The organism is Vulcaniibacterium tengchongense (genome assembly GCF_003814555.1).
GTDB classification, from domain to species: domain Bacteria; phylum Pseudomonadota; class Gammaproteobacteria; order Xanthomonadales; family Xanthomonadaceae; genus Vulcaniibacterium; species Vulcaniibacterium tengchongense.
Genome location: NZ_RKQN01000003.1, coordinates 158,673 through 272,406, shown reverse-complemented (window position 1 = coordinate 272,406; position 113,734 = coordinate 158,673). Strand labels below are relative to the sequence as shown.

The following is a 113,734-nucleotide window of genomic DNA, read 5'->3' as shown; positions in this document are numbered from 1 at the left end:
CGCTGGCGGCGCTGATGGGCGCGTTCGTGCTGCTGGTCGGCGCGTCGCGCGTCTACCTCGGGGTGCATTACCCGTCCGACATCCTGGCCGGCTGGGCGGCGGCCACGGCCTGGGCCGCCGCGAGCTTCCTGCTGGTCTACCGCGCCCGGTTGCCCTGGCGCCGGCCGTTCCTGCCGCGAGGGCGGGCCGCGGCCGGGGAGGAGTGAGCCCGTCGCGGCGCGCGGCCCGCCGCGCTCATTCGCTCGGCTTGGCCGCGGCCGTCGGCGCCGCGGTCGCGGCGCGCCGCGCCAGCACCGCCTCGCGATGGGCGATGTAGGCGTTGCTGCCGAGGATGATCGCCGCGCCGACCCAGGTCCACACGTCCACCGTCTCGCCGAACCACAGCCAGCCCACCGTGGCCAGGATCGGCAACTGCACGAAGCTGATCGGCGTCAGCGCCGACACGTCGCCGAGCTTGAGCGCGTGCGTCCACAGCACCTGCCCGGCGGTGCCGAACGCCCCCGCCAGCAGCAGCCACGCCCAGTCTGCGCCGTGCGGCCACTCCCAGACGAACAGCGCCGGCACCAGCGAGATCGGCACCCAGAACAGGTAGGTGTAGAGCACGATGGTGTTGGCCGGGTCCACCTTGGCCAGCTGCTTGATCTGGATCGCGACCACGCCGCTCAGTACCGCCGCGAGCAGCGCGATCAGGCTGCCGGTCGAGAAGTCGGCCGAGCCCGGCCGGACGATGATCAGCACCCCGGCGAAGCCCAGCGCGACCGCCGCCCAGCGCCGCGCGCGCACGTGCTCCCGCAGGAAGATCACCGCGGCGATGGTGACGAAGATCGGCGTGGAATAGGACAGCGAGATCGCCAGCGCCAGCGGCAGGTGGCCGATTGCCCAGAAGCCGGCCAGCATCGAGCACACGCCGATCGCGCAGCGCACGAAGTAGCGCGGCAGCTGGCGCGTGCGCAGCGAGGCCGGGTCGGCCCCGCGCAGCAGCGGCAGCACCGCGGCCAGCCCGAACAGGTTGCGGAAGAACGCGATCTCGAAGGTGTGCAGGTTCTGCGACGCGAGGCGGATCGCGATCGCCATCACGCCGAACGCCAGAGTGCTGGCGAGCATCAGCAGGGCGGCGCGGGTGTGGTTGCTCATCGAAGGTCGCGGAGCTCGGCGGCCAAGGGGGGACGTGCGCGTGCCGCCTTCGCGTGCCCGCGCCGGCGGGCGCGGGGCCGCCGCCCTTCGCCTGCGAGCGAAGGCGCGGCGAGCGGCGAAGCGGCAGCCGCCGGACGCAACGGGCGGCGGGCGCGGCCGCTCACCAGCGCGCCCCGACGATCCGCGGCTCCGGCTCGATCGCCACGCCGAAGCGCGCTTGCACCGAGTCGGCGATGCGCCGCGCCAGGTCGAGCAGCTGCATCCCGGTCGCGCCGCCATGGTTGACCAGCACCAGCGCGTGCGAGGCGGCCACGCCGGCGGCGCCGTCGCGGTGGCCTTTCCAGCCGCAGGCGTCGATCAGCCAGGCGGCGGAAAGTTTGCGGGTGCCGGCGTCGACGCCGCGAAAAACCGGCAGCGCCGGATGCCCGGCCTGCAGCGCCTCGGCCAGCGCGCGCGGCACGATCGGGTTCTTGAAGAAGCTGCCGGCGTTGCCGAGCACCGCCGGGTCGGGCAGCTTGCGGCGGCGGATCGCGATCACCGCCTCGGCCACGTCGCGCGCCGTGGGCGCGGCCACGCCGCGCGCGGCCAGCTCCTCGCCGATGCCGGCGTACTCCAGCCGCGGCGGCAGGCCGCGGGCGAGGGCGAACTCGACCGCGACCACGACGTAGCGCCCGGGCTCGCGCTTGAACACGCTGTCGCGGTAGGCGAACGCGCACTCGTCGGCGCGCAGGCGGCGCACCGCGCCGGTCGCCGGCTCGAAGGCTTCGACCGCGTGGATGCGCTCGCGCACCTCCACGCCGTAGGCGCCGATGTTCTGGATCGGCGCGGCGCCGACGGTGCCCGGGATCAGCGCCAGGTTCTCCAGCCCGGCCAGGCCGAGACCGAGGCAGCGCATCACGAAGCCGTGCCATTCCACGCCGGCGTCGGCGCGCACGATCGCGCGCTCGCCGTCGTCCTCGAGCACGCGCACCTCGCGCCCGGTCAGCGCCAGCAGCGGCACGTCCGGATCGGCGGCGAACAGCAGGTTGCTGCCGCCGCCGAGCACCAGCGGGGCGGCGCCGGCGAACGCGCGCGCGTACAGCGCCGGGAGCGCGGCCGGGTCGGCGACCTCGGCCAGCAGCCGCGCGCGCGCGGCCACGCCGAAGGTGTTGCGCTTCTGCAGCGGGACGTCGCGCAGCAGGCGGACCGCGGGGCTCATCGCGCCCCTCTCATGCGACCGGCGGCACGGGACCGCGGCTGGGCGCTTCCTTGCGGCGGCGGATCGCCTCGACGCACTCGCGCACCAGCGCGGGGCCGCGGTAGACCAGGCCGGTATAGCACTGCACCAGGTCCGCGCCCGCGGCCATCTTCGCCACCGCATCGGCGCCGGACAGGATGCCGCCGACGCCGACCATGGGGATCGATTCGGGCAGGCGCGTGCGCATGCGCCGCAGCACCTGCGTGGCCTGGGCCATCAGCGGCCGGCCGGACAGGCCGCCGGGCTCGTCGGCGTGCGGCGCGGTTTCGACGCCGGCGCGCGAGACCGTGGTGTTGGTCGCGATCACCCCGTCCACCTGCAGCTCGCCGAGCACGCGCGCGGCGGCGTCGATGTCGCTCTCGCTCAGGTCCGGGGCGATCTTGACCAGCATCGGCACGCGCTTGCCGTGGCGCGCGCCGAGCTTCTCCTGCGCCTCGCGCAGCGCGCCGATCAGCCGCCGCAGCGCCTGCTCCTCCTGCAGCTCGCGCAGGCCGGCGGTATTGGGCGAGGAGATGTTGACGGTGACGTAGTCGGCCAGCGCATACACGCGCTCCAGGCACAGCAGGTAGTCGTGCGCGGCCGCCTCGTTCGGCGTGTCGCGGTTCTTGCCGATGTTGATGCCGAGCACGCCGCGTCGCCGCCGCACCCGTTCGACGTTGCGCACCAGCGCGTCGACCCCGAGATTGTTGAAGCCGAGGCGGTTGATCACCGCCTGCTGCTCGGGCAGGCGGAACATCCGCGGCTTCGGGTTGCCTTGCTGCGGCCGCGGCGTGACCGTGCCGATCTCGACGAAGCCGAAGCCCAGCGCGAACAGCGCCTCGACGTGAGCGCCGTTCTTGTCCAGCCCGGCGGCCAGCCCGACCGGATTGGGAAAGCCCAGGCCGAACGCGCGGGTCGGCAGCGGCTTGGCGCGCGGCGCCAGCAGCGGGCCCAGGCCGCCGCGGTAGGCGGCCTCGAGCGCGCCCAGGCCGAGGCCGTGCGCGCGCTCGGCGTCGAACCCGAACAGGAAGGGGCGGGCCAGCGAGTACATCAGTCCTCCGGAGCGGCGCGGCCGGTGCGCAGCGCGTGCGCCCCGCCGGGACGGCCGCGCGCCTGCGCCGGCGCGGCGGCCTCGTGGTCGTGGTCGACGGCGATCGGCTCGGCCTGCGATGCGCCCTGCGCATCGTCGACGATGCCGTCCAGGCTCATGACCGCCTCGCGGCCGCGCGTGCGGACGTCGGCCAGCACCGCCTCCGGCGCTGCGAGGTTGCCGTGGGTGTCGGAGGCGACGGCCGGGCGCATCCGCGGCTCAGAGCTCGAACTTGATGCCCTGCGCCAGCGGCAGCGCGTCGGAGTAGTTGATCGTGTTGGTCTGGCGGCGCATGTAGGCCTTCCACGCGTCCGAGCCCGACTCGCGGCCGCCGCCGGTTTCCTTCTCGCCGCCGAAGGCGCCGCCGATCTCGGCGCCGGAGGTGCCGATGTTGACGTTGGCGATGCCGCAGTCGCTGCCGGCCGCGGACAGGAACGCCTCGGCCGCCTTCAGGTTCTGGGTGAAGATCGCCGACGACAGGCCCTGCGGCACGTCGTTCTGCATGTCGATGGCGTCCTGCAGCTCGCGGAACTTCATCACGTACAGGATCGGCGCGAAGGTCTCGGTCTGCACCACCTCGGCGTCGTTCGACAGGCCGGTGACGATGGTCGGCAGGACGAAATTGCCCGGCCGGTCGGCCAGCGCCGCGCCGCCGGTCTCGACCTTGCCGCCGGCGGCCTTGGCCTTCTCGATGGCGTCGAGATAGGCCTGCACCGCGTCGCGGCTGTTGAGCGGCCCCATCAGGTTCTTCGGATCGGTCGGGTCACCGATCTTCTGCTCGACCTGCTTGTACGCGGCGACCAGCTTGGCCAGCACCTCGTCGTGGATCGACTCGTGCACGAACAGCCGGCGCGTGGTGGTGCAGCGCTGGCCGGCGGTGCCGACCGCGCCGAAGACGATGGCCGGGATCGCCAGCTTCAGGTCCGCGGTGGCATCGACGATGATCGCGTTGTTGCCGCCGAGCTCGAGCAGCGAGCGGCCCATGCGCCGGGCCACGCGCTCGCCGACGGCGCGGCCGACCCTGGTCGAACCGGTGAAGCTGATCAGCGGGATGCGCCGGTCGTCGACGAAGCGCTGCGCCAGCTCGGTGCCGGCGTCGTTGAACAGGAAGAAGATGTCGGGGAAGCCCCCGGCTTTCAGCGCCTCGTTGCAGATCTTCATCGAGGCGATCGCCGACAGCGGCGTCTTCGGCGAGGGCTTCCAGATCGAGATGTCGCCGCAGACCGCGGCGATGAAGCTGTTCCAGCTCCACACCGCGACCGGGAAGTTGAACGCGGAGATGATCCCGACCAGGCCGAGCGGGTGCCACTGCTCGTACATGCGGTGGCCGGGGCGCTCGGAATGCATGGTCAGGCCGTAGAGCTGGCGCGACAGGCCGACGGCGAACTCGCCGATGTCGATCATCTCCTGCACTTCGCCGTCGCCCTCGGGCTTGGACTTGCCCATCTCCAGCGCGACCAGCGAGCCGAGCGCGTCCTTGTGCCTGCGCAGCGCCTCGGCGCACAGCCGGATCGCCTCGCCGCGCTTCGGCGCCGGCGTGGTGCGCCAGACCTTGAACGCGGCCCGGGCGCGTTCGACGATGGTCTCGTAGTCGCCCTGCGAGGACGCGTAGACCCGGCCCAGCACCTCGCCGGTGGTCGGGTTGATCGGCTCCAGCACGCCCGCGTCGCGGGTCGGCGACCATTCGCCGTTGCCGAGGTAGGTGCCGGATTCGCTGTCGGTCAATCCGAGGGCGGCGAGAACAGCATGGGTCATGGGGGCTCCTGGTGGCGAAGGGCGAGGAATGGGGAGAGGGCCCGGGCGGGAGAAATCCCCGGTTCCGGCTCCCTCCACTTGCTCGCCTGAATGGCGGCCCCGACACGATTCGAACGTGCGACCTGCCCCTTAGGAGGGGGCCGCTCTATCCAGCTGAGCTACGGGGCCTCAATCCCGGGATTTTCGCATGAGCCGCGCGCTTTTCGGAAATGCAGCCGGAATCACGGCCCGCGCCCCGCGCGGTGCCGTACATATCGCCGTCACGGGGCACGACGATCATTCGCCCGGCGGGCACCTTGACCGGAGCCCGCGTTGCCGGTAATCAAAGCGTCTCGACGCCGGAGGGGGCCGGCTTCGGAACGCGTTTCGGGCCGCCCAGGCGGCAGGTAGTCAAGGAGAGACCGCGTGTACGGGTACACCCCCGAAGCTTTGGCCAAAGTCGCCCGCTTCAACCAGGACACCAGGCTGATCCGGGTGAAGACGACGCTCGACTCCGAGCCCTTCATGGTGCATCGGATGCAAGGCGTCGAGGCCGTTTCCCGGCCGTTCGCGTTCACCGTCGAGCTGCTTTCGCCCGATGCGCAGCTGGAGCTGAAGCAGATCGTCGGCCAGCCGATGCGGCTGAGCCTGCAGACGCCCGATGGCGACCGCCATTTCCACGGCTACGTCAAGGAGTTCGCGCGCGTCGGCACCGACGCCGGCCTGGTCCGCTACCAGGCCGAACTGGCGCCGTGGTTCGCGTTCCTGCAGCACACCAGCAATTGCCGGATCTTCCAGGACCGGTCGGTGGTCGAGATCGTCGAGGAGGTCTTCGCGCACTACGCCGAACTGGCCGCCTGCAAGTACTCGCTGGACGCGGCCCGCTACCCGAAGCTGCCGTATTGCGTGCAGTACAACGAATCGGACTACGACTTCGTCTCGCGCCTGCTCGAGGACGCCGGCATCCACTACTACTTCGAACACGCCGAGGACGCGCACACGCTGGTGTTGTGCGACGACTCCACGCAATGCCCGCCGGTCGGCGCCCGTTCCACGATCAGCTACCTGCCGGACCTGGGCGTGCAGGAGGAATACGGGCTCGACCGCTGGGCGACGCGGCGCCGCGTCGGCACCAGCGTGCAGGCGCTCAAGAGCTTCGACTTCAAGCAGCCGAAAAGCCCCCTGGCGGTGGACCGGCTGCTGGAAATCCCCAACGGCGTGCTGCCGCGCCTGGAGGCGTACCGCTACGACGGCGCCGCCGCCTACCGCGACCGGCAGTACGGCGACAGCGTGGTCGCGCGCAGGGCCGAAGAAGCGGCGTGGCCCACCAAGCTGTTCGAAGGCGGCGGCAACGTGCGCTCGTTGCAGCCGGGGCGCTATTTCGTGCTGCATGGCCACTTCGAGCACGTGGAGGCGGACGAGGAGCCGCGCCAGTTCTTCGTCGTCCAGGTGGGGCACGAGGTCCGCAACAACTTCAGCGACGGCTATACCGAGATCGAGGGCGCCAGCTACCGCTGCGACACGACCGCGCTGCGGCGCAAGATCCCGTACCGCCCGCAGCGCCGCACGCCCTGGCCGCGCATGCCCGGCCCGCAGACCGCCACGGTGGTCGGCCCGCCCGGCGAGGAGATCCACGCCGACAAGTACGGGCGGGTCAAGGTCCAGTTCCACTGGGACCGCCAGGGGCGGTTCGACGACACCAGTTCCTGCTGGGTGCGCGTGGCCAGCCCGTGGGCCGGCAGCGGCATGGGCGGCGTATCGCCGCCCCGCGTCGGCCAGGAGGTGGTGGTCGACTTCCTCGACGGCAATCCGGACCGCCCGATCATCGTCGGCCGGGTCTACAACGAGGACAACATGCCGCCGTTCGGCCTCGAGGTCAGCGGCATGCGCTCCAAGACCGTCAAGGGCGAGGGGTTCAACGAGTTCACCATGCACGACGCGGCGGGCAGGGAGCTGCTCAACATGCACGCCCAGCGCGACATGGCCACGACCGTGCAGAACGACCAGACCACGACGGTCAACAACAACAAGTCGACCGCGGTGGTGAGCAACCACAGCCTGAGCGTCGGCCAGAACCAGGACATCTCGATCGGCGCCAACCGCGGCATCAACGTCAAGGGCGACGACAACCTGAGCGTGACCGGGTCGCGCTCCACCGACATCACCGGCGCGGCCACCACGACCGTCACCGGCCCGGTCAGCGAGACCTTCAAGAACGGCCAGACCCTGACCATCCCGGCCGCCGGCTATACCGAAACGATCACCGGGCCGTACAGCACCAGCGTGACCGGCGACTACACCAGCCGGCGCACTGGCGCCTGGAAGGAAACGGTGACCGGCACCTCCGAGCGCACCGTCACCGGCGCGGTCACCGAGATCCTGCAGGCCGGCAAGACGGTGGCGGTGACCGGCGACCACAAGCGCCAGGTCAGCGCGCTCGTCGAGGACGTCAACGGCGGCGACCGCACCGTATCGGTCGGCGGCAAGATGGAGCAGGGCGTCGCGGGGACCCTGTCGATCAGCGCCGGCGGCGACATCGCCGTGGGGTCGGGAAGCCTGGTGACGATCGGCGTGGGCGAGGGGTCCGGCATTTCGATCAGCGCCGGCGAGATCGTGATCACCTCGGGTGGATCGACCGTGGTGATCAACGCCGGCGGCATCAGCGTCAACGGCGCCAAGATCAACCTCAACTGATCGCCGGGAAGCTCACCGGATGAGTGCCGCCAAGAGCCCCGTCGAACAGCGCATCGAGCTGCTGCGCGACCTGTGGATGGAGGCGACGGGCGACGACCGGGTGCGGCTGGTGGTCTGGCGCATCCCCGGCAACGCGGACCGCATGCTGACCGCGTTCTTCGAGGCGCATCGCCGTTCCGAGGTCGCGCTGACGCCCGACTACTTCTTCGCTTTCGACTGCGCCTTCGATACCGGCTTCGGCTACAGCCGGTCGCTTCAGGAGCAGCTGCAGGCCGCCTACGTCGACAGCCGCGAGGCGCTGAAAGAACAGGGGGCGCCCATCGACTGGCACGGCGCGCATGCCGACTACCCGCTGTCCGCGGCGGGCACGCTGGAGATGTTCGCCTCCTTCGCCGAGCGTTACCGCGACCACATGCGGCTGTTTGCCGCGGTGCTGACGCCCACGCCGGTGAGCTCGCACGAGGCGCTGCAGCGCTGGCTGGAGTCGGCCCTCGCCGGGCCGGTGCCCGGACGCGTGCGGCTTTGCGTGGTGGACCACGCCGAATCGCCGCGCTGGGACGCCCTGGTGCAGCGGCATGGCGCCGCGGCCCGGGTGGTCGAAGCGCCGGTCGACATGTTCGACATCGCCCGCGCCACCGCGTCGCAGGCCGCGGGCGGCGCCGGGCCGACGGCCGCCTACCGGCAGATGCTGGCCGACGTGATGACCCTGCTCGACAGGAGCGGCGCGGCGCAGACCGCGGCGCGCGCCGAGCGCGCGCTGCGGATCGCCGAGCGGCAGCAATGGCCCGACCAGCAGGTCGTCCTGCACATGGCCGTGGCCGGCGCGCATCTCAAGGAGGCGCAGTTCGCCGAGGCGATCGCGCGCTATCGCGCCGCGCGCGAGTGCGCGTCGCGCGCGCAGGCGGCGCAGCATCCGGCCGGCGCGCACATGCTGCTGCAGACCTGGTTCGGCGAGGCGGGGGCGTGGTTCGCGGCAGGCCAGCTCGAGCGCGCCGCGCAAGCCTACGGCGAAGGCGCCGAGGCGGCGAGACGCGCGCCGAACGCGATGTTCGCGATCGAGGGCGAGCGCATGGCGGGTTTCTGCCTGGCGCGGGCCGGCAGGCGCGAACCCGCGCGCGACCGGTACCTGCGCGGCGTCGCCGAGGCGAAGGACATGCCGGCGCGCGACCGCGCCGCGACCACGTTGCCGCTGTTGCTGCAGGACCTGCTGCGGCTCCAGGACGAGGCGCGCACCGAGCGGATCGAGCAATGCGCCAGGCGCTACCAGGACGAGATCGCCGAAGCGCACCGCCGCGCCGAAGGCGAGGCCGCCGCGCTGGGGCCACGCCCGCCCGCCGAGGCGCTGGCCCGGATCGAGGAAGCCATGTGCGCACGCTTCGAGCGCAGCTTCCTCCAGGTCCGCGACGAGCGCGAGCGGCTGATCGCCGGCGGCGACGAGTTCTTCCGCAAGGTGGTCGCCGTCGGCCGCGATTTCCTGCATCCGGCCTGGAACGGCCTGCCCGAGGTGAAGCATCCGCTCGACAAGGAGCAGGCCGAGTGGGAGGCGCCGCCGCAGTTCGCGCAACTGCCCGATCCTTCCGACCTGCTCGCCGGGCCGGCCGGGATCCCCGCGGCCGCGCCGCGCGCGGTCCCGGAGGCCGTCGCATGAGCGCGGCCGGAAGAGCGTGGCATGCGGCCGCAGCCGCGGCCGGAGGCGCCTTGCGGTGGAGGTGACGCTTGAACCTGCGTAGGTGGATCGTCTTGGGCGTGTGCGTGGCGGCGGTGATGGCCGCGGTGTGGTGCCTTGGCGACGACTGGGGCGACGAAGGTCGCGAGTTCCTGCGCGCGCTGCGGCGCGTGCTGTAGCGGAGGCGGGGAAGCGTCATGACGGTGGCGGCCAAGCATTTCGATCCGCAGCTGGGGATCGACATCCACACGTACCTGATTCCGCCGTCGCCGATTCCGATTCCGTTGCCGACGCCGCACATCGGCATCGTGCTGGACCCGTTCGACTACGTGCCGGTGATCGGCGGCACGGTGCACGTGAACGGGGTGAAGCGGGCGACGGCCGGATGTATGGGGCTGGACGTACACATCCCGGTGGGCGGGGTGTGGATGCCGACGCTGAAGATGCCGCTGGGCCCGCAATGGGACGACGAGCTGTTCATGGGCAGCCGGACGGTGCTGGCGGACGGGGACCCGTTCTCGCGGGTGGCGATGCCGGTGCTGGCGTGCAACCTGGTGGGGATGGTGGCGCCGTTCCGGCCGCGCAAGCCGAAGCGGCCGAAGCTGTCGCTGCTGCTGCCGACCACGGTGAACCTGGCGATCCCGACGAACGTGTACGTGGGCGGCGCGCCGACGGTGTCGTGGAGCGCGCTGGCGATGCGCGCGGGGCTGGCGGGGTTGGGCAGGCTGGCGCGCAAGAGCGGGGTGGCGGGCCGGGCGGCGGACGCCTTCAGGCGGCTGCGGCAGAAGCTGTTCAAGAACCTGCCGCCGGGGTTCCTGAAGTGCAACGTGCTGCGGGCGGAGCCGGTGGACATCCGCGACGGCAGCGTGGTGGTGGCGCACGAGGACTTCGCGGTGCCGGGCCGGCTGCCGCTGGCCTGGTCGCGGCACTACCGGTCGAGCCGGCATGCCGAGGCGGGGCGGTGCGGCGCCGGCTGGCGGACCCCGGCCGACGTGAGCCTGGCGCTGGAGGCCGACGGCAGCGTGTGGTTCGAGGACGTGGAGAGCGCGGCGCTGTTTCCGCAGCTGCCGCAGGGCGAAGGCGACGCGCATGCGGTGCGCGAGCTGGTGGACGGCGCGCGGCTGGCGCGCGAAGGCGACTGGTTGTGGGTGCGGACCAAGGAGGGGCTGCGCTACGGCTTCGAGGTGGGCGCGGCGCCGGTGCGGCTGCCGCACCGCTGGCCGCTGCGGCAGGTGGAGGACCTGTGCGGGAACCACTGGCGCTACGAATGGCGCGACGGCCACCTGGTGCGGATCGTGGAGAGCGGCACGGCCGACGAGGCGGGCCGGCCGCTGCAGGGCCGCTTCATCGAGGTGGACTCGCGGCAGGGCCGGATCGAGCGGATGGCGCTGCACGACCCGGCGACCGGTCTGAGCCATCCGCTGGTGCGCTACGAATACGACGCGGCGGGGGACCTGGCGGCCGCGGTGGACCCGCTGGAGGCGGCGCGGCGGTTCGTCTACGTCGGCCACCGGCTGGTGCGGCACACCGACCGGGTCGGGTTGTCGTTCCACTACGAATACGACGCGCGGGGGCGGGTGGTGCGGTCGTGGGGCGACGGCGGGCTGTACGCCTACACGTTCCGTTACGACGAGACGCTGCGGGAGACGGAGGTGACCGACTCGCTGGGGCACGCGTCGCTGGTGAAGTTCGATGAACACGGCCTGCCGTTGTGCGAGATCGACCCGCTGGAGGGGGTGACGGTATTCGAGTACGACGAGGTGGGGCGGACGGTGGCGGTCACCGACCCGCTGGGCCACCGGACGGCGTTCGAATACGACGCGCGGGGCAATCTGCTGAAGCTGGTGCGGGCGGACGGGAGCGCGGTGCGCCAGGTGTTCGACGAGGACGACCGGCTGGTCGAGCGCATCGACGCCACGGGCGCGGCGGAACGGTTCGAATGGGGCGAACACCGCCTGCTCGCCGCCGCGATCGTGCCCTCCGGCGGCGCCTACCGCTTCGCCTACACCGCGCACGGGCAGCTTTGCGAGGTCGCCGATCCACGCGGCGGCGTCGGCCGGCTCGGCTACGACCGCTACGGCAAGCCGAACCTGCTGGTGGATCCGCTCGGCCTGCGCATCGTCATGGAGAACGATTGCCTGGGCCGCACGCTTCGCCGACGGGTCGGCGAGGCCGGCGCCACCGAGTTCGCCTACGACGCCAAGGGGCGGTTGCTGCGGGTCACCCAGGCCAATGGCAGGCAGATCGCCTGCGAATACGACGGCGAGGGCCGGCCGATTCGTCATTGCGACGAGTCCGGCGCGATCACGCGCCTGCAGTATGTCGGCCTCGACCTGCTCGCCAAGCGCATCCTGCCGGACGGGACCGCCACCGAATACCGGTACGACACCGAAGGGCGCCTGTCGGCGGTGGTCAACCCCAACGGCGAGGAATACCGGCTGCTGCGCGATGCCCGTGGCGACGTGATCGAGGAGATCGACTACTGGGGGCAGAGCCGCCGCTACGAGCGCGACGCCGCCGGCCGGATCCGCCGGCGCATCGATGCGCTCGGCCGCAGCGTCGAGTACGAGCTGGATCGGATGGGACGGGTGGTGCGCAAGCGCATGGCCGATCCGTTCGAGGCCGGCCGGACCCGGCTGGAGACGTTCCGCTACGACGCGGAGGGGCGCCTGGTCGAAGCGCGCAATGCGGTGGCGCACGTGCGCCGCCGCTACGACGTGGACGGGCGCGTGGTCCACGAGGAACTGAACGGGTTCGCGGTCGCCAGCGCCTACGACGCCGCCGGGCACCGCACCTCGCGCACCAGCGACGCCGGCAACCGTGTGGGCTTCCGCTACGACGCGCTGGGCCGGCTCGACGCGGTCGTGGCCAACGACCAGCCGGCGATCGACGTGTGGCGCAACCTGCACGGGCAAACCGTGCTGGAGCAATGGGGCGCGGCGCTGGCGCACGCCTACCGCTACGACGATGCCGGGCGGGTCGCGGTCCAGGCCCTGCTCCAGGACGACGCGGAATTGTTGCGCACCGAGTACGACCACGACGAAGTCGGCGACCTGGTCGAACGCCGCGACTCGGAATACGGCCGCGACCGTTATCGGTACGACGCCGCGCGCCGGGTGGTCGAACACGCCGGCCCGATCGAAGGCGTGCGCGACCGTTCCACCGATCGCGCCGGCAACCGGTTGGCGACCCGGGTGGTGCGCAACGAGCGCAAGCGCGTGGTCGGCGGCGATCCGCAACCGGACGACGGATGGAGCCGCGAAGGCGATCTCGAAGGCGTCCACTACGCGTTCGACCGTGCGGGCAATCTGTCCCGGCGGCGCCTGGACCAGGTGCCCGGACGGCCGGAAATGCAGTTGCTCTGGGATGCCGAGCAGCGCCTGGTCGAATGCCGCTGGACGAGCGGCGAGCGCAAGGGCGCCGCGATCCGCTTCGGCTACGATCCGCTGGGGCGCCGGGTCTTCAAGCGCGGTCCCAGGCAGACCACCTGGTTCTTCTGGGACGGCGACGCGCTGCTGGGCGAAGTGACCGCGGCCAACGACGACGCCGACGACGCGCTGTGGACCGGCGGTGTCGCCGACCTGGTCGAAGCGCAACGCCGCCGGCGCCGGGCCAAGGCCCTGCACGGGCGGGTGCGCGAATACGTGTACCGGCCCGGCAGCCACGAGCCGCTGTTGCTGATCGAACCCGATGCGCCCGCGGCCCCGGCGCCCGCCGCGCCCGCGCCGACCCGGCCGCCGCAGGAGCAGCCGAAGCCGCCGTCGGCGCGTCCGTCCCCGGCCACGGCAACGCCGATGCGGCCGGCCGCCGGGCCGTCCCTCGCCGCGCAAGCGTCGCCCGGCGCGGCCGCCAGGACCTCGCCGCCGAACGAACCTGCGCAGGGCGCGGGGTTGGGATTCGGCGTGCGCCTGGGAGGCCAGGGTGCGGGGGCAGCATCGGCGGACGAGAGCAGCGCCAAGGCGACGCTGCCCGACGCGCGCAGCCCGGGGCTGGGCGGCCGCCTGGACGGCACGCGCCTGGGCGGCGAATCCTCCGCGCTGCGTTCGGCCGGAACGCTCCCCTGCGCTTCGTCCGGAGCGGCTGCAGGCGGGGCGATTTCGGACGCGATGGAACGCGAATCGCCCGCAGCCGAGGACGCGCCTGCGCCCGCCTCCGCGGTGGCCGGCGACGCATCGGTCGCCATCCGGCCCGAGCCCGCGGTGCCGAGCCGGGCCGTGTACTACTTCTACAACGACCTCAACGGCTGCCCGATCCGCATCGTCGATGGCACGGGGCAGGTGGTGTGGGGCGCGACGCATTCGCCCACCGGGCAGGCGCTGGCGCTGGAGGCGCAACGCCGGATCGAGAACCCGTTGCGTCACCAGGGGCAGTACTACGACCGCGAAACCGGCCTGAGCTACAACCTGGCCCGCTACTACGACGCGCACGCCGGCTGCTACGTCAGCGCCGACCCGCTGGGCCTGGAAGCCGGCGAGAACACCTACCTGTATGCGTTCGGCAACCCGTTCCTATGGGCGGATCCGTGGGGGCTCAACGCATGTCGCCGTGGTGAATGGATCTTCCCGGAAGGCGGGTCGCGCAACGTCAACGACTATCAGACCATCTATACCAACGGCATCATGGGCAATCGAGCCGCCGCAGTCGCGTTGGTGGAGAGGCAGCGCGTCGCCTACTATTACAACCCGAGCTTCTCCGATGGACTGCCCACATGGCTGCCCGGATTCATACGCAACGGGCTCGGCGGGGCTGGCGACGTGTTGGAAACCGCTGTACAGAAGTTCGGGCGCGGCAGGGATCCGCTCACGAGCGGTTTCGTCGATGGCCTCAGGCAGCTCGATCACCCGGTCACGATCGTCGGGCACAGCCAAGGCGCCGCGACCGTGGTACGGGCCGCGCCGTACATCCCGCGGGGCTCGACCGTGGTGCTGCGTAGTCCGGCCGTCAGCTACAACACCGCGGCCCAGGCCTTCGCCGACAGGGGAGTGGACTGGAAGTACGTGCAGCCGGTAGGCGACATCGCGCCGCTGTACGCGTCCAACGATGCGGGCCAATGGTTGTCGCAGGTCCGCAAGATCAGCCCGAACCTGAAGAAGACCTTCGGCATCCATAATCAGAATGGCCTCCACCTCGGGACCGGGGATTTCCCCGGTCCGACTTTCCCCAATGGTTGAGCAGAGCGGAGGCTTTCGGAGATGAGCATCTGGTACTGGCTTCTGATCGTGGGCGTGGCGGCGGTGCTGCTGCTGGCCGTCTGCGCCAAGGCGTTCTCGGGCGACGGCATCGACTACCGCAAGGACGGGGAGGGCAAGGTGATCCTGCGCGACACTCCAGCGATGCGGGCCGATGCCGCCATGGCCTACGACGGGAACATCGCGATGGAAAAGCGGGGCCACAAGCTGTCCAACGGCGCGTCGTGGAACGACGAATGGGTCCGCACCATCCGGGCGGTCCGGCGCAATACGGAGAACCCGGAGTGGTACGTGCAATACATCATCCAGAAGCGCCGAGAGGCCGGATTGCCGGAACTGGTCGGCCTCGACGATCTGGAGCGCTGACGGTCAGCGCGTGGGGTGCCGTCGAAGGCTCGGCCACCCTCATGCGTTCGGCGGCACACGCTCCGCGGGACTACGGTCGTCCCAAGTAATGAAGTCTGCCATCAGTTGCTGCGCTCGGTTGCGTCTGGAACGAGATCGTTCCAACGTGTTGTTGCGGAGATCGAAGATGAGTTGGCTCTGGTTGGTGGCAGGGGTGTTGGTCGTGGCGGCCCTGGTTTTCGCCGGCTGGGTGAAGGCCGCTTCCGGTCAGGAGGTCGAGGCCGTCAAGGGCGCCCATGGGCGCACCTTGCTGCGCGACACGCCCGCGCTGCGCGAGTTGGCCGCGCTGTCGTACGACAACACCATCGAGATGGAAAAGAGCGGCCATGTGATGTCCGGCGGGATGAGCTGGAACGACCGCTGGCTTGGCACCATCCGCTCGATTCGCAAGGAGAACGAGAACCCGGAGTGGTATGTCCGCTACATCGTCGAGCAGCGCCGCAAGGCTGGACTGCCTGAACTGGAAGGGGTTGATGACGCCAGGCCTTGATCTGCTGATCTGGTCTGCCTTGAAGTTTGCTTGGAAGTCCGGCAGTCAGGTACGACACAGCCAAGCGGCGTTGGATAGTATTGGATTGCGAGTTGCAGCTGGGAGACATAGCACCGCTATACGCGTCGACTGCCCGCGGCAGTGATTGGCACAGCTCCGCAGGATCAAGGCTGTCGACGTGCAAGGAACGGCTTGGGATCGGCGGGCGGTGGCTTCCCAGGGGATATCTTGATTACTGATGTGTCGAATCGGTTTGCCGATGATCAGCGGGCTTTGGATAGCGCTCGGAGCGGCGGTTATGGCGATTCTGGCGCTGATGCTATCTGCCTGCATCAAGAGCACTTCGGCGATGGGGGGTAATGCGCGCAAAGATGCAGGAGGGCGGGTCACATTGCTGGATACCCCGCAAATGCGTGCAGATGCCGCCGATTCTTACGATCGTACTATCGAAATGGAGAAGAGGGGCCATGTCCTGTCCGATGGCATGACATGGAATGATCGCTGGATCAATACGATACGAGCGATTCGCGGCAATACCGAGAACCCCGAGTGGTACGTGCAGTACATCATCCGGAAGCGTCGGGAAGCGGGGTTGCCCGAATTGACCGGGCTGGACGATCCGGAACCTTGACTCTCTGCTTGGAAGATCGCGTGCACGGCCGTTCCGCGACGCCGGCTCCCGGGTGGCGAGTGGCGGCGACGCGTGCCCTCGATGGCGCGTGTCTTCCGGCGGCAGGGGCATCGCACGACTTGCGCGCCGGGCGCGAAGGCTGGAGGGCGGATCGCCGCACCGCGGGCGAGCGCGCCAGGATCGACGGGCCGCGGGCGGCGGCTTCCAACCGTGAGGAGGCCGAATAGCCGCCGCTCAAGGCGGCGGCTGCGAGGCCCCGGGAGACGGCGCCTCGGGCGTCGGATCGGACGAGCCTCGCGCCACCACGCTGGTCGCGGTCAGGTCGGCGGTGACGTTGCCGAGGGTCGCGAACACGTCGGGGACGGTGTCCAGCGCGAGCAGCAGGCCCAGCGGCTCGACCGGCAGCCCCATGGCCTGGGTCACCGGCATGTTGGTGGCCATGAAGCTGACCTGGCCCGGCAGGCCGACCGAGCCCATGCTGATCACCACCGCCAGCGCCGCGCCGGCGGCGAGCTGCGCGGCGCTGAGTTCGACGCCGTAGGCCCAGGCGATGAAGCAGGCCACGCCGATGTACTGCATCGGGCTGGTGATGCGGAACAGCGAGACCGCCATCGGCAGCACCAGCGAAGTCGTGGCGAGCGGATAGCCGAGGCGGGTGCGCGCGCTTTCGAGCATCGCCGGCAGCGACACCAGCGAGGACTGGGTGCTGGCGGCGATGGTCTGCGCGGGCAGGATGGCCAAGGCGAAGCGCCGCAGCCGTTCGCCGCCGAACACCACCGCGATCGGGTACAGCAGCAGGGTCATCGCCAGGTACAGCGCGATCTGCAAGCCGATGTAGGTGCCGAACGCGCCGAGCATGCCGCCGCCGACGCGCGCGCACACCGCCAGCACCAGGGCGAACACGCCCAGCGGCGCCGCCCACAGCACCCAGCGCACGATCACGATCATCACGTCGGCGACGGCCTGCACCAGTTCGAGCAGGCGCGCGCGGCGGGCGTCCTCGATCTTGGCCAGGGCGAAGCCGAAGAACAGCGCGAACACCACCAGCGGCAGCATCGCGCTCTGCGCCGCGGCGGCGATGGCGTTGCTGGGGATCACCGCGGCGAACCAGTCCGACAGCGAACCCGGCACGCTCAGCCCGGCTTCGCCGGCGGCGGAGGCGCGCAGCGATTCGGCCAGGCCCGCCGGGCGCGGCAGCAGCGACAGCAGCAGCGGCGCGGCGACCGCCGCCAGTGCCGCGCCGGCGGCGAGCAGCACGACGAAGCAGGCGATCGCCCGCCGTGCGGTTCGCCCGGACGCGGCCGCGTCGCGCGCGGTGTTGACGCCGAGGATCACCAGCGCGGCGACCAGCGGCACCACCGTCATCTGCAGCGCGTTCAGCCACATCCGTCCGACCGGCTGCACCGCATCGGCGACGCGCCCGGCGATCGCCGTGTCCCACCACGCCAGGCCGAGCCCGATCAGAGCGCCGAGGAACAGGCCGAGGAGTACGCGGGCGGTGGTGGACATCGGAATCCCGATTGGGCGTGGAAGTCTTGGGTGGGTTGGAAAGCGGCGCGCCTCAGGCGCTCATCGCCGTTCGAGTCGCCGTTTTCCGCGAAAGCGGAAGTGCAATGGCGCTCTCCCGGCGAAGCGCTGCGCGAGGATTCTCCGCCATGGACGGCGCCGCGATCATGGCGCGGTCTCCGGCAGGTCCCATGCGTGGCGCAGCCGGCCGTACTCGGCCTGCGGCAGCAGCACGAACACCGGACGCCGGCGCGGATCGAGCCAACCGAGCAGGGCCCGCATCGCCGGCTCCGCCATGGCGGTGCAGCCCGCGGTCGGTTCGCCGGGCGCGCGCCAGAGGTGGGCGAAGATGCAACTGCCCGCGCCCGGACGGTTCCCCGGGTTGTGCCCGATCACGAAGCCGAGCCGGTACCGCGGGTCGCCGTTCGCATGCAGGTCGCGGCGCATCGGTTCGGTCGAGCCGGCGACCGCGTCGCTGCCCGCCTCGCGCGCATCGACGATGCGGTTGTACAGCGGCGAGGCGGGCACGTCGATGCACCAGTCGGACGCGGTCGTGCCGCGATAGGGCAGCGCGGTGGCGGCGCGCCCGGCGTAGCCGAATGCGGTGCCCAGCGCGAACACGCCGGCCGGCGCACGGCCGTCGCCCTCGCGCTTCTGCGGCCCGTCGCTGCGCGCCGGGTGCAGCCCCGCGCCCCAGGCGGCACCGTTGCGGCCGATCGCGACCGGCACGGCCGCGTCGATCTCGCGCCAGCCGGCGCCGCGGCGTTCGTAGCGGCGCAGTTCGCCCGCGGTCGCGTTCCAGTCGGGCACGACCACCAGCACCAGCTGTTCCGCGTCGCGCCAGGGCAAGGCGGCGCGCTGCGGCCCGGTCGCGCAGGCCGCCAGCGCCAGGAGCAGCCACGCCAGGAGCAGCCACGCCAGGCACCCAGGCCCGAATGCGGCCGGTGGGCGCCGGGTCATGGCTGCGTTCGCCGGGCGTGGAGGCAGGTTCGGTTCGAGTCGCATGCGCTCACCCATCCAGCAGGTCCTGCATCCGTTCCAGGTTGAGGTCGAGCCGGCCGCGCCGCTCCTCGCTGGCTTCGCACAGCAGCACGAAGATCAGGTCGAGCAGGTGCTGCAGCGCCGACTGGTAGAGCAGCGGTTCGATGTGGCGGCGCTCGTCGTGCGCGGACACCAGCAAGGCGTGGTCGGCGTGCGCGCGCAGCGGATTGGGCGTGTGCCGGGTCACGGTGACCACGGTGCCGGCGCTTTCGCGGAAACGCCGCCCGATCTGGCACAGGGTCGGTTGGCGGCCGTGCTCGGAAAATACCAGCAGCACGTCGCCCGCGGCGGCCGCCGACACGCCGGCGTGCATCAGCGCCGCGTCCACGTAATGCACGGTGAGGATGCCGAGCAGCGACAACCGCGTGGCGAACGCGCGCGCCGGGATGCCGTCCTCGCCGAGGCCGATGATGAACACCTTGCCCGCCTGCACGATCGCGCGCGCGATCGCGTCGATGCTCTCGGGCGGGTTGATCAGGCGGGTCGCGGCTTCCGCCTGGGCCTTGAGCTGCCACAGGCTCTCGGCCAGCGCGGTATGCGGGTGGTCGTCGGCCGCGGCGGCGCCGGCGTCGTCGCCGTTGCCGTTCCCGTTGCCGTCGCCGCGCGCCAGGGCCTGGCCGATCGAGTACTTCAGGTCCGGATAGCCCTTGTAGCCGAGCTTCTGGCTGAACTTGACCACGCTGGACTGGCTGATGCCGAGCGCGTTGGCCAGCTGCTGGCTGGAGTAGTCGCGCAGCAGGTGCGCGTTGTCGAGCAGGAAGTCGGCGATGCGGCGCTCGATCGCCGACATCCGGTCGCGTTCGGCGCGGATCTTCAGCAGCGGCGACATGGCAGGAGCCGGCGAAGGGGAGCGGACGAAGGGGAACCGGCGAAGCGGCCGGGAGCGTCGGGAACGCCGCGGCCGGCTTGGGCTTCCGCTCGTTTCGGGTTCCTCTCCACGCGTTCCTCGCTTCAGGCCGCCAGGCGTTCCAGGCCGCGGATCTCGCGGATGCCGAGGCCGGGCGCGTCGGTGATGCTGATCTCCGACTCGTCGAAGATCACGCCGCCGTCGACCGGGTTGTAGGCGCACAGGGAGGGACCGTCCAGGTCGACCTTGGTGATCACCCCGGCCTTGGCCACCGCCACGTGCACCGCCGCGGCGACGCTGATGCTGGTCTCGAGCATGCAGCCGATCATGCACTCCACGCCGTACAGCGAACAGATGTCCGCGATGCGGATGGCGTTGGAGATGCCGCCGGTCTTCATCAGCTTGATGTTGATGATGTCGGCCGCGCGCATGCGGATCAGGTCGATCACCTCGGTCGGGCCGAACACGCTTTCGTCGGCCATGATCGGCGTATGCACGCGCTCGGTGACGTACTTCATGCCGTCCAGATCCTGGGCCTTGACCGGCTGCTCGACGAGCTCCAGCCGCACGCCGGCGTCCTCGAGCATCCGGATCGCGTACACCGCCTGCTTGGCGGTCCAGCCCTGGTTGGCGTCCAGACGCAGCAGGGCGCGGCCCTCGACCGCGGCGTAGATCGCCTTGACCCGCTCGATGTCGACGCCGATGTCCTTGCCGACCTTGATCTTCAGCGACTCGAAGCCGCGCTCGACGGCGCGGATCGAGTCGGCCACCATCTTGTCGATGTAGTCGACGCTGATGGTGATGTCGGTGGTGATCACCGGGTCGCCGCCGCCGAGCATCTTGTACAGCGGCACGCCGTAGAGCTGGCCGAACAGGTCGTAGACCGCGATTTCGACCGCGGCCTTGGCGCTGGTGTTCTTCTCCAGCGCACCCTGGATCAGCCGGGTGATGCGGTCGAGGTTGGCCACGTCCTGGCCGATCAGGCGCGGGGCGATGAACTTGGCGATCGCCTCCACGATCGAGCCGTGGGTGTCGCCGGTGATCACCGCGGTGGCCGGCGCCTCGCCGTACCCGACGTGCCCGGTGTCGGTGTGCACCTCGACGACGATGTCCTCGACCGCCTCGACGGTGCGCAGCGCGGTCTTGAACGGCGTCTTCAGCGGGACGCGCAGCATGCCGAAGCGGATGTCCGTGATTTTCATAGGTCCTGTCGGGAAGCGGGGCGGGCCGGCGCGGCGTGCGCCGGAACGGCGGGAACGGCGGGCGAGCCGCGCAGGCGGCGGATCGCGGTGATGCGCTCGACCGTCGGGGTCTTGCCGTCGTACAGCAGCGGCAGCAGCGGCGTCACCGAGACCTGGTTGAGCGTCATCCGCACCGGCTTGCCGTCCGCGCCGCGGTAGGTGATGCCGGTGGTGTCGTGGATCACGTACGGTTCGCCGTCGACGTGGCCGATGACCATCATCACGTGGCCGGGGATGTAGATCAGGTCGCCGAGGCGCAGCCTGGCGACTTCGGCGCGGCGCCGCGCGGCGCCGTCGTTCTCGCCGAAGACCACGCCGTCCAGCACCGGGCTTACCGCCTGGTCGCGGGTGTTGCGCGGCAGCTCGACGCCGAGGCTGCGATACACCTCGGAAACGAAGCCGCTGCAGTCGCGGGCGTCGTAGGCGTGGCCCCAGCCGTAGCGCTCGCCGAGGAACTTGAACGCCTGGAAGATCAGATGGCGAGGAGTCGCGCTCAGGTAATCGGCCTGGGTGTCCTCGCGCCGCGGCAGCAGCGCCGGCGAGAAGCGCAGGCGGCCGTCCGCGTCGCGCACCGGCAGTTCGATCACGTGCGAGGCGTACGGATGCTGGCCGTGCACCGGCTTGTCGGGCGGCCAGTCGGCGAGCACCGGCACGCGCACGCCCATGTCCAGCTGCAACTGCGACACGCCCGGCTCCTCGGGGTCGAACACCGTGCGCACGGTGCCGCCGGTGACCACGCGGTAGGGCGACTTGCGCAGATAGCCGAACACCGCGTCGGCGCTGCCCTCGGCCACATGGCGCTTTTCGATCCAGGCGGCGTAGCGGGGGCTGAGCACGAACCACCACTCGCCGTCGGCGCTCTCGTGCACGATCGCCACCGGATCGCCGGGGAACAGCGCGCTCTCCTGGAAACGGTCGATGTCGCTGTCGCCGCGCGTGCTGAACGCGCGCAGATGGGTCGGGAACGTGCGCAGCGCGGCGCGGTGCACGACCAGGCCGTAGCGCAGCGGCTGGCGCTCGGGAATGGCGTCCAGGCGCGCGTTGGCGACGATCGCGTCCAAGGCCCGGGCCGGGATCGGTCGGCCCTCCGCGTCGTACAGCGGCCGCGTCGGCCGCTTCGACAGCCCGCCCACGCGCTCGGCCACGAGGGCCCGGTCCAGCGAGGGCGGCAGGCGCTCGATGTCGATCATGGCGGGGTCGCGTCGATGCAATTGCGCATTGTGCGCGGCGATGTCGGCGCGGCTGAACAGTTCGCGGTCCGGGTCGGGCACCTGGCCGATCCAGTACGCGGGGTCCAGTTGCGCCGGGCCGATCCCGATCACGCCGTGCGGCGGGATCGGCAGTGTCGGGGACGCGTCGCGCGCGACCGCGCAGGGGGCGGCCAGGCCGAGGGCGAGGGCGGCGGAAAGCAGGAGGCGCATGGCTGCGGGCGCTCCGGTAGGTGGACGCCGCCGCTGGCGGCGCGGCGGCAAGGCGGAAGGCGGCGGCCGGGCCGGCACCCGCAGCGGTTCGCCCGCGGTCGCGCGCCAACTTGTCCAGGCCGTCCGGGTCATCGGTGTCCCCAGGCCGCGCAGGTGGGGCGGCCGGTCCCGATTAGAATAAAAGCTTCGTCGATCTGAATAGTCAAGAATAAATTATTGACTGCCTGCTTCGACCATGTTACACAGCCGAGACAGTCACCCAAGGGCGAAGCGGCGACGTGGACAGCGGGGGCGGCGAGCGTGGCAGCATGGCAAGGCCCGGTCCGGCGCGACGCGCCGCCCGCTGGGCCGTGCTCACCTTGATGGTGCTTGGCCTGGCCGCGGCCGCCGAGCCCGGGCGCGGTGCCGCCCCGGCGCCGCCGGCCGAGCCTTCCGCGCTGGTCGACGCCGGCCGCTTCGCCGAGGCCGCGCGCGCGATCGACGCGGCGCTCGCGCGCGACGACCTGCCGCCGGCGCGCCGTCGCGCACTGGAATTCGAGCGCGAGCGCATGCGCCGCATCCGCCTGGACTTTCCGCTCAGCGAGCCGGCGGCCAAGGCCAAGCTGCGCGAACACATTCCCGACCTGCGCGAGGACGAGTTCCAGCGCTGGAAGGCGTCGCAACGGCTCGAGCACCTCGAGATCGACGGCACCCCGTACTACTTCGCGCGTTCGATCTCGAACCTGTTCCTGCTCAGCCCGGAGGCCGCGGCGCGCCGGGCCACGCCGCGGCGTTCGTCGGCCGGGCCCATGGAATCGCCGAACGCCCATCACCGCGAGGCGCTGGACCAGGCGCGCAGCGGCGACAGCAGCGTCGCGCCCCGCCGCGTGCGGGTGACGCAGACGCTCACCGTCGATGCCGACGCGGTGCCCGCAGGCGAGACGGTGCGCGCCTGGATCCCGTACCCCCTCGCGCTGCCCGGCCAGCAGGAGGACATCCGCCTGCTCGCCAGCGAGCCGGCGCAAGCGCAGGTGGCGCCGGAGCGCGCGCCGCAGCGCACCGTGTACTTCGAGCGCAGGGCGCAAGCGGGCAAGCCGACGCGCTTTTCGGTCAGCTACGAGCTCACCGTGTACGCGCGCCAGCATTTGCTCGATCCGGCCAAGGTGCGGCCGTTGAGCGCGCACGAACGCGCCGGGCTGGCCGAATACCTGGCCGAACGCCCGCCGCACATCGTCTTCAGCGACGCCGTGCGCCGCTTCTCGCGCGAGGTCGTGGGCGACGAAACCGATCCGTACCGCATCGCCCAGAAGCTGTTCGCCGCGGTGGACCGGTTCCCCTGGGCGGGCGCCCGCGAATACTCGACGCTGTCCAACATCAGCGACTACGTGCTGCGCACCGGCCACGGCGACTGCGGCCAGCAGACCCTGCTGCTGATCACGCTGCTGCGGCTCAACGGCATCCCCGCGCGCTGGCAGTCGGGCATGGTCTATTCCGACGGCGCCTACGACAACCTGCACGACTGGGGCCAGCTGTACCTGGCGCCCTACGGCTGGGTGCCGATGGACGTCACCACCGGCCGCTTCGCCGATGCCGGCGACCCGGGCCTGGAGTGGTTCTACCTGGGCGGCATCGACGCCTATCGCATCGCATTCAACGACGACTACGGCCGCGAGTTCGTGCCGCCGAAGCGTCATTTCCGATCGGAGACCGTGGATTCCCAGCGCGGCGAAGCGGAGTGGGACGGGGGGAACCTCTACTTCGACCAATGGGATTACGCGTTCGAGGCCGAGGTGCTGCCCGCCGGCGGCACGAGGTGACCGACCCATCAGACCAATCCAAAGCGGGGGAGAGAGGCGATGAAAGGCAGGACTTTACGCAGGGCGGCACTAGGCATCGCATTGGGCGCATGCATCGCATCGATGGCGCCGATGACTGCGACGGCGCAGGCCGTCAGCGGCGCCGTCGCGGGTAACGCCAATGCGGGCGACCAGATCGTCGTCACCAGCGTCGACACCGGGCTGTCGCGCACCACCACCGCGGACGCGAACGGCAACTACCGCATCGCACAGCTGCCGGTGGGCACCTATTCGCTGCAGGTGATCCGCAATGGCCAGCCCATCGGCCAGCCGGTGGAGGTGACGGTATCGCTGGGCAGCGCCACCACGGTGAACCTCGATGCGGGCGGCGCGGTGGACCTGGCCGCGGTGCGGGTGGTGGGGTCGCGCGTAGTGCCGCTCGTCGACGTGACCTCGACCGAATCGGCGATGACGCTCACCACCGAAGAGGTGGCGCGGCTGCCGGTTGACCGCGACCTGACCTCGGTGGCGCTGATCGCCCCGGGCGTCACCAAGGGCGACGCTTCCTTCGGCGGCATCTCCTTCGGCGGCTCCTCGGTGGCCGAGAACGCCTTCTACATCAACGGCCTGAACGTCACCGACTTCTACAACCGCAACGGCTTCTCCGAGGCGCCGTTCGCGTTCTACAAGGAATTCCAGGTCAAGACCGGCGGCTATTCGGTCGAGTTCGGCCGCACCACCGGCGGCGTGATCAACACGGTGGCGCGCTCCGGCACCAACCAGTTCGAGTACGGCGCCGAGCTCGCGTTCGAGCCGCGCGCCTGGCAGTCCTCGGCGAGGGACCGCTACTTCGACGGCGAGCGCTACCTGACCTTCGGCAAGGACGACTACTCGTCCACCACGTTGGACGTGTGGGCGTCGGGTCCCATCATCAAGGACCGGCTGTTCTTCTTCGCCCTGTACGAGGTCCGCGACTACCAGCCGACGAACACCGACGACGAAGGCGAACTGCTGACCAAGAACGACTCCAACGACGGGTTCTGGGGCGGCACCCTGGACTGGTACATCACCGACAACAACATCCTCAGCCTGATGGCGTTCTCCGACAAGAACGAGACCGTCGGCGACGTGTTCGGCTACGACTACGACAGCGACACGATCCTGGCCAAGCAGAACGAGGTCTACAGCGACACCGGCGGCGACAACTGGGCGGTCACCTGGACTTCGAACTTCACCCAGGACTTCTCGATGAAGCTGATGTACGGCGAGAACCAGCGGCAGGCGTTCACCCGCTCGCTGCTGGACCTGGAGTGCAACCGCGTGGTCGCGGTCAGCGCCATCCCGCGCCCACCGGGGGTGCAGCTCGGTTGCAGCACCAACTCGTCGGTGTTCTCGCGCGAGGACGTGCGTGAACAGGCGCGCGCCGATTTCGAGTGGTCGCTCGGCGACCACCTGCTGCGCTTCGGCGTGGACCATGAGACCAATACGTCCGACCACATCCAGTACTACGCCGGTCCGGGAGCGATCTACTACAACGTCTACGACGGCGCGCCGGGAAGCTCGATCCCCAACCCGCCCGGCGGCGTGGTCCCGCCGGGCTACAACGGTTACGTGCGCGCGCGCCGGTACGAGATCTTCGGCAATTTCGAGAGCACGAACTCGGCGTTCTACCTCGAGGACAACTGGAACATCACGCCGAACCTGCTGTTGAACATCGGCATCCGCAACGAGGCGTTCGACAACAAGGACGCCGAGGGCCGCACCTACATCAAGATGGACGACATGTGGGCGCCGCGCTTCGGTTTCTCCTGGGACATGAAGGGCGACGGCACCACCAAGATTTTCGGCAACGTCGGCCGCTATTACCTGCCGGTGGCGAACGTCATCAACATCAAGCAGGCCGGCGCTCTGCTGGACGAGCGCACCTACTACGCATTCGACGGTTGGGAGATACGCGAGCTGAATGGGGTGCAGTACGCGGTCCCGCGCCTGGGCCCGCAGATCGGCGGCGTCGACACGTCGCAGGGCGACGGCACCGTCGGCGACCTGCGCTCGGAGGTGGACCGCGACATGGACCCGGTCTACCAGGACGAGGCGATCCTCGGCTTCCAGCAGATGATCAACGACACCTGGTCCTGGGGCGTGCGCGGCATCTACCGCAGGCTGCACGACGCCATCGACGACATGGAGATCTCCGCCACGCCGCAATGCGGTGGCGACGGCTATGTCGGCTGGGTGATGGCCAACCCGGGCAAGCCGGTCACGGTGTGGGGCGACAGCAACTGCGACGGCCAGGCGGACGGCTGGATCACCATCGATACCTCCAAGGAAGGCTGGGCGATGTACGACGCCGCGGGCAACTACCTGGGCCAGCGCGGCTGGGTCGAGCCCAAGCGCACCTACAAGGCCGTCGAGCTGCAGCTCGACCGCGCCTGGGACGACAAGTGGTCGTTCAACGCGTCCTACACCTGGTCCAAGAGCGAGGGCAACGCCGAGGGGCCAGTCAACTCCGACACCAACTTCTCCGACACCGGCCGCACCGAGAACTTCGACGATCCGTGGGTGAACCTCGGTGGCTACGGCCCGCTCGCGAACGACCGCGAGCACCAGCTCAAGCTGCGCGGCACCTACGCCTTCAACGACCATTGGCAGGTGGCGGCGACGCTGGACGTGCAGTCGGGCGGCCCGATCACCGGCTTCGGCGCCGGCAACCCCTACGACGCCAAGAAATACCACAGCTACTTCGTCTGCGTGTCGAACTGCATGCAGTACGACGAGGACACCGGGATCGATCCCGACGGCCCGGACGTGTACGAGCACTCGCGCCGTGGCGGCCGGGGCCGCATGCCGTGGACCTACGATCTCGGCGCCAGCCTGACCTATCTCAACTCGTTCGGCGGCGCCGACCTCAAGGTCAAGTTCGCGGTGTACAACCTGCTCAACCAGCAGCGCACCGTGCGGGTGGACCAGGAACTGCAGCCGAGCGTCGGCATGGACGGCGGGCAGCCGGAGTACAACGAGTTCTTCGGCGTGGGCTACGGCTTCCAGGCGCCGCGTTACGCGCAATTGGTTGTCACGGTGAACTTCTGACGACCCCCCGAGGGGCAGCCCGCCGTCCGCGGGCTGCCCTCTTTTTTTCGTGGAGACCCCATGCTGACCACCGACCAACGCCGGCGCGGGGGCGGGCGTTCGCGGGAAGCGGGCGCCGGCTGCGTCGGTCCGGCGACGCTCGACGACGTCGACCTGCGCCTTCTCGCCGAGCACTTCCCGACGCCGTTCTACGCCTATTCCGCCACCGCGATCCGCGGGCGCGTGGCCGCGCTGCGCGAGGCGCTGGCCGGGTTGGATGCGCGCATCTGCTTCGCGGTCAAAGCCAATCCGAACCTCGGCGTGCTGAACCTGATGGCGGAGCTCGGGGTGGGCGCGGACATCGTCTCGGCCGGCGAACTGCGGCGCAGCCTGCATGCGGGCATCCCGCCGGAGCGGGTGGTGTTCTCGGGCGTGGGCAAGACCGAGGAAGAGATCGCGCTGGCGCTGGCCGCGGGCATCTGGAAATTCAATGTCGAGTCCGCCGACGAGCTGCGCCTGCTGCAACGCGTGGCCGAGGGGCAGGGCGCGATCGCGCGCGCGGCGGTGCGGGTCAATCCCGACGTGGACGCCGGCACGCACGAGAAGATCTCCACCGGCAAGGCCGAGAACAAGTTCGGGGTGAGCGTGGAGGAGGCGCGCAGCTGGTTCGCCGAGGCGAGCGCATACCCGAACGTGCGCCTGGACGGGCTGCACGCGCACATCGGCTCGCAAATCCTCGACGTGGTGCCGTTCCGGCGCGCGCTGGGCCGGGTCGCGGAGTTCTGGCGCGAGCTGGCCGCGGCCGGGCACGCCTTGGACAGCATCGACGTCGGCGGCGGCCTGGGCGTGCGCTATCGCGCCGACGCGGACCGGCCGGTCGCGGTCGGCGAATACGCAGGCGCGATCCGCACCGCATTGGCCGACTTTCCCGGTCGCATCGTGCTCGAGCCGGGCCGCTGGCTGGTCGCCGAGGCCGGGGTGCTGGTCACGCGCGCGATCCGGATCAAGCCCGGCGTGCAGCGCGACTTCCTGGTGCTCGACGCGGCGATGAACGACCTGCTGCGCCCGGCGCTGTACGAGGCCTGGCACGACATCGTGCCGCTGCACGCGCAGGCGCGTCCGCCGCAGCGCTACGACGTGGTCGGGCCGGTGTGCGAGACCGGCGACACCTTCGCCCGCGACCGCCTGCTGCCGCGTTGCGAACCGGGCGACCTGTTGCTGATCGCCGGCGCCGGGGCGTACGGTGCGTCGATGGGGTCGACCTACAACTCCCGCCCGCTGCCGGCCGAAGTGCTGCTCGACCGCGGCCGCTACGCGCTCGTGCGCCGCCGGCAGACGTTCGAGGAGATGGTCGCGACCGAGCAGTTGGCCCAGGATTGGCAACGGCCATGAACTTCCCATTCCACTTGCCTGCCGTCGTTGCGGCGGAAGCCGACGACGGTTTTGCACCCGGGGATCCGCCCGGACGAGCGCGGATGGAGGCGAAAGCGCGAGGGATATCCCTCGGCCGCGCATGGGCGGCGGCCGCGGGGCTCCGCATCCGGGTCCTGTGCGTCGCGCGCGGCCTGATCCGTGGCCATTCGCGCAAGTCCGCGGCGCAAAAGCACGCCGCGGCGCACGCCGAGGTGCGCCGTGGCCTGCTGTTGGCAGCGTTGCTGCCGCTGTCGGCCTGGGCGGCGGTTCCGACCTCCAATCCGCATCCCGATCCGGAAATCGACGCCGCATTCGACGCGGTGATGGCGCGCTATCGCCTGCCGGGGCTGGCCGTCGGCGTGATCGAGCAGGGACGGGTGACCTATGCGCGCACCGCCGGCGAACGCGTCGCGGGTGAAGGCGCGGCCATCGACCGGCAGACGCTGTTCAAGGTCGCCTCCAACACCAAGGCGATGACCGCAGCGGTGCTGGCGCGGCTGGTCGATGCCGGCAAGCTGCGCTGGGACGACCCGGTGACCCGGCACCTGCCGCAGTTCCGCATGCACGATCCCTGGGTGACGCGGAACATGCAGGTGCGCGACCTGCTGATCCACAACAGCGGCCTGCGCGCCGGCGCCGGCGACCTGATGCTGTGGCCGGAGCCGAATGCGTTCGCGCGCGCGGACGTGATCCGCGGCCTCGCCCACCTGGTGCCGCAGTACAGCTTCCGCTCGCGCTACGACTACGACAACCTGCTGTACATCGTCGCCGGCGAAGTCGCCGCCGCGGCCGGCGGGGCGCCGTACGAGGACCTGGTGCGGCGCGAAGTGTTCGAGCCGCTCGGCATGGAGCACTGCCGGGTCGGCGCCTGGCGCCGCGCCGAGACCCCGAACCTGGCCCAGCCGCACATGCGCCGGGGCGAGCGCAACGTGCCGGTGCGCGAGGACGGCGAGACCGTGCCGGCCACCACCATGGCCGCGGCGGGCGGGGTGCGCTGCAGCCTGGACGACATGCTGGCCTGGGTGCGGGCCTGGGTGCGGCCGCAGAGCGCGCCCGGCTGGCTCTCCGACGAGCAGCGCCGCGCGATGACCACCGCGCAGATGCCGATGCCGCTGAGCGAGCGCATGCGCGAGTGGGACGGCAGCCGCTTCTCCGCCTACGGCTACGGCTGGCGCCTGGCCGACGTCGACGGCACCTACAAGGTCTCGCACACGGGCACGCTGATGGGCATGTACTCGGCGGTGACCTGGCTGCCGGATCTGGACGTCGGCTTCGTGATCCTCAGCAACGGCGAGGCCAGCGACGCCCGCACGGTGCTGAGCCAGGTGCTGGTCAAGCGCTTCACCCGGCCGCAGGCCAAGCTCGACGTGGCGCACTACGCCGCGCTGCTCGAGCGCGAGCGCGCGCAGCGGCCGGCAGCCTCGCGCGCGCCGGACACGTCCTCGCGCCGGCCGCTGCCGGCGGCGGGCTTCGGCCAGGCCGGCGTCTATCGCGATCCCTGGTTCGGCGAGGCGTCGATCTGCCCGGACGGCGGCGGCGTACGCTTCCGCGCGCACAAGTCGCCGCTGCTGGACGGCAGGCTGATGCGCGTCGGCGAGCGCCTGCTGGTGGACTGGGCCGACCCGAGCGTCGACGCCGAGGCCTGGCTGGATTTCGCGCCGGCGTCCGCGCAGGGCAAGATCGCCCTGACCATGGCCAAGGTCGACCCCGATGCCGATTTCAGCTACGACTACGAGGACCTGCGCTTCGAGCGCGTGCGCGGCTGCGATTGAGCGCGGCCGTGCCGGCGCGGCGCTGGCGCTGCTGGCGCTGACGGCCGCGTGCGCGTCGACGAGCAAGCCGGGCGAAGCGCCCGCGATCTCGCCCGCGGCCGATCCGCAGGCCGCCGGCATGGTCGATATCCGCAGCCTGGTGCCGGACATCGACCTCGACATCCGCTATGCCGGGCACCGCAACTTCGTCGGCGCGCCGGTCGACGGCTACGAGGCGCCGCGCTGCTATCTGCTGCGCCCGGCCGCGCAGGCCCTGCAGCGCGTGGAGGCGGCGCTGCGCCGCGAAGGCCTGCGCCTGCGCCTCTTCGACTGCTATCGCCCGGCGCGCGCGGTACGGCATTTCGTGCGCTGGGCCGGCGACCCGCTCGACCGGCGCACCCAGGCCGAGTACTACCCGAACCTGGACAAATCGCAGCTGCTGGGCGCCTACATCTCGCCGACCTCCGGCCACAGCCGCGGCGCGACCGTCGATCTCACGCTGTTGCGCTGCGCGGCCGACGGCAGCGGATGCGCCGAACTGGACATGGGCACCGGCTTCGACTTCTTCGACCCGAGGGCCAACACCGACTCGCCCGCCATCGCCGCCGGGCAGCGCGCGCACCGGCAGCGGTTGCGCGCGGCGATGGAGCGGGAAGGCTTCGCGAACTACCCGATGGAGTGGTGGCACTACACGCTCAGGCCGGAGCCGTCGCCGGGGACGGCCTACGACTTCCCGCTGCGTTGACGGTTTCGATCCGAGCCGCGACCCCGCGGCAAAAGCGCCGGATTGGCGCGGACGGCGCGGGCGCGGGCCCGAGGCTACTCGCGCGCGCCGATCGCGAGCGCGGCGATCCGCTTCGCCAGCGCGTACGGTTCCGGGTCGTCGCGGTTGGTCAGCACGGCCACGGTGAGCCGGCGCTGCGGATAGCGCACCAGCACGTTGCGGAAGCCGATGGTCTCGCCCGAGTGCCAGACCGTCTCGCCGGTGATGCGCCAGCCGAAGCCGTAGGCGACCTCGGGGTCGTCGGTCGGCGTGGCCGGGGCGAAGGCCTGTTCGAGCAGCGCGCGCGGCAGCAGGCGTTCGTCGTAGAGCGCCGCATCCCAGCGCGCCAGGTCGTCGATCGAGGCGTAGATGCCGCCGTCGCCGAGCGCCGCGCTGGTCGGGCTCTGGTCGGTGCGCACCCAGCGGCCGCCGCGCTCGCTGTAGCCGTAGGCGCGGTGCGGCACGTCCGAGATGCCGGCTTCGTAGGCGACCGCGTTCATGCCGAGCGGGACGAAGATGCGCTCGCGCAGGAAGTCGGCGTAGCGCCGGCCCGAGGCGCGCTCGACGATCAGCGCCAGCAGCGCGTAGCCGCTGTTGCTGTAGCGGTAGGCGCTGCCGGGCGGGAAATAGGTGCGGTCCTCGGCCTGGAGCAGGCGCAGCACGTCGGCGTCGCGCACCTGGCGCGCGTCGGCCGGGTCCATCAGGTCTTCGTAGTCGAGCAGGCCGGAGGTGTGGGTGAGCAGGTGGCGCAGGGTGATCGCGTCGGCCGCCGGCGGCAGCGCAGGCAACCAGCGCCGCGCCGGTTGGTCCAGCCCGAGCTTGCCCTCGGCGACCAGCAGCAGCACCGCCGCGGCGGTGAACTGCTTGCTGACCGAGGCCAGGCGGAAATGGGTCTGCGGCGTCACCGGCGTGCCGGCCTCGAGCTCGGCCAGGCCGTAGCCGCGGCGCACCAGCGCCCGGCCGTCGCGCAGCACCAGTACCGCCGCGCCCGGGACTTCGCCCGTGTAGTCGCGCATCAGCGCATCGATGGAATCGCTCACGTGTCCCCCGTCCGTGGCGCAGCCGCACAGCGACAGGAACAGTCCGAGGAGAAGGGCGGCGCGCATGCGCCGATGGTAACCCGCGCGGCGCTCCCTTCCATCGGCAATGTGCGGGATCGAACCAATCTCCTGATGGACGCGCCCGTGTCCACGCGGATGCGGGGGCGACTTCGAATCAGGAGAGGGTCAAAGGCACGGGATTCCCGCGTTCGCGGGGGGCGGCGGCAGCCATCGTCGAGGCCGTCCTAGGGCGCGGCCCTGCGGCGCAGGCGGTACACCACGGTCTCGAGCGCGGTCACGCCTTCGTCCCGGAAACCCGGTTGCTGGGCGAGGATGTCGCGCCGCTCCAGCGTCTCCACGTCCCAGTCCCCGGCGTAGCGCGCGCGCACCTCGCCCTCGGGCACGCTGAAAGGCGGGCCGTCCTTCTCGTGCTGCGGGTATTCGAGCGTGATCAGCAGGCCCTGGCAGCGGGGCGGCAGGCGGCGGTAGAGCTCGTGCGCGTAGCGCTGGCGCAGCGGCGGTGGCAGCGCGATCAGCGCGGCGCGGTCGAACACCGCCGCGCACTCGGCGAGCGCGGCTTCGTCCAGCCCGAACGCGTCGCCGTGGATCAGCTCGATCGCGCCGGCGCGATAGTGCGTGCCGTAGCGCGACTCCCGGGTTTCCGGCTGCAGCCCGCGCTCGGCGAAGAATTGCTCCACCGCCAGCCGGGACAGTTCCACGCCGAGCACGCGCAGCCCCTGCGCGGCGAACCAGGCCATGTCCAGGCTCTTGCCGGCCAGGGGCACGAAGACCCGGCTGCCCGGCGCGACGCCGAGCGCCGGCCAATGCTTGAGCAGCAGCGGCGTCGGCCGGTCCTGGTGGAAGCCGATGCGGCCTTCGCGCCAGCGCTGGTGCCAGAAGTCGGGGTTCATCGGCTGGGGCGCCTGCGGCGGCGTTACTCGACCGCCAGCCCGTCGACCTTCTGCCAGCCGCGCGGCAGCAGGCCGCCGCGGGTGGCGCGCGCGCCGAGGTAGGCGTCCAGGTCCTTCCACGACAGGGTCATGCTGCGCGCCCCGGACTTGACGATCAGGTTGCCGCCCGGCGGCACCGCCGCCACGGCGACCACGCGCTCGGTGCCGAGCTTGGCCTTGGGGATGTCGATCAGCTTGTTGCCCTTGCCCTTGTCCAGCTCGGGCAGTTCGCCCGCCGGGAACGCGAGCAGGTGGCCGGCGCTGGTCGCCGCGACCACGCGGTCCTGGCCGGGATCGGTCACCGCCGCCGGCTGCAGCACCTTCGCGCCCGGCGTCAGCGACAGCATCGACTTGCCGGCCTTGTTGCGGCCGGTGAGGTTCCCGAAGCGGGTGACGAAGCCGTAGCCGTGGCTGCTGGCGAGGACGAAGCGGGCATCGTCCTCGCCGCTGGCCAGCGCCTGGAACGACGCGCCCGGCGGCGGCGAGAAGCGCCCGGTCAGCGGTTCGCCGTTGCCGCGCGCCGAGGGCAGCGAATGCACCAGGGTCGAGTACGCGCGCCCGGTCGAGTCGAGGAACGCCACCTGCAGCGTGCTGCGGCTGCGCACCGCGGCGAGCAACGCATCGCCCTCGCGGTAGCTGAGCGATGCGGCGTCGACGTCGTGGCCCTTGGCCGCGCGCACCCAGCCCTTCTCGCTGAGCACCACGGTCATCGGCTCGCTGGCGACCAGTTCGGTTTCCGACAGCGCCTGCGCGGCGCTGCGCGCCACCAGCGGCGACATGCGCGCGTCGCCGAACTTCTTGGCGTCGGCCAGCAGCTCCTCCTTGACCAGCTTCTTCAGCTTGGCCTTGCTGCCCAGCGTGGCCTCGATGCGCTCGCGCTCGGCCTGCAGGTCGGCCTGCTCGCCGCGGATCTTCATCTCCTCCAGCCGGGCCAGCTGGCGCAGCCTGGTCTCGAGGATGTAGTCGGCCTGTTCCTCGGTCAGCCCGAAGCGGGCCATCAGCACCGGCCTGGGCTCGTCCTCGGTGCGGATGATGCGGATCACCTCGTCGAGGTTGAGGAAGGCGACCAGCAGGCCTTCCAGCAGGTGCAGGCGGCGCTCGACCTTCTCCTGGCGATGCTTGAGCCGGCGCACCACGGTGTCGGTGCGGAAGGTCAGCCACTCCTCCAGCAGGGTGCGCAGGTTCTTGACCGCCGGCTTGCCGTCCAGGCCGATGACGTTGAGGTTGACCCGGTAGCTCTTCTCCAGGTCGGTGGTGGCGAACAGGTGGCCCATCAGCTGCTCGGCGTCCACGCGGTTGGAGCGCGGCACCAGCACCACCCGCACCGGGTTGGCGTGGTCGGACTCGTCGCGGATGTCCTCCAGCCACGGCAGCTTCTTGGCGCGCATCTGCGCGGCGATCTGTTCGATCACCTTGGACGGGGAGACCTGGTAGGGCAGGGCGGTGACGACGAAGTTGCCGTTCTCCTTCTGCCAGGTGGCGCGGGCGCGGACGCTGCCGCTGCCGCTCTCGTACATGGCGCGCAGCTCGGCCGGCGGGGTGATGATCTCCGCCTCGGTCGGGTAGTCCGGGCCGAGCACGTGCTCGCACAGGTCGCGGGTGGTCGCGTCCGGGTCGTCGAGCAGGCGCACGCAGGCGCTGACCACCTCGTTGAGGTTGTGCGGCGGGATGTCCGTGGCCATGCCCACGGCGATGCCGGTGGTGCCGTTGAGCAGCAGGTGCGGCAGCCGCGCCGGCAGCCAGGTCGGCTCCTCCAGGGTGCCGTCGAAGTTCGGCGTCCAGTCCACCGTGCCCTGGCCGAGCTCGCCCAGCAGCACCTCGGCGATCGGCGTCAGCTTGGCCTCGGTGTAGCGCATCGCCGCGAACGACTTGGGATCGTCCGGCGAGCCGAAGTTGCCCTGGCCCTCGATCAGCGGGTAGCGGTACGAGAACGGCTGCGCCATCAGCACCAGCGCCTCGTAGCAGGCGCTGTCGCCGTGCGGGTGGTACTTGCCGATCACGTCGCCGACGGTGCGCGCGGACTTCTTCGGCTTGGCCGTCGCGTTCAGCCCCAGCTCGCTCATGGCGTAGACGATGCGCCGCTGCACCGGCTTGAGGCCGTCGCCGAGGAACGGCAACGCGCGGTCCAGCACCACGTACATCGAATAGTCGAGATAGGCGCGCTCGGCGTATTCGCGCAGCGGGATCTGTTCGAAGCCGTGGAAGACCGGACGGACGGTGTCGTTCATGCGATGGGGGAGAAAAAAGCGTGCGGGGATTCTAGCCGCAGGGGCCCTGCGGCGCGGCCGGGGGGCGGCGCGTCGAAGGCGCGGCGGCGAGGGGAGCAGCCGGCACGGCGTGCGGGGGCGCGGCCGGGACCCCGCCCGTTGCGGCGGCGGCCTCGAGCGGGCGCCCGCGGCGCGGCGCGGGCGCCGCGGCGCTCAGCGCTACGCCTCGCCGGAGGCCTCCGCCTGGCGCAGCACCGACAGCACGCGCAGGCGCACCGTGCCGCCCGGCGTCGGCCAGTCGATCGCGTCGCCCACGCGCAGGCCGAGCAGGGCGCTGCCCACCGGCGCGAGGATCGACACCTTGTCCGGGCTGCCGTCGGCATCCCGCGGGTAGACCAGGGTCAGCTCGCGCTCCGCGCCGGTGGTCTCGTCGCGGCAGCGCGCGGTCGAGTTCATCGTGATCACGTCGGCCGGCATGTCCTGCGGCTCGACCACGGTCGCCCGCGCCAGCTCCCGCTCCAGGGCGCCGGTGTCCAGGCCCGCGGCGGCGGGCGATTCGAGCAGGCTCTCGATGCGTTCGCAGTCCAGGCGCGAGAGCAGCAGGGGCGGTTCGGAAGCAGTCATTGGAATCTCCAAAGCAATGCGGGCGCCGCTGCGCGCGCCGCCCGCCAAGATCGTCGTCATGGCGTGACCATAGCCGCGAACGCGCGCAGCGGCAACCGCGCCGGCCGGCGGGCGGGGGCGGGCGAATTTTTCCGCCGCCGGGCGTTGACAACGTGTCCGCTCGGCCTCAACATACGCGGCCTCGCACGGCGCAAGCCGCTGCGGATTGCCCAGGTGGCGGAATTGGTAGACGCACTAGTTTCAGGTACTAGCGGGTAAAACCGTGGAGGTTCGAGTCCTCTCCTGGGCACCACCGACAAGTTCCCAAGCGCGCAGGCGCGCCGGACAGCGAAAGAAACGAAACCCCGCCGAAAGCGGGGTTTTTGTTGCCCGATCCGCGGGCTCAGCGGCGCGGCGGGGCCATCGGCGGAGCGGGCCAGGCGCGCACCGGCGGCAGCGGCCCCGGCATGTGGTAGGGGCCGCCGTACCCGCCCGGGCCGTCGCCCTGCGACACGCCGATGCTGAGGTCGAAGGTATTGCGGCCGCCGTCCTCGCCGTAGCGGCAACGGTGCAGGTGCAGGCGCGTGGCGGTCCAATGGCTGCTGCCGAAGCGCTCGGAGTAGCCGATGCCGGCGCCGACGCTGCCGGACAGCTGCGGTTGCGGCGAGCATTCCTCCTGCGCCAGCGCCAGCGCCGGCTCCGACGCCGGCCGCCCGCTGGTGTCGCCGTAGTAGGTGCCGGGCGGATCGTTCGCGTACGACGACCTTCCCTCCCCGCCGCCGAAGCCGATCGGGCGGTCGGGCAGGCTGAGATCCAGGCGCTCGGTTTCCGCGCCCCATGCCGCCGCGGCCGGGGCGAGGAAAAGGGCCAGCAGGACGGCGGAGCGGTTCATGGGACCTCGGAAGGGTCGCGGGCGTGCAGCCGAAGCTAGCAGCGCGCGCTTGAACCGCGGCTGGCCCGGCGCCACGCCGCGTTGATGGCGCGATGTGCGACCATGGCTGAATGAGCAGAAAATCGTCCAGCCGCGGCCAGTCCGGCAAGAAGAAGTCCGCCTCGTCCACGCGCCAGCCGCCCACCGCGCCGGCGCGCGGCAAGCGCGGCCCGAAACGACCGGGCTGGTTGCCGGAGCCGCCACCGCGCGCCGCCCGGGCCGGGGGCGGCGGCGATCGCGGCGGCGCGCCCGCCGCGTTCCGCGACCCGTACGCCGAACGCGAGGCATCGCGCTATGCCGAGCCGATCGCCAGCCGCGAGCTGATCCTGCAGACCCTGGAGGCCGCCGAGGGGCCGCTGCCGATGGAGGCATTGGCCGAGCGCCTGGACCTGGCCGAGCCGGGTCGCTTCGAGGCCTTGGGCAAGCGCCTGGCGGCGATGGTTCGCGACGGCCAACTGCTGCGCAACCGCGTCGGCGAGTTCCTGCCGGCCGAGCAGATCGACCTGATCCCCGGCGTGGTGGTCGCCAACCCGGACGGGTTCGGCTTCCTCCAGCCCGAGTCCGGCGGCGGCGGCGACCTGTTCCTGCCGCCGTTCGAGATGCGCAAGGTGCTGCACGGCGACCGCGTGCTGGCGCGGGTTTCCGGCGTCGACCGCCGCGGCCGCCGCGAGGCGGCCATCGTGCGGGTGCTCGAACGCGGCCTGACCCGGCTGATCGGCCGCTTCGTGCTGGAGGCCGGCATCAGCTACGTGGTGCCGGACGACCGCCGCATCCTGCGCAACGTGCAGATCCCGCCCGACGCGCGCCTGGAGGCGCGCAACGGCCAGCTGGTGGTGTGCGAGCTGACCCTTGCGCCGGACCTGCAGCGCCCGCCGATCGGGCGCGTGCTGGCGGTGCTCGGCGACCGCCTGACCGCCTCGCTGGCGGTGCAGGCGGCGATCCACGGCCACGACCTGCCGCACGAGTTCCCGCAGGCGGCGCTGGACGCGGCCGCGGCGGTGCCGCTGACGGTCGACCCGGCCGAGGCCGCCGGGCGCGTCGACCTGCGCGCGCTGCCGCTGGTCACCATCGACGGCGAGGACGCCAAGGACTTCGACGACGCGGTCTACTGCGAGCCCAACCGCAACGGCTTCCGCCTGGTGGTGGCGATCGCCGACGTCTCGCACTACGTGCAGCCCGGCTCGGCGCTGGACGAGGAGGCGCAGAAGCGCGCGACTTCGGTCTACTTCCCCGGCTTCGTCGTGCCGATGCTGCCGGAGACGCTGTCCAACGGCATCTGCTCGCTGAACCCCAAGGTCGACCGCATGTGCTTCGTCTGCGACATGCAGGTCGACCGCGACGGCGAAGTCACGCGCTCCAAGTTCTACGAAGCGGTGATGAACTCGCACGCGCGCCTGACCTACACCCAGGTCTGGAACGCGATCGGCGAGGGCGTGCCGGAGGAGGCGCGGCTGGACGCGCGGGCGCGGATCGGCTCGCTGCTGCCGCAGGTGGAGCGGCTGCACCAGCTCTACCAGGTGCTGGCCCGGGCGCGCGCGCGGCGCGGCGCGATCGAGTTCGAGTCCGGCGAGGTGCGCTTCGTGCTCGGCCCGCAGGGCGAGGTGGTGCAGGCCGGGATGCTCCAGCGCAACGACGCGCACAAGCTCATCGAGGAATGCATGATCGCGGCCAACGTGGAGGCGGCGAAGTTCCTGCTCGCGCGCGGCATCCCGGCGCCGTTCCGCATCCACGAGCGGCCGCCGGAGCAGAAGTACGCCGACCTGCTCGAGTTCCTCAAGGAGTTCAAGCTGCGCATGCCGGCATGGGCCAAGGTCGAGCCGCGCGACTTCACCCAGCTGCTGAAGAAGGTGCGCGAGCGCGCCGATGCGGCGCTGATCGAATCGGTGCTGCTGCGCAGCCAGTCGCTGGCGGTGTATTCGCCGGACAACGCCGGCCACTTCGGGCTGGCGCTGGAGGCCTACACCCACTTCACCTCGCCGATCCGGCGCTACCCGGACCTGCTGGTGCACCGCGCGATCAAGCACGCGCTGCGCCGCGGGCGGCCGACCAACTATCTCTACACCCCCGGGCAGATGGCCGCGCTGACCCTGCAGTGCTCCGAGCGCGAGCGTCGCGCCGACGAAGCCGAGCGCGAGGTCGACGAGCGCTACCGCGCCGCCTGGATGGAGCAGCACGTCGGCGGCGAGTTCGAGGGCACGATCAGCGGCGTGACCAGCTTCGGCCTGTTCGTCGAGCTGGACGAGTCCAAGGTCAACGGCCTGATCCACGTGACCCAGCTGCCGCACGACTATTACCATTTCGACCCGATCCGCAAGACGCTGTCGGGCGAACGCGGCGGCCGCGAGTTCCGCCTCGGCGACCGGGTCCGCATCGTGGTGATGAAGGCCAGCGTCGAAGACCGCAAGATCGACTTCCGCCTCGCCGAGAGCGGCACCGGCAAGCCGGGCAAGGCGCCGCCGAGGGGGCAGCCGGCGCGGCGGAAGAAGCAGAAGTACTGACCCTTCTTCCTCGCGCTCGCGGGCGCGGGGCAGGTCGCCGAGCAGGGGCCGGCCCGGAGGTCGCCAGCGAACGTCCCCATCCTCGGCGCCGCGCGCCGTTTTCCCCTCCCCGGGCGGGAGAGGGCATGCACCGATAGAGAGACGCGATGAGCAGCAAACAATGGATCGCCGGCATCAACGCGGTGGCGGCGGCGGTGGAGCACGACGCCGAACACGTGCGCGAAGTGCTGATCGAGGCCGGTTCGAAGAACCCGCGCCTGGCCGAGATCGAGGCAAGCGCGCGCCGCCGCGACATCGACGTGCGCCGCGTCGCCGCGCAGGCGCTGGACGGCGTCGCCGGCGGGCTGCGCCACCAGGGCGTGGTCGCGCGCTACGCCGCGGCCCGGACCTGGGGCGAGCACGAACTGGCGGAACGGGTCGAGGCCGCCGCCGGCCGTGCGCTGCTGCTGGTGCTGGACGGCGTGCAGGACCCGCACAACCTCGGCGCCTGCCTGCGCAGCGCGGCCGCGGCCGGGGCCACCGCCGTGGTGATCCCCAAGGACAAGGCGGTGCAGGTCAACGCCACGGTGCGCAAGACCTCGGCCGGCGCGGCCGACAGCGTGCCGGTGATCGCGGTGACCAACCTGGCGCGGGCGTTGCGCGAGCTGCAGAAGCTGGGCGTTTGGCTGTACGGCCTGGCGGGCGAGGCCGAGGATTCGTTCTATTCGCTCGACCTGCGCGGCAACGTCGCGGTGGTGCTGGGCGGCGAGAGCGACGGCCTGCGCCGGCTCACCCGCGAGAACTGCGACAAGCTGGTGCGCATCCCCATGCCCGGCGCCGGCGGCAGCGGCGTGGAGAGCCTGAACGTCTCGGTGGCCGCGGGCGTGACCCTGTTCGAGGCGGTGCGGCAGCGCGGCGCCGGTTGAGGGGCCCTGCCTCGCGCCGCGCCCACGGCGAAGCGGCGCGGCTCCACGCCCGCGGACTGTGGCGCACGCGCCCGTCGTCGCGGCTGCAGGACAAAGAAAAACTATCGTCTGAATATGGCGGGGAGCGAATTTTCCCGGCGTCCGCTTCGCCGACACTGTGCCGGATGAAGAGCACAGTCCATGCGTAGCAAGCTGTTCGTGCCGGGCGCGCGGCCCGAGTTGTTCCCGAAGGCGCTGGCCGGCGAGGCCGACGCGCTGTCCTTCGACCTGGAGGACTCGGTGCCCGAGTCCGGCAAGGACCAGGCCCGCGCGCAGGTCGCCGGCTTCCTGCGCGAGCGCGCGGCGCAGGCGGCGGCCAAGCTGGTCATCGTCCGCACCAACGCCCCGGACAGCGCGCACTTCGCCGCGGACCTGGCGGCGCTGGCGATCCCGGGCGTGGACCTGGTCAACCTGCCGAAGATCGAATCCGAGGATGCGTTGCGCACGGCGGTGGCGCAGCTCGAGCGCGCCGAGGCGGCCAACGGTATCGACCGGCCGATCCAGGTGCTGGTGAACATCGAGACGCCGCGGGCGCTGCGCCGCGCGGCGCGGATCGCGCGCGCGCACCCGCGCGTGGCCGGGCTGCAGCTCGGCCTGGGCGATCTGTTCGAGCCCTATGGCATCGCCCGCCACGAGCGCGCCAACGTGCATGCGGCGCTGTTCGCCCTGCGCATGGCCGCGGCCGAGGCCGGGGTGTTCGCCTACGACGGCGCGTATCCGGACTTCCGCGACGACGAGGGATTCCTGGAGGAAGCGCGGATGGCGCGGCGGCTGGGTTTCGCCGGCAAGAGCTGCATCCATCCGCGCCAGGTGGCGTTGGCCAACGAGGCGTTCCGGCCGGATCCGGACGAGATCGAAGCGGCGCGGCGCGTGGTCGAGGCCGCGCGGGCGGCCGAAGCCGAAGGCCGCGGCGCGTTCGCGGTGGACGGGCGCATGGTCGATGCGCCGTTCCTCAAGCGCGCCCGCGCCTTGCTCGCCGCCGCCGGCACGGGGCCGGCATGAGCGCCGGCTTCGGAATGATCGCGGACCCGTCGCGCGCCGCCCGCGGCCCGGCGGCGCATGCGTGGCTGGCGCGGCTGTTGCTGTGGCTCGCGCTGCTGTGCTGCGCGGCCGCGGCGCACGCCGACAACCTGGTGACGTGGAAGCCCGCCGGCGCGTTCCCGCCGCTGAACCACGACGCGCCGCTGGTCGGCCTGGCCGAAATCGACGGCCGCCTGCTCGCGGCGAGCGAACGCACGCTGTGGCTGCTCGAGCCCGGCGCGCGCGAGTGGCGCCGCCTGCCGGACGACGCGGCGAGCGGCAGGATCCTCGGGCTGACGCGCGCCGGCGGCGCGACCTGGCTGCTGCGCGGCGACGCCGCCGGGGCGCGCGGCGTCGAACGGCTCCGGATCGAAGGCGGGCAGCTGCGCCGCCAGGCGTTGCCCGGTTGGCCGCAGCCGCTCGCCTCGGCGCGCGTGGGCGCGCTGGCCGAGCGCCTCTACGTGGCGGGCGTGGACGCCGGCGGCGCCGCGCGCCTGCTCGCCCTGCCGCTGCAGGCGGCGGCAACGCGGTGGACGCCGCTGCCGCCGTGGCCGGGCGGCGGCGCGCCCACCGCGCTGGCCGCGCAGAACCAGGCGCTGTTCGTGAGCGTGGCCGCGCCCGGCGGCGATCGCCTGTGGCGCCGCGACGCCGAGGGACTCTGGCAGCCGCGCACGCCGGTGCCGGGACGCGTGCTCGAGGGCTCGGTGCGCGCGTTGGGCCAGGCGCATCTGTTGTTCCTCGTCGCGCCGCCGGAGGCCGCGCCGGGGGCCGCGCGCCTGGCCAGCTATCACACCATCACCGACGCGTGGGCAACGCCGCCGGTCGCCGAGGCGGCACCGGCGCGGCTGGCGGCCGGCTGGGGCGACGGCCTGCTCTGGGCCGTTCCGGACGCCGGCGGCCGCAGCGTGTTCGCCGCGGCGGCGCCGGAAGGCGGCAAGTACCTGCTGAAGTGGCTCGACTGGACCGTGATCGCGCTGTACCTGGTCGCGATGAGCGGCATCGGCGCCTGGTTCTACCTGCGCGAGAAGCGCGGCTCGACCTCGGACTTCTTCGTCGGCGGCCGCTCCATCCCGTTCTGGGCCGCCGGCGTCAGCCTGTACGCGACCAACACCAGCTCGATCAGCTTCATCGCCATCCCGGCCAAGTCCTTCGAGAGCAACTGGCAGTACCTGACCAACAACCTGATCGCGGTACTCGGGCTGATGTTCGTCGCGGTGTGGATCGTACCGCTGCTGCGCCGGCTCGACCTGATGTCGGTGTTCTCCTACCTGGAGACGCGCTTCCACCCGCTGATCCGCATGCTCGCCAGCGCGCTGTGCATCGCCATGCAGATCGGCGCGCGGATGAGCGTGATCCTGTTCCTGCCCGCGCTGGCCATCGCCACCATCACCGGCCTGGACGTGGTCTGGAGCATCCTGATCATGGGGGTGTTCACCATCCTGTACACCACGCTGGGCGGCATGAAGGCGGTGATCTGGACCGACTTCGTGCAGGTGTTCGTGATGTTCGGCGGCGCGATCTTCGCGATCGGCTTCATCGTCTGGAACATCCACGGCGGCGTGCCGGAGTTCCTCGCCGTGGCGATGGCCGAGGACAAGATGAAGCTGTTCGACTTCAGCTTCGACCTGACCAAGGCCACCGTCTGGGGCTTCCTGTTCCTGGTGCTGTTCGACGTGATCCTGACCTTCCCCAAGGACCAGGTGCTGATGCAGCGCGTGCTGTCGACGCGCTCGGACAAGGAGGCGGGGCGCTCGGTGTGGACCTTCGCCGCGATCATGATCCCGGGCGGCTTCTTCTTCTACATGATCGGCACCGCGCTGTACGTCTACTACAAGGACAACCCGGAGCGGATGAACCCGCTGCTGCCGATCGACGCCACCTTCCCGCTGTTCATCGCCGCCGAGCTGCCGATGGGGGTGACCGGCCTGATCATCGCCGGCATCTTCGCCGCGGCGATGTCGACCCTGTCGAGCATCATCAACAGCGTCTCGACCCTGGCGTCGGTGGATTTCTACGAGAAGCTGGCCAAGCACCCGACGCCGAAGAAGAGCGTGCTGTTCGCCGAGATCGTCGGCGTGCTGGTGGGCCTGACCGGCATCGGCATCGCCCTGCTGCTGTCGCGCTACGACATCCATTCGCTGTTCGACGTGTCGATCGAGCTGGCCGGGCTGCTCGGCGGCGGTTTCGCCGGCGCCTACACGCTCGGCATGTTCACCCGCCGCGCCAACACGCCCGGGGTGGCGATCGGCATCTTCGGCAGCATCGTCCTGACGCTGGCGCTGTGGTCGCAGGACCTGGTGCATCCGTATTTCTACCTGGGCATCTCGATCATGGCCTGCATCGTGATCGGCTACCTGGCCAGCCTGCTGTTCCCGGCGCCGACGCGCTCGCTGAAGGGCCTGACGATCTACCGGGACCGGGAGTGAGCACGCGGACGCGGGCCGGCGCAGGCGACCTTCGGCACGGTCCGCCGCCGGCGCCGCTGGTGTAGCCTGCGCGGCGTCCGCCAGGAGTCGCGATGGATACCCAGTTCCTCAATACCTTCGTCACCGTGGTCGACCGGGGCTCGATGGCCGCGGCGGCGCGCCAGCTCAACATCACCCCGGCCGCGGTGGCGCAGCAGATCCGCACGCTCGAGCGCGAGTTGGGGGCGTCGCTGATCGTCCGCGCCGGGCGCACGGTCGGCGTGACCGAGGCCGGGCACCGTATCCTGCAACGCGCGCGCGACCTGCTGCGCGACGTCGCCGACATGCGCAGCGTCGCCAACGACGACTCGATGTCCGGCGAGCTGCGCCTGGGCGCGTGCCCGACCGGGCTGGCCGGGCTGCTGCCGGACGTGCTCGCGCGGATGGTGGAGAAGTTCCCGCAGATCAACGTGTTCATCCAGCCGGGCTATTCGGCCGACCTGTACCGCTCGGTCGAGAGCGGGGCGCTGGATGCGGCGGTGGTGCTGCAGGCGCCGTTTCCGCTGCCGAAGACCTGCCATTGGCAGCTGCTGCGCGAGGAGCCGCTGGTGGTGCTGGCGCCCGAACGCATGGCCGGGCGCGACCCGCACGAGTTGCTCGCGACCGAGCCGTTGATCCGCTACGACCGCCACCAATGGGGCGGCCGCCAAGCCGACGAATACCTGCGCCGGGTCGGCATCGTGCCGCGCGAGCGCTTCGAGCTGAATGCGCTCAACGCGATCGCGGTGATGGTCGACCGCGGCCTGGGCGTGTCGCTGGTGCCGGACTGGGCCCGGCCCTGGCCGGAAGGCCTGCGCCTGGCGCGCATCCCGCTGCCGCAGCCGAGCGAGCCGCGCCGCATCGGCATCGTCTGGTCGCGCTCGACGGTGCGCATCCGCCTGGTCACCGCGTTCCTGCAGGAAAGCAAGGCCGCCGCCGCGGCGATGTAAGGGATGGGAGCCGGCGCAGCGCCGATCGCCGCGGAGCCGCAGAGCGTGTGCCGGACCATGCGGGCGGGAGGCGCTTTTCCCGGCGCGCAATGCAGCGTGCGCATCGGAGACACGCGAGGTCGCTCCTGGCGGTTCGCCCGGTTCGCAAGCCGCCCGATGCGCGCCCTGCAGGTGATCGCGCTCGAACGCGATGTCGCAGGCGCCCGTTCGCCCCGCGCGGGTCTGACGGATTCCGGACCGCGGCCTTGAAGGTAGGTGGGATGTTGCGACGCACAAAATCTTTCGCCTCAAGCAACAAAAACTAGTCTTTGAACATAGGCGCGGACGGTTCTATTTCCGTCGGCGCCCCGGCAATGTTCACCGCACCAAGCGTCCTGGGAGGGATGCACCGTGCGGCGACGACAACGGCTCGTCTCGCAAGGTCGCATTGAGGACAGTCGCAACGCGCCCGCGACGGCGCGACATCATCAGAGACGAACCATGAAGAAGAACAAACCTGCGGCCCTGAGCGTGTTCCTGCTGGCCGCGGCGGTCAGCGCCAGCGTGCAGGCGCAGCAGCAGGCCGCACAGGCGGCCGAGGAAGACAGCGGGCAGGCCACGGCCGAAGCGGTCGACCTGGACCGGGTGATGGTGACCGGCATGCGCACAGCCAAGGCGGTGGACAAGATTCCGGGCGCGGTCACCGTGGTCACGCCGGAAGAGATCCGCAACACGCTCGCCCTGACCGAAGACCTGACCTCGGTGCTGTCGCGCACCGTGCCGGGCTATTCCGAATCGACCCAGCAGATGGGCAGCCGCGGCGAGAACCTGCGCGGCCGCATCGCGCTGCGCCTGTTCGACGGCATCCCGCAGGGCTCGCCGCTGCGCGAGGGCAACCGCTCGGCCACCTTCACCGACATGGGCGTGGTCGGCCGCATCGAGGTCATCAACGGCCCCTCCGCGGCCGAGGGCATCGGCGCCGCCGGCGGCATCATCAACTACATCTCCAAGACGCCGGAGGAGGGCACCCACGCCACCCTGAGCACCCGCTACGGCAGCCAGTTCAAGGGCGACAGCGACAGCTGGAAGATCGGCCTGAACTTCGGCCACAAGGAGGACGCCTACGACCTGCTGGTCTCCACCGCGTTCCTCGACCGCGGCGTCAGCTACGACGGCAAGGGCAACCGCGTCGGCCGCAGCACCGCCGGTTCGCTCGCCGATTCGGAAAGCAAGAACCTGTTCCTGAAGTTCGGCATGAACTTCGGCGAGGGCGACGCGCAGCGCCTGCAGGCCACGCTGAGCCGCTTCGACGTCACCGGCAAGGGCAACTACGTCAACGTCCCGGGCCAGCCGGAGTTCGGCATCCCGAGCACGTCCGTGCGCGGCGAGCCGCTGGGCTCGAAGACCGAGTTCAACGACTTCCGCCAGTACACGCTGACCTACACCCACAGCAACTTCTTCGACGGCACGCTGTTCGCGAACCTGTACACCGCCGACCAGGCGATGCGCTACCCGACCGAGAACAGCATCGACCGCCAGGATCCCGAGATCGCGCCGATCGGCCAGCTCAACGACCAGTCGGAGATCCACTCGAAGAAGAAGGGCCTGCGCACCGGCTGGACCCGCGGCAACTTCCTGGTGGAAGGCCTGGAGCTGCGGGCCGGCGTGGACGTGGTCGAGGACGAGGCGGAACAGAGCCTGGCGCTCACCCACCGCGTCTGGGTGCCGCCGATGCAGTACAGCAGCACCGCGCCCTACCTGCAGCTGTCCTACGACATCGGCCCGGTGACCCTGAGCGGCGGCATCCGCCGCGAGGACGGCGAGCTGGAGGTGAACGACTACACCACCACCTGGTACCGCAATCGCGTGTTCGTGCAGGGAGGCAAGCTCGAGTACCAGGAAAACCTGGTCAACTTCGGCGCGATCGTGCGCCTGCCGGCGGGCTGGTCCGTGTACGGCTCCTACGGCGAAGGCTTCACCTTGCCGAACGTCGGCATCCCGCTGCGCAACATCAATACGCCGGGCCGCTCGGTCGACGACATCGAGGGCCTGCAGCCGATCGTGGTCGAGAACAAGGAGATCGGCGCGAACTGGGCCGGCGAGCGCGGCAGCTTCGGCGTCTCGCTGTACCGCAGCACGTCCGACTTCGGCGCATCGCTGCAGGTCGACCCGGCCACCGGCGACTACGTGATGGTGCGCGCGCCGACCGAGATCGAGGGCGTGGAACTGACCGGCGCCTGGCGCTTCAGCGACGCGCTGCGCGCCAACGCGGTGTACTCGCACGCCGAGGGCAAGACCGCGTTCTACGAGGACGGCCCGATGGTCAAGGAGATGGGCATCATCGACGTGAGCCCGGACAAGCTCAGCGCGAGCCTGAGCTGGAAGATCCTGCCGCAGCTCGAACTGAACCTGGCCGCGACCCGCTGGTTCTCGCGCAACATCCATTCGGTCGAGAACGAGGACTACCAGTTCCACGAGGAGACCGACGGCTACACCCTGTTCGACGCCAGCGTGGCCTACGACATGGGGCGCTACGGCCGCCTGAGCCTGGGCGTGGAGAACATCTTCGACAAGTACTACATCCTCAACACCTCGCAGTTCGGCGGCAGCAGCCCGGTGCTGTGGGAGAACTACTACGAGCCCGACTACCTCGCCGGCCGCGGTCGTTCGTTCTCGCTGACGCACACCATCAACTTCTGACGTGCGACGAAGAAGCGGCGTTCCTTTCCCCCCCATTCCCGCGGGGCGCCGGGCGCCCGGTGGGATCCGCCCGCGCGGCCCGGTCCGCGCGGTGCGTCTTTTCGGGCGGGCGGCGGCATTGGCGCTGCTGCTGGGGGCGGCGGCGAGCGCCGGCGCGGACCCGGCATCGCCGTTGCCGCCGGTCGAACCGGCGCGCGCCGGCTTTTCCACCGAGGGCCTGCACCGCATCGACGCGCTGCTCGAACGCGCCACCGACGCCGACGGCTACCCGGGCGCGGTCGCGCTGATCGCGCGCGACGGCCGCCTGGTCGCCTGGCGCGGCTACGGCCATCGCGACCGGGCGCGCACCGCCCCGATGCCGCGCGATGCGATCTTCCGCGTCTATTCGATGAGCAAGACCGTCGCCACGGCGGCGGCATTGATCCTGGTCGAAGAGGGCAAGCTCGAGCTCGATGCGCCGCTGGGCGAGTACCTGCCCGAATTCGCGCACGTGCAGGTGCTCGCCGGCGGCGACGCCGGGGCGCCGCGCCTGCGCCCGCCGGCGCGGCCGATCACCGTGCGCGACCTGATGACGCACACCGCCGGCTTCGCCAGCGGCAACGGCGCCTCGCCCGCGGCCGACGAACTGCTGCGCCGCGCCGACCTGCACGGCGCGCGCGACCTGGCCGATTTCGCGGCCCGGCTGAGCCGGGTGCCGCTGGCCGCCGATCCCGGGACGCGGTTCGCCTACGACGGCGCCGCGATCGAGGCGCTCGGGCGCGTGATCGAGGTCGCGAGCGGGCAGCCGCTGGCGCGGTTCCTGCGCGAGCGCCTCTTCCTCCCGCTGGGGATGCGCGACACCGGCTTCGAAGTGCCGGAGCGCGAACGCGCTCGCGTCGTCGACCTCGTCACGCGCGACGCCGAAGGGCGCACCGTGCTCGCCGACACGGCCGGCGCGCGCCGTCCCGGCGCTCGCCTGAACGCCTACGACAGCGGCGCGGGCGGGCTGTACTCCACCGCGGCCGACTACGCGCGCTTCTGCCAGATGCTGCTCGACGGCGGCCGTCTCGGCGACGTGCGCATCCTGCGCCGCGCCACCGTGGCCGCGATGTTCCGCAACCAGCTCGAGGGCCGTCTGCAGCCGCCGGTGACCGAGTTCAGCGATGCCGAGGGCTTCGGCCTCGGCGGCGCGGTGCTGCTCGACCCGGAGGGCAAGGGCCGCAACGGCGCGCCGGGGCAGTTCGGCTGGTCCGGTGCCGCGTCCACCTATTATTCGATCGACCCGCGCGAGCGGCTGGTGGCGATCCTGCTGCTGCAGTATCTGCCGCGCGACGACGCGCGCGACCCGCCGAAGCTCGCCACGCCGTTCTTCAATCTCGTCCACGAGGCCATCGCGCCATGAGCGCCGCACGCAACGCCGTCCTGGTCGCCGGGTCGGCCAACCTCGATTTCGTGGTCCGCGCCAGCCACGTGCCGCGCCCGGGCGAGACCGTGCTCGGCCGCGGTTTCGTGACCGCGCCCGGCGGCAAGGGCGCGAACCAGGCGGTGGCCTGCGCCCGCGCCGGCGGCGCCGACACGCGCATGCTGCTCGCGCTGGGGGACGACGCCTTCGCGCAGCCGATCGAGCAGTCGCTGCGCGACGCCGGCGTGCGTGCGCACGTGGTGCGCTCCGCGGCGCTGCCGACCGGCACCGCCTTCATCTGCATCGGCGACGACGCCGAGAACGCGATCACCGTCGCGCCCGGCGCCAATGCCGCGCTGACCGAGGCCGACCTGCCGCCGCTCGACGGCGTGGCCTGGCTGCTGCTGCAACTGGAGACGCCGCTCGACGTGGTCGCCGGCTATGCCCGCGCCGCGCGCGCGGCCGGCGCGAAGGTGGCGCTGAACGCCGCGCCGGCGCAGGCGCTGCCGGCCGAGCTGCTGGCGCAGGTCGACCTGCTGATCGTCAACGAGGGCGAACTGGCGGCGCTGGCCGGCGACCGCGGCGGCATCGCCGCCGCCGCGGCGGCGCTCGACGTGCCCTGCGTCGCCGTCACCCTGGGCGCGCGCGGCTGCCTCGTCCGCGACGGCGCGAAGTGCCACCTGCAGCCGGCCTTCGCCGTGGCCGCGCTCGACACCACCGCCGCCGGCGATACCTTCTGCGGCGTGCTGGTGGCCGCGCTCGCCGGCGGCGCGGCGCTGCCCGAGGCGCTGCGCCGCGCCTGCGCGGCCTCGGCCCTGGCCTGCACCCGGCTGGGCGCGCAGCCCAGCATTCCCACGCGCGGCGAGGTCGACGCCTTCCTGCGCCAGGCGCCGCCCGCGGCGCCGCAGCTCCTCGCCGAACTGGCCGATCATTGCGGCCTGGCCCCCGATTCCCCCGCACGCCGGATCGTTCCCGCATGAGTTCCGCTTCGCCCCACGACGACACCGCCGCCGAGCGCCCGCCGGTCAAGACCGAATTCAAGTTCTCCCACGTCACCACCGGCCGCTACCTGCCCACGCCGGGCAAGGCGCCGGGCTGGCCGTTCGCCGAGATCGGCCACTGGAAGACCGACGTCAACGCCACCTCGGCCGACTGGCTGCGCGAGCTGCGCGACTGGCGCCGCGAGCACCTGACCCGCATCGGCTACGACGACGCCCACTACCGCCGTCCCGAGCTGCAGTGGGCGCAGCGCAACTTCGTCCACGTGCAGATGATGGTGGAGGACCGCTACTTCTACGATCCGGTGGCCGGCCGCTACACCGTGGACCGGTACCTCGACGACCTGGAAGCGCGTTTCGGCGGCGTCGACAGCGTGCTGATCTGGTACGTGTACCCGAACATCGGCATCGACGACCGCAACCAGTTCGATCTCGCCGCCGACCTGCCCGGCGGCCTGGAGGGGCTGAAGAGCGCGGTCGACGACTTCCATCGCCGCGGCGTGCGCGTGTTCCTGCCGACCATGCCCTGGGACAACGGCACCCGCGAACAGGGCGAGCCGGACTGGCGGGCGATCGCCCGGATCGTGAAGGCGGTCGGCGCCGACGGCATCAACGGCGACACCTACAACGGCGTGCCGCGCGCGTTCTTCGACGCCTGCGACGCGCTCGGCCGGCCGGTGGTGGTGCAGCCGGAGTCCACGATCAGCGCCGAGGAGCAGCTGAACTGGAACGTGCAGAGCTGGGGCAAGAAGGCGCCGAACGAGGTGATCCCGCCGGTGGCCAAGTTCAAGTGGCTCGAGCCGCGGCACATGATCAACTACGAGAACCGCTGGGGCCGCGACCGCAACCACGACCTGCAGTACATCTTCTTCAACGGCGTGGGCTACAACGCCTGGGAGAACGTCTGGGGCATCTGGAACCAGTTCACCCCGCGCGACGCCGAATCGCTGCGCCGCATCGCCGCCATCGAGCGCAAGTTCGCCGAGCTGATGGTGAGCCTGGAATGGACGCCGTACTTCCCGACGCTGCAACGCGACGTCTTCGCCAGCCGCTTCCCGGGCGCGGGCCGCACCCTGTGGACCGTGGTCAACCGGAACGAGTGCGACGTGAGCGGCGAGCAGCTCGCGCTGCCGCATCGCGACGGCGTGCGCTATTACGACCTCTGGCACGGCGTCGAGCTGCAGCCGTTGCGGGCGGGCGGCGAGGCGGTGCTCGAGTTCGACCTGGAAGGCCGCGGCTTCGGCGCGGTGCTGGCGCTGGAGCCGGGCGCGCAGGTCGAGGGCCTCGATGCCTTCCTCGCGCGGATGCGCGAATGGGCGAAGACGCCGCTTCGCTCGCTGTCGGCGCAGTGGAAGGCGCTGCCGCAGCGGCTGGTCGAGGTCGCGCCCACGGCCCCGGCCGCGGTCGCGCCCGAGGGCATGGTGACGATCCCGGCGGGCGAGTTCGTGTTCGCGGTCGGCGGCATCGAGATCGAAGGCCAGACCTGGGAAGGCGTGGACGTGCAGTACCCGTGGGAGAACAGCCCGCGCCGCTTCCACCGCCGGCGCATGCGGATGCGCGCCTTCCACATCGACCGCCATCCGGTCACCAACGCGCAGTTCAAGGCCTTCCTCGACGCCAGCGGCTACCAGCCGCGCGACGCGCACAATTTCCTGCGCGACTGGCGCGACGGCGCGCCGCTGCCGGGCTGGGAGAACAAGCCGGTGACCTGGGTGTCGCTGGAGGACGCGCGGGCCTACGCCGCCTGGGCCGGCAAGCGCCTGCCGCGCGAGTGGGAATGGCAGTACGCCGCGCAGGGCGGCGACGGCCGCCTGTACCCCTGGGGCAATGACTGGGACGAGGCCGCGGTGCCGCCGCCGAACCGCGGCCGCCGCCTGAGGCCGCCGGCCGACGTCGACGCGCACCCGCGCGGCGCCAGCCCGTTCGGCGTGCTGGACCTGGTCGGCAACGTCTGGCAATGGACCGACGAATACGAGGACGAGCACACCCGCGCCGCGATCCTGCGCGGCGGCAGCGCCTACCGGCCGCAGACCTCGCACTGGTACTTCCCGCAGGCGTACCGGCTCGACCAGCACGGCAAGTACCTGCTGATGGCGCCGAGCAAGGACCGCTCCGGCTGCATCGGCTTCCGCTGCGTCGTCGACGCGGAATGACGAATGAAGGGGAACGCGTGAAGAGCAACGAGGAACGAGGGAACGGCCGCGACGGCGAACGCGGTGGCGCCGTGCCTCGGCCGGCGGGCCTGCGCCCGCCGCTGCCGCGGCAGGTGGAACTGCACGGGCCGCTCGGCGATGCACTGGCCGCCAACCTGCGCGGCCGGCTGAGCCGTTTCATCGTCGACGAGACCAGCCCGGCGATCGCGCTGTTCGCGCCCGAGCGCGTGCGCGGCAACCACGAGGGCGACTGGTACGGCGAGCACGCCGGCAAGTGGCTGTACGCCGCGGCCAAGGCGGCCGCGCGCAGCGGCGACGCGGCGCTGGCCGCGAGCGTGCGCCGCGTCGCCGACTACCTGGTTTCGCGCCAGGACGAGGACGGCTACCTCGGCAACTACGCGCCCGAACGCCGCTTCATGCGCAAGCAGCCGCCCAAGCCGGTGAGCTGGAACGGCGAACCGGCGCTGCGCACCTGGGACGTGTGGACCCACAGCTACCTGGTCCTGGGCCTGCTCGAGGCGCACCGCCACATCCCCGAGCCGCGCTACCTGCAGGCCGCACGCCGCATCGGCGACCTGTGCCTGCGCACGCTCGACGGCGGGATCGCGATCACCGAGCTGGGCAACCATTTCGGCATGTCGGCGACGGTGCTGATGGAGCCGGCGGTGGAGCTGTACTTCGCCACCGGCGAGCGCCGCTACCTCGACCTGGCCGAGCGCGTGCTCGCCCAGGCCGACGCCGAGCCGCAGCTGGCCCTGCTGCGGCGCGCGCTGGCCGGCGCCGACGCCTCGGAGATCGCCACCGGCAAGGCCTACCAGCTGATCTGGAACCTGGTCGGCGTGCTCAAGCTGCACCGCGCCACCGGCAAGCCCGAGTACCGCGAGGCGGTGGAGCGGCTGTGGGGCAACATCCGCGAGCATCATCTCAGCCTCGGCGGCGGGCCGTGGGGCGGGGTGGCGCACCGCTCGCGCGAGGTGTTCAACGCCCCGGGCGCGTTCGTGCCGCAGGGCTACATCGAAACGTGCTCGGTCCTGGCCTGGCTGCAGCTCAACCGCGAGCTGCTGGCGCTGACCGGGCACGCGCGCTACGCCGAGGAGATCGAACGCACCGCCTACAACGACCTGATCGGCGCGCAGGCGCCGGACGGCGAGGACTGGTGCTACTACTCCTACGCCAACGGCAAGCGCGTGCACACCACCTACTGGCGCTGCTGCAAGTCCAGCGGCGCGATGGCGCTGGAGGAATTGCCCGGCGTGGCCTACGCGGCCGACGAGGCGGGCGTGCGGGTCCACCTGTACGGCCCCGGCACGGCGCAGCTGGAGACGGCGCAGGCCGGCGCGGTCGAGCTGCGTCAGCGCACGCGCTACCCGTTCGACGGCGCGGTCCGGATCGAAGTCGCGCCGGCGCGGCCGGCGCGGTTCGTGGTCGCGCTGCGCCTGCCGGCGTGGGCGGAGGGTTTCCAACCGCGGGTGAACGGCACCCCGGTCCCGGCCGAGGCCGGCGACGACGGCTACCTGCGCGTGGCCCGCGAATGGCGGGCCGGCGACGCGATCGAGTTCGACCTGCCGCTGCGTCCGCGCCTGCACCGGCGCACGCACCGCAACGTGCAGGAATCGCGCGCGCCGGACGGCGCGCCCGTGGCGCAGGAGGTGCTGCGCTACGACTACGCCGCGATCTCGCGCGGCGCGTTGGTCTACGCCGTGGGCGGCCTGATCGACGGCTACAAGACCGAGGAGACGGTCAAGCTGCCGCAGGCGCCGTGCGAGGCCTGGATCGAGCCGCTGGCCGACGCGGGCGAGGGCGCCGACCTGCTGCTGCATGCCGAAGGCCGCCCGCCGCTGCGCCTGCAGCCGTACTACCGTGCAGGAGGCCGCGCGCACGGCGCCTGGCGCTTCGTCTGGCTGCCGTTGCCGCCGGAGGACGCGCGGTAGCGCGGCCTCCCGTTCCCGAACGGGCGCGAGGCCGGCGCAGACAAGAAATTGTGGGCGCAGAAAATATCCTCGTCGCCTGTTTCCCCGCGCCCGTATGGGCGAGACTCGCTGCGTTCCCCCCGTCCGCCCTGCAGATTCCACGCTCGCATGGACAATGCTTCCCCCTTCAGCCTCGCCCGGCGCGAGGGCCCGCCCGGTCCGCTGAGCGGCGTCAAGGTGCTGGATCTCAGCGCCTACATCGCCGGCCCGTACGGCTGCACGCTGCTCGCCGACCAGGGCGCGCAGGTGATCAAGGTCGAGCCGCCGGAAGGCGACAACCTGCGCAAGTATCCGTCGACGCTGGAGGCCGAGAGCCGCGCCTTCCTCGGCGTCAACCGCAGCAAGCGCGGCGTGTGCCTGGACCTGAAGAGCGAGCGCGGCCAGGCGGCGCTGCTGCGCCTGGTGCGCGAGGCGGACGTGCTGGTGCACAACTTCCGCCCCTCGGTGCCGCCGCGCCTGGGCATCGACTACGATCGCCTGAGCCGGATCAACCCGCGCCTGATCTATTGCGCGGTGACCGGCTACGGCGAGACCGGGCCGATGCGCGACAAGGCCGGCTACGACCAGGTGCTGCAGACCATGACCGGCATGTGCGCGCTGCAGGGCAAGCGCGGCGGCCCGCCGGAGATCATCTACGGCTCGGTGGTGGACTACTACGCCGCCGCGCTGGTCGCCGCCGGCGTGGCTTCGGCGCTGTACGAGCGCGAGCGCAGCGGCGAGGGCCAGTACGTTGGCGTGTCGCTGCTGCGCAGCGCGCTGGCGATGCAGTCGGCGCGGATGATCTGGGCCGAGGGCGAGCCGCCGGACATCGGCCGCGACATGCGTTCCGGCGGCGTCACTGGCATCCACCCCGCGCGCGAGGGCCACATCTACCTGTCCGCGAACACGCCGCGCTTCTGGAAGGCGCTGTGCGAGAAGACCGGCCTCGCCGACCTGGCCGAGGACCCGCGCTACGACACCGTGCGCAAGCGCGCCGAGCGCGCCGCCGAGATCCTGCCGCGCCTGCACGAGGCGCTGGCCGCGCGCACCGCGCTGGAATGGGAGGCGGTGTTCGGCGACGAGGTGCCATGCGCCGCGGCGCGACGCGTCGAGGACATGTTCGAGCATCCGCAGGTGCTGGCCGAAGGCATGCTGGCCACGCTCGAGCACCCGCTGGTGGGCCGCTACCGCGGCATCGCCCATCCGATCAAGTTCGGCCGCACGCCCGGCCCGGCGCCGTTCGCCGCGCCGACCTTCGGCCAGGACAGCGACGCGCTCGCCGGATACGTCGGCGACGGCGCCGAGGCGGCTACGCCGCAGGCCGCGCCGGCGGCCAAGCGTTGACGATCTTGCAGAACAGCTGCGCGGTGCGCTCGGTGTCGTAGACCGCCGAGTGCGCCTCGGCGCCGTTCCACTCCAGCCCGGCGGCCTGCACCGCGCGCGCGAGCACGGTCTGGCCGTAGGCCACGCCCGCCAGGCTCACGGTGTCGAACACGCTGAACGGATGGAACGGATTGCGCTTGTGGCCGCTGCGCGCGACCGCGGCGTTGAGGAAGTTCAGGTCGAAATGGGCGTTGTGCCCGACCAGGATCGCGCGCTGGCAGCCGTGCTTCTTCAGCGCGGCGCGCACCGGCGCGAACACGATGTCCAGCGCGGCCCGCTCCGGCTTGGCGTCGCGGAACGGATGGTCGATGTCGATGCCGGTGATCTCCAGCGACTTCGGGTCGATCTCGGTGCCGGGGGCCGGCACCACGTGGGTGCTGACGATCTCGCCGACCACCAGCCGGCCGTCCGCGTCGAGGTCGATCGGCGCCGCCGCGATCTCCAGCAGGGCGTGGCGATTCCAGTCGAAGCCCCCGGTCTCCACGTCGACCACCACCGGCAGGAAGCCGCGGAAACGCAGGGACAACGGCGACGGGGCGGCGGCGACGGCATCGGGGCTGTGCATGCGGAAAGCCTAGCAGACGCCGCCGCGGCGGCGAGTGGCGCGGCACGCCGGGAGCGCCGGCTCAGGCCGGCGCGTACGCGATGACGCCGGCCTCGCGCATCTGCCGCAACAGCGCCGAGCCTTGCGCGAGATAGCCGGCGCCGGCCTCGATGCCGGCCTCGCGCGCGAGCGCCAGCAACTGCTCGCGGCCGCTCGACGCGGGCGCCTGGTCCAGGCGTTCGAGCAGGCGGAACGCGAGCGGGCTCAACTCGGAGAAGCGCACCGCGCCGTCGGCCTGGCGGCGCGCCAGCAGCAGGGTCGGCGCCTGCGGCGGCGCGTCCGGCCGGTAGTCCGGGCCGATGCGGTGCACCGGCCAACGGTAGGCCAGCGGCCAGGCCAGCGGCGACCGCCGCGGCACGCCCTCGAGCGGATCGCAGGCGCCGTCGCGCGGCGGCGCGGCCTCGGCGATCTGCAGCGCCAGCTCGACCCATTCGTAATGCGCCAGCTCGGCCAGGAACGGCGGGCGCAGGTCCTCGCGCCCTTCGAGGTAGCGCAGGAATTCGCGCGCGATCTCCGGGAACAGCGGGGTGCGGCAGCGGTGGTCGCGGTAGAACGCGCGCGCCAGCGCCGGCCATTCCTCGCCGAGCAGGCGGCGGATCACCGGAAAATTCCCGGCGAGCAAGCCTTCGATGTTGTTGAACAGCAGTTCGCGGTAGACGGCCAGGCGCCGTTCCTCGACGCCGGCGGGCGCGGGCGCGTTTGCCGGATCGCGCAGGTGCCGGGTCAGTTCGAGCTGCTGCGCGCGCAGGCGCTCGGGCGCGTCAGGCATGGGCATGGCGCGCGGCCGCGGGCGCCGCCCGGGCGAGCAGGCGGCGGACGACCGCGAGTTCGTCGAGCAGTTCGGCGTAGGGCGGGAAGTTGAAGTCGCGCTCGAGCAGGGTCGGGCGCGGGCCGAAGCGGCGGTAGGTTTCCGCCAGCAGGCCCCACACCGCGTCCTTGACCGGCGCGCCGTGGGTGTCGACCTTCAGGTCCTCGGCTTCGTCGTAGTGCCCGGCCACGTGCAGGTAGGCGATGCGTTCGCCCGGCAGCGCGGCGAGGTAATCGCGCGGGTCGTAGCGGTGGTTGACCGCGTTGACGTAGACGTTGTTGACGTCCAGCAGCAGGTCGCAGTCGGCCTCGGCCAGCACTGCGTTGAGGAAGTCGATCTCGGCCATCGCCTGGTGCGGCGCGGCGTAGTAGGACACGTTCTCCACCGCGATGCGGCGGCCGAGCAGGTCCTGGGTGCGGCGGATGCGCGCGGCGACGTGGCGCACCGCCTCCTCGGTGAACGGGATCGGCAGCAGGTCGTACAGCTGGCCGTCGTCGGCGCAGTAGCTCAGGTGCTCGCTGTACAGGGCGACGCGATGGCGGTCGAGGAACCGCCGCACCTGGGCGAGAAAGGCCTCGTCCAGCGGCGCGAAACCGCCCAGCGACAGCGACAGCCCATGGCAGACCAGCGGCACCCGCGCCGCCAGCTCGGCCAGCGCCTCGCCGAGCGGCCCGCCGACGCCGATCCAGTTCTCCGGCGCGCATTCCAGGAAGTCGTAGTCGCCCGGCGCGGCGGCGCGCAGCGGGCCGAGCAGGGCGCGGCGCAGGCCCAGGCCGGCGGCGGTGGCAGCAAGCGGAAAGGTCATGTCGCCGGGGGAGAACGTTGCCCGTCTGTGGCAAGGCGCGCGTGCGCATCGTGCACGATGCGGCCCGGGCAGGCCTGCCGGGGCGGCATCGGCGCGCTCCTCGTATTCGCGCAACCTCCCCCTGCGGGCAGGGGGAGGCCGCGGATCGCGCACTGCGGCGCGCGAAAACCGGCGATTACGCCATTCCGCCGCACTTGCCCTCGCCGCACTTGCCTTCCATGCCGGCCTTGTCGGCGCGCTTGCCGGCCTTGGCCTTCAGCTCGTCCGCGCTGAGGAAGCCGTCGCCGTCGGCGTCGTGGCCGGCGAACTTGCTGGCGTCGCCGTCGTGGGCCGCGGCGAACTCGGCCTGCGAGACCCGGCCGTCCTTGTCGGTGTCCATCTTCTCGACGCCGCACTTGCCCTCGCCGCACTTGCCTTCCGCGGCCTTGGCCGCCTGGTCGGCCGCGCCGAGCATGTAGCCGCCGGCCAGGTCGGTCATCGCGAACGCCGACGAGGACAGGGCGAGGCCGCCGGCCAGGGCGGCGCCGAGGGCGAACGTAGCGGACTTGCTGTGATTCGACATGGGTGTACTCCGGTTGAGGGCGGGATGTCCCGCGGGGGCGGCGCCGAAGATCGGGCCGGAAGGGGATTCGGCGGCGCGGGCATGCGCGGGCGGCCGGGAAGCGGGGCGGGCGGCCTTCGCTTCGCGTCCCGGCCGCGGCCGCCCGGCGACGCCGCCGCGGGCCGCGCCCGCGCGAGCGCGCAGCCGATCCCCACGATGGAGTTCCGGCAACGATCCGGCGTGGCGGCCTGCGGATCGCGCCCGGGCGGCGGTGCGGCATGCGGCATGAGCGGTCCTCCTGCGCCGATGATGGCGCGGCGCGCCGGCAATCACATCCCCCAAGAGGCAGGGCGGGCGGGAAAGAGCCCGGCCAGGCCGAGCGGATGCGGGATCCGTTCAGCTTGGGCGCATGTTGCGACGCAGCGCAGGCGCGCCGGCATCGGGCGTCGACGCAGAAGCCGTGGATGGGCGTGCGGCAGCGCTGGAGGCGCGCGCGCGGACGGGTGGGGGAACCAACGAACGCGGGAAACGAACGCGGCCGCCTCGTGGCGGCCGGCCCGATGCGTGCAACCCAGGGGGCGTCCTGCCGGGAACCGACAGGCGGCGGTCAGGGACCGGTCGCGGTATTGCTCTCGTCGCGCTTCTCGCGCGGCGGCAGGTGGTCGTCGCCCTTGACCAGGAACCACACGTTCTCGGCGATGTTGGTGGCGTGGTCGCCGATGCGCTCGATGTTCTTGGCCATGAACAGCAGGTGCGTGCACGGCGTGATGCTGCGCGCGTCCTCCATCATGTAGGTCAGCAGTTCGCGGAACAGCGCGGTGTAGGCGACGTCGAGGTCGGCGTCGCGCGCGCGCACGCGCCGGGCCCGCTCGACGTCGTTGTCGCGGTAGGCGGCGAGCACGTCGCGCACCTGCTGCACCGCCAGCGTGCCGATCGCGTGCAGGCCGCTGACGTGCGGCAGCGGCGGCGCCAGGTTCAGCGCCATCGAGCGCTTGGCCACGTTCGCGGCGTAGTCGCCGACGCGCTCGATGTCGGACGCGATCCGGATCGCGGCGAGGATCTCGCGCAGGTCGCGCGCCATCGGCCCGCGCAGCGCCAGCTTCATCACGTCGTGGCTGATCTCCTGCTCGAGCGCGTCGATCGCCTCGTCGTTGGCGATGATGCGCTCGGCGGCGCGGTCGTCGCGGCGCTGGACCACGTCCAGCGCGGCCTCCAGCTGCGAAGCGGCCATCTCGCCCATGCGCAGGGTTTCGTTCAGCAGGCGCCGCTGCTCTTCGTCGTAGCTCTTCACGATGTGGTCGTGCATCTGGGTGCTCATGGGCTGTGTTTGTCCGTTGGCGCCTTGCGAAGGCTTCGGTGCGTCCCTGGCGCGTACCGCCGGCTCCGACTGCTCCGGCCCGCGCGAGCGGCCCGCGTCAGCCGAAGCGACCGGTGATGTAGTCTTCGGTCTGCTGCTTGGTCGGGTTGGAGAAGATCACCTCGGTCGGGCCGTGCTCGATCAGGTCGCCCAGGTACATGAAGGCGGTGAAGTCGGACACGCGCGCGGCCTGCTGCATGTTGTGGGTGACGATGGCGATCGTGTAGTTCTGCTTCAGCTCCTCGATCAGCTGCTCGATGCGGCCGGTCGAGATCGGGTCCAGCGCCGAGGTCGGCTCGTCCAGCAGCAGCACGTCGGGGCGCAGCGCCACCGCGCGGGCGATGCACAGGCGCTGCTGCTGGCCGCCGGACAGGCCGAGCGCGCTCTGGCCCAGCTTGTCCTTGACCTCGTCCCACAGCGCGCCCTGGCGCAGCGCCTGCTCGACCCGGTCGTTCATCTCGCTCTTCGACAGGCGCTCGTGGTGGCGGATGCCGTAGGCGATGTTCTCGTAGATCGTCATCGGGAACGGCACCGGCTTCTGGAACACCATGCCGACCTTGCTGCGCAGCCGGTTCATCGGGTACTTCGGGTCGAGGATGTTCTCGCCGTCCAGCAGCACCTCGCCCCGGGCCTCCAGCTTCGGGTACAAGGCGTAGATGCGGTTGAAGATGCGCAGCAGGGTCGACTTGCCGCAGCCCGACGGGCCGATCAGCGCGGTGACGCGCTTTTCCGGGATGTCGAGGTTGATGTCCTTGAGCGCGTGGAACTTGTCGTAATAGAAGTTCAGGTCGCGCGCCGACAGCTTGACCGGCGCGGCCGCGGCGGGCGCGCGCTCGGGAGTGGCGACCGCGAGGCGGGCGTCGTTCATGGCCGGGTTCCGGGCGAGGGAAGGGGTCGAGAGGTCAGTCATGGCTGATCTTGTTGCGCAGCACGATCGCGCGCGCCAGCAGGCTGACGCAGAGCACGAACAGGGTGAGGACGAAGGCGCCGGCCCAGGCCAGGGTGTGCCAGCTCTCGTACGGGCTCATCGCGTACTGGAAGATCACCACCGGAACGTTCGCCATCGGCGAGAACACGTCGGTGGTCCAGTACTGGTTGTTGAGCGCGGTGAACAGCAGCGGCGCGGTCTCGCCGGAGATGCGGGCCAGCGCCAGCAGGATGCCGGTGACGATGCCCGGCAGCGAGGAGCGGTACAGCACCTGCACGATCACCTTCCATTGCGGCACGCCCAGCGACAGCGCGGCCTCGCGCATCTGCGTCGGCACCAGTTGCAGCATCTCGTCGGTGGTGCGCACCACCACCGGCAGGACGATGAAGGCCAGGGCGATCGCGCCGGCCAGCGCGGAGAAGTGGCCCATCTGCGCCACCACCAGGGTGTAGACGAACAGGCCGAGCACGATCGACGGCGCCGACAGCAGGATGTCGTTGACGAAGCGCACGGTGTTGCCGATCCAGCTCTTCTGCGAGTACTCGGCGAGGAAGGTGCCGGCGAGCACGCCGATCGGCGCGCCCATGGCGATGCCCAGCAGGCTCATCGTCGCGCTGCCGAAGAACGCGTTGAGCATGCCGCCCTCGTCGCCGGGCGGCGGGGTCATCTTGGTGAACAGGTCCGGGTTGATCGAAGCCAGGCCCTTGCTCAGCGTGGTCCAGACGATCCATACCAGCCAGAACAGGCCGAACGCGGTGGCCAGGATCGCCAGCCCTTGCGCGACGAGGTTCTTGGCGCGGCGGTAGCCGTACAGCGAGGCGCTCATCAGTTGCCCTCCTTCTTCGACAGCTGGCGCAGCATCAGCCGCGCCGCCGCCAGCACCACGAAGGTGACCAGGAACAGGACGAAGCCGAGCGCGATCAGCGCCGAGCGGTACATGTCCGAATCGGCTTCGGAGAATTCGTTGGCGATGGTCGCGGCGATCGAGTTGCCGGGCATCAGCAGCGACGCGGTCAGCTCGTGCGCGTTGCCGAGCACGAAGGTCACCGCCATGGTCTCGCCGAGGGCGCGGCCCAGGCCGAGGAAGATGCCGCCGATCACCGCCGAGCGGGTGTAGGGCAGGACCACGTCCCAGACCACTTCCCAGCGGGTCGAGCCGAGCGCGTAGGCCGACTCCTTCAGCCGCCCCGGCACGGTCAGGAAGACCTCGCGCATCACCGAGGCGATGAACGGGATCACCATGATCGCCAGCACCAGGCCGGCGGTGCCCATGCCCAGCCCGAGCGGCGGCCCGGCGAACAGGGTGCCGACCAGCGGCAGCTGGCCCAGGTGCGCGTCGACCCAGGGATACACGTGCTCGCTCAGGTACGGCACCAGCACGAACAGGCCCCACATGCCGTAGATGATCGAGGGAATGCCGGCGAGCAGCTCGATCGCCGAGCCGATCGGCCCGCGCAGCCATTTCGGCGCGATCTCGGTCAGGAACATGGCGATGCCGAAACTCACCGGCACCGCGATCAGCATCGCGATCAGGGCGGTGACCAGGGTGCCGTAGATCGGCACCAGCGCGCCGAAGTTCAGACCGACCGGATCCCAGGCGTCGGTCCACAGGAAGGCGATGCCGAACTTGGCGAAGGCCTCGCGCCCGCCCCACAGCATCGACAGCGCGGCGGCGGCCAGCGAAACCAGCACGAACACGCCGGCGGCGGTGACCAGCCAGCGGAAGCCGCGGTCGGCGCGCGCGTCCTTGACGTCGCGGTCGGTCGAGGCGGGGACGGGAAAGGCGGTGGCGTTCATGCGAAGGGTGGGCGTCCGGGCGATGGCGTCGGGCAGTCGGGCGCGCGCGAGTTGCGTTTGCTCGGCGTTCCCGCTGGGGCGGATCCTGATCGTGCTTCCCGCGCAAGCGGGCGTTCTGCTGGTCCGTCATTCCCGCGAATGCGGGGAAGTCCCTGGGTTCGTCGTTCCTGCGAAAGCGGCGGAGTCTGCCGGGCCGTCATTCCCGCGAAAGCGGGGATCCGGTGACGTCGCTTTGCGCTTGTTGCGGTTGTTTCCGCCCGCCCGGGAAGCGGCAAGGCAACGTCGCGGGATCGCCGCTTGCGCGGGATGGCGCACCGGCAAGGGCGCCCGCGCCCGGCGCGAACGCGCCGGCGCGTCACTTGAATTCGCTCGCCCAGTAGGCCTCGATCTGCTGCACCAGTTCCGGCGGCAGCGGCACGTAGTGCAGCGCCTTGGCCTGTTCGGCGCCGTTCTCCAGCGCCCACTTGAAGAACGCCCGCGCCGCGGCGCTGCGCTGCGGGTCCTTCGGCTGCTTGTACATGAGGATGAAGTTGGTCGCCGCGATCGGCCAGGCGCCCCGGCCCGGGGCGTTGGTGATCACCAGGTTGAAGTCCTTCGCGCTCTTCCAGTCGGCGCCCGCGGCGGCGGCCTGGAACGACTCCACGCTCGGCTGCACCCACTCGCCGGCGGCGTTCCGCAGCTGGGCGTGGGCCATGCCGTTCTCGGTCGCGTAGGCCAGTTCGACGTAGCCGATCGAGCCCTTGATCTGCTTCACGTAGGCGGCGACGCCCTCGTTGCCCTTGCCGCCGATGCCGGTCGGCCAGTTCACCGAGGTGCCTTCGCCGACCTTCTGCTTCCATTCCGGGCTGACCTTGGACAGGTAGTTGACGAAGTTGAAGGTGGTGCCGGAGCCGTCGGAGCGGTGGACCAGGTTGATCTTGGCCGCGGGCAGCGGCACGCCCGGGTTCAGCGCGGCGATCGCCGGGTCGTTCCAGGCCTTGATCTTGCCCAGGTAGATGTCGGCCAACACCGGGCCGGTCAGGCGCAGCTGGCCCGGCTGCAGGCCCTCCAGGTTGACCACCGGCACCACGCCACCGATCGCCGACGGGAACTGGCCGAGGCCGGCCTGGGCCAGCTCCTCGGTGGACAGCGGCTTGTCGGAGGAGCCGAAGTCGACCGTGCCGGCCTTGATCTGGGCGATGCCGCCCCCGGAGCCGATCGACTGGTAGTTGATCTTGTTGCCCGTGGCCTTGTGGTATTCGTCCGACCAGCGCGACAGCAGCGGATAGATGAAGGTGGCGCCGGCGCCGGTGATCTCGGCGGCGACCCGGTCGCCCGCCGCCGCGGCGGAGGCCTGCGCGTCGTCCCCGGCGGCCGGAGTCGTGGTCTGGTCGCCCGGCTTGCAGGCGGCCAGCGCCAGGGCGAGGGCGAGCGAAAGGGCGGCGAAGCGGGCCGGGGTCGGGATCATGCGCAGCTCCTGTGGGAAACGTGAGCCGGCGCACGCCGCCGGCACGCCGCCATTTGATGATCTTTTTGTTACAGCGCGATGACATGCGCCCGCCACATTTCTGCAACGTTCCGACGGGCGGAAAAAAGGCGGGCCGAAGCCCGCCTTTCGGGGAGAGCGGTGTCCGCCGCTCAGTACTTCATGTTCGCCGACCAGTACTGCTCGATCTGCTGCACCAGCGCGTCCGGCAGCGGCACGTAGTCCAGGGCCTTGGCCTGGGCGTCGCCGTTGGCGTAGACCCAGCGGAAGAACTCCTTGGCGTTCCTGGCGCCGTCCGGGTTCTTCGGCTGCTTGTACATCAGGATGAAGTTGGTCGCGGTGATCGGCCAGGAGTTCTCGCCCGGGGCGTTGGTCATCACCAGGTGGAAGTCCTTGGACGAACCCCACTCGGCGTTCGCCGCGGCGGCCGAGAAGGTCTCGTCGGACGGCAGCACGAAGTTGCCGGCGGCGTTCTTCAGGCGCGAGTAGGCCATCTTGTTCTGCAGCGCGTAGGACAGCTCGACGTAGCCGATGCCGCCGACGATCTGCTTGACGTAGGCGGCGACGCCCTCGTTGCCCTTGCCGCCGATGCCGACCGGCCACTTGACCGCGGTGCCTTCGCCGACCTTCTGCTTCCACTCCGGGCTGACCTTGGAGAGGTAGTTCACGAAGTTGAAGGTGGTGCCGGAGCCGTCGGAGCGGTGGACGACGGTGATCTTGGTGGACGGCAGCTTGACGCCGCCGTTGAGCGCGGCGATGGCCGGGTCGTTCCAGGTCTTGATCTTGCCGAGGAAGATGTTGGCCAGGGTCTCGCCGTCGAGCTTGAGCGCGCCGGAGGCCACGCCCGGCACGTTGATCACCGGCACCACGCCGCCGATCACCGACGGGAACTGGGCCAGGCCGAACTGGGCCAGCTCTTCCGGCTTCAGCGGCGCGTCCGAGGAACCGAAGTCGACGGTGCCGGCCTTGATCTGGGCGATGCCGCCACCCGAGCCGATCGACTGGTAGTTGACCTTCTTGCCGGTGGCCTTGGCGTAGTCGGCCGACCACTTCGACATGACCGGGTAGACGAACGAGGCGCCGGCGCCGGTGACGTCGGCGGCCTGCGCGTTGGCGGCGAAACCGGCCGCCAGCGCGATCGCGGCGAGGCGGAACTGGATGGTTTTGAACACGGTGGGCTCCTGGAGTGACGACGGGCTGGGCCCGTTCGCGGCGCATTTCATAACGGTTGCGTGACAGCAGCGCGGCAGTCGCATGACGGAGTTGTGACGGCGGCGCCGGCGGGCGCGTCCGGTGCGCCGCCGGCGCTCTGCCGCGCGGCCGGGGGCCCGGAGGGCGGCGGACCGGCGGGATGCCGCGGCATCCCGCCGCGGTTCGCCGCGGGCGAAGAAAAAAAGGGCGCGGCAGAGCCGCGCCCGGTGAATCCGTGGGAGGGAGAGAGGATTCGAAAGACTTACCAATAGAACTGCATGCGCGCTTCGATGATGTTCGGGTTGTCCTCGAGCACGCCCTTTTCCTGGTTGACCTTGACGTAGTTCAGCATGAACTTGAAGTTCGAGCGCCAGTACCAGTTGACGCCGGCGGTGATGCTGTCCATTTCGCCGCCGACCACGGCGCCGTCGGTCAGGTCGATCGTGTCGTAGCGCAGGCCCAGCTGCCACATGCCCAGGCCGGGGTTGTCCGGCAGGCCGGTGGTGGGCACGCCGCCCTTGTAGCCCCAGGTCTCGCCGGTGATGTTCCACAGGCCGCTGACGTAGTAGCCGTCGCCGCTGAAGTCGTCGGCGCCGCCGTAGCGCTTGACGTCGGTGCTCATGTACTCGGCCTGCAGCTTGAACGGGCCGCGGACCCACAGGCCCTCGACGCCGACGAAGCTGGCGCGGTCGGTGCGGTTCATGTTGGCGTCGACGAAGCGGGTCGGCACCATGTCCGCCATCGGCCGGGCGCGCAGGCGCAGGGCGTCGCCGTCGGTGTCCTTGTCCAGGTAGGAGACGCCGAGGTGCAGGATGTTGCCGGCCTCGTTGACCGGCGCCCAGTAGCCGCGCACGGCGTAGCCGTTGCCGTGCTCGCGGTTGCGGGTCAGCTCGCGGCTGAAGTAGCTGGCGGTCAGGCCCCAATCGGCGTCGCCGATGTTGTACTGGGCGCCGACGCGGCGCGCGGTGCCGAGCGTGTTGGTGATCGACGACTTGGAGATGAAGTCGTTGTTCTTGGTCGACGACAGCTCCTCCATCGTCGCGCCGGGCTGCTTGAACTGGCCGACCTGGATGAAGTGGTTGGCGTTGTTGCCGAACTTGTACTTGGCGTTGACGTCGAGGAACTTGTCGTCCTTGGCGTCGTAGCCCAGCACCCACTCGATGTTGCCCGGGCCCTTGCCCTTGAGCACCAGCTCGGCGCGGCGCAGCTCGTTGAGGTACTCGCTGCCGTCGAGGTCGGACGAGGAGTCGGCGCCGTAGTCGATGGTGTCGGAGTCGAACTGGTAGAAGTCGGCCTGCACCAGGCCCTCGAAGGACACTTCCGAACCGCCGATCACGTCGATGGTGATCTCGGCGTGGGCGGCCGGAGCGGCCAGCGCGGCGAGCAGAGCGACGGCAAGGGTACTGCGGGACAGTTTCATGGGATGCCCTGAGGCGTGGGATGATGCCGCGCAGCCTAGGGCGTGAAAGTTGCGTAAATGTGACAACGCTGACTTATTTCCGCGCGATGACGGCGGGATGACGAGCCGCGCCCCGCGGTCGGGGGCAACGCCGCGCGCGAGCGGATTCAGGCGAGCGGCGGCGCCGGCTCGCCCGGGGTCTTGTCCGGGTAGCGGCAGAGGTCGCGGACCGGGCAGTGCGGGCAGTCCGGCCGGCGCGCCTTGCACACGTAGCGGCCGTGCAGGATCAGCCAGTGATGGGCGTCGTGCAGGTAGGCCTGGGGCACGGTGCGCAGCAGCTCGTCCTCGACCTGGCGCACGTTCTTGCCCGGGGCCAGGCCGGTGCGGTTGGCGACGCGGAAGATATGCGTGTCCACCGCCATGGTCGGTTCGCCGAAGGCGGTGTTGAGCACCACGTTCGCGGTCTTGCGGCCGACCCCGGGCAGGGCCTCGAGCGCGGCGCGGTCGCGCGGCACCTCGCCGCCGTGCTTCTCGATCAATTGTTGCGCCATCGCCACGACGTTGGCGGCCTTGGTGTTGTACAGGCCGATCGTCGAGATGTACGGCTTGAGCCCTTCGACGCCGAGCGCGGCGATCTGCCGCGGCGTGTTGGCCACCGGGAACAGCCGCCGCGTGGCCTTGTTGACGCCGACGTCGGTGGCCTGCGCGGACAGCGTCACCGCGACCAGCAATTCGTACGGCGTGCGGAACTCCAGTTCGGTGGTCGGCTTCGGGTTGAGCGCCTTGAAGCGCGCGAACATCTCCTCGACCTCGGCCGGGGCGAGGCGCGGCGGGCGGCGCGCTCCGGCGCGGCGGGTCGCCTTGCCGGCCTTCGGCTTCGCTTTCGTCGCGCTCATGGCTTGTGCCGCTGCCGCGCCTTGGCCAGCGCGCGCGCCAGGGCGGCCGCCGCCGCTTCGGGCAGGGCCGGCGCGCCGGCGGCCGGCTGCGCGGCGGCGCGCTCGCGGGCGCGTTCCTGCGCGCGCCGCGCCAGGCGGGCGGCGCGTGCGCGGTAGCGTTCGCGCGCGGCGAGCGCGGCCAGGCGCGCGCGCCGCGCCGCCTGCGTCCGCTCGCGGCAAGCCGGCGCGCACTGTGGGCAGTCCGCCGCGTCCAGCAAGCCGGTCCGCAGCGCCAGATCCAGGTCGTCCTCCGCCAACGCGCGCGCGATCGCATGCGCGCGCGCCGCCGCGGGCGCGGCACAGCCGCAGGCGCAACGCGCGGGCAGGGCGTCGCTCACTTGCCGGCGAAGGCGGGCTTGCGCCGCTCCAGGAACGCGGCGGTGCCTTCGCGCATGTCCTGGGTGGAGAACATCAGGCCGAATTGCGCAGTCTCGTACTGCAATCCTTCCTCCAGGCCGCATTCGCCGCCGACGTGGACGCAGTCGAGCACGCCGCGCAGCGCCAGCGGCGCGGCCTGCGCCAGCTGCGCGGCGAGCTGCATCGTCTCGGCCTCGAGCTCGGCCGCCGCGACCACGCGGTTGACGATGCCCAGCTGCAGCGCGCGGGCCGCGTCGACCGGCGCGCCGAGCAGGCACAGCTCCAGGACCGCCGCGCGACCGGCCAGGCGCAACAGGCGCTGGGTGCCGCCGAAACCGGGGATCAGGCCGAGGTTGATTTCGGGTTGGCCGAGCTTGGCGCCGTCGGCGGCGATGCGCAGGTGGCAGGCCATCGCCAGCTCCAGGCCGCCGCCCAGGGCGTAGCCGTTGATCATCGCGATCACCGGCTTCGGCATCGTCTCGATCCGCCGCATCAGGCGCTGGCCGCGCAGCGAGAAGTCGCGGCCCTCGACCGGGCTCAGCGCATGCATCTGGGCGATGTCGGCGCCGGCGACGAAGGCCTTGGGGCCGGCGCCGGTCAGCACCACGCAGCGCACCGCGGGATCGGCCGCGGCGGCCTCGAAGGCCGCGTTCAGGGCGTCGAGCGTGGCCGCATCGAGGGCGTTCAGCTTGTCGGGGCGATCAATCGTGATCCGGCGAACGGCGCCGTCGTCGGCGATCTGCAGCGGTTGGGACATGGCGAGGCGGTTCCAGGGGCGAGGGCGCGCGGACGGCCGCGGGAACTCCCGGCCGGAGGCGCGGTCTGAGCGGGTGGCGCCGGTGGCGGTCATGCCCCGGCGCCGTTATCCTAGCGCGTCCATCCGGGCGGATACGACCGGTTGGGGACATAGCGAGCGGCACGGCGCGACCGCGCCGATCCACGAACCGGAGATTCCACCGAATGAAGTTGCGTTTGATCGCCGTCGCCACCACGGCCCTGATCCTGGCCGCCGGCCAAGCCGCCGCCCAGGACACCTCGACCGAGAAGGGCAAGCTCAGCTACGCCCTCGGTTACGACCTGGGCCGCAACGCCATCGAAAGCGGCGAGCAGCTCGACGTGAACACCATCGTCAAGGGCCTGCAGGACGGCTACGCCAAGAAGCAGCCGTCGGTGCCGGTGGACCAGCTGCGCACCGCGGTGCAGAACATGCAGCAGCGCCAGGCCGCGAAGGCCAAGGCGGCGTGGGACAAGGCCGCGGCCGAGAACAAGACCCGCAGCGACCAGTTCCTCGCCCAGAACAAGGCCAAGCAGGGCGTGCAGACCCTGGCCAGCGGCGTGCAGTACCGGGTGATCGAGAACGGCACCGGCGCCAAGCCGACCCAGGCCAGCACGGTGCAGCTCGAGGTGGCCGGCCCGTACGCCTGGGGCGAGCGTCCGCAGCAGGCGCGCGCGCCGCAGAACATCCCGGCCATCAAGGTCAGCGAGATCGAGATGCCGGCGATGCGCGAAGCGTTGCTGCAGATGCCGGCCGGCGCCAAGTGGGAGATCACCCTGCCGCCGGACAAGGCCTACGGCGCCGATCCGCGCACGCCGTTCCCGCCGAACGTCGCCGTCCAGTTCGAAGTCAAGCTGGTCAGCGTCAAGTGACGATGTGGCCCGTGGCCGCGTAGCGGCCGCGGCTTGGCCGTATCGTCATCCCCGCGCATGCGGGGACCCGCCCTCTCCGGCTCTGCGCCGTGGCCGCATCGCGGCCACGGCCTTGGCATCGCCGGCTGCGGAAGCGGGAATATCAGCGGCGCGCCATGCCCGCGTGGCGCCCGGCTTCGGCGAGGCGTCGTTGCGAAGGCCTGAGGTCGCGAACCCGACGCCATTCCGCGTCGCCCGCGGACCGACAGCCCGCCGCCCGGGACAGGTGGCGCGCGGTTCCGGCCGCGACCGCGCCGCGTGCCCTCTCCGTGTCCACCGCCGGCCGCCAGGCGCGCGCGGCCGCATTCCCCGTCGCTCGCCCGTTTCCGCATCGCACGCAGGTTTCGCCGCATCGGCGCGGCAGCGGTGCGTGCGCGTCGACGGCATGGCGCGGCCGCGGCGGAAGCTCGTGGCGCCGCCGCGGCCCCGTGCCGTATCCTTCCGCGCGCCGGCCCACTTGCAATTTCGCCGGGCCGCATTAGGGTCTCAGTGGCCGCCCTCCGGCGAGGCGCCACCCGCATTCCTTCGGCAGTCGCTGCATGAACACTTTCTATCGCGCCGTGCTCAGTCCCTGCATCGGCGTCTGCACCCTTGGCGACGATGGCCTGTGCGAAGGCTGCCACCGCACCAGCGCCGAGATCGCGCGCTGGTCGCAGATGAACGACGACGAGCGCCTGCGCCTGATGGAGACGGTGCTGCCCGAACGGGAGTCGCGGCGAAGGTGAGCCCGCTGGCGCCGCCCGATTGCCCGCGCCTGAGCGCCGCGCTGCATCCGCTGACCCGGCCGCCGCAGGGCCCGGAATGGAACCGCAGCGAACTCGAAGGCCTGGTCGCCGCCGACGCGACGCCGGTGCCGGCCGCCGTCCTGGTCGGCCTGGTGCCGCGCGGGCCGGGCACGCAGGTGCTGCTGACCCGCCGCACCGACGGCCTGCGCCAGCACGGCGGCCAGGTGAGCTTCCCGGGCGGGCGCATCGAGAGCGACGACGTCGATGCGGTGGCCGCGGCGGTGCGCGAGACGGTCGAGGAAATCGGCGTCGTTGCGGCGCAGATCACGCCGTTGGGCTATCTGGATCCGCTGCTGACGATCACCGGCTTCCGGGTGCAGCCGGTGGTGGCGCGGCTCGCGGCCGACTACGTCGCGCGGCCGGACCCGAACGAAGTCGCCGAGGTATTCGAGGTGCCGCTGGCCTTCCTGCTCGACCCGGCCAACCTGGACGCGCAGGTGCTGGACGTGCGCGGCCGCCCGCGGCGGGTGCTGGAATATCGGTATCCCGGCCAGCGCATCTGGGGCGCGACCGCGTCGATGCTGCTCAACCTGCGCCAACGCCTGGAGGCCGTGCCATGAACGGATGGAACACGCTGGTCGATGCCGAGGCGCTCGCGCCGGCGCTGGGCGACGGCGAGCTGGTCGTGGTCGATGCGCGCTTCGCCCTGGCCGATCCGGGCGCGGGCGAGGCCGCGTACCGGCAGGGGCACCTCCCCGGCGCGCGCTACGCGCATCTGGACCGCGATCTGTCCGGGCCGCACCGGCCCGGCGCCGGCCGCCATCCGTGGCCGCGGGCCGAGGATTTCGCCGCCACGCTGGCGCGCTGGGGCGTGACGCCGCGGCACCAGGTGGTCGCCTACGACGCAGGCGACGGCGCCCTCGCGGCCGCGCGGCTGTGGTGCCTGCTGCGCGCGTTCGGCCATGAGCGCGTCGCCGTGCTCGACGGCGGGTGGGAACGCTGGCGCGCGCTGGGCCTGCCGGTCTCGAGCGAGGTTCCGCCCGCGGCGGCCGCGCCGCCGTATCCGGGCGCGTTCGATCCGCAACTGCTGCTCGATGCCGATGCGGTGCGTGCGCACCTCGACGCCGGCGGGTTGCTGCTCGATGCGCGCGCGGCCGAGCGCTTCCGCGGCGAGGTCGAGCCGGTCGACCGCGTCGCCGGCCACGTGCCCGGCGCGCGCAACCGGCCGTATACCGCCAACCTGCGCGAAGGCCGCTTCAAGCCCGCGCACGAACTGGCGCAGGAGTTCGCCGGCGCGCTGCAGGGGCGCGCGCCGCAGGCCGCGGTGGCGATGTGCGGCTCGGGCGTGACCGCCTGCCATCATCTGCTGGCGATGGCGCATGCCGGCCTGCGCGGTGCGCGGCTGTACGCCGGCTCCTGGAGCGGCTGGATCGAGGATCCCGCGCGGCCGGTCGCGCGCGGCGGCGAGTAGCGCGGCGGGGTCCCGCCGCATTCCTCCGCCACAGGGTAGAACGCGAGGCGGCGCCGCGAGCGAGCGTGCCGGTTCGCTTGCCAAGCGCGACGCCGCGCCATCGCCGTCGTCCGCGCCGGCGCCGAAGGCGAACGGACGCGCTTTCGCCGCACGCGAGGCCGGCGAAAGCGCGGTATGCGCCGCGCCGCTCGTTCCTCGTTTCTCGGCACTGGCTCCTCGCCTTCGGCGGCGCGGCGTAATTCCCCGGTCATCGTCACGCCCGATCCTTGCGCGATTTCACACAGGGGGAGTGCGCGATGTCGCGCGCGATCGTCGTTCTATTGCTGTTCCTGTTCCACAGCGTCTGCGCGCAGGCGCAGGGCGAGCCCGAGCGGATGCGCATCCACGGCTCGCAGACCCTGGCCGCGAAGCTGGTGCCGGCGGTGGCCGAGGCCTGGCTGCGCGACATCGGCTACGTCGGCATCCGCCGCGAGCAGCCGGCGCCGAACCGCACCGAGCTGCACGCCAGCCGCGACGGCCAGCCGCTGGTGGTGGAGATCGTCGCCAGCAGTTCCGCGCAGGGCTTCGCCGCGCTGGTCGATGGCCGGGCGCAGATCGCGATGACGACGCGGCGGCCGACCGCGGCCGAACTCGACGCCGGCTGGCAGCTCGGCGACCTGGCCTCGCACGACCAGGAATTCGCGCTCGCGCTCGACGGTGCGGCGGTGGTGGTGAACCGCGCCAATCCGGTCGCCAAGCTCAGCCTGCGCCAGCTGCGCGCGCTGTTCTCGGGCGAGATCCGGCACTGGAGCGAACTCGGGGCCGGCGCGGGCCCGGTGCGCCTGCATCGGGTGGACGGCGCGAACTCGGCGCGCGACCTGATCGACGAACGGGTCATGCAGGGCGCGCGCCACGCGGCGGCGCAGCGGCATGCGGACGCGCCGGCGCTGCTGCGCGCGATCGCCGCCGACCCGTGGGGCATCGGCTTCGTCAGCCTGCGCCAGGGGCTCGGCGCGGGCGTGCGGCCGGTGGCGATCGAAGAGGGCGGGCGCGCGATCGCGCCGACCCGTGTCGGCGTGCAGAGCGAGGACTATCCGCTGACGCGCCGCCTGTACCTGTACGGCAGCCAGATGATGGGCGCGCTGAGCCGCAGCTTCGCCCTGTACGCGATGGGCCGGCGCGGGCAGGATGCGGTGGCGCGCGCCGGCCATTTCGCGCTGACCCTGCGCCCCGGCCAGCGCCAAGCCAGCCTGGCCGGGCCTGGCGACTACCGCGCCCTGGTGGACGGCGCGCAGCGCCTGCCGTTGAGCCTGCGCTTCAATCTGACCGGGCAGAACGACAGCGGCATCGCCGCCAGCGTCTACGACAGCCGCGCGGTGCGCGACCTCGAGCGGCTCGAGGCCTTCATGCGCCTGCCGCCGAATCGCGGCCGTCGCCTGCTGGTGATCGGCTTCGCCGACGGCACCGGCCCGGCCGCGACCTCGCTGATGATGAGCAACGACCGCGCCGACCTGGTCGCGCAGGAGCTGATCTCGCGCGGCCTGGTGGTGGAGCGGGTGCGCGGCATGGGCGCGGCGTTGCCGCTGGCGCGCACCGGCGCGCCGGGCGACCGCTACCGCAACGAGCGCGTGGAGGTGTGGCTGCGCTGAGTCCGCGCTCGGCCTTCGCGGACGGGCGCCGCGCGGTTACGGCGCAGCCCGGGTCAGCGGGCAGGGCGCTCGCCCGAGGCGGACCGGCCCCGCGACGCGCGCGGCCAGGCGACGCGCGCGGCGACGGCGGCAGGCCCGGCCTCTTCGCGCGAGCGGCTGCGCAGGGCAAGCGCGATCGCGCGTCACGGGCCTCACTTGCCCAGCCGCGCCACCAATGCGCGCAGCGCCGCCTGCGTATCCTTCGCGTACCAGGCATCGAGGAAATGCGCGAGCCGGATGCGTTCGGGCCGCAGCGCCGCGACCAGGTCCTCGCGCGCGATCGCGCGGGTCTGCAGCATCGCCTGCCGCGGCAGCGCGCGCAGGGTGTCGAGCCAGGCGGCGGCGCGCGCGACCGCGTCGCCCTCGGGAACCGCTTCGTCGACCAGCCCGATCGCCAGGGCCTGGTCGGTGTCGGGCATCGCGCCCGCGACCAGCAGGCGCTCGGCACGGTACGCGCCGACCACGCGCCGCAGCAGGTGCTGGACGCCTTCCGGCGCCACCAGCCCGACCTGCACTTCGTTGAGGCCGATCCGGTACGGCTTGGCCGGGTCGGGCGCGCGCGCCATCACCCGATAGTCGCAGCACAGCGCCAGCACGCAGCCGCCGGCGGGCGCGTGGCCGTCGATCGCCGCCGCCACCGGCACCGGGCATTCCGCGAGCGCGGCGGCCGCGGCGAAGAAGGTCTCCCAGGCCGACCGCAGCGCCGCCCGGTCCTCACCGAGCGCGAGCAGATGCGGCACGTCGAGTCCGCCGGAGAACACCTTCGGCCCGCCGCTGAGCACGATGCCTTCGGCGCCTTGGTCCACCGCCGCGCGCAGCGCCTGGGTCAGCGCCGCGCACAACGCGGGATCGAGCGCGTTCGCAGGCGGGCGGGCGAGGCGCAGTTCGGTCAGCGCGCCGTGCGCGCGGGTCTGGATCGGGCTCATGCGACGTTCCGGTCGGAAGCGGGAGGCGCGGCTATCATAGGCGCATGCATACCTCGCTCGCCCGTCCGCTGCTCTGCCTGGCGCTGTCCGCCTTCGCCCCGTTCGCGCATGCGGACGAATGCCGGCTGCAGGTGCGCGATGCCTGGCTGCGCCGGCCGCCGATGGCAATGCCGATGCTGGCCGGCTTCGGCCGGATCGAGAATCCCTGCACCCGGGCGCTGACCGTTGCCGGCGCGCGCAGCCCGGCGTTCGCCGAGGTGTCGCTGCACGAGACCCGCGTGGTCGAAGGCGTCAGCCGCATGCGCGCGCTGCCCGAGTTGCGCATCGAGCCGGGCGGCGCGGCGACGCTGCAGCCGGGCGGCCTGCACCTGATGCTGATGCGTCCGCACGGAGCGCTGCGGGCGGGGCAGAAGGTGGCGGTGGAGTTCACGCTGAAGGAAGGCGGCAGCGTGCGCGGCGAGTTCGTGGTGCGCGAAGCGGGCGAGTAGCCGCCGCCGTTCCCGCGGCAAAGTCCGCCGCGCCGACGTCGGGCCGCGGCACGGCCCGGTCCCCGGGCCTCCCGCGGCCGACGGCGGCGGCCGAATCTCTCCCCGGAAGAGGCCGAGGGCTCGAGCAGAAGCGCGCCTCCGGGCGGAGGCGGCCGCCCGTTGCCGACGGCTTCAGTTCCCTGGTTCCCCTCGCGAGCAGGCCTGACGGACGGCTTCCGGCAAGGTCGCGGCGCGGCCGGTGCCGCGGTCGATCCAGACCATCACCACGTGCCCGTCGCAGTACAGCACCTCGGCGTCCGCCGCATCGACGATGCGGTGGCCGATGGTGACGCTGGTGGCGCCCAGGCGTTCGACGAACAGCTCGATCGCGATCTCGGCCGGCCATTCGATTGGCCGGCGGTAGTTCAGGTGCGCGGCCGCGACCACCGGCGCGACGTGCTCGTCCAGGCCCTGGCCGGGCACGCTCAGCATCCAGCGCAGGCGCGCCTCTTCCAGGTAGCTGAGGTACTTGGAGTTGTTGACGTGGTTGAACGCGTCCAGGTCGCGCCAGCGCACCGACAGCGGCACGCGGATCAGCGCGGTCGGTGCGGCGGCGGGTGCTTCCGCGGGCGCGCTCGTCGTCGGGGCGGCCCGGGTTTCCGGTTGCTTCGCGGCCGGCTTGCGCTTGCGCGGCGCGCGGCGCGGCTTCGGCGTGTCCTCGCTCATGCGGCGGTCTTCTTGCGATGGTTCGGTTTGGCGGCGGACGCGGCGGCCTGCGTCCCCGGCTTGATTCCGAGCAGCGGCGCGAGGAAGCGCCCGGTGTGCGAGTGCGGCATGCGCGCGATCTCCTCCGGCGTGCCGGTGGCGATGATGGTGCCGCCGCGGTGGCCGCCCTCGGGGCCGAGGTCGATCACCCAGTCCGCGGTCTTGATCACGTCCAGGTTGTGTTCGATCACCACCACCGTGTTGCCGTCGTCGCGCAGGCGGTGCAGGACGCTGAGCAGGTGCTCGATGTCGTGGAAGTGCAGGCCGGTGGTCGGCTCGTCGAGGATGTACAGGGTACGCCCGGTGTCGCGGCGCGACAGTTCGCGCGAGAGCTTCACGCGTTGCGCCTCGCCGCCGGACAGCGTGGTCGCGCTCTGGCCCAGCTTGATGTAGGACAGGCCGACGTCCATCAGCGTTTCCAGCTTGCGCGCGATCGCCGGGATGTTCTCGAACAGGCCGAGCGCGTCCTCGACGGTCATCTCCAGCACGTCGTTGATGTTGTGGCCCTTGTAGAGGATCTCCAGCGTCTCGCGGTTGTAGCGCTTGCCGCCGCAGACGTCGCAGGGCACGTACACGTCCGGCAGGAAGTGCATCTCCACCTTGATCAGCCCGTCGCCCTGGCAGGCCTCGCAGCGGCCGCCGCGCACGTTGAAGCTGAAGCGGCCCGGCGAGTAGCCGCGCGCGCGCGCCTCGGGCACCTGCGCGAACAGCTCGCGCAGCGGCGTGAACAGGCCGGTGTAGGTCGCCGGGTTGGAGCGCGGCGTGCGCCCGATCGGCGACTGGTCGATGTCCACGACCTTGTCCCACAGGTCGAGGTTCTCGTGCGACTTGTACGGCGCCGGCGTGTGCGCCGCGCCGTTGAGCTCGTTGGCGGCCAGCGCGTACAGGGTGTCGTTGATCAGGGTCGACTTGCCCGAGCCGGACACGCCGGTGATGCAGGTGAACAGCCCCGCCGGGATCTCCAGGTCGACGTTCTTCAGGTTGTTGCCGCTGGCGCCGCGCAGGCGGAACGTCGCCTTCGGGTCCGGCTTGCGCCGCTGCTTCGGGATCTCGATGCGGCGCTTGCCGGACAGGTACTGCCCGGTGAGCGAGCGCGGCGCCTTGAGCACGTCCTCGAGCGCGCCCTGCGCGACCACCTCGCCGCCGTGCACGCCGGCGCCCGGGCCGATGTCGACGATGTGGTCGGCCAGGCGGATCGCGTCCTCGTCGTGCTCGACCACGATCACCGTGTTGCCGAGGTCGCGCAGGCGGGTCAGGGTGCCGAGCAGGCGCTCGTTGTCGCGCTGGTGCAGGCCGATCGACGGCTCGTCGAGCACGTACATCACCCCGACCAGGCCGGCGCCGATCTGCGAGGCCAGGCGGATGCGCTGGGCCTCGCCGCCGGACAGCGAATCGGCCTTGCGCTCGAGCGTCAGGTAATCGAGGCCGACGTCGACCAGGAAGCGCAGCCGGTCGGTGATCTCCTTGACGATCTTGGCCGCGATCTCGCCGCGCCAGCCGGGCAGTTCCAGGCCCTTGAAGAAGGCCAGCGCGTCGTCGACCGGCAGCACCACGATCTCCGGCAGCGGCTTCTCGGCGACGAACACGCTGCGCGCGGCGCGGTTGAGGCGCGCGCCGCCGCATTCGGGGCAGGGGCGCTCGCTGATGTACTTGGCCAGCTCCTCGCGCACCGCGGCCGACTCGGTCTCGCGGTAGCGCCGCTCCAGGTTCGGCACGATGCCTTCGAAGCGGTGCTTGCGCTGGTGCCGGCTGCCGCTGTCGCTGAGGTAGGTGAAGCTGATCAGTTCCTCGCCGCTGCCGAACAGGATCGCGTCGCGCACGCCCTGCTTGAGCGACTGCCACGGCGCGTCGACGTCGAACTTGTAGTGCTTGGCCAGCGACTGGATCATCGAGAAGTAGTAGGCGTTGCGCCGGTCCCAGCCGCGCACCGCGCCGGCCGACAGCGACAGCTCCGGATGCACCACCACCCGCGCCGGGTCGAAGAACTGCGCCACGCCGAGCCCGTCGCAGCTCGGGCAGGCGCCGATCGGCGAGTTGAACGAGAACAGGCGCGGTTCCAGTTCCGGCAGCGAGTAGTCGCACACCGGGCAGGAATACTTCGACGAGAACAGCAGCGTCGCGGCGCCCGGCTCGGCCGCGCCCGGCATCCTGCCTCCCGCGGCACCCGCGCCGTCCTGCGCGGCGTCCAGCGACATCACCTGGGCCATGCCGTCGCCGAGCTTGAGCGCGGTCTCGAACGACTCGGCCAGGCGCTGCTTGATGTCCTCGCGCGGCTTGAAGCGGTCGATCACCGCTTCGATGGTGTGCTTCTGCCGCAGCGCCAGCGGCGGCACCGCGTCGATCTCGTACAGCACGCCGTCCACGCGCACGCGCACGTAGCCCTGCGCGCGCAGCTGCTCGAACACCTGCGCGTGCTCGCCCTTGCGCTCGCGGACCACCGGCGCCAGCAGCATGTAGCGGCGCTCGCGGCCTTCCTCGGTCGCGCCCAGGGCGATCACCTGGTCGACCATCTGGCTGACCGTCTGCGCCTCCAGCGGGTAGCCGTGGTCCGGGCAGCGCGGCGTGCCGACGCGCGCGTACAGCAGGCGCAGGTAGTCGTAGATCTCGGTGATCGTGCCGACGGTCGAGCGCGGGTTGTGCGAGGTCGACTTCTGCTCGATCGAGATCGCCGGCGACAGGCCCTCGATGTGGTCCAGGTCCGGCTTCTCCATCACCGACAGGAACTGCCGGGCGTAGGCCGAGAGCGACTCGACGTAGCGGCGCTGGCCCTCGGCGTAGATGGTGTCGAAGGCCAGCGAGGACTTGCCGGAGCCGGACAGGCCGGTGATCACGATCAGCTTGTCGCGCGGCAGATCGAGATCGATGTTCTTGAGATTGTGCGTCCGCGCGCCGCGGAGGCGGATGTAGTCCAGCGCCATCGGGTGCCTGCAAGGGGAGGGCGCCGTCGCGGTGCGACGGCGAACAGAAGAGCGTATCGACTGGGGGAGATGGGGGCAAATCCGCCGAACCGAACCCGGCGTCCGGGCATGCAGCGCGGGCGCCGGGGCTTGCCTACGCACCGGACGGCGGACATGCGCGCGTACCCTAGCCGGCCCGCGTCGCAGCCGCTGAGACCGCCGCGGGCGCGAACGCGCCTCCGGGCGCCGGCCAGCGGGGCCGTTCATTCCTGCGTGAAGAGGGCCGCCGCCTCGGCTTCGGGCCGCGGGCGCGAAGCACGCCCGGCGGGGCGCTCGCGCGAGCCCGCACGGGCGCGGTCACGCGATCACAGGAAGCCCCACGGGCGGGGTTCGCCGCGGCGCGGCGTGCGGAGCGCGCCGCCGGCCGTCCCCGGCGCGGTCATCCGCCCGCGAGCCGGAACCGCGCCTGGGCCGTGCCCGCATCGCCGGGACGGGTGACGAGCGCCGCCGGATGGGCGCCGTTGACGATCAACTGCACCTTGATCGCTTCGGCGCGCTGCTGCGACAGGGCGCGGTCGTCCTCCGGCAGCCCGGTGGCCTCGTACGGCCCGACGATTTCCAGGCGCGCCTCCGGGCGCGCCTGCAGCGCGCCGGCGGCGCGGCTCAGCAGGTCCAGGCTGGCCGAATCGATGCGCGCGCTGCCGGGCTCGAAGCGCACCGGCACGCGGTTGAGCGCCGCGACCAGTTCGGCGGCGTCCGCGCCGGGCGCCAGGCCCGCGGCGGCGGCCGGCTCGGCCCCGGCGCCTTCGAACAGGCCGGCATAGGCGTAGCCGGGGTACAGCCGTTGCGCCCGTTCCAGCAGGGCGGCGCGCTCGGCCGGGGCGGCGCGGCCGCCGAGCTCGATGCGCCGGCCGGCGAAGACCACCGCGGCGCCGGGCAGGTCGAAGCCGGCGAGGAAGGCGGGCAGGCCGTCGAGCCAGCCGGGCGGTTTCGCGCGCGGATCCAGCCCGAGGCGGCCGTCGATGCGCTCGCGGCCGTAGGCCCGCTCGAGCGCGGCCAGTATCGCGTGGCGCGCGGCCTCGTCGCCGACTTGGCCGTCGTAACGGATGCGGCCGCCGTTGTTCGCGACGCTCAGCCGCGCGTCGAACTGCGCCGCCGGCGCGACCGCCGCGGCATCGGCCTCGGACGCGGACGTGGAAGGGGCGTGCGGCTGCGGGCCGCGGCTGCAGGCGAGGCAGGCCAGCAGCATGAGGATCGCGCAGGCGCGCAGTGCGGGGGTGCGGATGCGAGGTTCGGTCATGGTCGCTCGGTATGCGGCCGTCGGCCCGGCGGAGCCGGATCCGATCCGCTCGACGAGGGGAGCGCGAGGGGAGCGCGGAAGCGAAGCGGATCGCGGCTACGCCGGGGACGGATGCTGCGGAAGGGCACGGCGACGGCGGGGGCCGAAGCCCCCGCCGCACCGCGGATCACTGGCCGTACTGGATCTCGACCGGGTCCGCGCACTCCTGCGTGCCGTTGTTGCACAACTGGTAGCTCATCGTGCCGCTGCCGATGATCCGGAAGGTGTCGACCGCGGTGCCGTTGTTGCGCACGGTCTTCAGGATCGCGCCGTTGCGGTAGATGTCGATGTTGCGCTTGCCCTTCTGCCAGGTCAGGGTCACCCGGGTGCGGTTGCGGTCCAGCGCCACCGCCTCGGCCTCGACCGCGCGCGGCCAGTTGGCGTCGACGAAGCTCGGGTAGAGCGAAACCCCGGCCGCGTCGCGATAGCCGCGGATCGTCACGTACCAGGTGCCGCCGCTCGGCGCCGGGAAGAAGCAGTTCTCGTTGTTGCCGGAGGCGTAGGGGCGGCAGTCGTACGCGGTGGTGGTCGGCTCCGCGCCGTGGCGCACGTACATGTCGGCGTCGCCGGTGCCGCCGAACATCGCGAACAGCAGGTTGGACGCGCCGTTGGGCACCAGCAGCTTGTAGCGCACCGTATCGCCGGCCAGCACCTCGATGTCGGCGACGGTAACGCCGTTCTGCAGCTCGATCGCCGGCGGCGGCTCCGGCGCCGGCGGCACGTCCGGCGGCAGCGGCTCCTGGCCGGCGGCCACGGCCACCGCGTAGCGCGCGTCGACGATGCCGGCGCCGCAGTACTTGTTGTAGCTGCAACCGGAGGCGAAGCCGCCGCTGGCGTAGGCGGTGTTCTCGAGGATCTTCTTGACCTCGGCCGGGGTCTTCGGCGTCGGCGCGGCCGCCTGCATCAGCGCGACGATGCCGGCCACGTGCGGGGCCGCCATCGAGGTGCCGGCCATCCAGGCGTAGCCTTCGCCCTCCTGGCCCTGGGTGCCGAGGTTGAGCGTCGAGAGGATGTTGTCCTCGGCCGGAACCACGCCCGAGCCGCCCGGCGCGGCGACGTCGACCACGCTGCCGAAGTTGGAGTAGTCGGCCAGTTCGCCGGTCGGCCCGACCGCGGATACGGCGATCACGTCGTTGCAGCTCGCCGGCGAGTAGCCGGCGGCGTCCGCGGAGGAATTGCCGGCGGCGACGACGATGGTGGTGCCGCGCGCGACCGCGGCGCTGTAGGCGGCCTGCTCGGCCACGCTGCAGGCGCCGCTGCCGCCGAGGCTGAGGTTGATCACCTCGGCCGGGGTCGGGTTGTCCGGCACGCCCGGCACGCTGCCGCCGGAGGCCCAGGTCACCGCGTCGATGATGTCCGACTCGTAGCCGCCGCACTTGCCGAGCACGCGCACCGGCTGCACCTTGGCGCCGAACGCGACGCCGGCCACGCCCACGCCGTTGTCGGTGGCCGCGGCCACCGTGCCGGCCACATGGGTGCCGTGCCAGCTGCTGTCCTCGGGGATGTTGAAGATGTTGCACTCGCCGTTGTGCCAGTCGCCCGGGTCGTTCGGGTCGGCGTCGCGGCCGTCGCCGTCGACCGAGACTTCCGGGTCGACGATGAAGTCGTAACCGGGCGCGTACTGGTTCACCAGCTCGCTGTGCGGCGTGCTGCCGGTGTCGAGCACGGCCACCACGACGCCGTCGCCGTGGCTCAGGTCCCAGGCCGGCTCGGCGTTGATGCCGCCGGGGCCGTTCTTGTAGTGCCACTGCTGGGCGTAGCCCGGGTCGTTGGGGACGAACAGCCGCTGGCGCAGGCGGTCGGGCTCCACCGCCAGCACGTTCGGGTCCTTCATCAGCGCCAGCGCCAGTTCCTTGCTCGCCTTGGCGTCGAGCTTGCGCTCGGTGCGGATCAGGGCGCTGCCGGTGGCGAGGGTGCGCAGCGGGCGGATGCCCACGCCGACGGCCTTCGCCGCGGCCGCCCACTGCTGCTGCACCGCGGCCGCGCTCATCCGCTGCGCGCCGGCGCGATAGGTGACGATGAAGCGGTCGTGCGCGGCGGGTTGGCGCGCGGCCTGCGTCGCGGTCCTGCTCTTGTCGAGCACCGGCAGCTTGCCGCCCGAGTAGGCGGCCGGAGCGACGACGACGGCGGTGGCGATGGCCAGGGCGGTCCATTGCGGCAAGCGGGATTTGCGGGTCATGACGGGCATCCTTGAACGTGAGCGGAGGAACCCGCCGCCCCTGACCGGCGGGTGAGGGGCCGTGCCGGCGCGCGGCCGGGACGGAATGCAGGGCACGCGGCGGCCGCCGCGGCCAGGACGTCGGATACGGAGACGGAAAGGAGAGAGGACGCGAGGCCGGGCGCCGGCGGGCGAGAGCGTCGAGGAACTGCGGAGAGGCCTTCCGTGGGCATGCAGGGCTCCATGAGAGAACCGCCGGCGAACGGCCGGGCGGGCGGCGTCCCCCTGCAGACGCCCGAGCGACCGTAGGGCCAAGCCCGGGCCCCGATCAAGGACGCAGTTCACGGTTTCGAGCGCCGCCGGTCGGGAGCCGGAACCGTTGCCGAGCGAACGGCGTGGCGCACTCGCGGGCCGGCCGGAAGCCGGGGTGGCCGGAAGCCGGGGTGGCCGGAAGGGCGGCGGGCTTTCCGGACGCCATCGGCGCGCGGCCCTGGCGGCGCCAACCCGTCGGGATGCGCCGGCCGCTGCCGGCATCGCCGGAGCGCCAGGCCGCCGCGCGCCCCGTATCCGCATCGTCGGCGCTGCGGCCGCACGGCGCCAGCGCTCGGCCGATGCCGGGACGAAACGGTCCGGCCGGCTTGCTCCAAGTGCCTGAGGCCGCTACAATTCCGCTTCTGTCCGCCCGCCCGGGCCGGCAGCGACCAGAATAACTACAGAGGAATCCCGGTCATGTACGCAGTAGTAGTCACCGGCGGCAAGCAGTACCGCGTGATGCAGGGCGAGACCCTGCGCGTCGAACTGCTCGACGCCGAGGTCGGCAGCGAGATCAAGCTCGACAACGTCCTCATGCTCGGCGACGGCGAGGGCGTGAAGGTGGGCGAGGCGGTCAAGGGCGCCAGCGTTTCGGCGAAGGTGATCGGCCACGGCCGCGCCGACAAGGTGCGGATCGTCAAGTTCCGCCGCCGCAAGCACCATCGCAAGCAGATGGGCCACCGCCAGCATTACACCGAAATCGAAATCACCGGCATCGCCGGCTAACCAGGAGAAGCCGCCATGGCACACAAAAAGGGCGTAGGTTCCACCCGCAACGGCCGCGACTCCAACCCGAAGTACCTGGGCGTCAAGATCTACGGCGGCCAGGCCATCGAGGCCGGCAACATCATCGTGCGTCAGCGCGGTACCCAGTTCCATCCGGGTCCTGGCGTCGGCCTGGGGCGCGATCACACCCTGTTCGCGCTGGTCGACGGCAAGGTCGAGTTCTCGACCAAGGGCCCGAAGAAGCGCCGTACCGTCAGCGTCGTCGCCGCCGAGTAAGCGCGACGGCTCTTGCGGGTCCCCTCGCAGGAGTCACGCCCCGCGCGGACGCTTCACCAAGGCGAGAGGCCCCGCTTCGGCGGGGCTTTTCGTTATCAAGCGGCGGGATCCGGGATCCGGGATCCGCAAAGACGAGTCGCCTCGATCCGGCCACTAGAATCGCAACCGACGTCAGCTCCCATCTAATCCCGACCCGAATCCCGGCCTACCCATGAAACTCGTCGACGAAGCCGAAATCCAGGTCATCGCGGGCAACGGCGGCAACGGCTGCGTGGGCTTCCGGCGCGAGAAGTTCATCCCGCTCGGCGGCCCCGACGGCGGCGACGGCGGCGACGGCGGCAGCGTCTGGCTGGTCGCCGACGAGAACCTCAACACCCTGGTCGACTTCCGCCACCAGAAGATCTTCCGCGCCCAGCGCGGCGAGAACGGCATGGGCCGGCAGATGTACGGCAAGGCCGGCGAAGACCTGGTCGTGACCGTGCCGGTCGGCACCGTGGTCGTCAACGTCGAGACCGACGAGGTGATCGGCGACCTGACCCGCCACGGCGAGCGCCTGCTGGTCGCCAAGGGCGGCAAGGGCGGCCTCGGCAACATGCACTTCAAGAGCTCGGTCAACCGCGCCCCGCGCAAGGCGCTGCCGGGCCTGCCGGGCGAGCAGCGCACGCTGCGGCTGGAGCTGAAGCTGCTGGCCGACGTCGGCCTGCTCGGCTTCCCCAACGCCGGCAAGAGCACCTTCATCCGCGCGGTCTCGGCGGCGACGCCGAAGGTGGCCGACTATCCGTTCACCACGCTGTACCCGAACCTGGGCGTGGTCAGCGTCGAGCCGCATCGCAGCTTCGTGATCGCCGACATCCCCGGCCTGATCGAGGGCGCGGCCGAGGGCGCCGGCCTGGGCACGCAGTTCCTCAAGCACCTGCAGCGCACCCGCCTGCTGCTGCACCTGGTGGATATCGCGCCGATGCCCTACGACAGCGGTTCCGGCGGGGTCGAGGGCGTCAGCCCGGCCGCGCAGGTGCGGGCGATCGAACGCGAACTGGAGAAGCACGACCCGGCGCTGCTGGCCAAGCCGCGCTGGCTGGTGCTGAACAAGGCGGACCTGCTGCCCGAGGAGGAGCGCCAGGCCGCGGCCCAGGCGGTGATCGACGAACTGGGGTGGCAGGACCGGTGGTACCTGGTCTCGGCGCTGGGGCGCGAGGGCACCTGGCCGATCATGCTCGAGGCGATGGCGTTCTTCGACCGCCTGCGCGAGGACGCGCGCGAGGCGGACGCGGCGGCGGGCGGCCGTGGCGGCTGAGGTCCGCGCCGCGCGGGCAGCAAAAAACCCGGCTGGCGCCGGGTTTTTGTTTGCGCTTGCGGCCGCGGGCGCGGAACGGCGCGCCGCGCGCGGCCGCGTCGGCGCGGGCTCAGGCGGCCGCGGCGGCCTTGAGCGCCTTGATGCGGGCGTTCAGGCGGCTCTTGTGGCGGGCGGCCTTGTTCTTGTGGATCAGGCCGCGGGCGCTGAAGCGGTCGAGGATCGGCTGGGCGGCGGCGAAGGCGGCCTCGGCGCCGGCGGCGTCGTTCTCGCCCAGGGCCTTGAGCACCTTCTTGACGGCGGTGCGCAGCATCGAACGCTGGCTGGCGTTGCGGGCGTTGCGCACGACGGTCTGCTTGGCGCGCTTCTTGGCGGACTTGATGTTGGCCACGACGAATTCCTGGAAACTGGTAAGAAAAGAATGGGGCTGAGGACAGTCAGACCGGAAAGTATGGAGGATTCAGTGGGTTGCGTCAACCGCGAGGGGGCCGGCCGATGAGCGGCGGCTTGCTGCGTTCCACCACCGTTTTCAGCGCGATGACCTTCGTTTCGCGGGTCTCCGGGCTGATCCGCGACCAGGTCTACGCCGCGGTGTTCGGCGCCGGGCCGGCGATGGACGCCTTCGTGGTGGCGTTCAGGATCCCGAACTTCATGCGCCGGCTGTCGGCCGAGGGCTCCTTCTCGATGGCCTTCGTGCCGGTGCTGGCCGAGTACAAGGCCAAGCACGACCGGGCCGCGGTCAAGGAGCTGATCGACCGGGTCGCCGGCACCCTGACCGCCGCGCTGCTGGTGGTGACCGCGCTGGCGGTGATCTTCTCGCCGGCGCTGATGCGCCTGTTCGCGCCCGGCTTCGAGCCTGGTACCGAGCAGAGCGGGCTGGCCGAGCTGATGCTGCGGATCACCTTCCCGTACGCGTTGTTCATCTCGCTCGCCTCGTTCGTCGGCGGCATCCTCAACAGCTACCAGCGCTTCGCGATCCCGGCGCTGTCGCCGGTGCTGCTGAACCTGTCGATGATCGCCGCGGCGCTGGGCCTGGCGCCGCAGCTGAAGGCCTGGGGCTACGAACCGGTGCTGGCGCTGGCCTGGGGCGTGTTCGCCGCGGGCGTGCTGCAGCTGGCGTTCCAGTTGCCCTCGCTGGCCCGGCTCGGCCTGCTGCCGCGGCCGCGCTGGGGGGCGGCGCACGCCGGCGTGCGCAAGATCATGAGGCTGATGGTGCCGACCCTGTTCGGCTCCTCGGTCGCCCAGGTCAACCTGCTGCTCAACACGATCATGGCCTCGTTCCTGATCGGCGGCAGCGTGACCTGGCTGTACTACACCGACCGCCTGCTCGAGTTCCCGCTCGGCATGTTCGGCGTGGCGATCGGCACGGTGATCCTGCCGCACCTGTCGAGCCGGCACGCGGCGACCGACCCGCAGGGGTTCTCCAAGGGCCTGGACTGGGGATTCCGCCTGTGCCTGCTGATCGGCATCCCCGCGTGCCTGGGCCTGGTGCTGTGCGCGGAGGCGTTGATCGCCACGCTGTTCCAGTACGGCCACTTCGGCGCGCACGACACCCGCATGGCCCGGCTCAGCCTGATGGCGCAGTCGATCGCGGTCCCGGCGTTCCTGCTGGTCAAGGTGCTGGCGCCGGCGTTCTACTCGCGCCAGGACACGCGCACGCCGGTGAAGGCGGCGGTGGCCGCGGTGGTCGTCAACGTGCTGGCGACCGCCGCGCTGATGGCGGGGCTGCTGTGGCTGACCGAGGCCGGCGCCGCCGCGCGCGCCGCCGCGCACGGCGACTTGGCCGACGCGCTCGGCCGCATTCCCGGCGCGCACGCGCTGCTCGCCCTGGCGATCGCGATCGCCGGCTGGACCAACGCGCTGCAGCTGGCCTGGTACCTGCGGCGGGCGGCGGTGTACCGGCGCGAGCCGGGGTGGGGGTGTTTCCTGCGCCAGCTCGCGCTCGCCAGCCTGGCGATGGTCGCGGTGCTCGCGGCGCTGCTGTGGGCCTGGCAGGACTGGACCGCGTGGCCGTGGTGGGAGCGCGCGTGGAAGCTGGCGGCGACGGTCGGCGCCGGCGCCGGCGTCTACGGCGCGGCGCTGTGGCTGCAGGGCATCCGCCTGCGCGACCTGCGCGGCCATTGAGGCGAGCCCCGGCGGCTATACTTCGTGCCGATGAGCAGGCTTTTTCGTGACGTCGACGGCGCGCTTCGATGCCCGCCCGGCAGTGTGGTCTGCATCGGCGCCTTCGACGGCCTGCACCTCGGCCATCAGGCGCTGGTGCGCCACACCGTCGCGCGCGCGCGCGCGCTGGGCCTGCCCGCGGTGGCGCTGAGCTTCGAGCCGCTGCCGCGCGAGTTCTTCGCCCCGGCCGCGCCGCCGCCGCGGCTGCTGCTGCCGCGGGCGAAGGCCGAAGGGCTGTTCCGGCTCGGCGCCGACCAGGTCGGCCTGTTGCGCTTCGACCGCCGGCTCAGCGCGCTGGGCGCGGAGGATTTCGTCGACGCGGTGCTGCGCCGGCGCCTGGGCGCGCGCGAGGTCTGGGTCGGGCCGGAGTTCCGGTTCGGCCGCGCGCGCGGCGGCGACCTGGCGCTGTTGCGGCGGCTGGGCGGCGAATTCGGCTTCGCCGCGGGCGAGATCGAACCGGTCCTGGTCGACGGCGAGCGCGTGTCGAGCACGCGCATCCGCGAGGCGCTGCAGGCCGGCGCGTTCGAGCGGGCGGCGCGGCTGCTCGGCCGGCGCTATGCGATCGGCGGGCGGGTGGTGCGCGGGCAGCAGCTCGGCCGCACCCTCGGCTTTCCGACCGCGAACCTGCGCCTGGCCAGCAAGACCCCGGCGCTGTCGGGCATCTATGCCACCCGCGTGCACGGCATCGCCGAGACGCCCTGGCCCTCGGTATCGAGCCTGGGCACGCGGCCGACGGTGGACGGTGTCGAGCCGCTGCTGGAGGCGCATCTGTTCGACTTCGCCGGCGACCTGTACGGCCGCCGCATCGAGGTCGAATTCGTCGCCAAGCTGCGCGACGAGCTGAAGTTCCCCGATCTGCCGGCGCTGACCGCGCAGATGCACCGCGACGCCGAACAGGCGCGACACATGCTCGCCCCCGAGCAAGCGCCCGCACGCCCATGCGCGGGCTTCTCCCCGCAAGCCGCACAGCGATAGGTCCCCGTGAGCCACGACTACAAAGCGACCCTGCATCTGCCCGCGACGGAATTCCCGATGCGCGGCGACCTGCCCAAGCGCGAGCCGGAGACCCTGGCGCGCTGGGAGAGCGAGGGCCTGTACCAGCGCATCCGCGAGAAGGCGCGCGGGCGCGAGCGCACCTTCGTGCTGCACGACGGCCCGCCGTACGCGAACGGCGCGATCCACATCGGCCACGCGGTCAACAAGGTGCTCAAGGACGTGATCGTCAAGTCCAAGCTGCTCGCGGGCTACGACGCGCCCTACGTGCCGGGCTGGGACTGCCACGGCCTGCCGATCGAACACGCGGTGGAGAAGAAGTACGGCAAGGTCGGCGAGAAGCTCGACGCCGCCGCGTTCCGAGCCAAGTGCCGCGAGTACGCGGCCGAGCAGATCGAGCTGCAGCGCCGCGATTTCAAGCGCCTGGGCGTGCTCGGCGACTGGGAACACCCGTACCGCACGATGGACTTCCGCTACGAGGCGGACATCCTGCGTTCGCTGGCGAAGATCGTCGAACGCGGCCACCTGGTGCGCGGCGCCAAGCCGGTGCACTGGTGCTTCGACTGCGGCTCGGCGTTGGCCGAGGCGGAGATCGAATACGCGGAGAAGCAGTCGCCGGCGATCGACGTGGCCTACGACGCGCGCGAGCCGGCGGCGCTCGCCGCACGCTTCGGCGCGAGCGTGGACGACGCGGCGCGCGTGGCGATGCCGATCTGGACCACCACGCCGTGGACGTTGCCGGCGAGCCTGGCGGTGAGCATCGGCGCGGAACTGGACTACGTGCTGGTCGAAGGCCCGCGCGCCGCCAACGGCGGCCGCCGCCTGCTGGTGCTGGCCGAGGCGCTGGCGGCCAAGGCGCTGGCGCGCTACGGCGTGGACGAGGTGCGCATCCTCGGCCGCGCCCGCGGCGCCGGGCTGGAAGGCCTGTCGCTGGCGCACCCGTTCTACGCCGGCCGCGACATCCCGGTGCTGCTCGGCGAGCACGTCTCGGCCGAGGACGGCACCGGCATCGTCCACACGGCGCCCGGCCACGGCCAGGAGGACTACGCCGTCTGCCTGAAGTACGGCCTGGTCGAACGCTACACCGCGGCGCAGATCAACCCGGTCGACGGCCGCGGCCTGTACCTGGCGTCGACGCCGCCGGCGGACGGCACCGCGCTGGCGGGCCTGCACATCTGGAAGGCGCAGGAGCCGCTGATCGACGTGCTGCGCGGCAACGGCCACCTGCTCGCCGCCGCGCGCCTGACCCACAGCTATCCGCATTGCTGGCGGCACAAGACGCCGGTGGTGTTCCGCGCCACGCCGCAGTGGTTCATCTCGATGGACAAGGCGGACCTGCGCCGCGACGCGCTGCGCGAGATCGGCAAGGTCGCCTGGGTGCCGGAGTGGGGCGAGGCGCGGATCTCGGCGATGATCGAGGCGCGCCCCGACTGGACCATCTCGCGCCAGCGCTACTGGGGCGTGCCGATCGCGCTGTTCTACGACCGCGAGACCGGCGAGCCGCACCCGCGCTCGGCCGAGCTGATGCGGCAGGTCGCCGACAAGGTCGAGTGGGAAGGCGTCGACGCCTGGTACGCGATGCGCGCCGAGGACCTGCTCGAGGAAGACGAGGTCGGCCGCTACGAGAAGGTCACCGACATCCTCGACGTCTGGTTCGACTCCGGCGTCAGCCACGAATGCGCGCTGGCGCAGCGGCCGCAGGACGGCCTGTACAAGCCGGCCGACCTGTACCTGGAGGGCTCCGACCAGCATCGCGGCTGGTTCCACAGCTCGCTGTTGACCGGCGTGGCGATGGACGGCGCGGCGCCGTACCGGCAGGTGCTGACCCACGGCTTCACCGTGGACGCGCAAGGCAAGAAGATGTCCAAGTCGCTCGGCAACGTGGTCGAGCCGCAGAAGGTCATCAACGCCATGGGCGCCGACGTGCTGCGCCTGTGGATCGCCTCGACCGACTACCGCAACGAGATGTCGGTGTCCGACGACATCCTCAAGCGCACCGCCGACGTCTACCGCCGCATCCGCAACACCGCGCGCTTCCTGCTCGCCAACCTCAACGGCTTCGACCCGGCGCGGCACCTGCGGCCGCTCGGGGACATGGTGGCGCTGGACCGCTGGATCGTGCACCGCGCGGCCGAGCTGCAGGACCGCATCGCCGCGGCCTACGAGCGCTACGACTTCGCCGAGATCGTGCAGGCGCTGTCGAACTTCTGCAGCGTCGACCTGGGCTCGCTGTACCTGGACGTGACCAAGGACCGGCTGTACACGATGCCCGAGGATTCGCGCGGCCGCCGGTCCGCGCAGAGCGCGATGTACCGCATCGCCGAGGCCTTCGTGCGCTGGATCGCGCCGATCCTGAGCTTCACCGCCGACGAGATGTGGCGCCACCTGCCGGCGACGACCGACCGCGGCCCGCGCGAGGAGCACGTGCTGTTCGTCACCTGGTACGACGGCCTGGCCGTGCTGGACGAGGCCGCGCCGCTGTCGCCGGCGGACTTCGAGCGCCTGCTCGAGCTGCGCGACGCGGTGGCCAAGACCCTGGAGCCGATGCGCGCCGCCGGCGAGATCGGCGCCGCGCTCGAGGCCGAGATCGGCCTGCGCTGCGGCGTCGCCGACCAGAACTGGCTGGCGCCGTTCGCGGACGAGCTGCGGTTCCTGTTCATCAGCGGCGACGTCGAGGTGATCGCCGACGATGCCGCCCGCGACATCGCCGTGGTCGCCGCGCCGACCGCCAAGCCCAAGTGCGTGCGCTGCTGGCAGCACCGCGCCGACGTCGGCGGCGTCGCCGCGCACCCGGGGCTGTGCGGGCGCTGCGTCGAGAACGTCGACGGCGCGGGCGAGGAGCGGCGCTGGTTCTGAGCGTGCGCGTTCGCCGCGCCGGTGCCGGGGCAGGGCCCCGGCCCGGGGCGCGGCGTGGCGGCCGACCGAGCCCGCTTCATGGCCCGGCCGGAGTCCCCCGGCGCGCTCCGCGTCCGCGGCGCGGCCCGCGACAGCCGTCCAATCACGAGGATCGAATGCCCATGACCCGTCCCAACGCGCTGCCCTGGCTGATCGTCTCCGCCGTGGTGATCGTGCTCGATCAGCTGACCAAGCAATGGGTGCTGAACGCGCTGCCGGAATACACCCCGATCCCGGTGATCGAGGGATTCTGGAACTGGTATCGCACCTACAACACCGGCGCGGCGTTCAGCTTCCTCAGCGACGCCGGCGGTTGGCAGAAGTACTTCTTCGTGGCCCTGGCGCTGGCGATCACCGGCCTGCTCGGCTACTGGCTGGCGCGCACGCCGCGGCGCGACTGGAAGAGCGCGCTGCCGTACGCGCTGGTGATCGGCGGCGCGTTGGGCAACGTGATCGACCGCCTGTTGCACGGGCACGTGATCGACTTCATCCAGTGGCACTGGCGCGACTACTACTGGCCGGCGTTCAACGTGGCCGATTCGGCGATCGTCGCCGGCGCGGTCGGGATCGCCCTGTTCGGCCTGTTCGGCGCCAAGCCGGCCCCGCGCGGCTGATCCGCCGCCCGGCTGGACCGGTGGGACGCCGAACCCGGCGTGACTCCGGATGGAGCGGTTCGGCGGCGCCCGCGCCGCGCGGGGTAGAATGGCGCCGATGGACATCCTGCTCGCCAACCCCCGCGGCTTCTGCGCCGGCGTCGACCGCGCCATCGAGATCGTCAAGCGCGCGATCGAGACGCTCGGCGCGCCGATCTACGTGCGCCACGAGGTCGTGCACAACCGCTTCGTCGTCGAGGACCTGCGCCAGCGCGGCGCGATCTTCGTCGAGGAACTGGACGAAGTGCCGGACGGGGCCACGGTGGTCTTCAGCGCCCACGGCGTGTCGCAGGCGGTCCGCAACGAGGCCGCGCGCCGCGGGCTCAAGGTCTTCGACGCGACCTGCCCGCTGGTGACCAAGGTGCACCTGGAGGTCGCCCGGCATTGCCGCGCCGGGCGCGACGTGGTGCTGATCGGCCACGAAGGCCATCCCGAGGTCGAAGGCACCATGGGGCAATGGCGTCGCGAGGCCGGCGCGGGGCGGATCTACCTGGTCGAGGATTGCGACGACGTCGCCGCGCTCGAGGTCGGCCAGCCCGGGAACTTGGCCTACACGACCCAGACCACCCTCTCGGTGGACGACACCCGCGGCGTGATCGAGGCGCTGCGGGCCAAGTACCCGGCGATCCAGGGGCCGAAGAACGACGACATCTGCTACGCGACGCAGAACCGCCAGGATGCGGTGCGTGAGCTGGCCGCCAGCTGCGACCTGGTGCTGGTGGTCGGATCGGTGAACAGCTCCAACTCCAACCGCCTGCGCGAACTGGCCGAGCGCGAGGGAGTGGAGGCGCATCTGATCGACGGCGCCGACGAGATCGATCCGGCGTGGGTGGCCGGCCGCCGCCGGATCGGCGTCACCGCCGGCGCTTCCGCGCCGGAGGTGCTGGTGCAGGGCGTGATCGCGCGGCTGCGCGAACTCGGCGCCGGTGCCGTCACCGAGCTGGCCGGCAAGCCGGAAGACATGGTCTTCGCCCTGCCCAAGGAACTGCGCCTGCAACTGGTCGATTGACCGTCCGCCGCATCGCGCGCCGGAAAGCTGCCGCCCGCGGGCTCGGCTCAATCCTTGCGGCAGATGCCCGAATTCCAGGCGTCGACGCACTGCACCCCGCCGCGCGTGCTGGCGGCCTCGCGTTCCGCCCGCCGCTGCGCGACCGTCTTGCAGACCGTCTGCAGGCGGTTGCTGCCGACCGGCTTGTGCCGCTCGCAGACCATGCGCTCGTCCTCGGCCTGGTTGACGATGGCCTCGACGGCCTCCAGCGCGTTGAAGACCGCGATCCGGTCCGTTTCGGACAGCTCCGAGGTGCGGCTCGTGCCCGTCAGCAGGCGGGTGACCTCGTCCTGTTGCGCGAACAGCTCGCTGCGCCGGGCCGGGTCCAGGTCCTTGAACCGGCCCTTGCCGGCCATGGCTTCGGCGCGGATCTGCCGCTGCTGGGCGAGGATCGCCTCGCTGTCCGTGCCGCCCTCGTTCGCGGCGGCGGCCTGCCCGAGCGCGAGCAGGCCCAGCGCGGCGAAAAGAAGAAAAAAGCGCATCGAATCTGCCTCCCCGTGTTCGCCGGCCCGGGAGGGGCCGAAGTTCGATCCGGCGATGCCGCTCCGGCGTGCGCCGGCAGCCCCCATGCCGGAGGCCATCGTCCGCCATGCCGGGTTTGCCGGCAAGCCAGGCAGGAGGCGCCGGAGGCGCCGCGCGGATGCCGGGGCGCCCGCATTTGACCCTCTCCGCCGCGGCCGCCTACAATTCCGCTCCTGGCCGGAATAGCTCAGCTGGTAGAGCGGCGCATTCGTAATGCGCTGGTAAAGGTTTCGCCGTTGTAGCTCAGTTGGTAGAGCAACTGATTCGTAATCAGTAGGTCGGAGGTTCGATTCCTCTCAACGGCACCAATAAAATCAAGGGGTTACGGTTGATCCGTAGCCCCTTTCGCTTTCCGGGGGTGCAGTCTTTTCACCCCCGTTTCCCAGCCCCCACCAAGGCCAGCCAAAGGCCGGGGGTGCAGTCGGGGGTGAAACACCTTTTCCAGGCCCCGAGGGGTTACACCCCAACCACCCCCAGCCCAGCGCGGGCCAGCCGGACGCCTTCGCTTGCAAGGTCGCTGGCAAGCCGGAACACCCCGGCAGTGATGACCGGGCGCAGCGGGTCCAGCCCCACCGCGACGATGGCCGCCACTTGTAACGATTGCCGCGCCCATTCGCCCTCCAGCCCGACCGGCCCATGCTCGCTGTAGGTGTCCATGTCCAAGCGCAGGAACAGGCGATACCAAGCGGCGGCGTCCTCGGTGACTTCGACCAGAACCTTTCGCCCGGCTTGGGCCAGGTCCGCCAGCTCGGCGAGACGCCCCAGCAGCAAGGCGGACGGCTGCCCATGTGGTTGTCGGTTCTTCTCGCCCTTCGGCCCATGATGCCGGATCATCAGGCACTGGCCGTAGAACGGGCTGCTCTCGTACCAATGCGGCAGCAGGTAATCGAAGTCATCCGGGGTCGATTCGGCCAGCAGGAACAGGGAGCCGTCTAGCAGCCGGTCGAAGGTCGCAGGCTTGACGATGCCGCGCACCCTATCCACATCCTCGGGTTCCGGCTCCATCCCGGCGAGCGCCAGATGGTTGAAGTGCTGGATGGTCAGCAGCCGCTGGGCAATGGCCGAGGTGTCCGGGCGCTGCCGTAGCAGCCCGCCCAGCAGGGCCTCGACCCCTTCGATGATTCCGCCCTTGCCGTGCGCCGGGTCGGCTACCAGCATGACGCTTTGCCCGATGGGCTGGGTCGTCGGGAAGTCCTCCGGCTCAAGGTGCGGCAGGACGCGGCGCACGGCCGACTCAGGGAACAGGCCGATATGCGGCAACTCCCAGCCAGCGCCGACGATGGCCCCCAGCAGGGCAATGGCCCCGCCCATTGCCATCCGGGGAGTGGCGACGGGGGCCTGTTCATTGAGGTGCTGGGCAATCTCTCCGGCCAGCCCGGGAAGGTGAATAGCGTTCATGGTTGCTTCTCCTTATTCAATCGTGACGCCATCGAAGGCGGGCAGCAGACGGATGGGGCTTTCGCCGCCGTTCCACTCGATCAGCTTCATCTCGCGCAGGTTGTTCAATACGCGGCGGTCTGTCTTGCGGACGGAATCCGGCTTCTCGCCGGGGCGCTCCAGATACCATTGGTTGTGATACGCCTGAAGCGGGATCGGGTCGGCGTAGGAGGCTATCCCGTTGGCCTCAACTACCGACTGCCGGAGGAAGCGAAGAATCTTGACTCCGGTTGCGGCGAAGCCAGACAAGGGGCGCGCCTTGCCCTCATGGTCATGGACGACCACACAGGAGGTAATCGGCTCCCCGTCCTCGTCTTCGCCAAGCTCCACTTGATCGAGGGCGAAGGGCAGCGGGATGTTGTCCTGCCCGTCTTTCTGCTTCTCGACAACGGCGCGGTGTGCGTCGCCATCCTTGCGGCACTGGATGACGGTATCGGCTGCACCTTGCAGGGCCGACGATCCGCGCATCCCCTTGTCCGCGTCCTTGCCGGAGTGATGGACGATCATGACGTGCAGCGTCGGGCACTTCGCCATGAGGGCGCTGATGGCACCGACAAACCGCTTCATGTCCTTGGCTGAGTTCTCGTCGTCGCCTTCGCCGAAGAAGCGGCTCAGGGTGTCGATGATGAGCAAGGCGGGCGGGACGCCGCAGCGGGCCGTCACTTGATCCAGCACCATTGCCATCTTCTCGCCCTCGTCCGGCGTGCTCAGGGAATGCGGTAGAAAGAAGATGTTGGGCGCGTCGCAGCCCTTCACCTTGGCGATGGCCTTGCCGCGCATCCGCAGCCCCGGTACGCCCTCGCCAGCGGCGTAAATAACCGGCCCCTGCCGGGTGTCCCTCCCCATCCATGGTTGCCCCGTGGCGACGGCGTAACAAAGGTCCAGCGCGAGGAACGACTTACCCGCACCGGGGGCACCGTAGAGGACCGACAGGCCGCCTTCGCCGAGGATGCCGCGAACCAGCTTGAGCACCGAAACCTTCTTCTGGATGAACTCGGCGAACGGCTCCAACAGGTTTGCCGCAAGTGACGCTTTCATCGCGTTCCAGCGGGCGATGAGGGCTTCTGCAACGCGCCGCCCGAAGGTGATGTGGTAGTTCTCGTCGTCCGCGATGCGCCGCGCCTTGTCGTAGGTCGTGCTCAGGTATTGCTGGATATGCCGCTTGGTCTTCTTCCGCTCCAAGGTCGCCGCCATCCCGCTTTGCAGGAACAAGCGCAGCCATTGGTCCGGGTCCGAAGTGAAGCGGGCCAGCATGATGGCGAACTCGTGATCGGCTTCCGACTGCGACGGGTGCAGGCTTTCCCATTGCCCGGTCCAGAACGCTTGGAAGCGGTCGCCGAAGTGTTCCGCCGCCTGCTTCCAGAGGGCTTCGTCTGTGATGGCCGGTAGCTCGACGGATGCGGCAGCCACCACAGGGGCGACCGGGGCCGCGAAGCATGGGGCCAGCCGAGAGGCCAGCGAATCCGGCATCGGCACAACGCGCCCTTGTCCGCTCGCGCCAGTAACAGTTATGAAGCGTTCGGCGGTGTAGCACTCGACGCCGGGAACGGCGCGAGGCGCGGTCACTGCCTCGTCATGCTGCACCCAGATATGCCAGCCCTTGCCGCTGGGCGAGGCTTCGACGTATGCGCCAGCCGCTGCCGCCTCGTCGAGAATGCCGCGATGGACGCCCTGCACGGCGGGGTCATTGGTCGCGTCCAGGTCAATGCAGCAAAGGCCCGACTCCGCCGACAGGACAAGGCCGATGCCGACGCCATGCTGGCGGGCGTATGCCTCGGCGGTCTGGAAGTCCGCCCATGTGGCCGGATCGGTCGGGCTGGCATTGCGCCCCGTCTTCGGATCGGTCGGCACCTTCGCCGGCTTGGGCTGGCCGTCGCGCTCCACGTAGCGCCATGCCACCCAACGGGCGGGAGCCTTCAGTTCCTCGGGGATGCCCGAGGACTCGAATCTTGTTGTCATAGCCGCCTCCGCTGTTCTTACTGCGCCGGGGCGGGCTGGGCGGATTCCTTGGCTGCAAGCCAGCCATCAACCACATGGCGGGGCCATCCGGTCGTGTTCGGGCCGTACTTGACCCCAGCGGGGAAGCGGCCTTCCTTGATCCAGCGGTAGAAGGTGGGCTTGGCGATGTTGAGGATTGCGACGACGTCAGCCGCGCGCAGGATGGTCTTGTCTTGCATGGCAGTTCTCCCGGAAACGTTAAACCGTGCGCTACGGTTTCCGGGCACCGCCCTACTGATCTACATGCGCACAACCCAAATATCCCATGAGTCCGGGAAAGACCCCAAATGATTTTTAGATCCTCTTTGAGAGCAAATGAGAACGACTCTCAAGTTAAGGATGGCCCGCATGTCCCAGCCTACCCCCAAGACTGCGGACGAAAGGACGGGCGGGATATGGGGACCCCCTAAAGGGGGAGGTCCCAGACATCCCGGCCCCCGTCCCGCTGGGATATCCCGCCCGGGATATGGGATATGCAGAAATATCCCGGCTAGTTCCAGACGATGACGCGTCCTCTAGATAGGCATCCTTACGGACGACAGGGAAGGCCCGCGACGGCGGCACCAACGCCAACCATTTTGCCTTGGCGCAAATGGCGGCGCGTTGTGTGGTCATGCCGGAAAACAGGCCGCCTCATATTTAGTTCGCAGGTCTAGTCGAAAAATCATTGAGTAATCAACGCTCTAGCAGTCTGCGGCGGCGAGAGGGGTGCCCGAGGGGGTGAGACAGGCAAAAAGAAACCCCCGATCACTCTCGCAATCGGGGGTTTCAGGAGCAGCGCGCCGGGCTTTGATCGGCGCGCCAACCAGTTTCCTCAGGGCGGCTCCGGGGTAGCTGGTAAATGGATGGTAGGGGCTGGGGTAGGGCCTTGGCACCGAAAGGGATCAACTTTCCCGGTGCCCCACCATTTTTACGGCGGGAACATAGCGGCAACCCTGAATTTTATTGGTTGCCCAGAATGAAAACACCGCCTTGGAAGCTGACGCCGGAAGAACTGGCGCAGCAACAGGCCGAAGCAGAAGCGCAGGCAGACGCGCCCATCGTCGCCAGCAACGGCCATCCCATTGATCCGAAGACCGGGCGCTTTATGAAGGGCGCCCCCGGTCGGCCTCGCGGCAGTCGGAACAAGGTGACGATTGCTTGCGAAAACCTGCTGGAAGGCGAAGGCGAAAAGCTAACCCGCAAGGCGATCGACCTTGCCCTCAAGGGCGATACCACCGCGCTCAAGCTCTGCCTCGACCGGATCATTCCGCCGCGCAAGGGTCGACCCCTTCCCAAGCTGGAACGAAAGGAAGGCGAGAACCCCGTCGAAACCCTGCTCCGCGCCGTCCTCGATGGGCACGTCACGCCCGAGGAAGGCCGCGATGTGGTGAGCATGGTCGAAAGCGCCGCCCGCGTCGCAGCAACGCAAATCCTCGCGGATATGCGGCAGCAGCAGATTGAAGCCATCCAGAAAGCCACCGACGCCGGAGCCCTTCCGGGCGGGGTGATGCTGGTTCCCCTTGGCGGCTCCCTCGATGACTGGGAAGCCGCTGCACTGGGCAAACAAAACGCCCTCAAGCAACAAGTTCGCAATTAAAGGAGCATGACCATGCAATACCTCGTCAATTCGCCGGATGCCACCAGCTTCCTCGACACCGCCCAGCTGGATAGCGGCCTGTCCGCCATCCTCGGAGACCCCAAGGCCATCGACGCCCATGTCGCGCCGGACGTTCAGAGCGCCCACATCGTTCTCAAGGACGCAGCCAAGAAGGTCGCCGCCCTCGTCAATGATCCCACCAGAACCGAGACGGCCAAGCATGACGCGGCCAAGCAGCTTGCGGAGAAGGTGACCAGTCATCTGGAGAAGTCGAAGGCCGCGCTGGAGGCCCACGCCGAGAAGCTGAAAACGTCCGCGCTGGCGCAGGCTGATTTGCATCTCGGCCCCAGCTCGGACCGCAGCGCCCTGCACAGCGAGATTCGTAGCTGGGTGCGCGAGCAGGCGAAGACCCCGGAAGGAATGCTGCAAGTGAAGAAGGCGATGGCGGACAACGACGACGTTGCGGCTGTCCTCTGGCACTCGCCCTCGTTCCTCGTCGGGCTGGCGCCAAGCGTCCATGAAGGGCTGCGCCTTGAAGCCCTGCAATCGCGCAAGCCGGACATCTACACCAGCCTGAGCAACAGCGTCGGCCTGTCGAAGCTGGCGGGCAAGTACGCGGCTGCGATCCGCAAGGTAGCGCCCAGCTTCTACACGCCCAGCCTCGCGGAGCAGGCCAGCAAGCGGGTGGAAATCTAACCCCGATTCGCACCCCCGGAACGGGCGGGGCGACTGGAAGGTGTTGAAAGCCTTGGCAGTTCGTCACGCTTGCCACCCGATTAACTATCAGGACTCCCGAAAATGAGCGCAGCACAAGAAGCCATTACCGCACTCGCGGGCTGGATCAAGGCCAGCAGCCAGCCCCGGAAGACTCCGCTTGGCGGCGATACCCTCGTCGGCCCGTTCGCCGTCCTCGTCCCGCTGGCCCTCGACCAAGCGCCTGCACCGACCTTCGACCCCGAAGCCCTGCCCCTGTGGATACCGGCAGCTCAGGCACCCGCCGACCTGCCAGCCATCGACACCAGCGCCCCGGCCAGCCAAGACCACAAGGCGCAGCGCCTCGGGCATATCGTCTGGATGGTGCAGGATGGCCGCTTTCCGGGCGTCCAGCTTATCGACCTGACCGATCCCAGCGAAACGCTACAGGCGGCGCTCGACCAACAAGCTCCCGGCCTCGACCTCGACCAGACCGCCGCCGTCTTCCTGCCCCGCTGGTGACCGCATGGCCCCGCGCATCACAAAGGAGGGGCCGGACTTGCCGCCGCTGACGCCGGACCTGCGACACACGCCCACCGAAGCCATCCATAACCTGTTCGGCGCGGTCTTCATGCAGGCGCTACAGGAGCAGGATCGGGAATGGGTAGAGTCGCCCGACTACCTGCTGATTGCCGACTTTGCAGGGATCGACCTGGACCTAGCGGAGCGGGTTCGCCGTATGTTCCTTGCGGGGCAGATCAAGCCGGGAGCCTTCGCCGGACTGGCCCCGGCCAAGCCCCCGGAGTCCCTGCGATGGGGTACCTGTCCCCCCGCGCAGCCTTCGACCACTATCCGCCCCGTCGAGATGGTCCGGGCTATCGCCGCGACCATGCCCGATGCCAAGCCCAGCGAGGTAATCCGCGCCTGCATTGCTGCTGGGGTCAATCCGGCGACCGCCGCCACCCAAGTCCGCAAGTATCGAAAGGCGCTTGCTGAGTCGAACAATTGATCGTCGTTCGGAGTGCCACTGCTGCGGCCCAGCTTGATTATTCACCTCATGGGCAGGGGAACAGGCCCCCGCCGCCTAACAGGAGAATCATCATGGCAACTCGCAACCGCCGCGCCCCCAAGAACGACCAGCCCGAAGAAGTCCAAGAAGCAGCCCCGGAAGTGCAGGCCGAGGAAGTCCAGCAGGAAGAAGCCCCCGCCCCTGTGGTCAAGGCTCGCAATGCCTCCACCGTCGATAGCCCGGTCAAGCGCGTCTGGGCCATCGCCGACTCGATGCCCGAGGCCAAGCGGAAGGATGTCATTGCCGCCTGCGTTGCAGAAGGCATCGCCTTCTTCACGGCGCGGACCCAGTACCAGAAGTGGAAGCAAAATCAGGCGACCTGATTTCTAATCCGCTGGCCTTCAACGAAAACGCCCAGCCCTGACAAGGGGTTGGGCGTTTTGCTTTTCGTTCGGGGTTCGGCTGGGGGTGCCCCCGGCCTTGTTACCTGCGATTTAAGGGGGGCAAGGGCCGGGGCTATAGGGTAGGGAGGGGCAAGGCCCGTTCGCCCGGTATAGCGCGGTTACGAGGGCCAGGGGCGGGGTGTTGGCCCGGTGCCATGGCACGCTGGCAATCGACGTACTGCAGCCGCTCGTTTATGCTCTGCTGTTTTGATGATGACAGCAAGGGCTAAGCGTTGAGTCTTACGGATAAGGAAAAACAAGAGCTTTTGGAGGCGCTGGGTCGTCTGACTCCGGCGCAGCAGCAATGGGTCAAGTCGGCCGTCCATGCGTTCGGCGCTGCCTGCACCTTCTGGCGCGCATCTGACTCCGATGTGGTCACTGATGCAGTGCTGGCGTCCCTCGGGGATCGACTGCTGAGCCACCACGCCGGGAGCCGTCAGGCCTTGAGCAAGGATCGCTTCGAGTTTGCTTTCGAGTCGGTGCTAAATGCGTCGGGCATTCCGGCCCAGCTGGTAAAGAGCAGGACGAATCGCGGGCACGACATCGACATTCGCGGCGTCCCGGTCAGCCTCAAGACCGAAGCAGCCGCAACCATCAAGGACGACACGATTCACGTTAGCAAGTGGATGGAGCTGGGACGGGGCGAATGGAAGCTGCCGCTGCTGCGCGATCTGTTCCTTGAGCACATGCAGAGCTATGCCCGCATCTTCACCCTGCGCCGCTTGAAGGACGAAGGGGCGACGATCCGTTATGAGCTGGTCGAGATTCCGAAGGCGTTGCTGCTGGAGGCGGCCAACTGCGAGCTTGAGGTCTGCACGAACAGCCGGCAGAACCCACAGCCGGGTTATGGTTATGTTCGGGATGCCGCCGGTCAGCTCAAGTATGCGCTTTACTTCGACGGTGGGACGGAGCGCAAGCTCCAGATCAAGCACCTGCGCAAAGACTTGTGCAAGGTGCATGCGACCTGGAGCTTTGGTTCAGCGCCCGCGTAACAGCCGCTCGCGGGCCAGTTCGGCATATTCGGCATTAAGCTCGATGCCGACGCATTGCCGCCCCAGCTCATTGCAGACAACGCCAGTCGTCCCTGACCCGAAGAACGGGTCGAGGACGCGGCCGTTTTCGCGGGAGCCTGCGGCAACACATAGACGGACAAGCGCCCGAGGATAAACGGCGAAGTGGCTGCCGGGGTATGGCTCGGTGTTGATGTTCCAAACGGTGCGCCGGTTCTTCGCCTTTTGCTTCGGGTCCGCCGCTGGCTCCATGATTGCCTGCCAGTCGTAGTAGTACTTCTCCGACTTGGAAAACAGGAACACATACTCATGGGCGCGGGTCGGTCGATCCTTGACGCTCTCGGGTTGGCAGTTGGGCTTGTTCCAGATAATGTCGGTGCGCAAGTACCAGCCGTCAGCCTGCAAAGCAAACGCAAGCCGCCAAGGAACGCCGATAAGGTCTTTTGGCTTCAAGCCCTCGGGTGTCGGGGCGCGGTAGTCCATCGCCCGGCCCTTGTTCTTCGCGTCAGCGTCCCGCCAAGTCCGCCCCCCGGAGGTGTAGCTGTCTCCAATGTTCAGCCACAGGGTGCCATCGTCGGCGAGGGTGCGCCGGACCTCCCGGAACAGGCGCACGAGGTCCGCTATATACTCATCGACGGTTGTTTCCGCTCCGATCTGCCCGTCGATCCCGTAATCCCTCAGCCCCCAGTAGGGCGGCGACGTCACGACGCAATCAAAATGTCCTTCGGGCATCTCATGCAAGATTCTGCGAGCGTCGCCCACGACAATTTCGCAGCGGTTCCGAGGGTTGCTCGGAAGCTGCTCAGCGAGTGTTTTCGCTTCTTCAGCGAATAGGTCAAAATCCTGCTTCATAACCTGCCATTATAAAATCTGGTCGCTTAGACGGCCATCGAAAGTTCGCGGGTATCGACCGCTTCGGGCTCTATGAGGCGGGCGAGGTGGTCGGCCCATGCCTGCACGGCGGCCATGGCCTCGGCATCGTAGGAGTGCCAGTTGTAATGAACCGCCGTCACATCGTTGGAGTTGGCGGCATGGCCCAGCACGCGTTTGATGATCTCGGACCGGACGCCCAGCCCGGCTAGACCGCTAGCGAGGGTGCGCCGGAGGTCATGCAGCCGCCAGTCGGCGACCGGCTCCCCGAGTTCCTCGCTCATGTATTTATCCAGCTTCTCCTTGGTCTTGCTCCAGCCGGAAATCGGGCTGCGACCGTTGGTCGTGAAGACGTAGGGGCACTTCTCGAAGCGGGGCATCCCCTCCACGATGGAGACGGCCGTAGAGGATAGCGGGGCGCGGAAGTCCCGCCCACCTTTCATGCGCGAGGCGGGCATTGCAGCCCAAGGCCCGTCCAGCTCGTCCCAGCGGAGGCAGGAGGCTTCGTCCCTGCGGACCCCTGTGGTTATGAGGTAACGGACGCAAGCGCCGAAGGTGCCGCCCAGCCGTTCGGTAGCCTTCCACAAGGCAACCAGTTCAGCATCGGAGAGGATGCGGCTACGGGCATAGGGCTTGATGCGAGGGGCTACACCCATGACCGGGCTGACCTCCAGCACCTCGCGTTCAATCAGCCACTTGAACATGCGCGACAGGTAGGCCCGGAGGCGGTTCGCTTGGTGCGGGGTCTTCACCGCTACCTTGTCCAGCAGCTCCACCACATCCCGCCGCCGTATCTCCTTCACCGGCTTGTCGCCCCATGCGGGGATCGCCAGCTTCTCCATGACCCGCTCAGTCTCGGCCCATGTCCGCTGGCGGCGCTTGGCGTACTTCTCCACATAGTCGCGGGCGCAGGCGGCAAAGCCGTTTAGCTGCTTCTCCCGTTCCTCTGTCTTCTTGTCCTCTACCGGGTCCTCGCCCCGTTGCACTGCGGCGCGGGCTTCTCGGGCGCGGTCGCGGGCCAGTTTCAATGACACGCCGGGGAAGGCCCCCAGCGTCAGGCGGCGGGGCTTGCCCTCGACGCGGTAGGTGAAGCTCCAGCTTTTGACACCGGAGGACGACATGCGAAGAACTAGGCCGGGCACTTCGGCATCATAGACATCCTTGCGGCCGGTAGCGGGCGGGGTCAGCTTTTCGACCGCCGTCGCGGTCAGGCGTATGCTAGCCATCTGTAAACCTCCTCGGGGTTAGGTGGGGGGTGAAACCTCCGGGGGTATTTAATTAACCCCCATGAGACCCGAGGATAGGGACGATTGCCGAAAAAGGCACCGTAAAACAATGACTTAGCCGCTAAATAGAGAGCTGGCGAAATTCCATGAGACCCGGCCGGCTGGCATTCGTAATGCGTAGGTCGTAGGTTCGAATCCTATTTCCGGCACCATGACATCCCCGAAGGCCCGCGGCTCGCGGGCCTTCGTTCTTTCCGCGCGGCGGACGCGCGGCCGCCGGCATCGGGGCGCGACGAATCGCCAGCGAGCGGTTCCGAGAGTCCGTTCGCCGCTCGCACGCCGTCGAAGCGACGCGGCTCCGCCGGTGCGAAGCCGCCGGTTCATCGTCCGGCAATCTCGCTTTCACCGTTTTTTATCGGTGCGGTCGGCACCATGCCGCTCGGTTTTTTGCAGGCGGGGCAAAGGGAGCGCTATGCAAGTGAACGTGTTCGTGGTCGGCGACAACGAGGGCTACCTGGTCGCGCCCCGCGGTGGCACGCTGCCGTTGGACGAGATCACGGCCCTGGGCGAGCTGCACTTCGGCTGGTCGCTCGACAGCGACAACGCCGTGCCGCGCCTGGACTGGCGCAGCATCGCCGCCGACATCGACGCGCGCGGCTACAGCATCGTCGCCCAGGAGGACGTGGTCGGCCTGCTCGGCCGGCCGCAGCAGGAGCTGCGCGCCTGCTATCCGGAGTTCTACCTGCGCCGCGCGGCGTGAGCCGGTCGCCGCGTTGCGCGCGGCCGGCGCAACGCAGCGATGCGCGGACTTGGCCGGGAAGCATCGTCCCGTGCACGCGGCTGGTCGCGGATCGAGGGATGGGTAGTCTCGCGGGACCTCACCCGAGACCACGACGATGCCCCGAACGAAGCCGCCATTGCCCGCTTTCGTGATCCAGCCGCAGGCCGCCGAAACCGTCGACGGCCACGGCACCCGGCTCTGGCTGCTGGCCGACGCCAGCGACTGCTGCGGCGCGCTCGGCGCCAACCGCCTGCGCCTGGAACCCGGCGCCGCCGGTGCGAAGACCCATTATCACGAGCGTTCGAGCGAGGCGTTCTACGTCCTCGACGGCGCGCTCGAGATGACGATCGAGGGGCAGGCGGTGACGATCGAGAAGGGCGGTTACGCGGTGGTCCCGCCGGGCGTGAAGCACGCCTTCGCCGCCGCGCCCGGCGCCGCGGCGGACGTGCTGATCACGCTGGTGCCGGGCGTCGACCGGTTCGAGTACTTCCGGATGCTGCCCAGGATCATGCGCGGCGAAGTGGACGCGGACACGCTGGCGGAAATCCCGCAACGCTTCGACGTGCACTTCGTCGCCTGAGCCGTTCGGCCGCGGGCGCCGCGGCGCCGATCCGGCGGCCGCGGAAGCGGTGGGCGGGCGCCGCGCGCGTCGCCGGCGTCTCGGCCCCTGCGACCTGCTCCGGTATCCTGCAGGGCCCGTTTCCGGTGTCCGCGTCCGATGGGCAAAGCCAAGACCGCCTACGTCTGCTCCGACTGCGGGGCGAGCTTCAGCAAGTGGCAGGGCCAGTGCGGCGAATGCGGCGGCTGGAACACGCTGAGCGAGTTCGTGGTCGAGCCGGCGGCGAAGGCGGGCGGCAGCGTCGCCGCGAGCCGTCGCAGCGGCTGGGCCGGGCAGGCGGACGCGCCGACGGTGACGGCGCTCAAGGACGTGCGCCACGCCGAAGAGGCGCGCGTCGGCACCGGCATCGGCGAGTTCGACCGGGTGCTCGGCGGCGGCCTGGTGCACGGCTCGGTGGTGCTGGTCGGCGGCGACCCGGGCATCGGCAAGTCGACCCTGCTGCTGCAGGCGGTCAGCCTGATGGCGCCGCGCCTGCCGGGGTTGTACGTGACCGGCGAGGAATCGCTGGCGCAGGTGGCCGGACGCGCCGCGCGCCTGGGCCTGGCGGTGGACGGCGTGCACGCGCTGGCGGAGACCTGCGTCGAGCACATCCTGCAGCACGCGGCGAAGATGCGCCCGGGGCTGATCGTCGCCGATTCGGTGCAGACGCTGTGGACCGAGGAACTGAGCGCCGCGCCCGGCTCGGTGAGCCAGGTGCGCGAGAGCGCGGCGCGGCTGGTGCGCTACGCCAAGGAGACCGGCACCGCGGTGTTCCTGGTCGGCCACGTCACCAAGGAGGGCGGTATCGCCGGCCCGCGCGTGCTCGAGCACATGGTCGATGCGGTGCTGTACTTCGAGGGCGAGAGCGGCAGCCGCTTCCGCGTGCTGCGCGCGTTCAAGAACCGGTTCGGCGCGGTCAACGAACTCGGCGTGTTCGCGATGGGCGACAAGGGCCTGCGCGAGGTCGCCAATCCGTCGGCGATCTTCCTTTCCGGCAGCCGCGGCCCGCAGCCGGGCAGCTGCGTGATGGTGACCCGCGAGGGCACGCGGCCGCTGCTGGTCGAAGTGCAGGCGCTGGTCGACGCCTCGCCGCTGTCGAACCCGCGCCGGGTCGCGGTGGGCATGGAGGGCAACCGCCTGGCGATGCTGCTGGCGGTGCTGCACCGCCACGGCGGGGTCGGCGTCGGCGACCAGGACGTGTTCGTGAACGTGGTCGGCGGCATCCGCGTGCAGGAGACCGCGGCCGACCTGCCGGTGCTGCTGGCGGTGCTGTCGTCGCTGCGCGACCGGCCGCTCGCGGAGCACACCGTGGCGTTCGGCGAGGTCGGCCTGTCCGGCGAGATCCGCCCGGTGCCGAACGGCGAGGAGCGGTTGAAGGAAGCGGCCACGCACGGCTTCAAGCGTGCGATCGTGCCCAAGGCCAACGCGCCCAAGCGCGGGGCGTTCAAGGAACTGGACGTGATCGCGGTGGAGCGGCTGGGCGAGGCGCTCGAGGCGGCGGGGTGACGCTGCGAGGCGCGGAGGGCTGGCATCGTCGCGCCGCACGGGGCTCGGCCCTGCTCGCGGACGTACGCATGCGGGCGGCGCGCGCATCCGGCGCCTGAACACGGACGCGTGGGCATGGCCGGGCGGCTATTGATGCCGCCGGGGCGCTCGTCCAGACTGCGCGGATGACCCGCCTTTCGTTCCCTCGTTCGTTCCGCCTCCTCGCGCCGGCCGCGCTGGCGCTGCTGCTGTGCGCCTGCGGCTTCCGCCTGCGCGAGGCGCTGGTCTTGCCGCCCGACCTGGGGCCGGTGCGCGTCGTCTCGGTGGACCGCTACAGCCCGCTGGCCACGTCGCTGGCGCAGGCGCTGACCCGCGCCGGCGCGGTGCCGGCGAACGAAGACACCGCCGATGCGGCCGTGCTCGACATCCTCGCCGAACGCTGGGGCGACTTGCCGATCAGCCTCGACGAACTCGGCCGCGCGCAGGAATACACGCTGCGTTACGCGGTGACGTTCGAGCTGCGCAAAGGCGATGGCTCGGTGCTGGTGCCGCGGCAGACCATCGAGCTCGGCCGCGACTACGTGTCCAACCCGGTACAGGCGTTGGGCACCGAAGGCGAGCGCGAGATCCTGCAGGGCGAGATGCGCCGCGAGATGGCCGCCTCGGTGCTGCGCCGGATCGACGCGGTCGCGCGCCGGCAGGGCCAAGCCGGAGCGGCGGCCGCGGACGTGCCGGCACCGGCCGGGGCGCCCGCCGCGCCGGCGGAGGGCGGGGGCGCGCCGCGCTGACATGGAGCTGAAGCCGGAACAGCTGGCCGCCCAGCTCGACGCCGGACCGCTGCGTCCGGCCTATCTGATCGCCGGCCCCGAGCCGCTGCGCGTGCTCGAGGCCGCCGATGCGGTGCGCGCCGCCGCGCGCCGCCAGGGCTTCGCCGAGCGCGAGGTGTTCGAAGCCGAGGGCAACCAGCGCGAGCCGGACTGGAACGCGCTGGCCGCCAGCTTCCGCGCGCCGAGCCTGTTCGCCAGCCGCCGCCTGATCGAGCTGCGCCTGCCCTCGGGCAAGCCGGGCAAGGACGGCGCCGAGGTCATCGCCGAGTTCTGCGCCGACCCGCCGCAGGACGCGACCTTGCTGATCACCGCCGGCGAGTGGAGCAAGCAGCACGGCGGCAAATGGAGCGAGGCGGTCGCCCGGGTCGGCCAGGTCGCGATCGCCTGGGCGGTGAAGCCGCACGAACTGCCGGACTGGATCGAGCGCCGCCTGCGCGCGCGCGGCCTGCGCGCCGGGCGCGACGCGGTGCAGCGCCTCGCCGACCGGGTCGAAGGCAACCTGCTCGCCGCGGCGCAGGAGATCGACAAGCTGGCGCTGCTGTCGGACGGTGGCACGCTCGACGTCGAACGGATGGAGGCGCTGGTCGCCGATGCGGCGCGCTACGACGTGTTCCGCGTCATCGACGCGGCGATGAACGGGCAGGGCGCGCAGGTCTCGCGCATGCTCGCCGGCCTGCGCGCCGAGGGCGAGGCGGTGCCGGGCCTGCTCGGCATGGTGGTGATGGAACTGCAGCGCACCGCGGCGCTGGCGCGGGTGGCCGCGCGCGGCGGCAACCTGGCGAGCGAATTCAAGGCGCAGCGGATCTGGGATTCCAAGCAGCCGATGTACCGGCGCGCGCTGCAGCGCCACGAGGCAGCGCGCTGGGAAACGTTCGTCGCCGAGGCCGGGCGCGTGGACCGCATGGCCAAGGGGCGCGAGGCCGGCGACGCCTGGGTCGCGCTGGAACGGCTGCTGCTCGCGGTGGCCGAGCCGCGCGCGCGGCGCCTGCTCGCGGTCGCGCACTGACGCGGCGGGCGATGGCGACGCTGCGGGTCTGCTACGGCGGCACCTTCGATCCGGTCCACCTGGGCCACCTCGCCGTCGCCCGCCAGGTGCGCGACGCGCTCGCGGCGCCGGTCGCGCTGCTGCCGGCGGCGGACCCGCCGCACAAGGACGCCACCCATGCCGACGCGGAGGCGCGCGCGCGCATGCTCGAACTGGCCGTCGCCGGCGAGCGCGGGTTGAGCGTCGACCGCCGCGAGCTGCGGCGACCGGGGCCTTCCTACACCGTCGACACGCTGCGCTCGATGCGCGCCGAATTCGGCGCGCGCGCGCCGCTGGTGTGGATCGTCGGCGGCGACTCGCTGCTGCAGCTGGACCGCTGGCATCGCTGGCGCGAGCTGTTCGCGCACGCGCACATCCTCGCGGTGGCGCGGCCCGGCTCGCCGCTGGACGCCGCCACGGTCGCGGCGCGGGCGCCGCAGGTCGCGGCCGAAGCCGCGCCGCGGCGGCGCGACCCGGCGCGGCTGGGCGACGACCCGGCCGGGGGCTTCGCCGTGCTCGAATTGGCCGGGCTGCGCCCGGAGTCCTCCACCGAGCTGCGCCGGCGGATCGCCGCCGGCGAGCCCTGGCAGGACTGGGTGCCCCCCGCCGTGGCCGAGTACATCCGCCGTCACGGGCTGTATGCGCACCGGGGCGCAGCATCGGCTCCGGTATAATCGGCGTCCCGTTCCGCGAGCTTTCGTCTCTTGAGCACCGAAGCGCAAGTCATCAAGACCCGCCTGCCCAACCCGCCGCCGCCGACCGACGTGATGCTGAAGACGGTCCACGCCGCGGTCGAGGAACTCAAGGCCAGGGATGTCGTCGAGATCGACGTGCGCGGCAAGAGCAGCGTCACCGACTACCTGGTGATCGCCTCCGGCACCTCGACCCGGCACGTCAAGTCGATCGCCGACGAGGTCGTCAAGTTCGCCAAGAACCTCGACGTGATCCCGCTCGGCGTGGAAGGCGAGCGCGAGGCGGAATGGGTGCTGGTCGACCTGGGCGACGTGGTCGTGCACGTGATGCTGCCGCGGGTGCGCGAGTTCTACGCGCTGGAGCGGTTGTGGACGGTGGGCGACCAGCCGCCGGCGGCGGACGACGACATCGACAGCGAGACCGACGCCGAGCAGCGGCTCTGAGCCGCGGACGCGGGCTCGATGGCGGACGACGCCCCTGGGGCGCCGTCCGCGTTTGCCGGACACGCGAGGCGGCGCATGCCCGCCGCGCCGTCGCTCTCGCCTCCGGGCGCGTTGCGCGCTCCGAACGGGGGTTTCCGAGGGCTCTTGCCGAGGGGCACGACGCCCGGCCGCGATCGCCCTCGCCCAAGAGCGCACGTCGCGATGGCCCCTCTCCCGCCAGCGGGAGAGGGCCGGGGAGCCGCCTTACAGCGGCCCGCGCCCCCATGGCCCGGTGATCGCGAAGGTGATGCCCGGGGTCTGGATGTTGACGAACAGGGTGTGGCCGAGCGGATCCCAGCAGGCGCCGCAGAACTCGCTCTCGCGGTAGTCGCCCTCCGGGATGAGCTTGCCGGCATCGGCGATCTGGCTCGAGGTCAGGGCGACGTTGTTCTTGCAGAACCAGAACGATTCGCCCCGCCGGGTCAGGCCGATCAGGCGCGCGCCGGGGCCGTACTCGTCCGGGCTCTCGCCGCCGTCCTCGCACAGCAGCACGCCGCCGCGCGGGCTGACGGTGACGTTGTCCGGATTGTGCGCGGCGAGCTGGTGGCCGCTGACGAACAGCGCGCGCAGGCGCTGCGTGGCCAGGTCGAGCACCCACACCGCGCCGTTGCCGTAGCCCTTGCGGCCGCGCGCGTCGACGCCGGTGCTGGTGTCGACGATGAACAGCTTGCCGTGGCTGTGCCAGATGCCTTCGCCGCGGCTCATGCGCAGCGCGCCCTCGCTCCAGGCCTGGGCGAAGGGGCCGCTGAGGGTCTCGCCGGCGGTCACGTCGGGGAAGCCGGCGGGCGCGGCGATCGTGTCCAGGTCCGGGTCGGGGATGTCGATCCATTCCAGCGCGTACTCGTCGCCGATCGCGGCGACGGTCAGGTCGGCGTTGCGCCTGCCGCGCACGCGCGCGGCCTGCAGCCGGCCGCCGTTCTCGAGCGAGCCGTAGCGGCCGCGGCGGTCGTTCGGGATGAAGCGGTACAGGCCGGCCTTGTTGCGGTCGTCCTCGGTGAGGTAGACGATGCCGGTGCGCGGGTCGACCGCCACCGCCTCGTGACTGAAGCGGCCCAGGCCGACCAGCGGCCGGCCGCTGGTGCGCTCGGCCTCGGGATGCACCTCGAACACGTAGCCGTGTTTCTTGCCGGCGCTGGAGACCGCGTCGGTCTTGATTTCCTCGCAGCTCAGCCAGGTACCCCACGGGGTGGGGCCGCCGGCGCAGTTGACCAGGGTGCCGCCGAGGCTTGGCTCGATGTCGCGCCATTCGCCGTTGCGCCAGGTCAGGGTGGTGGTGCCGCCGCCGGCGCGCTGGCCGCCGCCGATGTCGCCGCGGTCGTACATGCCCGGCGCCTGGATCGGCGCGGCGCCGCCACGCTCGTGGTTGCGGATCAGCACCAGCTCGTAGCCGCGGCCGTGGCCGTGGCCATGGCCGGCGCCGTGGCGCGGGTGGCGCACGCCGACCACGGCCATGCCGTCGTGGCGGTCGGGGCAGGGCTGGCCGTCGCGCATGCGGTCGCCGGTCCAGCCGAACGAGCGGTAGCTGAAGCCGCGCGGCAACTGCAGCAGCGGCAGGCCGGTGCTCTGGTCCAGGGCGGGCGCGAGCGGTCCGTAGCGGCTCGGGACCGGCGCCAGCCGGGTCGGGTCGGACGCGGCCAGCGCCTGGCGCGAGTACAGCGCACCGAGGCTGGTCATCGCGCCGGCCGCCATCGCGGCGGCGCTGCCTTTGAGGACCTGGCGGCGGGAGGGATCGAAGGTATCCATCGGAACTCCTGCGGGGCTGGGTGGGGCGGGGGAGCCTCGACCCTAGGTCCGTCCGATGGCCGGAATGTGACGCCGCGGTGTCGCGGCGCCGGAATGTGACGGCGCTGCCGGGCTCGTGTCTTCAGCCACGCAGCGGCGGTGGGCGAATGCCGACCGGGCTCCAAGACGGGGCTGGCGCGCGCCACCGCCGCATCGGCTCGTTGTCCTCGCTCTCTTTCTTGTCCGCGTGCGCCCGTCGGCCCCGCGGCCGAAAGGATCCAACGCGCGGCGCGGCGCTCGAACGCGGCCGCGCGCCGGCCTACCATGCGGCGGATGAAAGCGAAACTGATCGCGGTCGGCGAGCGCGCGCCGCGCTGGGTGGCCGAAGGCTTCGAGGAATACCGCAAGCGCCTGTCGCACTGGCTGCCGCTGGAGCTGGCCGAGATCGAGCCCGGCCTGCGCGGCAAGGGCCGCGATGCCGCCCGCGCCGCGCAGGACGAAGGCGCCCGGGTGCTGGCGGCGTTGCCGAAGAACGCCTGGGTGGTGGCGCTGGACGGCCGCGGCCGCGCGTGGTCGTCGGAGCAATTGGCGCAGCGGCTGGAGCACTGGCGCGGGCAAGGGCGCGACTTGGCCTTCCTGATCGGCGGTCCGGAAGGGCACGCGCCGGAAGTGCGGGCGCGCGCCGACGAGGCCTGGTCGCTCGGCCCGCTGACCTTGCCGCACATGCTGGTGCGGCTGGTGGTCGCCGAGCAGCTCTACCGCGCGGCGGCGCTGCTGGCCAACCATCCCTATCACCGCGCCTGACGACGGCGCGGAGAGCGGCGCCCGCCGACGCGCCGCTGTGTCGCGCCCGGGCAAAACGCGGGCCGCCGTCCCGGAGCGGGCTTGGCTTTCAGGGCTCCTTCGCCGGGATGGCGCTCTGTTTTCCCGAATGCCTGCCACCGCGCACCGAAGCGGCGCCGCCGGGCGCGAAGCGGACGCACGCCCGCCAAAGAAAAGGCCCCGCCGCGGGGGGCGGGGCCTCGTTGCATCCGCGACGCGAACGTGCGCGGTTACTGGAACGTGTACTTCACGCCCAGGGTGTAGTAGCGGCCGACCGCGCCGCTGAAGTCCATCGGGTTGTAGTTGATCGCGCCGTAGGTGGTCGGATCCAGCGGGGCGACCCGGTCGGTCAGGTTCTGCACCGAGCCGAACAGCTCCCAGCCTTCGGCCGGGCTCCAGCGGGTGGACAGGTCGACGGTGTAGAACGAGGGGATGCGGCAGCCGCGCGGCGCCTCGTCGCCGGCGTCGTTGAACACGGCCAGGCAGCCGTCTTCCGAACCGCGGTAGGCGATGTTGTCCATGTCGCTGCGGTAGTTGCCCACCAGGCTCACGCCGAAGTCGGGATTGAGGTCCCAGGTGACGCCGAGATTGATCTTGTCCTTCGGCGTGCCGATGCAGTTGGTCACGTCGCAGTTGCCGTGGGTGCCGGCGTAGTCGAACGTGGTGTCGCCGTCGGTGCGCTCGAACGAGCTGATGTGGCTCCACTGCAGGCTGAGGGTGAGCTTGCCGGCGGCGCCCAGTTCGAACATCTGGCGCGCGTCCAGGTCCACGCCGCGGACCTCGGTGGAGGCCGAGTTGATGTAGCTGGTCAGCGCCGCCAGCAGGGTGCCGGTGCCGGGCACGGGCACGCCGTTGACGATCAGGTTGTCGTCGCTGCGCAGCACCCGGCCGGCGGCCAGGGCCGCGTCCAGGCTCTCGGCGTTGATCTCGTTCTCGCGCTTGATCCGCCAGGCGTCCAGCGTCAGCGACGTGTTGGGCGTCGGGCTGAACACCACGCCGATGGTGTAGTTCTTCGATTCCTCCGGCTTCAGGTCCGGGTTGCCGGTGTTGATCAGGCCGACGGTGGCCACGCCGCAGGTCGGCGCCGGGTTGGCGCCCGGGTAGGGGCTGCCGCCCGGGCAACGCACCGGGTCGGTCGCGTTGGTGAAGGCGGCGAACTGGCCGGCGCGCTCGGCGGCGTTCGGCGCGCGGAAGCCCTCGCCGTAGGTGCCGCGCAACGCGATCCAGTCGGCCGGCTTCCACTTCACGCCGAACTTCGGCGTCACCGCGCTTTCGCCGTCGATGTACTTGTCCACGCGCACCGCGCCGTTGAGCTCCAGCGATTCCAGCACCGGCGCGTTGAGCTCGGCGTAGCCGCTGGCCACTTCGTCGACGCCGTCGAAGCCGGAGTAGCCCAGGCCGATCACGTTGCCGACCGCGTTGTGCTCGTCCGCGAGCAGCCGGGCTTCCTGGCGGCGGTATTCCAGGCCCAGCGCCAGGCCCAGCGAGCCGCCCCGCAGGTCCATCAGCGAGCGCGAGAACGAAGCGTCGATCGAGTCGAGCTTGGTGTCGCCGCGGCTGGTCAGGGTCGGCGCGATGTAGTCGTACAGCGCTTGGCTGTTGAGGCCGGCGTTGGCGCCCAGGCGCCACCAGCCGACCGGGCTGTTGCCGCCGTCGTTGAGCACCTGGCGCACGCGGTCGAGCAGCAGGAAGCCGTTGCGGCGGTAGACCAGGTCGCTTTCCGAGTGCAGGTAGCCGGCGTCGTAGTCCCAGGCGCCGGCCACGCCCTTGACGCCGAACAGCAGGCGTACCGCCTGGTTGTCGATGTTGGAGACGCGCGGGCCCACGTCCCAGGCCGAGTAGCGGATGCGGCCGGTCTGCCCGGTGCCGCCGTTGGCGATGGTGTTGTCCGGGTGGTCGCCGCTGATGGTCATCGCGTCGGGCCCGCTGTTGGTCACCACCGCGCCGCCCGGGTAGCCCCAGGTGCCGCTGACCGCGCTGGGCGTGTTGACGAATTCGGTCTCCTTCTTCGAATAGCCCAGCTCGGCGTACAGCTCGGTCGACTCGTTCAGCACCCAGGTGCCGCGCGAGAACAGGTTCACGAACTCCTCGCTCGGCGCGATGTCGCGGAACTTGCCGACCTCCCAGAGGCAGCCGTCGCCTTCGGTGGGATTGGGCACGTTGGACAGCTGCTCGCAGCCGTTCAGGTAGTGGTAGACGCCGGCGCTGTCGCGCACCGCGCCGACCGGCGAGTTGGTCGCCACGCCGGCGTTGAGGAAGCCGGTCAGGCCGGAGGCGTGGTTGTAGCCGTAGCCCCACGGGCGCAGGTCGCCGGTGCCGATCCACTTGCGGTCGCGGCGGTCGGCCATCGCGATGTTGTCGGTCTTGCCCGCCTCCAGGGTGACGAAGGCGTTGTAGCCGTCGCTGGCCACGTCGCCGATGCCGAGCGTGATCGAGCCCTTGCGCTGCGCGCCGCCGCCGTCCTCGGAGGTGCCGTAGGAGGCCTTGGCGACGCCGCCCTGGAAGTCGCGGCGCAGGATGATGTTGACCACGCCGGCGATCGCGTCGGAACCGTAGATCGCCGAGGCGCCGTCCTTCAGCACTTCCACGCGTTCGACCGCGTCGAGCGGGATCGTGCTGAGGTCGGTGTAGATCTTCTGGCCGTCGTCGGCCAGGCCGTAGG

93 protein-coding genes, 3 tRNA genes and 1 pseudogene (2 of these 97 only partly in view) are annotated in these 113,734 nt (G+C 71.0%); 53 read left to right on the top strand and 44 right to left on the bottom strand.

Translation table 11 applies throughout. The features are described from left to right. Nucleotides 1-206: the 3' portion of a phosphatase PAP2 family protein gene (locus EDC50_RS11625; protein WP_425477922.1), read on the top strand. It extends 523 nt beyond the left edge of the window; 206 of the gene's 729 nt are visible here — the last part of the coding sequence; its start codon lies beyond the left edge, outside the window; it ends in the stop codon at nt 204-206. Between the two features lie 28 nt (nt 207-234). On the opposite strand, the gene EDC50_RS11620 is transcribed toward EDC50_RS11625, so the two are convergent. From EDC50_RS11620 to EDC50_RS11595, 6 genes are all read right to left on the bottom strand, one after another. Then, on the bottom strand, nt 235-1,134 hold the full coding sequence (locus tag EDC50_RS11620) for a DMT family transporter (protein WP_123770647.1): 900 nt from the start codon (nt 1,132-1,134) through the stop codon (nt 235-237). A 160-nt stretch (nt 1,135-1,294) separates the two neighbouring features. Beyond that, nucleotides 1,295-2,332 (bottom strand): UDP-N-acetylmuramate dehydrogenase, encoded by a 1,038-nt coding sequence (gene murB / locus EDC50_RS11615; protein WP_123770646.1) that lies wholly within the window; start codon nt 2,330-2,332, stop codon nt 1,295-1,297. 10 nt (nt 2,333-2,342) lie between these two features. Further along, nucleotides 2,343-3,401, bottom strand: a complete 1,059-nt coding sequence (locus EDC50_RS11610; protein ID WP_123770645.1) for a quinone-dependent dihydroorotate dehydrogenase — start codon at nt 3,399-3,401, stop codon at nt 2,343-2,345. Further along, complete coding sequence (locus tag EDC50_RS11605; RefSeq protein ID WP_123770644.1) at nt 3,401-3,652, bottom strand: hypothetical protein; 252 nt, start codon at nt 3,650-3,652, stop codon at nt 3,401-3,403. The genes EDC50_RS11610 and EDC50_RS11605 overlap by 1 nt, the downstream gene beginning before the upstream one ends. A gap of 7 nt (nt 3,653-3,659) precedes the next feature. Then, nucleotides 3,660-5,195: an L-piperidine-6-carboxylate dehydrogenase gene (gene amaB / locus EDC50_RS11600; RefSeq protein ID WP_123770643.1), complete on the bottom strand. Its 1,536-nt coding sequence runs from the start codon at nt 5,193-5,195 to the stop codon at nt 3,660-3,662. 91 nt (nt 5,196-5,286) lie between these two features. After that, nucleotides 5,287-5,363 (bottom strand) — tRNA-Arg (locus tag EDC50_RS11595). 237 nt (nt 5,364-5,600) lie between these two features. Here EDC50_RS11595 and EDC50_RS11590 point away from each other — a divergent pair. The 7 genes from EDC50_RS11590 (at nt 5,601) to EDC50_RS11565 (ending at nt 16,249) form a co-directional block, all read left to right on the top strand. Then, nucleotides 5,601-7,868, top strand: a complete 2,268-nt coding sequence (locus EDC50_RS11590) for a type VI secretion system Vgr family protein (RefSeq protein ID WP_277872354.1) — start codon at nt 5,601-5,603, stop codon at nt 7,866-7,868. A 19-nt stretch (nt 7,869-7,887) separates the two neighbouring features. After that, nucleotides 7,888-9,516: a hypothetical protein gene (locus tag EDC50_RS11585; protein ID WP_123770642.1), complete on the top strand. Its 1,629-nt coding sequence runs from the start codon at nt 7,888-7,890 to the stop codon at nt 9,514-9,516. A gap of 68 nt (nt 9,517-9,584) precedes the next feature. Further along, nucleotides 9,585-9,713, top strand: a complete 129-nt coding sequence (locus EDC50_RS16795) for a hypothetical protein (RefSeq protein WP_277872355.1) — start codon at nt 9,585-9,587, stop codon at nt 9,711-9,713. 18 nt (nt 9,714-9,731) lie between these two features. Next, nucleotides 9,732-14,705 carry an RHS repeat-associated core domain-containing protein gene (locus EDC50_RS11580; RefSeq protein WP_123770641.1) on the top strand — a complete coding sequence of 1,658 codons (4,974 nt, stop codon included), beginning with the start codon at nt 9,732-9,734 and terminating at the stop codon, nt 14,703-14,705. Between the two features lie 21 nt (nt 14,706-14,726). Continuing rightward, nucleotides 14,727-15,089, top strand: coding sequence for a hypothetical protein (locus EDC50_RS11575; RefSeq protein ID WP_123770640.1), 363 nt, complete (start codon nt 14,727-14,729; stop codon nt 15,087-15,089). A gap of 166 nt (nt 15,090-15,255) precedes the next feature. After that, nucleotides 15,256-15,618 (top strand): hypothetical protein, encoded by a 363-nt coding sequence (locus EDC50_RS11570; RefSeq protein ID WP_123770639.1) that lies wholly within the window; start codon nt 15,256-15,258, stop codon nt 15,616-15,618. A gap of 259 nt (nt 15,619-15,877) precedes the next feature. Beyond that, nucleotides 15,878-16,249, top strand: a complete 372-nt coding sequence (locus EDC50_RS11565) for a hypothetical protein (protein WP_123770638.1) — start codon at nt 15,878-15,880, stop codon at nt 16,247-16,249. 234 nt (nt 16,250-16,483) lie between these two features. On the opposite strand, the gene EDC50_RS11560 is transcribed toward EDC50_RS11565, so the two are convergent. The 5 genes from EDC50_RS11560 to EDC50_RS11540 all read right to left on the bottom strand — a co-directional run bounded on the left by EDC50_RS11560 (nt 16,484) and on the right by EDC50_RS11540 (nt 22,305). Further along, on the bottom strand, nt 16,484-17,758 hold the full coding sequence (locus EDC50_RS11560; protein ID WP_123770637.1) for a dicarboxylate/amino acid:cation symporter: 1,275 nt from the start codon (nt 17,756-17,758) through the stop codon (nt 16,484-16,486). A 162-nt stretch (nt 17,759-17,920) separates the two neighbouring features. Next, nucleotides 17,921-18,715 carry a L,D-transpeptidase family protein gene (locus EDC50_RS11555; RefSeq protein ID WP_123770636.1) on the bottom strand — a complete coding sequence of 265 codons (795 nt, stop codon included), beginning with the start codon at nt 18,713-18,715 and terminating at the stop codon, nt 17,921-17,923. A gap of 49 nt (nt 18,716-18,764) precedes the next feature. After that, complete coding sequence (locus EDC50_RS11550) at nt 18,765-19,625, bottom strand: MurR/RpiR family transcriptional regulator (RefSeq protein WP_123770635.1); 861 nt, start codon at nt 19,623-19,625, stop codon at nt 18,765-18,767. Nucleotides 19,626-19,747: 122 nt separating this feature from the next. Continuing rightward, a complete protein-coding gene (locus EDC50_RS11545; RefSeq protein ID WP_123770634.1) occupies nt 19,748-20,845 on the bottom strand; it encodes a dipeptide epimerase in 1,098 nt (365 codons plus the stop codon). Next, nucleotides 20,842-22,305: a C40 family peptidase gene (locus EDC50_RS11540; protein ID WP_123770633.1), complete on the bottom strand. Its 1,464-nt coding sequence runs from the start codon at nt 22,303-22,305 to the stop codon at nt 20,842-20,844. Before EDC50_RS11540 ends, EDC50_RS11545 begins: the two co-directional genes overlap by 4 nt. A gap of 362 nt (nt 22,306-22,667) precedes the next feature. Between EDC50_RS11540 and EDC50_RS11535 the strand changes: the two genes are divergently transcribed. The 5 genes from EDC50_RS11535 (at nt 22,668) to EDC50_RS11515 (ending at nt 31,058) form a co-directional block, all read left to right on the top strand. Continuing rightward, nucleotides 22,668-24,101, top strand: a complete 1,434-nt coding sequence (locus tag EDC50_RS11535; RefSeq protein WP_199742114.1) for a transglutaminase-like domain-containing protein — start codon at nt 22,668-22,670, stop codon at nt 24,099-24,101. Nucleotides 24,102-24,140: 39 nt separating this feature from the next. Further along, nucleotides 24,141-27,170, top strand: coding sequence for a TonB-dependent receptor (locus tag EDC50_RS11530; RefSeq protein WP_123770631.1), 3,030 nt, complete (start codon nt 24,141-24,143; stop codon nt 27,168-27,170). 60 nt (nt 27,171-27,230) lie between these two features. Then, the gene (lysA, locus tag EDC50_RS11525; protein WP_123770630.1) at nt 27,231-28,541 is read left to right on the top strand and encodes a diaminopimelate decarboxylase; all 1,311 of its coding nucleotides are present in this window, start codon (nt 27,231-27,233) and stop codon (nt 28,539-28,541) included. A gap of 233 nt (nt 28,542-28,774) precedes the next feature. Beyond that, on the top strand, nt 28,775-30,334 hold the full coding sequence (locus tag EDC50_RS11520) for a serine hydrolase (RefSeq protein WP_242003060.1): 1,560 nt from the start codon (nt 28,775-28,777) through the stop codon (nt 30,332-30,334). A gap of 118 nt (nt 30,335-30,452) precedes the next feature. Next, nucleotides 30,453-31,058, top strand: coding sequence for a M15 family metallopeptidase (locus EDC50_RS11515; RefSeq protein WP_425477921.1), 606 nt, complete (start codon nt 30,453-30,455; stop codon nt 31,056-31,058). A 74-nt stretch (nt 31,059-31,132) separates the two neighbouring features. On the opposite strand, the gene EDC50_RS11510 is transcribed toward EDC50_RS11515, so the two are convergent. The 4 genes from EDC50_RS11510 to rnk form a co-directional block, all read right to left on the bottom strand. After that, nucleotides 31,133-32,182: a serine hydrolase domain-containing protein gene (locus EDC50_RS11510; protein ID WP_123770627.1), complete on the bottom strand. Its 1,050-nt coding sequence runs from the start codon at nt 32,180-32,182 to the stop codon at nt 31,133-31,135. Between the two features lie 179 nt (nt 32,183-32,361). Beyond that, a complete protein-coding gene (locus EDC50_RS11505) occupies nt 32,362-33,027 on the bottom strand; it encodes a thiopurine S-methyltransferase (RefSeq protein WP_123770626.1) in 666 nt (221 codons plus the stop codon). A 23-nt stretch (nt 33,028-33,050) separates the two neighbouring features. Beyond that, on the bottom strand, nt 33,051-35,294 hold the full coding sequence (parC, locus tag EDC50_RS11500; protein WP_123770625.1) for a DNA topoisomerase IV subunit A: 2,244 nt from the start codon (nt 35,292-35,294) through the stop codon (nt 33,051-33,053). Between the two features lie 198 nt (nt 35,295-35,492). Then, nucleotides 35,493-35,897, bottom strand: coding sequence for a nucleoside diphosphate kinase regulator (rnk, locus tag EDC50_RS11495; RefSeq protein WP_123770624.1), 405 nt, complete (start codon nt 35,895-35,897; stop codon nt 35,493-35,495). Nucleotides 35,898-36,104: 207 nt separating this feature from the next. Here rnk and EDC50_RS11490 point away from each other — a divergent pair. Then, nucleotides 36,105-36,189, top strand: a tRNA-Leu gene (locus tag EDC50_RS11490). 90 nt (nt 36,190-36,279) lie between these two features. Here the strand turns inward: EDC50_RS11490 and EDC50_RS11485 are convergent. Beyond that, nucleotides 36,280-36,768 (bottom strand): hypothetical protein, encoded by a 489-nt coding sequence (locus EDC50_RS11485; RefSeq protein ID WP_123770623.1) that lies wholly within the window; start codon nt 36,766-36,768, stop codon nt 36,280-36,282. 110 nt (nt 36,769-36,878) lie between these two features. On the opposite strand from EDC50_RS11485, the gene rnr reads away from it, so the two are divergent. From rnr to EDC50_RS11430, 11 genes are all read left to right on the top strand, one after another. Then, nucleotides 36,879-39,305 carry a ribonuclease R gene (rnr, locus tag EDC50_RS11480; RefSeq protein ID WP_123770622.1) on the top strand — a complete coding sequence of 809 codons (2,427 nt, stop codon included), beginning with the start codon at nt 36,879-36,881 and terminating at the stop codon, nt 39,303-39,305. A gap of 146 nt (nt 39,306-39,451) precedes the next feature. Beyond that, the gene (rlmB, locus tag EDC50_RS11475) at nt 39,452-40,210 is read left to right on the top strand and encodes a 23S rRNA (guanosine(2251)-2'-O)-methyltransferase RlmB (protein WP_123770621.1); all 759 of its coding nucleotides are present in this window, start codon (nt 39,452-39,454) and stop codon (nt 40,208-40,210) included. A 180-nt stretch (nt 40,211-40,390) separates the two neighbouring features. After that, complete coding sequence (locus tag EDC50_RS11470; protein ID WP_123770620.1) at nt 40,391-41,251, top strand: HpcH/HpaI aldolase/citrate lyase family protein; 861 nt, start codon at nt 40,391-40,393, stop codon at nt 41,249-41,251. Then, a complete protein-coding gene (locus EDC50_RS11465) occupies nt 41,248-43,695 on the top strand; it encodes a sodium:solute symporter family protein (protein ID WP_242003072.1) in 2,448 nt (815 codons plus the stop codon). Before EDC50_RS11470 ends, EDC50_RS11465 begins: the two co-directional genes overlap by 4 nt. Before the next feature lie 92 nt (nt 43,696-43,787). Then, complete coding sequence (locus EDC50_RS11460; RefSeq protein WP_123770619.1) at nt 43,788-44,663, top strand: LysR family transcriptional regulator; 876 nt, start codon at nt 43,788-43,790, stop codon at nt 44,661-44,663. 480 nt (nt 44,664-45,143) lie between these two features. Beyond that, nucleotides 45,144-47,342 carry a TonB-dependent receptor gene (locus EDC50_RS11455; protein WP_123770618.1) on the top strand — a complete coding sequence of 733 codons (2,199 nt, stop codon included), beginning with the start codon at nt 45,144-45,146 and terminating at the stop codon, nt 47,340-47,342. Nucleotides 47,343-47,460: 118 nt separating this feature from the next. Next, complete coding sequence (locus EDC50_RS11450; protein WP_158635729.1) at nt 47,461-48,723, top strand: serine hydrolase domain-containing protein; 1,263 nt, start codon at nt 47,461-47,463, stop codon at nt 48,721-48,723. Continuing rightward, nucleotides 48,720-49,703: a ribokinase gene (locus EDC50_RS11445; RefSeq protein ID WP_123770616.1), complete on the top strand. Its 984-nt coding sequence runs from the start codon at nt 48,720-48,722 to the stop codon at nt 49,701-49,703. Before EDC50_RS11450 ends, EDC50_RS11445 begins: the two co-directional genes overlap by 4 nt. Next, nucleotides 49,700-51,874: a formylglycine-generating enzyme family protein gene (locus EDC50_RS11440; RefSeq protein WP_123770615.1), complete on the top strand. Its 2,175-nt coding sequence runs from the start codon at nt 49,700-49,702 to the stop codon at nt 51,872-51,874. Before EDC50_RS11445 ends, EDC50_RS11440 begins: the two co-directional genes overlap by 4 nt. Nucleotides 51,875-51,891: 17 nt before the next feature. Then, nucleotides 51,892-53,805, top strand: a complete 1,914-nt coding sequence (locus EDC50_RS11435) for a glycoside hydrolase family 127 protein (RefSeq protein WP_242003073.1) — start codon at nt 51,892-51,894, stop codon at nt 53,803-53,805. A gap of 147 nt (nt 53,806-53,952) precedes the next feature. Further along, nucleotides 53,953-55,167, top strand: coding sequence for a CaiB/BaiF CoA transferase family protein (locus EDC50_RS11430; protein ID WP_123770613.1), 1,215 nt, complete (start codon nt 53,953-53,955; stop codon nt 55,165-55,167). Here the strand turns inward: EDC50_RS11430 and rnt are convergent. From rnt to EDC50_RS11360, 14 genes are all read right to left on the bottom strand, one after another. After that, complete coding sequence (rnt, locus tag EDC50_RS11425; RefSeq protein WP_123770612.1) at nt 55,133-55,771, bottom strand: ribonuclease T; 639 nt, start codon at nt 55,769-55,771, stop codon at nt 55,133-55,135. The two genes, EDC50_RS11430 and rnt, sit on opposite strands and share 35 nt — an antisense overlap. Nucleotides 55,772-55,832: 61 nt before the next feature. Beyond that, entirely contained in the window at nt 55,833-56,579 is a 747-nt protein-coding gene (locus EDC50_RS11420) for an HvfC family RiPP maturation protein (protein ID WP_123770611.1), read from the bottom strand. Continuing rightward, complete coding sequence (locus EDC50_RS11415) at nt 56,572-57,423, bottom strand: HvfB family MNIO-type RiPP peptide maturase (RefSeq protein WP_123770610.1); 852 nt, start codon at nt 57,421-57,423, stop codon at nt 56,572-56,574. Before EDC50_RS11415 ends, EDC50_RS11420 begins: the two co-directional genes overlap by 8 nt. 175 nt (nt 57,424-57,598) lie before the next feature. Then, on the bottom strand, nt 57,599-57,985 hold the full coding sequence (locus EDC50_RS11410) for an HvfA family oxazolone/thioamide-modified RiPP metallophore (RefSeq protein WP_123770609.1): 387 nt from the start codon (nt 57,983-57,985) through the stop codon (nt 57,599-57,601). 586 nt (nt 57,986-58,571) lie between these two features. Continuing rightward, nucleotides 58,572-59,282, bottom strand: coding sequence for a phosphate signaling complex protein PhoU (phoU, locus tag EDC50_RS11405; RefSeq protein WP_123770608.1), 711 nt, complete (start codon nt 59,280-59,282; stop codon nt 58,572-58,574). A 97-nt stretch (nt 59,283-59,379) separates the two neighbouring features. Next, nucleotides 59,380-60,189, bottom strand: coding sequence for a phosphate ABC transporter ATP-binding protein PstB (gene pstB, locus EDC50_RS11400; RefSeq protein WP_123770607.1), 810 nt, complete (start codon nt 60,187-60,189; stop codon nt 59,380-59,382). A gap of 34 nt (nt 60,190-60,223) precedes the next feature. Then, on the bottom strand, nt 60,224-61,075 hold the full coding sequence (pstA, locus tag EDC50_RS11395; RefSeq protein WP_123770606.1) for a phosphate ABC transporter permease PstA: 852 nt from the start codon (nt 61,073-61,075) through the stop codon (nt 60,224-60,226). After that, on the bottom strand, nt 61,075-62,046 hold the full coding sequence (gene pstC / locus EDC50_RS11390) for a phosphate ABC transporter permease subunit PstC (RefSeq protein WP_123770605.1): 972 nt from the start codon (nt 62,044-62,046) through the stop codon (nt 61,075-61,077). Before pstC ends, pstA begins: the two co-directional genes overlap by 1 nt. 355 nt (nt 62,047-62,401) lie before the next feature. Next, on the bottom strand, nt 62,402-63,493 hold the full coding sequence (pstS, locus tag EDC50_RS11385) for a phosphate ABC transporter substrate-binding protein PstS (RefSeq protein WP_123770604.1): 1,092 nt from the start codon (nt 63,491-63,493) through the stop codon (nt 62,402-62,404). A 170-nt stretch (nt 63,494-63,663) separates the two neighbouring features. Further along, nucleotides 63,664-64,734: a phosphate ABC transporter substrate-binding protein PstS gene (gene pstS, locus EDC50_RS11380; RefSeq protein ID WP_123770603.1), complete on the bottom strand. Its 1,071-nt coding sequence runs from the start codon at nt 64,732-64,734 to the stop codon at nt 63,664-63,666. Between the two features lie 230 nt (nt 64,735-64,964). Continuing rightward, nucleotides 64,965-66,122 (bottom strand): OprO/OprP family phosphate-selective porin, encoded by a 1,158-nt coding sequence (locus tag EDC50_RS11375; RefSeq protein WP_123770602.1) that lies wholly within the window; start codon nt 66,120-66,122, stop codon nt 64,965-64,967. Between the two features lie 146 nt (nt 66,123-66,268). Further along, nucleotides 66,269-66,997: an endonuclease III gene (gene nth / locus EDC50_RS11370; RefSeq protein ID WP_123770601.1), complete on the bottom strand. Its 729-nt coding sequence runs from the start codon at nt 66,995-66,997 to the stop codon at nt 66,269-66,271. Further along, nucleotides 66,994-67,374, bottom strand: a complete 381-nt coding sequence (locus EDC50_RS11365) for a hypothetical protein (protein ID WP_211326903.1) — start codon at nt 67,372-67,374, stop codon at nt 66,994-66,996. Before EDC50_RS11365 ends, nth begins: the two co-directional genes overlap by 4 nt. Beyond that, nucleotides 67,371-68,150, bottom strand: a complete 780-nt coding sequence (locus EDC50_RS11360) for an enoyl-CoA hydratase/isomerase family protein (protein WP_123770600.1) — start codon at nt 68,148-68,150, stop codon at nt 67,371-67,373. The genes EDC50_RS11365 and EDC50_RS11360 overlap by 4 nt, the downstream gene beginning before the upstream one ends. Nucleotides 68,151-68,353: 203 nt before the next feature. On the opposite strand from EDC50_RS11360, the gene EDC50_RS11355 reads away from it, so the two are divergent. The 4 genes and pseudogenes from EDC50_RS11355 to EDC50_RS11340 all read left to right on the top strand — a co-directional run bounded on the left by EDC50_RS11355 (nt 68,354) and on the right by EDC50_RS11340 (nt 72,903). After that, entirely contained in the window at nt 68,354-69,040 is a 687-nt protein-coding gene (locus EDC50_RS11355; protein WP_123770599.1) for an FKBP-type peptidyl-prolyl cis-trans isomerase N-terminal domain-containing protein, read from the top strand. A gap of 578 nt (nt 69,041-69,618) precedes the next feature. After that, nucleotides 69,619-70,424, top strand: a pseudogene (locus tag EDC50_RS11350) (NUDIX hydrolase). Beyond that, nucleotides 70,421-71,275 carry a sulfurtransferase gene (locus EDC50_RS11345; RefSeq protein WP_123770598.1) on the top strand — a complete coding sequence of 285 codons (855 nt, stop codon included), beginning with the start codon at nt 70,421-70,423 and terminating at the stop codon, nt 71,273-71,275. Before EDC50_RS11350 ends, EDC50_RS11345 begins: the two are co-directional and overlap by 4 nt. A 296-nt stretch (nt 71,276-71,571) precedes the next feature. Further along, complete coding sequence (locus EDC50_RS11340; protein ID WP_123770597.1) at nt 71,572-72,903, top strand: substrate-binding domain-containing protein; 1,332 nt, start codon at nt 71,572-71,574, stop codon at nt 72,901-72,903. 191 nt (nt 72,904-73,094) lie between these two features. Here EDC50_RS11340 and EDC50_RS11335 read toward each other — a convergent pair whose 3' ends face one another. Continuing rightward, a complete protein-coding gene (locus EDC50_RS11335; RefSeq protein WP_123770596.1) occupies nt 73,095-73,868 on the bottom strand; it encodes an enoyl-CoA hydratase/isomerase family protein in 774 nt (257 codons plus the stop codon). Between the two features lie 44 nt (nt 73,869-73,912). Between EDC50_RS11335 and EDC50_RS11330 the strand changes: the two genes are divergently transcribed. Then, nucleotides 73,913-74,356, top strand: coding sequence for a copper chaperone PCu(A)C (locus EDC50_RS11330; RefSeq protein ID WP_123770595.1), 444 nt, complete (start codon nt 73,913-73,915; stop codon nt 74,354-74,356). Between the two features lie 171 nt (nt 74,357-74,527). Here EDC50_RS11330 and EDC50_RS11325 read toward each other — a convergent pair whose 3' ends face one another. The 4 genes from EDC50_RS11325 to EDC50_RS11310 form a co-directional block, all read right to left on the bottom strand. Next, nucleotides 74,528-75,061 carry an acyl-CoA thioesterase gene (locus tag EDC50_RS11325; RefSeq protein WP_123770594.1) on the bottom strand — a complete coding sequence of 178 codons (534 nt, stop codon included), beginning with the start codon at nt 75,059-75,061 and terminating at the stop codon, nt 74,528-74,530. Continuing rightward, nucleotides 75,058-78,018 (bottom strand): excinuclease ABC subunit UvrA, encoded by a 2,961-nt coding sequence (uvrA, locus tag EDC50_RS11320; protein ID WP_123770593.1) that lies wholly within the window; start codon nt 78,016-78,018, stop codon nt 75,058-75,060. The genes EDC50_RS11325 and uvrA overlap by 4 nt, the downstream gene beginning before the upstream one ends. A 418-nt stretch (nt 78,019-78,436) precedes the next feature. Then, nucleotides 78,437-79,297 (bottom strand): OmpA family protein, encoded by an 861-nt coding sequence (locus tag EDC50_RS11315; protein ID WP_123770592.1) that lies wholly within the window; start codon nt 79,295-79,297, stop codon nt 78,437-78,439. Nucleotides 79,298-79,463: 166 nt separating this feature from the next. Further along, nucleotides 79,464-81,515 (bottom strand): S8 family peptidase, encoded by a 2,052-nt coding sequence (locus tag EDC50_RS11310; protein WP_123770591.1) that lies wholly within the window; start codon nt 81,513-81,515, stop codon nt 79,464-79,466. A 708-nt stretch (nt 81,516-82,223) separates the two neighbouring features. Here EDC50_RS11310 and rplU point away from each other — a divergent pair. The 3 genes from rplU to obgE all read left to right on the top strand — a co-directional run bounded on the left by rplU (nt 82,224) and on the right by obgE (nt 84,102). After that, complete coding sequence (rplU, locus tag EDC50_RS11305) at nt 82,224-82,532, top strand: 50S ribosomal protein L21 (RefSeq protein ID WP_123770590.1); 309 nt, start codon at nt 82,224-82,226, stop codon at nt 82,530-82,532. A gap of 15 nt (nt 82,533-82,547) precedes the next feature. Further along, a complete protein-coding gene (gene rpmA, locus EDC50_RS11300) occupies nt 82,548-82,808 on the top strand; it encodes a 50S ribosomal protein L27 (RefSeq protein ID WP_123770589.1) in 261 nt (86 codons plus the stop codon). Nucleotides 82,809-83,019: 211 nt separating this feature from the next. Then, the gene (gene obgE, locus EDC50_RS11295) at nt 83,020-84,102 is read left to right on the top strand and encodes a GTPase ObgE (protein ID WP_123770588.1); all 1,083 of its coding nucleotides are present in this window, start codon (nt 83,020-83,022) and stop codon (nt 84,100-84,102) included. A gap of 109 nt (nt 84,103-84,211) precedes the next feature. On the opposite strand, the gene rpsT is transcribed toward obgE, so the two are convergent. After that, entirely contained in the window at nt 84,212-84,490 is a 279-nt protein-coding gene (gene rpsT / locus EDC50_RS11290; RefSeq protein ID WP_123770587.1) for a 30S ribosomal protein S20, read from the bottom strand. A 104-nt stretch (nt 84,491-84,594) separates the two neighbouring features. Between rpsT and murJ the strand changes: the two genes are divergently transcribed. The 5 genes from murJ (at nt 84,595) to ispH (ending at nt 91,812) form a co-directional block, all read left to right on the top strand. Then, entirely contained in the window at nt 84,595-86,223 is a 1,629-nt protein-coding gene (gene murJ, locus EDC50_RS11285; protein ID WP_123770586.1) for a murein biosynthesis integral membrane protein MurJ, read from the top strand. A gap of 30 nt (nt 86,224-86,253) precedes the next feature. Then, a complete protein-coding gene (locus tag EDC50_RS11280; RefSeq protein ID WP_123770585.1) occupies nt 86,254-87,237 on the top strand; it encodes a bifunctional riboflavin kinase/FAD synthetase in 984 nt (327 codons plus the stop codon). A 6-nt stretch (nt 87,238-87,243) separates the two neighbouring features. After that, nucleotides 87,244-90,111, top strand: a complete 2,868-nt coding sequence (gene ileS, locus EDC50_RS11275) for an isoleucine--tRNA ligase (protein ID WP_123770584.1) — start codon at nt 87,244-87,246, stop codon at nt 90,109-90,111. 155 nt (nt 90,112-90,266) lie between these two features. Then, nucleotides 90,267-90,764: a signal peptidase II gene (lspA, locus tag EDC50_RS11270; RefSeq protein ID WP_425477919.1), complete on the top strand. Its 498-nt coding sequence runs from the start codon at nt 90,267-90,269 to the stop codon at nt 90,762-90,764. 97 nt (nt 90,765-90,861) lie between these two features. Next, complete coding sequence (gene ispH / locus EDC50_RS11265) at nt 90,862-91,812, top strand: 4-hydroxy-3-methylbut-2-enyl diphosphate reductase (protein WP_123770582.1); 951 nt, start codon at nt 90,862-90,864, stop codon at nt 91,810-91,812. Between the two features lie 47 nt (nt 91,813-91,859). Here the strand turns inward: ispH and EDC50_RS11260 are convergent, their stop codons facing one another. Further along, the gene (locus EDC50_RS11260; RefSeq protein ID WP_123770581.1) at nt 91,860-92,432 is read right to left on the bottom strand and encodes a hypothetical protein; all 573 of its coding nucleotides are present in this window, start codon (nt 92,430-92,432) and stop codon (nt 91,860-91,862) included. Between the two features lie 173 nt (nt 92,433-92,605). Between EDC50_RS11260 and EDC50_RS11255 the strand changes: the two genes are divergently transcribed. Then, nucleotides 92,606-92,681: transfer RNA gene (locus tag EDC50_RS11255), tRNA-Thr, on the top strand. Nucleotides 92,682-92,829: 148 nt separating this feature from the next. On the opposite strand, the gene EDC50_RS11250 is transcribed toward EDC50_RS11255, so the two are convergent. Genes EDC50_RS11250 through EDC50_RS11240 form a run of 3 tightly spaced genes read right to left on the bottom strand, consistent with a single transcriptional unit; the run spans nt 92,830 to nt 95,987 of the window. Beyond that, nucleotides 92,830-93,771, bottom strand: coding sequence for a hypothetical protein (locus EDC50_RS11250; protein WP_123770580.1), 942 nt, complete (start codon nt 93,769-93,771; stop codon nt 92,830-92,832). Nucleotides 93,772-93,783: 12 nt separating this feature from the next. Further along, nucleotides 93,784-95,769: an AAA family ATPase gene (locus EDC50_RS11245; RefSeq protein WP_123770579.1), complete on the bottom strand. Its 1,986-nt coding sequence runs from the start codon at nt 95,767-95,769 to the stop codon at nt 93,784-93,786. Nucleotides 95,770-95,786: 17 nt separating this feature from the next. Further along, a complete protein-coding gene (locus EDC50_RS11240) occupies nt 95,787-95,987 on the bottom strand; it encodes a helix-turn-helix transcriptional regulator (RefSeq protein ID WP_123770578.1) in 201 nt (66 codons plus the stop codon). A gap of 779 nt (nt 95,988-96,766) precedes the next feature. Here EDC50_RS11240 and EDC50_RS11235 point away from each other — a divergent pair. The 6 genes from EDC50_RS11235 to EDC50_RS11210 all read left to right on the top strand — a co-directional run bounded on the left by EDC50_RS11235 (nt 96,767) and on the right by EDC50_RS11210 (nt 100,524). Continuing rightward, nucleotides 96,767-97,387 carry a hypothetical protein gene (locus EDC50_RS11235; RefSeq protein ID WP_121332251.1) on the top strand — a complete coding sequence of 207 codons (621 nt, stop codon included), beginning with the start codon at nt 96,767-96,769 and terminating at the stop codon, nt 97,385-97,387. A gap of 12 nt (nt 97,388-97,399) precedes the next feature. Next, complete coding sequence (locus EDC50_RS11230; RefSeq protein ID WP_123770577.1) at nt 97,400-98,083, top strand: hypothetical protein; 684 nt, start codon at nt 97,400-97,402, stop codon at nt 98,081-98,083. Nucleotides 98,084-98,185: 102 nt separating this feature from the next. Further along, the gene (locus tag EDC50_RS11225) at nt 98,186-98,602 is read left to right on the top strand and encodes a hypothetical protein (protein ID WP_123770576.1); all 417 of its coding nucleotides are present in this window, start codon (nt 98,186-98,188) and stop codon (nt 98,600-98,602) included. A gap of 4 nt (nt 98,603-98,606) precedes the next feature. After that, nucleotides 98,607-99,089 (top strand): hypothetical protein, encoded by a 483-nt coding sequence (locus EDC50_RS11220; protein WP_123770575.1) that lies wholly within the window; start codon nt 98,607-98,609, stop codon nt 99,087-99,089. A 92-nt stretch (nt 99,090-99,181) separates the two neighbouring features. Beyond that, entirely contained in the window at nt 99,182-99,472 is a 291-nt protein-coding gene (locus tag EDC50_RS11215; RefSeq protein WP_121332247.1) for a hypothetical protein, read from the top strand. A gap of 293 nt (nt 99,473-99,765) precedes the next feature. Further along, a complete protein-coding gene (locus EDC50_RS11210; RefSeq protein ID WP_199742101.1) occupies nt 99,766-100,524 on the top strand; it encodes a hypothetical protein in 759 nt (252 codons plus the stop codon). Here the strand turns inward: EDC50_RS11210 and EDC50_RS11205 are convergent. Then, nucleotides 100,510-101,274, bottom strand: a complete 765-nt coding sequence (locus tag EDC50_RS11205; RefSeq protein WP_338419805.1) for a DNA-methyltransferase — start codon at nt 101,272-101,274, stop codon at nt 100,510-100,512. The two genes, EDC50_RS11210 and EDC50_RS11205, sit on opposite strands and share 15 nt — an antisense overlap. Before the next feature lie 146 nt (nt 101,275-101,420). Then, on the bottom strand, nt 101,421-102,638 hold the full coding sequence (locus EDC50_RS11200) for a tyrosine-type recombinase/integrase (protein WP_106442998.1): 1,218 nt from the start codon (nt 102,636-102,638) through the stop codon (nt 101,421-101,423). A 472-nt stretch (nt 102,639-103,110) separates the two neighbouring features. Between EDC50_RS11200 and EDC50_RS11195 the strand changes: the two genes are divergently transcribed. The 7 genes from EDC50_RS11195 to rsfS all read left to right on the top strand — a co-directional run bounded on the left by EDC50_RS11195 (nt 103,111) and on the right by rsfS (nt 108,489). Continuing rightward, nucleotides 103,111-103,398, top strand: a complete 288-nt coding sequence (locus EDC50_RS11195; RefSeq protein WP_123770574.1) for a hypothetical protein — start codon at nt 103,111-103,113, stop codon at nt 103,396-103,398. 136 nt (nt 103,399-103,534) lie between these two features. Further along, nucleotides 103,535-103,999: a cupin domain-containing protein gene (locus tag EDC50_RS11190; protein ID WP_123770573.1), complete on the top strand. Its 465-nt coding sequence runs from the start codon at nt 103,535-103,537 to the stop codon at nt 103,997-103,999. Between the two features lie 138 nt (nt 104,000-104,137). Next, entirely contained in the window at nt 104,138-105,523 is a 1,386-nt protein-coding gene (gene radA / locus EDC50_RS11185; protein ID WP_123770572.1) for a DNA repair protein RadA, read from the top strand. Between the two features lie 164 nt (nt 105,524-105,687). Further along, the gene (locus EDC50_RS11180) at nt 105,688-106,290 is read left to right on the top strand and encodes an LPS-assembly lipoprotein LptE (protein ID WP_123770571.1); all 603 of its coding nucleotides are present in this window, start codon (nt 105,688-105,690) and stop codon (nt 106,288-106,290) included. A gap of 1 nt (nt 106,291) precedes the next feature. Further along, a complete protein-coding gene (holA, locus tag EDC50_RS11175) occupies nt 106,292-107,335 on the top strand; it encodes a DNA polymerase III subunit delta (protein ID WP_123770570.1) in 1,044 nt (347 codons plus the stop codon). An 11-nt stretch (nt 107,336-107,346) separates the two neighbouring features. Then, nucleotides 107,347-108,027 (top strand): nicotinate-nucleotide adenylyltransferase, encoded by a 681-nt coding sequence (gene nadD / locus EDC50_RS11170; RefSeq protein WP_123770569.1) that lies wholly within the window; start codon nt 107,347-107,349, stop codon nt 108,025-108,027. A gap of 30 nt (nt 108,028-108,057) precedes the next feature. Continuing rightward, the gene (gene rsfS / locus EDC50_RS11165; protein WP_123770568.1) at nt 108,058-108,489 is read left to right on the top strand and encodes a ribosome silencing factor; all 432 of its coding nucleotides are present in this window, start codon (nt 108,058-108,060) and stop codon (nt 108,487-108,489) included. Nucleotides 108,490-108,732: 243 nt separating this feature from the next. Here rsfS and EDC50_RS11160 read toward each other — a convergent pair whose 3' ends face one another. Then, nucleotides 108,733-110,271: an alkaline phosphatase PhoX gene (locus tag EDC50_RS11160; RefSeq protein WP_123770567.1), complete on the bottom strand. Its 1,539-nt coding sequence runs from the start codon at nt 110,269-110,271 to the stop codon at nt 108,733-108,735. A gap of 312 nt (nt 110,272-110,583) precedes the next feature. Here EDC50_RS11160 and rlmH point away from each other — a divergent pair, with 312 nt between their 5' ends. Further along, nucleotides 110,584-111,054 carry a 23S rRNA (pseudouridine(1915)-N(3))-methyltransferase RlmH gene (rlmH, locus tag EDC50_RS11155; RefSeq protein WP_123770566.1) on the top strand — a complete coding sequence of 157 codons (471 nt, stop codon included), beginning with the start codon at nt 110,584-110,586 and terminating at the stop codon, nt 111,052-111,054. Nucleotides 111,055-111,302: 248 nt separating this feature from the next. Here the strand turns inward: rlmH and EDC50_RS11150 are convergent, their stop codons facing one another. Then, nucleotides 111,303-113,734: the 3' portion of a TonB-dependent receptor gene (locus EDC50_RS11150; protein ID WP_123770565.1), read on the bottom strand. The gene runs 382 nt beyond the window's last position; only the last 2,432 of its 2,814 coding nucleotides appear in the window; its start codon lies beyond the right edge, outside the window; the stop codon is at nt 111,303-111,305.

What these genes read in the sequence shown, in the direction of transcription:
- EDC50_RS11620 (WP_123770647.1), bottom strand. Translation starts at nt 1,134, where the DNA reads ATGAGCAACCACACCCGCGCCGCCCTGCTGATGCTCGCCAGCACTCTG.
- murB (WP_123770646.1), bottom strand. Translation starts at nt 2,332, where the DNA reads ATGAGCCCCGCGGTCCGCCTGCTGCGCGACGTCCCGCTGCAGAAGCGC.
- EDC50_RS11610 (WP_123770645.1), bottom strand. Translation starts at nt 3,401, where the DNA reads ATGTACTCGCTGGCCCGCCCCTTCCTGTTCGGGTTCGACGCCGAGCGC.
- EDC50_RS11605 (WP_123770644.1), bottom strand. Translation starts at nt 3,652, where the DNA reads ATGCGCCCGGCCGTCGCCTCCGACACCCACGGCAACCTCGCAGCGCCG.
- amaB (WP_123770643.1), bottom strand. Translation starts at nt 5,195, where the DNA reads ATGACCCATGCTGTTCTCGCCGCCCTCGGATTGACCGACAGCGAATCC.
- EDC50_RS11585 (WP_123770642.1), top strand. Translation starts at nt 7,888, where the DNA reads ATGAGTGCCGCCAAGAGCCCCGTCGAACAGCGCATCGAGCTGCTGCGC.
- EDC50_RS11580 (WP_123770641.1), top strand. Translation starts at nt 9,732, where the DNA reads ATGACGGTGGCGGCCAAGCATTTCGATCCGCAGCTGGGGATCGACATC.
- EDC50_RS11575 (WP_123770640.1), top strand. Translation starts at nt 14,727, where the DNA reads ATGAGCATCTGGTACTGGCTTCTGATCGTGGGCGTGGCGGCGGTGCTG.
- EDC50_RS11570 (WP_123770639.1), top strand. Translation starts at nt 15,256, where the DNA reads ATGAGTTGGCTCTGGTTGGTGGCAGGGGTGTTGGTCGTGGCGGCCCTG.
- EDC50_RS11565 (WP_123770638.1), top strand. Translation starts at nt 15,878, where the DNA reads ATGATCAGCGGGCTTTGGATAGCGCTCGGAGCGGCGGTTATGGCGATT.
- EDC50_RS11560 (WP_123770637.1), bottom strand. Translation starts at nt 17,758, where the DNA reads ATGTCCACCACCGCCCGCGTACTCCTCGGCCTGTTCCTCGGCGCTCTG.
- EDC50_RS11555 (WP_123770636.1), bottom strand. Translation starts at nt 18,715, where the DNA reads ATGACCCGGCGCCCACCGGCCGCATTCGGGCCTGGGTGCCTGGCGTGG.
- EDC50_RS11550 (WP_123770635.1), bottom strand. Translation starts at nt 19,625, where the DNA reads ATGTCGCCGCTGCTGAAGATCCGCGCCGAACGCGACCGGATGTCGGCG.
- EDC50_RS11545 (WP_123770634.1), bottom strand. Translation starts at nt 20,845, where the DNA reads ATGAAAATCACGGACATCCGCTTCGGCATGCTGCGCGTCCCGCTGAAG.
- EDC50_RS11540 (WP_123770633.1), bottom strand. Translation starts at nt 22,305, where the DNA reads ATGCGCCTCCTGCTTTCCGCCGCCCTCGCCCTCGGCCTGGCCGCCCCC.
- EDC50_RS11535 (WP_199742114.1), top strand. Translation starts at nt 22,668, where the DNA reads ATGGTGCTTGGCCTGGCCGCGGCCGCCGAGCCCGGGCGCGGTGCCGCC.
- EDC50_RS11530 (WP_123770631.1), top strand. Translation starts at nt 24,141, where the DNA reads ATGAAAGGCAGGACTTTACGCAGGGCGGCACTAGGCATCGCATTGGGC.
- lysA (WP_123770630.1), top strand. Translation starts at nt 27,231, where the DNA reads ATGCTGACCACCGACCAACGCCGGCGCGGGGGCGGGCGTTCGCGGGAA.
- EDC50_RS11515 (WP_425477921.1), top strand. Translation starts at nt 30,453, where the DNA reads ATGGTCGATATCCGCAGCCTGGTGCCGGACATCGACCTCGACATCCGC.
- EDC50_RS11510 (WP_123770627.1), bottom strand. Translation starts at nt 32,182, where the DNA reads ATGCGCGCCGCCCTTCTCCTCGGACTGTTCCTGTCGCTGTGCGGCTGC.
- EDC50_RS11505 (WP_123770626.1), bottom strand. Translation starts at nt 33,027, where the DNA reads ATGAACCCCGACTTCTGGCACCAGCGCTGGCGCGAAGGCCGCATCGGC.
- parC (WP_123770625.1), bottom strand. Translation starts at nt 35,294, where the DNA reads ATGAACGACACCGTCCGTCCGGTCTTCCACGGCTTCGAACAGATCCCG.
- rnk (WP_123770624.1), bottom strand. Translation starts at nt 35,897, where the DNA reads ATGACTGCTTCCGAACCGCCCCTGCTGCTCTCGCGCCTGGACTGCGAA.
- EDC50_RS11485 (WP_123770623.1), bottom strand. Translation starts at nt 36,768, where the DNA reads ATGAACCGCTCCGCCGTCCTGCTGGCCCTTTTCCTCGCCCCGGCCGCG.
- rnr (WP_123770622.1), top strand. Translation starts at nt 36,879, where the DNA reads ATGAGCAGAAAATCGTCCAGCCGCGGCCAGTCCGGCAAGAAGAAGTCC.
- rlmB (WP_123770621.1), top strand. Translation starts at nt 39,452, where the DNA reads ATGAGCAGCAAACAATGGATCGCCGGCATCAACGCGGTGGCGGCGGCG.
- EDC50_RS11470 (WP_123770620.1), top strand. Translation starts at nt 40,391, where the DNA reads ATGCGTAGCAAGCTGTTCGTGCCGGGCGCGCGGCCCGAGTTGTTCCCG.
- EDC50_RS11465 (WP_242003072.1), top strand. Translation starts at nt 41,248, where the DNA reads ATGAGCGCCGGCTTCGGAATGATCGCGGACCCGTCGCGCGCCGCCCGC.
- EDC50_RS11460 (WP_123770619.1), top strand. Translation starts at nt 43,788, where the DNA reads ATGGATACCCAGTTCCTCAATACCTTCGTCACCGTGGTCGACCGGGGC.
- EDC50_RS11455 (WP_123770618.1), top strand. Translation starts at nt 45,144, where the DNA reads ATGAAGAAGAACAAACCTGCGGCCCTGAGCGTGTTCCTGCTGGCCGCG.
- EDC50_RS11445 (WP_123770616.1), top strand. Translation starts at nt 48,720, where the DNA reads ATGAGCGCCGCACGCAACGCCGTCCTGGTCGCCGGGTCGGCCAACCTC.
- EDC50_RS11440 (WP_123770615.1), top strand. Translation starts at nt 49,700, where the DNA reads ATGAGTTCCGCTTCGCCCCACGACGACACCGCCGCCGAGCGCCCGCCG.
- EDC50_RS11430 (WP_123770613.1), top strand. Translation starts at nt 53,953, where the DNA reads ATGGACAATGCTTCCCCCTTCAGCCTCGCCCGGCGCGAGGGCCCGCCC.
- rnt (WP_123770612.1), bottom strand. Translation starts at nt 55,771, where the DNA reads ATGCACAGCCCCGATGCCGTCGCCGCCGCCCCGTCGCCGTTGTCCCTG.
- EDC50_RS11420 (WP_123770611.1), bottom strand. Translation starts at nt 56,579, where the DNA reads ATGCCTGACGCGCCCGAGCGCCTGCGCGCGCAGCAGCTCGAACTGACC.
- EDC50_RS11415 (WP_123770610.1), bottom strand. Translation starts at nt 57,423, where the DNA reads ATGACCTTTCCGCTTGCTGCCACCGCCGCCGGCCTGGGCCTGCGCCGC.
- EDC50_RS11410 (WP_123770609.1), bottom strand. Translation starts at nt 57,985, where the DNA reads ATGTCGAATCACAGCAAGTCCGCTACGTTCGCCCTCGGCGCCGCCCTG.
- phoU (WP_123770608.1), bottom strand. Translation starts at nt 59,282, where the DNA reads ATGAGCACCCAGATGCACGACCACATCGTGAAGAGCTACGACGAAGAG.
- pstB (WP_123770607.1), bottom strand. Translation starts at nt 60,189, where the DNA reads ATGAACGACGCCCGCCTCGCGGTCGCCACTCCCGAGCGCGCGCCCGCC.
- pstA (WP_123770606.1), bottom strand. Translation starts at nt 61,075, where the DNA reads ATGAGCGCCTCGCTGTACGGCTACCGCCGCGCCAAGAACCTCGTCGCG.
- pstC (WP_123770605.1), bottom strand. Translation starts at nt 62,046, where the DNA reads ATGAACGCCACCGCCTTTCCCGTCCCCGCCTCGACCGACCGCGACGTC.
- pstS (WP_123770604.1), bottom strand. Translation starts at nt 63,493, where the DNA reads ATGATCCCGACCCCGGCCCGCTTCGCCGCCCTTTCGCTCGCCCTCGCC.
- pstS (WP_123770603.1), bottom strand. Translation starts at nt 64,734, where the DNA reads ATGAAATGCGCCGCGAACGGGCCCAGCCCGTCGTCACTCCAGGAGCCC.
- EDC50_RS11375 (WP_123770602.1), bottom strand. Translation starts at nt 66,122, where the DNA reads ATGAAACTGTCCCGCAGTACCCTTGCCGTCGCTCTGCTCGCCGCGCTG.
- nth (WP_123770601.1), bottom strand. Translation starts at nt 66,997, where the DNA reads ATGAGCGCGACGAAAGCGAAGCCGAAGGCCGGCAAGGCGACCCGCCGC.
- EDC50_RS11360 (WP_123770600.1), bottom strand. Translation starts at nt 68,150, where the DNA reads ATGTCCCAACCGCTGCAGATCGCCGACGACGGCGCCGTTCGCCGGATC.
- EDC50_RS11355 (WP_123770599.1), top strand. Translation starts at nt 68,354, where the DNA reads ATGAAGTTGCGTTTGATCGCCGTCGCCACCACGGCCCTGATCCTGGCC.
- EDC50_RS11345 (WP_123770598.1), top strand. Translation starts at nt 70,421, where the DNA reads ATGAACGGATGGAACACGCTGGTCGATGCCGAGGCGCTCGCGCCGGCG.
- EDC50_RS11340 (WP_123770597.1), top strand. Translation starts at nt 71,572, where the DNA reads ATGTCGCGCGCGATCGTCGTTCTATTGCTGTTCCTGTTCCACAGCGTC.
- EDC50_RS11335 (WP_123770596.1), bottom strand. Translation starts at nt 73,868, where the DNA reads ATGAGCCCGATCCAGACCCGCGCGCACGGCGCGCTGACCGAACTGCGC.
- EDC50_RS11330 (WP_123770595.1), top strand. Translation starts at nt 73,913, where the DNA reads ATGCATACCTCGCTCGCCCGTCCGCTGCTCTGCCTGGCGCTGTCCGCC.
- EDC50_RS11325 (WP_123770594.1), bottom strand. Translation starts at nt 75,061, where the DNA reads ATGAGCGAGGACACGCCGAAGCCGCGCCGCGCGCCGCGCAAGCGCAAG.
- uvrA (WP_123770593.1), bottom strand. Translation starts at nt 78,018, where the DNA reads ATGGCGCTGGACTACATCCGCCTCCGCGGCGCGCGGACGCACAATCTC.
- EDC50_RS11315 (WP_123770592.1), bottom strand. Translation starts at nt 79,297, where the DNA reads ATGACCGAACCTCGCATCCGCACCCCCGCACTGCGCGCCTGCGCGATC.
- EDC50_RS11310 (WP_123770591.1), bottom strand. Translation starts at nt 81,515, where the DNA reads ATGACCCGCAAATCCCGCTTGCCGCAATGGACCGCCCTGGCCATCGCC.
- rplU (WP_123770590.1), top strand. Translation starts at nt 82,224, where the DNA reads ATGTACGCAGTAGTAGTCACCGGCGGCAAGCAGTACCGCGTGATGCAG.
- rpmA (WP_123770589.1), top strand. Translation starts at nt 82,548, where the DNA reads ATGGCACACAAAAAGGGCGTAGGTTCCACCCGCAACGGCCGCGACTCC.
- obgE (WP_123770588.1), top strand. Translation starts at nt 83,020, where the DNA reads ATGAAACTCGTCGACGAAGCCGAAATCCAGGTCATCGCGGGCAACGGC.
- murJ (WP_123770586.1), top strand. Translation starts at nt 84,595, where the DNA reads ATGAGCGGCGGCTTGCTGCGTTCCACCACCGTTTTCAGCGCGATGACC.
- EDC50_RS11280 (WP_123770585.1), top strand. Translation starts at nt 86,254, where the DNA reads ATGAGCAGGCTTTTTCGTGACGTCGACGGCGCGCTTCGATGCCCGCCC.
- lspA (WP_425477919.1), top strand. Translation starts at nt 90,267, where the DNA reads ATGCCCATGACCCGTCCCAACGCGCTGCCCTGGCTGATCGTCTCCGCC.
- ispH (WP_123770582.1), top strand. Translation starts at nt 90,862, where the DNA reads ATGGACATCCTGCTCGCCAACCCCCGCGGCTTCTGCGCCGGCGTCGAC.
- EDC50_RS11260 (WP_123770581.1), bottom strand. Translation starts at nt 92,432, where the DNA reads ATGGCCTCCGGCATGGGGGCTGCCGGCGCACGCCGGAGCGGCATCGCC.
- EDC50_RS11250 (WP_123770580.1), bottom strand. Translation starts at nt 93,771, where the DNA reads ATGAACGCTATTCACCTTCCCGGGCTGGCCGGAGAGATTGCCCAGCAC.
- EDC50_RS11245 (WP_123770579.1), bottom strand. Translation starts at nt 95,769, where the DNA reads ATGACAACAAGATTCGAGTCCTCGGGCATCCCCGAGGAACTGAAGGCT.
- EDC50_RS11240 (WP_123770578.1), bottom strand. Translation starts at nt 95,987, where the DNA reads ATGCAAGACAAGACCATCCTGCGCGCGGCTGACGTCGTCGCAATCCTC.
- EDC50_RS11235 (WP_121332251.1), top strand. Translation starts at nt 96,767, where the DNA reads ATGAAAACACCGCCTTGGAAGCTGACGCCGGAAGAACTGGCGCAGCAA.
- EDC50_RS11230 (WP_123770577.1), top strand. Translation starts at nt 97,400, where the DNA reads ATGCAATACCTCGTCAATTCGCCGGATGCCACCAGCTTCCTCGACACC.
- EDC50_RS11225 (WP_123770576.1), top strand. Translation starts at nt 98,186, where the DNA reads ATGAGCGCAGCACAAGAAGCCATTACCGCACTCGCGGGCTGGATCAAG.
- EDC50_RS11220 (WP_123770575.1), top strand. Translation starts at nt 98,607, where the DNA reads ATGGCCCCGCGCATCACAAAGGAGGGGCCGGACTTGCCGCCGCTGACG.
- EDC50_RS11215 (WP_121332247.1), top strand. Translation starts at nt 99,182, where the DNA reads ATGGCAACTCGCAACCGCCGCGCCCCCAAGAACGACCAGCCCGAAGAA.
- EDC50_RS11205 (WP_338419805.1), bottom strand. Translation starts at nt 101,274, where the DNA reads ATGCCCGAAGGACATTTTGATTGCGTCGTGACGTCGCCGCCCTACTGG.
- EDC50_RS11200 (WP_106442998.1), bottom strand. Translation starts at nt 102,638, where the DNA reads ATGGCTAGCATACGCCTGACCGCGACGGCGGTCGAAAAGCTGACCCCG.
- EDC50_RS11195 (WP_123770574.1), top strand. Translation starts at nt 103,111, where the DNA reads ATGCAAGTGAACGTGTTCGTGGTCGGCGACAACGAGGGCTACCTGGTC.
- EDC50_RS11190 (WP_123770573.1), top strand. Translation starts at nt 103,535, where the DNA reads ATGCCCCGAACGAAGCCGCCATTGCCCGCTTTCGTGATCCAGCCGCAG.
- radA (WP_123770572.1), top strand. Translation starts at nt 104,138, where the DNA reads ATGGGCAAAGCCAAGACCGCCTACGTCTGCTCCGACTGCGGGGCGAGC.
- EDC50_RS11180 (WP_123770571.1), top strand. Translation starts at nt 105,688, where the DNA reads ATGACCCGCCTTTCGTTCCCTCGTTCGTTCCGCCTCCTCGCGCCGGCC.
- holA (WP_123770570.1), top strand. Translation starts at nt 106,292, where the DNA reads ATGGAGCTGAAGCCGGAACAGCTGGCCGCCCAGCTCGACGCCGGACCG.
- nadD (WP_123770569.1), top strand. Translation starts at nt 107,347, where the DNA reads ATGGCGACGCTGCGGGTCTGCTACGGCGGCACCTTCGATCCGGTCCAC.
- EDC50_RS11160 (WP_123770567.1), bottom strand. Translation starts at nt 110,271, where the DNA reads ATGGATACCTTCGATCCCTCCCGCCGCCAGGTCCTCAAAGGCAGCGCC.
- rlmH (WP_123770566.1), top strand. Translation starts at nt 110,584, where the DNA reads ATGAAAGCGAAACTGATCGCGGTCGGCGAGCGCGCGCCGCGCTGGGTG.